The sequence below is a fragment of the Bradyrhizobium sp. cir1 genome (genome assembly GCF_014198245.1).
Taxonomy (GTDB): Bacteria; Pseudomonadota; Alphaproteobacteria; order Rhizobiales; family Xanthobacteraceae; genus Bradyrhizobium.
The window spans coordinates 224,884-340,226 of sequence record NZ_JACIHE010000006.1; the positions used below are offsets into that span (position 1 = coordinate 224,884).

Annotated in this window: 99 protein-coding genes and 1 pseudogene (2 of these 100 only partly in view); 55 read left to right on the top strand and 45 right to left on the bottom strand. The window is 63.7% G+C overall.

Features of this window, described 5'->3' with window-relative positions:
- The 10 genes from GGD63_RS15775 to GGD63_RS15820 all read right to left on the bottom strand — a co-directional run.
- Positions 1 to 426, bottom strand: the 5' end (the start) of a protein-coding gene (locus tag GGD63_RS15775) for a nitrilase-related carbon-nitrogen hydrolase (protein ID WP_183243471.1). It extends 1,314 nt beyond the left edge of the window; only the first 426 of its 1,740 coding nucleotides appear in the window; it begins with the start codon at positions 424 to 426; its stop codon lies off the left edge, out of view.
- A gap of 13 nt (positions 427 to 439) precedes the next feature.
- Positions 440 to 1,429, bottom strand: a complete 990-nt coding sequence (locus GGD63_RS15780; protein WP_183243473.1) for an acetamidase/formamidase family protein — start codon at positions 1,427 to 1,429, stop codon at positions 440 to 442.
- Between the two features lie 33 nt (positions 1,430 to 1,462).
- Positions 1,463 to 2,191, bottom strand: a complete 729-nt coding sequence (locus GGD63_RS15785; protein WP_183243475.1) for an ABC transporter ATP-binding protein — start codon at positions 2,189 to 2,191, stop codon at positions 1,463 to 1,465.
- Positions 2,184 to 2,900 (bottom strand): ABC transporter ATP-binding protein, encoded by a 717-nt coding sequence (locus tag GGD63_RS15790; protein ID WP_183243477.1) that lies wholly within the window; start codon positions 2,898 to 2,900, stop codon positions 2,184 to 2,186. Before GGD63_RS15790 ends, GGD63_RS15785 begins: the two co-directional genes overlap by 8 nt.
- Positions 2,900 to 3,964 carry a branched-chain amino acid ABC transporter permease gene (locus GGD63_RS15795; RefSeq protein ID WP_183243479.1) on the bottom strand — a complete coding sequence of 355 codons (1,065 nt, stop codon included), beginning with the start codon at positions 3,962 to 3,964 and terminating at the stop codon, positions 2,900 to 2,902. Before GGD63_RS15795 ends, GGD63_RS15790 begins: the two co-directional genes overlap by 1 nt.
- Positions 3,965 to 3,979: 15 nt before the next feature.
- Positions 3,980 to 4,852, bottom strand: coding sequence for an ABC transporter permease subunit (locus tag GGD63_RS15800; protein ID WP_183243481.1), 873 nt, complete (start codon positions 4,850 to 4,852; stop codon positions 3,980 to 3,982).
- Between the two features lie 114 nt (positions 4,853 to 4,966).
- A complete protein-coding gene (locus GGD63_RS15805) occupies positions 4,967 to 6,220 on the bottom strand; it encodes an urea ABC transporter substrate-binding protein (protein WP_183243483.1) in 1,254 nt (417 codons plus the stop codon).
- 10 nt (positions 6,221 to 6,230) lie between these two features.
- The gene (locus tag GGD63_RS15810) at positions 6,231 to 6,896 is read right to left on the bottom strand and encodes an ANTAR domain-containing response regulator (RefSeq protein ID WP_183243485.1); all 666 of its coding nucleotides are present in this window, start codon (positions 6,894 to 6,896) and stop codon (positions 6,231 to 6,233) included.
- A complete protein-coding gene (locus GGD63_RS15815; protein WP_183243487.1) occupies positions 6,893 to 8,053 on the bottom strand; it encodes a transporter substrate-binding domain-containing protein in 1,161 nt (386 codons plus the stop codon). Before GGD63_RS15815 ends, GGD63_RS15810 begins: the two co-directional genes overlap by 4 nt.
- Positions 8,054 to 8,657: 604 nt before the next feature.
- Positions 8,658 to 9,302, bottom strand: a complete 645-nt coding sequence (locus tag GGD63_RS15820) for a response regulator transcription factor (RefSeq protein ID WP_183243489.1) — start codon at positions 9,300 to 9,302, stop codon at positions 8,658 to 8,660.
- Positions 9,303 to 9,814: 512 nt separating this feature from the next.
- Between GGD63_RS15820 and GGD63_RS15825 the strand changes: the two genes are divergently transcribed.
- Entirely contained in the window at positions 9,815 to 10,753 is a 939-nt protein-coding gene (locus tag GGD63_RS15825) for a response regulator transcription factor (protein WP_183243491.1), read from the top strand.
- Between the two features lie 76 nt (positions 10,754 to 10,829).
- Here GGD63_RS15825 and GGD63_RS15830 read toward each other — a convergent pair whose 3' ends face one another.
- The 5 genes from GGD63_RS15830 to GGD63_RS15850 all read right to left on the bottom strand — a co-directional run bounded on the left by GGD63_RS15830 (position 10,830) and on the right by GGD63_RS15850 (position 17,843).
- Entirely contained in the window at positions 10,830 to 12,296 is a 1,467-nt protein-coding gene (locus tag GGD63_RS15830; RefSeq protein WP_183243493.1) for a sugar transferase, read from the bottom strand.
- 71 nt (positions 12,297 to 12,367) lie between these two features.
- On the bottom strand, positions 12,368 to 13,363 hold the full coding sequence (locus GGD63_RS15835; protein WP_183243495.1) for an NAD-dependent epimerase/dehydratase family protein: 996 nt from the start codon (positions 13,361 to 13,363) through the stop codon (positions 12,368 to 12,370).
- 184 nt (positions 13,364 to 13,547) lie between these two features.
- Positions 13,548 to 14,993: a right-handed parallel beta-helix repeat-containing protein gene (locus GGD63_RS15840; protein ID WP_246785493.1), complete on the bottom strand. Its 1,446-nt coding sequence runs from the start codon at positions 14,991 to 14,993 to the stop codon at positions 13,548 to 13,550.
- Positions 14,994 to 15,075: 82 nt separating this feature from the next.
- Complete coding sequence (locus GGD63_RS15845; RefSeq protein ID WP_183243499.1) at positions 15,076 to 16,413, bottom strand: O-antigen ligase; 1,338 nt, start codon at positions 16,411 to 16,413, stop codon at positions 15,076 to 15,078.
- Between the two features lie 68 nt (positions 16,414 to 16,481).
- The gene (locus GGD63_RS15850) at positions 16,482 to 17,843 is read right to left on the bottom strand and encodes a polysaccharide biosynthesis/export family protein (protein ID WP_183243501.1); all 1,362 of its coding nucleotides are present in this window, start codon (positions 17,841 to 17,843) and stop codon (positions 16,482 to 16,484) included.
- 275 nt (positions 17,844 to 18,118) lie between these two features.
- Here GGD63_RS15850 and GGD63_RS15855 point away from each other — a divergent pair, with 275 nt between their 5' ends.
- The 10 genes from GGD63_RS15855 (at position 18,119) to GGD63_RS15900 (ending at position 30,143) form a co-directional block, all read left to right on the top strand.
- On the top strand, positions 18,119 to 19,099 hold the full coding sequence (locus GGD63_RS15855; protein ID WP_183243503.1) for a UDP-glucuronic acid decarboxylase family protein: 981 nt from the start codon (positions 18,119 to 18,121) through the stop codon (positions 19,097 to 19,099).
- Positions 19,081 to 19,938, top strand: a complete 858-nt coding sequence (locus tag GGD63_RS15860; protein WP_183243505.1) for a WecB/TagA/CpsF family glycosyltransferase — start codon at positions 19,081 to 19,083, stop codon at positions 19,936 to 19,938. The genes GGD63_RS15855 and GGD63_RS15860 overlap by 19 nt, the downstream gene beginning before the upstream one ends.
- A gap of 4 nt (positions 19,939 to 19,942) precedes the next feature.
- Complete coding sequence (locus tag GGD63_RS15865; RefSeq protein ID WP_183243507.1) at positions 19,943 to 21,520, top strand: lipopolysaccharide biosynthesis protein; 1,578 nt, start codon at positions 19,943 to 19,945, stop codon at positions 21,518 to 21,520.
- 69 nt (positions 21,521 to 21,589) lie between these two features.
- Positions 21,590 to 22,861 (top strand): NAD(P)-binding domain-containing protein, encoded by a 1,272-nt coding sequence (locus GGD63_RS15870; protein WP_183243510.1) that lies wholly within the window; start codon positions 21,590 to 21,592, stop codon positions 22,859 to 22,861.
- A gap of 13 nt (positions 22,862 to 22,874) precedes the next feature.
- Entirely contained in the window at positions 22,875 to 24,149 is a 1,275-nt protein-coding gene (locus tag GGD63_RS15875) for a hypothetical protein (RefSeq protein ID WP_210315811.1), read from the top strand.
- A gap of 761 nt (positions 24,150 to 24,910) precedes the next feature.
- Positions 24,911 to 25,519 (top strand): hypothetical protein, encoded by a 609-nt coding sequence (locus tag GGD63_RS15880; protein ID WP_183243513.1) that lies wholly within the window; start codon positions 24,911 to 24,913, stop codon positions 25,517 to 25,519.
- Complete coding sequence (locus GGD63_RS15885; protein WP_183243515.1) at positions 25,516 to 26,313, top strand: polysaccharide deacetylase family protein; 798 nt, start codon at positions 25,516 to 25,518, stop codon at positions 26,311 to 26,313. The genes GGD63_RS15880 and GGD63_RS15885 overlap by 4 nt, the downstream gene beginning before the upstream one ends.
- The gene (locus tag GGD63_RS15890; RefSeq protein WP_210315812.1) at positions 26,310 to 27,551 is read left to right on the top strand and encodes a glycosyltransferase family 4 protein; all 1,242 of its coding nucleotides are present in this window, start codon (positions 26,310 to 26,312) and stop codon (positions 27,549 to 27,551) included. Before GGD63_RS15885 ends, GGD63_RS15890 begins: the two co-directional genes overlap by 4 nt.
- Positions 27,541 to 28,914, top strand: coding sequence for a hypothetical protein (locus GGD63_RS15895; protein WP_183243517.1), 1,374 nt, complete (start codon positions 27,541 to 27,543; stop codon positions 28,912 to 28,914). The genes GGD63_RS15890 and GGD63_RS15895 overlap by 11 nt, the downstream gene beginning before the upstream one ends.
- A gap of 227 nt (positions 28,915 to 29,141) precedes the next feature.
- The gene (locus GGD63_RS15900) at positions 29,142 to 30,143 is read left to right on the top strand and encodes a hypothetical protein (RefSeq protein ID WP_183243520.1); all 1,002 of its coding nucleotides are present in this window, start codon (positions 29,142 to 29,144) and stop codon (positions 30,141 to 30,143) included.
- A gap of 42 nt (positions 30,144 to 30,185) precedes the next feature.
- On the opposite strand, the gene galE is transcribed toward GGD63_RS15900, so the two are convergent.
- From galE to GGD63_RS15915, 3 genes are all read right to left on the bottom strand, one after another.
- Entirely contained in the window at positions 30,186 to 31,169 is a 984-nt protein-coding gene (gene galE, locus GGD63_RS15905) for a UDP-glucose 4-epimerase GalE (protein WP_183243522.1), read from the bottom strand.
- 319 nt (positions 31,170 to 31,488) lie between these two features.
- Complete coding sequence (locus GGD63_RS15910; protein ID WP_183243524.1) at positions 31,489 to 31,695, bottom strand: hypothetical protein; 207 nt, start codon at positions 31,693 to 31,695, stop codon at positions 31,489 to 31,491.
- Entirely contained in the window at positions 31,692 to 32,546 is an 855-nt protein-coding gene (locus GGD63_RS15915) for a helix-turn-helix domain-containing protein (RefSeq protein WP_183243526.1), read from the bottom strand. Before GGD63_RS15915 ends, GGD63_RS15910 begins: the two co-directional genes overlap by 4 nt.
- 295 nt (positions 32,547 to 32,841) lie before the next feature.
- Here GGD63_RS15915 and GGD63_RS15920 point away from each other — a divergent pair, with 295 nt between their 5' ends.
- From GGD63_RS15920 to GGD63_RS15955, 8 genes are all read left to right on the top strand, one after another.
- On the top strand, positions 32,842 to 32,982 hold the full coding sequence (locus GGD63_RS15920; protein ID WP_183243528.1) for a hypothetical protein: 141 nt from the start codon (positions 32,842 to 32,844) through the stop codon (positions 32,980 to 32,982).
- Positions 32,983 to 33,257: 275 nt separating this feature from the next.
- Complete coding sequence (locus GGD63_RS15925; RefSeq protein WP_312013285.1) at positions 33,258 to 34,889, top strand: ATP-binding protein; 1,632 nt, start codon at positions 33,258 to 33,260, stop codon at positions 34,887 to 34,889.
- Positions 34,886 to 35,557 (top strand): response regulator transcription factor, encoded by a 672-nt coding sequence (locus tag GGD63_RS15930; RefSeq protein WP_183243532.1) that lies wholly within the window; start codon positions 34,886 to 34,888, stop codon positions 35,555 to 35,557. Before GGD63_RS15925 ends, GGD63_RS15930 begins: the two co-directional genes overlap by 4 nt.
- Positions 35,558 to 35,657: 100 nt before the next feature.
- On the top strand, positions 35,658 to 36,035 hold the full coding sequence (locus GGD63_RS15935) for a response regulator transcription factor (protein ID WP_183243534.1): 378 nt from the start codon (positions 35,658 to 35,660) through the stop codon (positions 36,033 to 36,035).
- A 170-nt stretch (positions 36,036 to 36,205) separates the two neighbouring features.
- Positions 36,206 to 38,062 (top strand): FUSC family protein, encoded by a 1,857-nt coding sequence (locus tag GGD63_RS15940; protein WP_183243536.1) that lies wholly within the window; start codon positions 36,206 to 36,208, stop codon positions 38,060 to 38,062.
- Positions 38,059 to 38,262, top strand: coding sequence for a DUF1656 domain-containing protein (locus tag GGD63_RS15945; protein WP_183243538.1), 204 nt, complete (start codon positions 38,059 to 38,061; stop codon positions 38,260 to 38,262). The genes GGD63_RS15940 and GGD63_RS15945 overlap by 4 nt, the downstream gene beginning before the upstream one ends.
- Before the next feature lie 12 nt (positions 38,263 to 38,274).
- Positions 38,275 to 39,561 (top strand): HlyD family secretion protein, encoded by a 1,287-nt coding sequence (locus GGD63_RS15950; protein WP_183243540.1) that lies wholly within the window; start codon positions 38,275 to 38,277, stop codon positions 39,559 to 39,561.
- 237 nt (positions 39,562 to 39,798) lie between these two features.
- Positions 39,799 to 40,809, top strand: coding sequence for a helix-turn-helix domain-containing protein (locus tag GGD63_RS15955; RefSeq protein WP_210315813.1), 1,011 nt, complete (start codon positions 39,799 to 39,801; stop codon positions 40,807 to 40,809).
- Between the two features lie 191 nt (positions 40,810 to 41,000).
- On the opposite strand, the gene GGD63_RS15960 is transcribed toward GGD63_RS15955, so the two are convergent.
- From GGD63_RS15960 to GGD63_RS16000, 9 genes are all read right to left on the bottom strand, one after another.
- The gene (locus tag GGD63_RS15960) at positions 41,001 to 41,939 is read right to left on the bottom strand and encodes an acyltransferase domain-containing protein (protein WP_183243542.1); all 939 of its coding nucleotides are present in this window, start codon (positions 41,937 to 41,939) and stop codon (positions 41,001 to 41,003) included.
- Positions 41,940 to 41,948: 9 nt separating this feature from the next.
- Entirely contained in the window at positions 41,949 to 42,899 is a 951-nt protein-coding gene (locus tag GGD63_RS15965) for an AEC family transporter (protein ID WP_183243544.1), read from the bottom strand.
- The gene (gene mdcB, locus GGD63_RS15970) at positions 42,896 to 43,777 is read right to left on the bottom strand and encodes a triphosphoribosyl-dephospho-CoA synthase MdcB (protein ID WP_183243546.1); all 882 of its coding nucleotides are present in this window, start codon (positions 43,775 to 43,777) and stop codon (positions 42,896 to 42,898) included. Before mdcB ends, GGD63_RS15965 begins: the two co-directional genes overlap by 4 nt.
- Entirely contained in the window at positions 43,774 to 44,454 is a 681-nt protein-coding gene (mdcG, locus tag GGD63_RS15975) for a malonate decarboxylase holo-[acyl-carrier-protein] synthase (protein WP_183243548.1), read from the bottom strand. Before mdcG ends, mdcB begins: the two co-directional genes overlap by 4 nt.
- Positions 44,429 to 45,151, bottom strand: coding sequence for a biotin-independent malonate decarboxylase subunit gamma (gene mdcE / locus GGD63_RS15980; RefSeq protein WP_183243550.1), 723 nt, complete (start codon positions 45,149 to 45,151; stop codon positions 44,429 to 44,431). The genes mdcG and mdcE overlap by 26 nt, the downstream gene beginning before the upstream one ends.
- A complete protein-coding gene (locus tag GGD63_RS15985; protein WP_183243552.1) occupies positions 45,138 to 46,076 on the bottom strand; it encodes a biotin-independent malonate decarboxylase subunit beta in 939 nt (312 codons plus the stop codon). Before GGD63_RS15985 ends, mdcE begins: the two co-directional genes overlap by 14 nt.
- A complete protein-coding gene (gene mdcC / locus GGD63_RS15990) occupies positions 46,073 to 46,390 on the bottom strand; it encodes a malonate decarboxylase acyl carrier protein (protein WP_183243554.1) in 318 nt (105 codons plus the stop codon). The genes GGD63_RS15985 and mdcC overlap by 4 nt, the downstream gene beginning before the upstream one ends.
- A gap of 9 nt (positions 46,391 to 46,399) precedes the next feature.
- Complete coding sequence (gene mdcA / locus GGD63_RS15995; protein WP_183243556.1) at positions 46,400 to 48,049, bottom strand: malonate decarboxylase subunit alpha; 1,650 nt, start codon at positions 48,047 to 48,049, stop codon at positions 46,400 to 46,402.
- 97 nt (positions 48,050 to 48,146) lie between these two features.
- Entirely contained in the window at positions 48,147 to 48,932 is a 786-nt protein-coding gene (locus GGD63_RS16000) for an alpha/beta hydrolase (RefSeq protein ID WP_183243558.1), read from the bottom strand.
- Positions 48,933 to 49,654: 722 nt separating this feature from the next.
- Here GGD63_RS16000 and GGD63_RS16005 point away from each other — a divergent pair.
- The 5 genes from GGD63_RS16005 (at position 49,655) to GGD63_RS16025 (ending at position 56,501) form a co-directional block, all read left to right on the top strand.
- Entirely contained in the window at positions 49,655 to 50,176 is a 522-nt protein-coding gene (locus tag GGD63_RS16005) for a hypothetical protein (RefSeq protein WP_183243560.1), read from the top strand.
- A 20-nt stretch (positions 50,177 to 50,196) separates the two neighbouring features.
- The gene (locus GGD63_RS16010; protein ID WP_183243562.1) at positions 50,197 to 51,369 is read left to right on the top strand and encodes an efflux RND transporter periplasmic adaptor subunit; all 1,173 of its coding nucleotides are present in this window, start codon (positions 50,197 to 50,199) and stop codon (positions 51,367 to 51,369) included.
- A complete protein-coding gene (locus GGD63_RS16015; RefSeq protein WP_183243564.1) occupies positions 51,366 to 54,506 on the top strand; it encodes an efflux RND transporter permease subunit in 3,141 nt (1,046 codons plus the stop codon). The genes GGD63_RS16010 and GGD63_RS16015 overlap by 4 nt, the downstream gene beginning before the upstream one ends.
- A complete protein-coding gene (locus tag GGD63_RS16020; RefSeq protein ID WP_183243566.1) occupies positions 54,493 to 54,909 on the top strand; it encodes a thioesterase family protein in 417 nt (138 codons plus the stop codon). Before GGD63_RS16015 ends, GGD63_RS16020 begins: the two co-directional genes overlap by 14 nt.
- A 218-nt stretch (positions 54,910 to 55,127) precedes the next feature.
- Positions 55,128 to 56,501, top strand: coding sequence for a sensor histidine kinase (locus tag GGD63_RS16025; protein WP_246785494.1), 1,374 nt, complete (start codon positions 55,128 to 55,130; stop codon positions 56,499 to 56,501).
- A gap of 17 nt (positions 56,502 to 56,518) precedes the next feature.
- Here GGD63_RS16025 and GGD63_RS16030 read toward each other — a convergent pair whose 3' ends face one another.
- Entirely contained in the window at positions 56,519 to 58,816 is a 2,298-nt protein-coding gene (locus tag GGD63_RS16030) for an FdhF/YdeP family oxidoreductase (protein ID WP_183243570.1), read from the bottom strand.
- A gap of 248 nt (positions 58,817 to 59,064) precedes the next feature.
- On the opposite strand from GGD63_RS16030, the gene GGD63_RS16035 reads away from it, so the two are divergent.
- Positions 59,065 to 60,312 carry an oxalate decarboxylase family bicupin gene (locus tag GGD63_RS16035; RefSeq protein ID WP_183243572.1) on the top strand — a complete coding sequence of 416 codons (1,248 nt, stop codon included), beginning with the start codon at positions 59,065 to 59,067 and terminating at the stop codon, positions 60,310 to 60,312.
- An 81-nt stretch (positions 60,313 to 60,393) separates the two neighbouring features.
- Here GGD63_RS16035 and cydB read toward each other — a convergent pair whose 3' ends face one another.
- The 10 genes from cydB to GGD63_RS16085 all read right to left on the bottom strand — a co-directional run bounded on the left by cydB (position 60,394) and on the right by GGD63_RS16085 (position 70,347).
- Complete coding sequence (gene cydB / locus GGD63_RS16040; protein WP_183243574.1) at positions 60,394 to 61,380, bottom strand: cytochrome d ubiquinol oxidase subunit II; 987 nt, start codon at positions 61,378 to 61,380, stop codon at positions 60,394 to 60,396.
- 2 nt (positions 61,381 to 61,382) lie between these two features.
- Positions 61,383 to 62,792, bottom strand: coding sequence for a cytochrome ubiquinol oxidase subunit I (locus tag GGD63_RS16045; RefSeq protein ID WP_183243576.1), 1,410 nt, complete (start codon positions 62,790 to 62,792; stop codon positions 61,383 to 61,385).
- 17 nt (positions 62,793 to 62,809) lie between these two features.
- Positions 62,810 to 64,399 carry a malate dehydrogenase (quinone) gene (gene mqo, locus GGD63_RS16050; RefSeq protein WP_283811955.1) on the bottom strand — a complete coding sequence of 530 codons (1,590 nt, stop codon included), beginning with the start codon at positions 64,397 to 64,399 and terminating at the stop codon, positions 62,810 to 62,812.
- Positions 64,396 to 64,800 (bottom strand): hypothetical protein, encoded by a 405-nt coding sequence (locus tag GGD63_RS16055; protein ID WP_183243580.1) that lies wholly within the window; start codon positions 64,798 to 64,800, stop codon positions 64,396 to 64,398. Before GGD63_RS16055 ends, mqo begins: the two co-directional genes overlap by 4 nt.
- A gap of 27 nt (positions 64,801 to 64,827) precedes the next feature.
- Complete coding sequence (gene fumC / locus GGD63_RS16060; RefSeq protein ID WP_183243582.1) at positions 64,828 to 66,264, bottom strand: class II fumarate hydratase; 1,437 nt, start codon at positions 66,262 to 66,264, stop codon at positions 64,828 to 64,830.
- Between the two features lie 145 nt (positions 66,265 to 66,409).
- Positions 66,410 to 67,090, bottom strand: coding sequence for a YoaK family protein (locus GGD63_RS16065; protein WP_183243584.1), 681 nt, complete (start codon positions 67,088 to 67,090; stop codon positions 66,410 to 66,412).
- A gap of 18 nt (positions 67,091 to 67,108) precedes the next feature.
- Positions 67,109 to 67,945: a formate dehydrogenase accessory sulfurtransferase FdhD gene (fdhD, locus tag GGD63_RS16070; protein ID WP_183243586.1), complete on the bottom strand. Its 837-nt coding sequence runs from the start codon at positions 67,943 to 67,945 to the stop codon at positions 67,109 to 67,111.
- 3 nt (positions 67,946 to 67,948) lie between these two features.
- Positions 67,949 to 68,548 carry an HdeD family acid-resistance protein gene (locus GGD63_RS16075; protein WP_183243588.1) on the bottom strand — a complete coding sequence of 200 codons (600 nt, stop codon included), beginning with the start codon at positions 68,546 to 68,548 and terminating at the stop codon, positions 67,949 to 67,951.
- Between the two features lie 186 nt (positions 68,549 to 68,734).
- On the bottom strand, positions 68,735 to 69,298 hold the full coding sequence (locus GGD63_RS16080) for a cytochrome b (protein WP_183243590.1): 564 nt from the start codon (positions 69,296 to 69,298) through the stop codon (positions 68,735 to 68,737).
- Positions 69,295 to 70,347 carry a catalase family peroxidase gene (locus GGD63_RS16085; RefSeq protein ID WP_183243592.1) on the bottom strand — a complete coding sequence of 351 codons (1,053 nt, stop codon included), beginning with the start codon at positions 70,345 to 70,347 and terminating at the stop codon, positions 69,295 to 69,297. The genes GGD63_RS16080 and GGD63_RS16085 overlap by 4 nt, the downstream gene beginning before the upstream one ends.
- A gap of 344 nt (positions 70,348 to 70,691) precedes the next feature.
- On the opposite strand from GGD63_RS16085, the gene GGD63_RS16090 reads away from it, so the two are divergent.
- From GGD63_RS16090 to GGD63_RS16100, 3 genes are all read left to right on the top strand, one after another.
- On the top strand, positions 70,692 to 71,573 hold the full coding sequence (locus GGD63_RS16090) for an SDR family NAD(P)-dependent oxidoreductase (RefSeq protein WP_183243594.1): 882 nt from the start codon (positions 70,692 to 70,694) through the stop codon (positions 71,571 to 71,573).
- 38 nt (positions 71,574 to 71,611) lie between these two features.
- Positions 71,612 to 72,538, top strand: a complete 927-nt coding sequence (locus GGD63_RS16095) for an AraC family transcriptional regulator (protein ID WP_183243596.1) — start codon at positions 71,612 to 71,614, stop codon at positions 72,536 to 72,538.
- 230 nt (positions 72,539 to 72,768) lie between these two features.
- Positions 72,769 to 75,645 (top strand): winged helix-turn-helix domain-containing protein, encoded by a 2,877-nt coding sequence (locus GGD63_RS16100; protein ID WP_246785495.1) that lies wholly within the window; start codon positions 72,769 to 72,771, stop codon positions 75,643 to 75,645.
- Between the two features lie 221 nt (positions 75,646 to 75,866).
- Here GGD63_RS16100 and GGD63_RS16105 read toward each other — a convergent pair whose 3' ends face one another.
- Both GGD63_RS16105 and GGD63_RS16110 read right to left on the bottom strand, forming a co-directional pair.
- Positions 75,867 to 78,719: a winged helix-turn-helix domain-containing protein gene (locus GGD63_RS16105; RefSeq protein ID WP_246785496.1), complete on the bottom strand. Its 2,853-nt coding sequence runs from the start codon at positions 78,717 to 78,719 to the stop codon at positions 75,867 to 75,869.
- A gap of 115 nt (positions 78,720 to 78,834) precedes the next feature.
- Positions 78,835 to 79,116, bottom strand: a complete 282-nt coding sequence (locus tag GGD63_RS16110; RefSeq protein WP_183243602.1) for a hypothetical protein — start codon at positions 79,114 to 79,116, stop codon at positions 78,835 to 78,837.
- A 118-nt stretch (positions 79,117 to 79,234) separates the two neighbouring features.
- Between GGD63_RS16110 and GGD63_RS40785 the strand changes: the two genes are divergently transcribed.
- The 5 genes and pseudogenes from GGD63_RS40785 to GGD63_RS16130 all read left to right on the top strand — a co-directional run bounded on the left by GGD63_RS40785 (position 79,235) and on the right by GGD63_RS16130 (position 83,895).
- Positions 79,235 to 79,609 carry a hypothetical protein gene (locus tag GGD63_RS40785; RefSeq protein WP_312013293.1) on the top strand — a complete coding sequence of 125 codons (375 nt, stop codon included), beginning with the start codon at positions 79,235 to 79,237 and terminating at the stop codon, positions 79,607 to 79,609.
- A 238-nt stretch (positions 79,610 to 79,847) separates the two neighbouring features.
- Entirely contained in the window at positions 79,848 to 80,075 is a 228-nt protein-coding gene (locus GGD63_RS16120; RefSeq protein WP_183243604.1) for a hypothetical protein, read from the top strand.
- Positions 80,076 to 80,365: 290 nt separating this feature from the next.
- A pseudogene (locus GGD63_RS40145) lies at positions 80,366 to 80,443 on the top strand (hypothetical protein); the annotation flags it as partial.
- Between the two features lie 213 nt (positions 80,444 to 80,656).
- On the top strand, positions 80,657 to 83,128 hold the full coding sequence (locus GGD63_RS16125) for a transcriptional regulator (RefSeq protein WP_246785515.1): 2,472 nt from the start codon (positions 80,657 to 80,659) through the stop codon (positions 83,126 to 83,128).
- Between the two features lie 377 nt (positions 83,129 to 83,505).
- On the top strand, positions 83,506 to 83,895 hold the full coding sequence (locus GGD63_RS16130; protein ID WP_246785497.1) for a hypothetical protein: 390 nt from the start codon (positions 83,506 to 83,508) through the stop codon (positions 83,893 to 83,895).
- A 67-nt stretch (positions 83,896 to 83,962) separates the two neighbouring features.
- On the opposite strand, the gene GGD63_RS16135 is transcribed toward GGD63_RS16130, so the two are convergent.
- The 5 genes from GGD63_RS16135 to GGD63_RS16155 form a co-directional block, all read right to left on the bottom strand.
- Positions 83,963 to 85,234, bottom strand: a complete 1,272-nt coding sequence (locus GGD63_RS16135; protein WP_183243606.1) for an efflux RND transporter periplasmic adaptor subunit — start codon at positions 85,232 to 85,234, stop codon at positions 83,963 to 83,965.
- Positions 85,231 to 88,413 carry an efflux RND transporter permease subunit gene (locus GGD63_RS16140; RefSeq protein WP_183243608.1) on the bottom strand — a complete coding sequence of 1,061 codons (3,183 nt, stop codon included), beginning with the start codon at positions 88,411 to 88,413 and terminating at the stop codon, positions 85,231 to 85,233. The genes GGD63_RS16135 and GGD63_RS16140 overlap by 4 nt, the downstream gene beginning before the upstream one ends.
- An 80-nt stretch (positions 88,414 to 88,493) precedes the next feature.
- A complete protein-coding gene (rpoH, locus tag GGD63_RS16145; protein WP_183243610.1) occupies positions 88,494 to 89,417 on the bottom strand; it encodes an RNA polymerase sigma factor RpoH in 924 nt (307 codons plus the stop codon).
- A gap of 60 nt (positions 89,418 to 89,477) precedes the next feature.
- The gene (locus GGD63_RS16150; protein ID WP_183243612.1) at positions 89,478 to 90,902 is read right to left on the bottom strand and encodes a HAMP domain-containing histidine kinase; all 1,425 of its coding nucleotides are present in this window, start codon (positions 90,900 to 90,902) and stop codon (positions 89,478 to 89,480) included.
- A 9-nt stretch (positions 90,903 to 90,911) separates the two neighbouring features.
- Positions 90,912 to 91,592, bottom strand: a complete 681-nt coding sequence (locus GGD63_RS16155; protein WP_183243614.1) for a response regulator transcription factor — start codon at positions 91,590 to 91,592, stop codon at positions 90,912 to 90,914.
- 482 nt (positions 91,593 to 92,074) lie between these two features.
- Here GGD63_RS16155 and GGD63_RS16160 point away from each other — a divergent pair, with 482 nt between their 5' ends.
- The 22 genes from GGD63_RS16160 to GGD63_RS16265 all read left to right on the top strand — a co-directional run.
- The gene (locus GGD63_RS16160; protein WP_183243616.1) at positions 92,075 to 92,323 is read left to right on the top strand and encodes a hypothetical protein; all 249 of its coding nucleotides are present in this window, start codon (positions 92,075 to 92,077) and stop codon (positions 92,321 to 92,323) included.
- Between the two features lie 261 nt (positions 92,324 to 92,584).
- Positions 92,585 to 92,959, top strand: coding sequence for a hypothetical protein (locus tag GGD63_RS16165; RefSeq protein ID WP_183243618.1), 375 nt, complete (start codon positions 92,585 to 92,587; stop codon positions 92,957 to 92,959).
- A 622-nt stretch (positions 92,960 to 93,581) separates the two neighbouring features.
- Complete coding sequence (locus tag GGD63_RS16170) at positions 93,582 to 94,832, top strand: ABC transporter substrate-binding protein (protein ID WP_183243621.1); 1,251 nt, start codon at positions 93,582 to 93,584, stop codon at positions 94,830 to 94,832.
- Between the two features lie 122 nt (positions 94,833 to 94,954).
- Complete coding sequence (locus GGD63_RS16175) at positions 94,955 to 95,782, top strand: AraC family transcriptional regulator (RefSeq protein WP_183243623.1); 828 nt, start codon at positions 94,955 to 94,957, stop codon at positions 95,780 to 95,782.
- 191 nt (positions 95,783 to 95,973) lie between these two features.
- Entirely contained in the window at positions 95,974 to 96,984 is a 1,011-nt protein-coding gene (locus GGD63_RS16180) for a branched-chain amino acid ABC transporter permease (RefSeq protein ID WP_183243625.1), read from the top strand.
- A gap of 1 nt (position 96,985) precedes the next feature.
- Positions 96,986 to 98,068 (top strand): branched-chain amino acid ABC transporter permease, encoded by a 1,083-nt coding sequence (locus GGD63_RS16185; protein WP_183243627.1) that lies wholly within the window; start codon positions 96,986 to 96,988, stop codon positions 98,066 to 98,068.
- Positions 98,061 to 98,843 carry an ABC transporter ATP-binding protein gene (locus GGD63_RS16190; RefSeq protein ID WP_183243629.1) on the top strand — a complete coding sequence of 261 codons (783 nt, stop codon included), beginning with the start codon at positions 98,061 to 98,063 and terminating at the stop codon, positions 98,841 to 98,843. Before GGD63_RS16185 ends, GGD63_RS16190 begins: the two co-directional genes overlap by 8 nt.
- Complete coding sequence (locus GGD63_RS16195; protein WP_183243631.1) at positions 98,836 to 101,046, top strand: ABC transporter permease; 2,211 nt, start codon at positions 98,836 to 98,838, stop codon at positions 101,044 to 101,046. The genes GGD63_RS16190 and GGD63_RS16195 overlap by 8 nt, the downstream gene beginning before the upstream one ends.
- A gap of 3 nt (positions 101,047 to 101,049) precedes the next feature.
- Positions 101,050 to 101,883: a phosphoenolpyruvate hydrolase family protein gene (locus tag GGD63_RS16200; protein WP_183243633.1), complete on the top strand. Its 834-nt coding sequence runs from the start codon at positions 101,050 to 101,052 to the stop codon at positions 101,881 to 101,883.
- 25 nt (positions 101,884 to 101,908) lie between these two features.
- On the top strand, positions 101,909 to 104,818 hold the full coding sequence (locus tag GGD63_RS16205) for a flotillin family protein (RefSeq protein WP_183243635.1): 2,910 nt from the start codon (positions 101,909 to 101,911) through the stop codon (positions 104,816 to 104,818).
- A gap of 9 nt (positions 104,819 to 104,827) precedes the next feature.
- On the top strand, positions 104,828 to 105,265 hold the full coding sequence (locus GGD63_RS16210) for an SRPBCC family protein (RefSeq protein ID WP_011086163.1): 438 nt from the start codon (positions 104,828 to 104,830) through the stop codon (positions 105,263 to 105,265).
- A 2-nt stretch (positions 105,266 to 105,267) separates the two neighbouring features.
- Positions 105,268 to 105,711, top strand: coding sequence for an SRPBCC family protein (locus tag GGD63_RS16215; protein ID WP_183243637.1), 444 nt, complete (start codon positions 105,268 to 105,270; stop codon positions 105,709 to 105,711).
- Position 105,712: 1 nt separating this feature from the next.
- Positions 105,713 to 106,531 carry a xanthine dehydrogenase family protein subunit M gene (locus GGD63_RS16220; RefSeq protein WP_183243639.1) on the top strand — a complete coding sequence of 273 codons (819 nt, stop codon included), beginning with the start codon at positions 105,713 to 105,715 and terminating at the stop codon, positions 106,529 to 106,531.
- Positions 106,532 to 106,537: 6 nt separating this feature from the next.
- Positions 106,538 to 107,014: a (2Fe-2S)-binding protein gene (locus tag GGD63_RS16225; protein WP_183243641.1), complete on the top strand. Its 477-nt coding sequence runs from the start codon at positions 106,538 to 106,540 to the stop codon at positions 107,012 to 107,014.
- A gap of 10 nt (positions 107,015 to 107,024) precedes the next feature.
- Positions 107,025 to 108,617 (top strand): xanthine dehydrogenase family protein molybdopterin-binding subunit, encoded by a 1,593-nt coding sequence (locus GGD63_RS16230; protein WP_183243643.1) that lies wholly within the window; start codon positions 107,025 to 107,027, stop codon positions 108,615 to 108,617.
- On the top strand, positions 108,618 to 109,640 hold the full coding sequence (locus GGD63_RS16235; RefSeq protein WP_091887626.1) for a xanthine dehydrogenase family protein molybdopterin-binding subunit: 1,023 nt from the start codon (positions 108,618 to 108,620) through the stop codon (positions 109,638 to 109,640).
- A gap of 10 nt (positions 109,641 to 109,650) precedes the next feature.
- On the top strand, positions 109,651 to 110,532 hold the full coding sequence (locus GGD63_RS16240; protein WP_183243645.1) for a MoxR family ATPase: 882 nt from the start codon (positions 109,651 to 109,653) through the stop codon (positions 110,530 to 110,532).
- Entirely contained in the window at positions 110,529 to 111,650 is a 1,122-nt protein-coding gene (locus GGD63_RS16245; protein WP_183243647.1) for a VWA domain-containing protein, read from the top strand. Before GGD63_RS16240 ends, GGD63_RS16245 begins: the two co-directional genes overlap by 4 nt.
- Positions 111,647 to 112,531, top strand: coding sequence for an amidohydrolase (locus GGD63_RS16250; RefSeq protein ID WP_183243649.1), 885 nt, complete (start codon positions 111,647 to 111,649; stop codon positions 112,529 to 112,531). Before GGD63_RS16245 ends, GGD63_RS16250 begins: the two co-directional genes overlap by 4 nt.
- 30 nt (positions 112,532 to 112,561) lie before the next feature.
- Positions 112,562 to 113,410: an MBL fold metallo-hydrolase gene (locus tag GGD63_RS16255; protein ID WP_183243651.1), complete on the top strand. Its 849-nt coding sequence runs from the start codon at positions 112,562 to 112,564 to the stop codon at positions 113,408 to 113,410.
- 19 nt (positions 113,411 to 113,429) lie between these two features.
- The gene (locus GGD63_RS16260; RefSeq protein WP_183243653.1) at positions 113,430 to 115,001 is read left to right on the top strand and encodes an isochorismatase family protein; all 1,572 of its coding nucleotides are present in this window, start codon (positions 113,430 to 113,432) and stop codon (positions 114,999 to 115,001) included.
- A gap of 3 nt (positions 115,002 to 115,004) precedes the next feature.
- Positions 115,005 to 115,343, top strand: partial view of an FMN-dependent NADH-azoreductase gene (locus GGD63_RS16265; RefSeq protein WP_183243655.1) — the 5' portion only. It continues 288 nt past the right edge of the window; the window shows 339 of its 627 coding nt (coding positions 1–339); its start codon is at positions 115,005 to 115,007; its stop codon lies beyond the right edge, outside the window.

Consider the following 115,343-nt stretch of genomic DNA (forward strand, 5'->3'; position numbering starts at 1 on the left):
CCCGATCGGCGTCTCGAACACCTGATTGTGCAGGTCGCCGGCCGCAGCCCATTTCGGCTCGGAGATATAGGGATGCGTCTTGCGGTGGCGGCCGACGATGCCGTCTGGCCCGATCAGGACGGCCGTATTGAAGTAGATGTTGTCCTCGTCGACCTCTGGCATGCCGACGACGATGTAGCAGCCATATTTGCGCGCCAACGCCGCAAAGCGGCTCGTGGTCGCCCCCGGGATCGTCTCGACGAACGGCGCGACCTCGGCGCGGTCGAACCAGCAATAGCCCGTCGTTCCCATTTCCGGCGTGACGATGAGCTTCGCACCGGCCACCGCCGCCTGCTCGCAGAGCTCGAGCAGGCACGCGATGTTGCGCTCCTTTTCGAACATGGTCGGCTCGAACTGGACGGCGGCGACCTTGTGAATGGTGGACATGATCCAGTCGACCTCAACCGAGATAGGACTTCTTGATGGAAGCACCTAACGTGTATTTGGGATCGACCATGTTGCCGAGCCTGATACGGCCGGCCTGGGTCAGCAGCATGTAGGCGTCGATCTCGTCGAAACCATAGTCGGCCGCCATCCAGCGGCAGAGCTCGCGATAGGCGATGCGGGCTGCATCTTCCATCGGGCGTGCCGAGCCGATCGTCATGATGAAGTCCTTGGTCTCGAGCCGTGGCCAAGCGATGGTCCAGCCCTTGATCAGATCGACCTGCACTGTGGTCACCGTCGGATGCTCGATGGCGACGCCGCAGAGCTCGCCGTCACCCTGCGCTGCATGGCAATCGCCGAGATAGAGCAAGGCGCCCCTGGTGTTGACAGGAAGGTAGATGATGGCGCCGACGCCGACGTCGGGCAGATCCATATTGCCGCCATAGTAATCCGGGACCAGCGAAGATATCGCCTCGATCTCTGGCGAGGTCCCGATGGTGCCGATGAACGGCTCATAGGGCAGCGTAATCTTGTCGTTCCATTTGGTTCCGGTCTTGGCGTCAATCTCGAGCTTCTTGACCCGCTCCGGCAGCGCCGGGTTGAGCAGCGCGGTCTGCCCGGTCGAGACCAGGCCACCGAAATCAGGCATCACCACGGTCGTGCCGCAGGGCTGCGGCCCGCGCGGCACGATGCTCTCGATATAGACTGCGAGCGTGTCGCCCTTCTCGGCGCCGTTGACGTGGATCGGCCCGTTCTGCGGATTGAGGAACGGAAAGTTAAGAATCTTCGACGGGCTGTCGGTCTCCTTCTTGATGGCGCCCTCGAACGCGTCATGGGTTTCGGCGGCCACCACTGCTCCGGGATCGACGGTCAGCACCGGACTCACGTAGGGTCCATAGACATAGTGGTACTTGCCCTGCTCGCGCTCGGTGATGCTGTATTGGGTACCGCGCTCGCCCTTGGCGATGCCCTTGCGGGCCATGATGGAGTCTTTCTGCCAGGACATTTGCTTTTCTCCTTCTGTCGTTGGCGTAAGTCTTCAAACCGCAAGATGACGGCGCATCTCGGCCGCGTCATCGAGCGCCGCGCGATCGAGGTTCGCGACGATGCGTCCCTTGTCCATGACGTAGCAGCGCTGCGCCATGGCGCGGATCATGTCGAGATTCTGTTCGACCAGGATGATGGTCACCCCGGTCCTATGGTTGAGCTCGACCACGTTGCGCGCGATGTCCTGGACGATGTTGGGCTGGATGCCCTCCGAGGGCTCGTCGAGCAGGATGAGATTGGGGTCGGCGATCAGGACCCGCCCGATCGCGAGTTGTTGCTGTTGGCCGCCGGACATGGTGCCGGCGCGCTGATTCCAGCGCTCGGCCAGAATCGGAAAGGCCTCGACGATCTTGCGCCGGCCCGCTTCGGGAATGCCGCCGCCCTTGATCGCGGCGCCAACCGCGACGTTCTCGCCGACGGTCAGGCGCGGAAACACGTCGCGCCCCTGCGGCACATAGCCCATGCCGAGACGCGCCCGCTTGTGGGCGGCCAAGGATTCCACGGCTTCACCGCGATAGACGATCGAGCCGCTCATCGCCGGCACGAGCCCGATCAGGCTCTTCATCAGCGTCGACTTGCCGACGCCGTTGCGTCCGATCACGGCGACGATCTCGCCTTCGCGCACCTCGATCTCGAGGCCCTGGAGCACCGGCTTGCCGCCATAGCCGGCGCGCAAGCCCAGGGTCGAGAGGATCACTTCCTTGCGCGGCACATCAAGCATGGGCCTGCCCCAGATAGATCGCCGCCACGCGCTCGTCGGCTACGATCTCGTCGATCGAGCCTTGCGCGAAGACCTGGCCGAGATGCAGCACGGTGACGCGGTGCGCGACCTGCCGGACGAAGGCCATGTCGTGCTCGATCGCGAGCACCGTCATGCCGTCGGCATTGAGCCGCTGCACCATCTCGCCGGTCATGTGGGTTTCCTCGGGCGACATGCCGGCGGTGGGCTCGTCCAGTAGCAAAAGGCGCGGCTTCAGGCTGATCGCCATGCCGATCTCGAGCCATTGCTTCTGCCCGTGGCTGAGATTGCCGGCGATCTGCGCCTGCTCGGATTCGAGGCCGAGGAAGGCGAGCAGCCGCCCAATCTCGGCTTCGAGCTCGGCGCCGCGGTGCCGGCTCTGCAAGGCAATCTCGAGGTTCTGACGCACCGAGACGCCCTTGAAAACCCCGGGCACCTGGAACTTGACCGACAGGCCGCGGTGGATCCGGGCAAAGGATTTCAGCGCGGTGATGTTCTCTCCGGCGAAGAGAATGTCGCCGCTGCCGGGATGATGCTCGCCGAGGATCAGGCGGAACAGCGTGCTCTTGCCGGCGCCGTTGGGTCCGATCAGGCAATGGATCTCGCCGGTTCGCAGCGTGAGATCCACGGAATTGGTCACGTGCAGGCCGCCAAAGTGCTTGTTCAGCTTGCGCAGTTCGAGCAGCGACATCAGCCCGCCCTCTGCGTGAAGCGTGCGGCGAAGCGACCGAGCCAGTTCATGGTGCCCAGCACGAGACCGTTCGGCGCAATCAGCACGGTGAGCACCAACAGCACGCCCATGAAAACGAGCGCATACTGGCTGCCGTAGATCGTCAGTGCCTGGAAGGCGGCAAGGACCGCGAGCGTTCCGATCAGGGTGGAGGTCAGATCGCTGCGGCCGCCGACCGCGACCCAGATCAGCGGCAACGCCGCCGCCGTCATGCCCATGCTGGACGGCGTGATGTACTGCCCCCATACCGTGTAGAGCACGCCGGACAGCCCCGCGAGCGCTGCCCCGATGACGAAGGTGATGAGCTGGTATTTGCGAATGTCGTATCCGAGCATCTCCGCGCGCTCCGGATTCTCGCGGATCGCGACGATCACGTTGCCGAACGCGGAATTCATCAGGATGCGCAGGCCGAGATAGACCAGCACGAGCAATCCGAGCACGACGTAGTAGAGCCCGATGTCGGCAAAGAGAACGAGCGGCTCGCCCGGCCAGGGTATGGTGAGGGGCGGCATCGCACTCATGCCGTTGAAGCCATTGAGCCGTGCACTGCCGATGTGCCACTCCGGCCCGGCGGTCTGGGCCATGAAGCGCTCCAGCATCAGGGTCACCGCCAGCGTGACGATCCCCAGGAACACGCCGGCGATCCGCCCGAAGAACATGAAATAGCCGAGCAGGAGCGCAAACAGCGCAGCGATCGCAATGGCAAGCACCAGCGCAACGAGGGTGAAGCCATAGGCCGAGCCGAAATTGATGGTGAGCACACCATAGCCGTAGCCTGCGATGCCGAAGAAGGCAGTCTGGCCGAAGGACAGCGAGCCGCCATAGCCCCAGATCAGGCAGAGGCTGAGCGCTATGAAGACCCAGACGAAGAAGTAGACGGTATTGCCGACGGTGTAGCCGTCGCTGAACAGTGGATAAGCGCACGCGGCAACGAGCACGAGGCTGAACAGGCTCCAGAAGGCCGGCCCCCGGCCGGCGGTCTGCGGACCTTCGAGATGACGAAACAGGGACAGGAAACCTCTCACGACAACTCCACTCCGTCAGGTGCGCTCGCGCAGGACGAAGCCGGAAATGCCTTTGGGCAGCACCCGGACGACGATGATGACGGCGACCAGCAGGCCGATCTGGCCGAACAGCTGCCCCTGCCAGGACGTCATCGCCGACTTCACCACCGCGAGCACGCCGCCGGCCGGTGCCGTGCCGAGGAAGACATCGGCGCCGCCGATCACGACGGTGACGAAGGCCTCCATGATGAAGGTCGCGCCCATGGTTGGCACCAACGTCATGGTCGGCGCGTAGAGACCGCCAGCAAGGCCGGCGAGCCCTGCCCCGCAGGCGAAGGTGAGGCTGTAGATCAGGCGCGTGTCGACGCCGAGCGCGGCCGCCATATGCGGCACCTGGATGGTGGCGCGTGCCAGCACGCCGAAGCGCGTCCAGTTGAACAGCGCGTAGAGCGCTGCGAGCACGCCGAGCGCGGCGCAGAACAGCACGATGCGATAGATCGAATAGGAGTAGTCGCCGACCTGGAAGCTGCCGAACGGCGTGCCGACGCCGGCCATGGTCGAGCCCACCATGATCAGCGTGCCCTGCGTCGCGATCAGGCTCAGCCCCCAGGTCGCAACGATGGTGTCGAGCGGCCGGTCGTAGAGATGACGGATCACCGCGAGCTCCACCACGACGCCGACCAGCGCCGACACAAGGGTGCCGGCCAGTATTCCCAGCGGCAGCGGCAGGCCGGCATGCACGGTCGCGGCGGTGACGTAGGCACCGCACATGATGAACTCGCCATGAGCGAGATTGATCACGCCCATCATGCCGAAGATCACCGCGAGCCCGCAGGCCGAGAGCACCAGAAATGCAAAGGCATCGCCGAATTGATAGAGCGCCGAGAATACGTGGGTCGCGATGTCCATGAGTCAACCAGAATGTAGGAGGATGCGGCGTCGCCGCCGCAGATGTCCGTGATCGCCCCGGCGCACCGGCAACGCCGGAGGCGTGCCGGAAGCGCCGGAGCGATCAGCCGCCGGTCAGGGTTTCGGCGGCGGATTCGACGGCGTGTACTGGGCCATCGGATCCTTCTTGGTGAGATCGCAGCCGGCTTCACCCAGCCAGTACGGCTTGATGTCCTCCCAGACCTTCGGGAAGGAGATCGAGTGATCAGCACCGACCTTGGCGAGATAGATCGTGTGCGACATGTGCTGGCTCTTCGGGTCGATGCAGACCTTGCCTTCCGGCGCGTCCATGCAGACGTCACCCAGCGCGATCACCTTGCGGATCTCCTCGCGCTTGGTCGATTTCGCGCGCTCCACCATCTGCTTGTAGAGATAGACCGCGAGATAGGAGTTCTCCGCCTCCTGGTTCACATAGGGCTCGCTCGGGAACTTGGCCTTGAACTTGGCGTAGAATTCCTTGCTCTTGGGCGAGTCGATCTCCTCGATGTAGTTGGTGGTGACATACATGTCCTTCAGGCTCGGCGGCTTGAAGCGCTTGTGCTCGTAGCCTTGACCGACGTTGACCGAGGACGCCATCGGCAGGTTGACGTTGGCGGAAGCCGCCTGCTCGTAGTAGGAGGCCTGCGCGGTGCCGACCAGCAGCGTGACCACGAAGTCGGGCTTGGCCTTCTGGATGTTCTGGATGCTCTGCGAGAACTGCGAGACGCCAAGCGGGATGAACTCCTCGCCGGCCATCTTGCCGCCGTTCTCCTTGACGATCTTGCGCACCCATTCGGCCGAGATCTGGCCGAAATTGTAGTCGGCTGCGAGCGTGTAGACGTTCTTGCCGTACTTCTCCATCATGTACGGAATGAGCGTCGAGAACTGCTGCTCGGGCACGGCACCGGTGACGATCATGTGGCCGTCGCAGACACCGCCTTCGTACTGGTTGTTGTAGAAGGCGAAGCCGTTGAACTGGTCGACGATCGGGCGGTACGCCTCGCGCGAGGCCGAGGAGAAGCCCGCGAACACGACGTCGACCTTGTCGCGCTGGAGCACGCGCCGCATGAACTCCTGGTAGCGGGTGTTGTCGGACTGGGTGTCGTAGGGAACGAGTTCCAGGGGCCGGCCCATGATGCCGCCGGCTTTGTTGATCTCGTCGGCGGCGAGCTGGATGGCGTGAACCTTGCCGATCGTGGCCGCGGCGAAATCGCCGGACTGATCCTCCAGCACGCCGAGCTTGATCGGGTTTTCCGCTGCGAGCGCCAATTGTGATCCAAGGGGTAATCCGAGGACAAGCGTCCCCGTGAGGGCTGCGGCGCGCAGCCCCCGCAATACAGACTTGCTCATTTTGCTTCTCCTAGATGGCCTGCTTGTTGCCGCCTTGCAGCGTAATGCCGGTCGTGCGGCCGGACGTATCGGGCGGCTTCGCCCGCTTGCTCAGAAACTCCTCACAATAGAGTTCCATGTTCTGCCGCGCGCGCATGCTGTCGCGACGGAGCTGGGAATAGGCTCCTTCCTCGTCGAGGCCGTCTTGCTGCATCAGCAGGATGACCGCTCGGATCACCGCGCGGCGGCCGCGGCGGCGCTCCTCGAGGCCCTGCAGGCGCTCATACATTTCGACGCGCAGCAGGAACTGGTTGATGCCCATGAACAGGGACGTGTAGACCGCACCGCCATGCACCGGCTTGCGAAGGAACGAGGTGGCGCCGAGATTGACCAGCGCCTTCAGCCGGCTCGGCGCTTCGACGCCGACGAGACCGATCACCGGCACCGGCGGCAGCCGCGAGGCCGGGTTGACCTCGATTGCGACCGCGCCTTCGAGGTCGCCGTCGACAAACAGGATATCGCGATCGGCCTGGAGGCTGGCGGCGTCGATCTGAGCGCGGCCGTCGATGATCTCAGGATATTCGGTGGACACGCCGAGCTTGGCCAGCGTCGTCTCTAGCGTGCTCTCCCATCCGCCGCGCCTGGTGACGACGATGGCACGGCCGCCCTTGAAGTTCTGTAACAGTCGAGAGCTCATGATTGCACCACCTTCAACAGCGGAGAGCGCATCGCGCTGGCGAAGCGCGGCGCCGACTGGACGAGATAGGGGTCGGGCGCGATCGGCTCGCGGGATTCCAGCAGCACCTCGAACTGGCCGTTGGCCGCCGAGCGGCCGATCCGCGGCGTGAGCCAGGCATGAAAGGTCTGCCGATCGATACGGACCTCTCCTTGCGGGGCGCGCAGCCGCTGATCGGCGACCCCGGCCCGCACCGTGCGAGCGTCGTCGGTGCCGGCCTGCGACAACGCCACCGCGAGCAGCTTGACGGCGATGTAGGAGGCTTCGGCGTCCGCCGACGACACCGGTCCATCCGGAAAGGATCGCGTATAGGCAGCGATGAAGGCGGCATTTTCGGGAGAGTTCAGCGAGGAGAAATAGACGCTGGACGATAAATGTCCCTCGACAGCATCAGGGCCGATCTCCGGCAACTCCGGCTCCGAAAGCGTGCAGCTGGCAACCGGGATTTTCGCAGCCTGGTCGATACCACGCGCGCGGCAGGCGGCGCGGAACGCGCGGAAGAATGCATAGGCGCTGGTGCCGATCAGGTTATTGAAGACGAAATCGGGCCGCTGGTCGATGATCGCCGCGATCACCTGGTCGACCTCGGTATCGCCAACCGAGAGATAGCGCTCGGCGAGCACGGTGCCGCCGCGCGCGGCGAGCGCCTCGCGGAAGATGCGGTTGTTCTCCCAAGCCCAGATGTAGTTGGAGCCGACGCAGAAGGCGCGCTTGCCGACACGCGTGGCGAGATAGTCGACCAGCGGGAGAACGTGCTGATTTGGCGCGGCCCCCGTGTAGATGACGTTCTCGGAGCTCTCGAAACCTTCGTAGTGCGACGGATACCAGAGCATGCCGTCGAACTTCTCGAAGCAGGGAATGACCTCCTTCCGGCTCGAGGAGGTGTAGCAGCCGACGACGTGACGGATCCCAGAGTTGAGCAGGTCCCGGCTGAGCGAGCGGTACCGGGCGAGATCGCCGGTGGGATCGACCACGACCGGCTCCAGCGCGATCGTGTCGGAACCGGCGTTCGTCTCATTGAACGCGAGCAGCGCTCCGTTGAGCATCGAACGCGCGACGACGCTGTACGACCCCGTCGTCGAGAACATCACACCAATACGATATCGCGTCCGCGCCATCACTCGTTCCAAAACAAAAAAGCGCCCGCCGGCTGTGAAGCCGAGGGCGCCCTCGCCGCCAACCGAACACGCGAGATGCGCGTGGTGTTGGAAATGATTTGAACTCGTCGCGTTGACGGGCTGAGCTGCCCAACGCTTGGACGACACGGTCGTTGAGATCGAAACCGAAGTCAAGCGCGTTATTGCAGCGCAGACTGCTGTAATTCATATCGCCATGCAGAAAATCTGTGCAGCGCGGCTGTGTGTGCCGACAGGATAGCATGCGTCGCATTGTCCGGCATAGCCGGTATGAACTCGGATGCGCTGACCGCGATCCGCGCCCGATAGAAATGCCAGATTGGCTGTTCGACAGATTCGACACAACGTGCTGCGCCTGGTCAGATCAGGCTCGACTTGGTAGCAAGCTTCATTTTTCGATCGCCCGCATCAGTACCGTTCTTCGCGCGGGATTTCACCGGGTTCGTTATCGGCAGGTCGGGAGCCGGCTCCACACACGATCGGTGATCGAGCTAGACGGAGATCGGTGACCGACGTCCGTTGGTGTGCTTGAACCGAACGTCGAACCGGGCTTTCTCCTTCAGCGCCGCTTCGCAGGTTCAGCCATTCAGCTCTCCTCGCGCATGGCGAGAGCTGCAAGCAGTGTCCGATTGCTGACGTCAAGCTTTTGGAAGATGTGATGAAGATGAACTTTGATAGTGCCATCGGTGATGTTCAGTTTGCGTCCGATTTCCTTGTTCGACAGTCCTTCGGACACCAGGCGCATGATCTGGCGCTCACGGTCGGTCAGTACGTCCAGTACATTCTGCTCAGGCGCGAAATTTCCCTGCTCGCGGGGCACCACCCCGCTCGAGCGGGACGGCGACGCTAACCTCTGGCCATCGGCAACTTGACGCAAGGACTGAAGGAGAAACGCGGTATCCACATCCTTCGGAATGATGCCGTACACGCCTGCGGCAGCCGCTATGGCAAATTCTCGCTCGTCGATAGATGCGGTGAATAGAACGAGCTTGGTCGGAATATTCTCGGCACTGGCGATCGCGAGAATTTCCAGCCCACTCACATCGGGCATTGCAATGTCAAAAATGGCAATGTCAGGCACCCGACTTCTGATGGCGTCAATGCAGCTGGTCCCGTCACAGCAAGACGCAACAATTCTGAAGCCATTGCTGGCCCCGAGAAGATCGATCCACCCCTGCAGAACCACCGGCTGGCGGTCCGCAATCACCACGGTGACACAACGCGTGGGCATTTTTGCCCTCTCTCTCCCCTGTGGCTCAACTCCTGGCAATTAAACGCGGGTCTTCATGCATGTTTCCAGGTTTCGGTTTGCGCTCTCTTCAGCCAAGTAGAGCACCAGCCGCGCCGCAGCGCAAAAAGAGGCGCAATAGCTCCATTTGGCTGCAACCGTCCAGATTGAGCCTCATCCGGCTCCGCGCATCATACCCCCGGGCATCGCCGCCACGAGGTGCGCCGCAGCACCGCTTCAAAACACTATCTCGGGCGCGCTCTACCCTCAGGGAACCGGACTACAACAGTCCGGTGCGGGTATTTTTCAGGGATCCCGCACTCGCCCGACGGCGACCGCGTCTCATCAACAAGCTCCCGGCTATATACCTTCAGGTATATTGGGATATCGGGGATTCGAATCTACACTTCATAAAAATGTTATGGCCAAACGAGGATCGAGCCACTCACCGAAGACTAGTAAGCTATACAATATCACTTGCCTGTCTACACCGTAGAATTACTACGGTTTGATCGATGTTTCTGTTTCAGTTGCGCGCCGACTGGGAGAGTATCATGCAGAGGCGGCAGTCATTTGCGGCTGTAGTCATTGGAAAAAGTGTATTACTCAGAGAAGCGCTTTCCGGAATACTGCGCACAGCCCATTTTAGAATTCAAAGTTCAGTATCATCCACCGATGATTTGTTGCCGAGCACGCTTCAACTGCATCGACAGCAGCTTCTATTCCTTATTGTTCACACCGGCGACGAGTTTGAATCCATCGCGGCACAGATAGCTCTTCTCCAAGCACAATATCCAAACGGGCTCGTCGCAATCGTGGCTGACCGATACCGCGAGAGCGACCTGGTTTCTGCATTCCGAGCGGGCGCGAACGGCTATCTCGTCGACGTGGCAACGTGCGACACATTCGTCAAATCGATCGAACTCGTCATGATGGGCCAAACAGTTTTTCCACCGGCCTTGCGCACCTTCGTTCGCGGCGCCGAATTCGCGTCCGCCGGCGAGATAGCAGCGCATCGAGATAACGGCCACCTGGCTACCGAAAATTCTGCTGCGCCACAGCTCTCTCCCCGTGAAAAGCTGATTTTGCGCTGCCTCGTCGAAGGCGATACCAACAAATGCGTGGCACGCAAGCTCGATATTGCCGAGGCGACCGTGAAGGTTCACGTCAAGGCGATCCTGCGCAAGATCCGTGTTCAGAATCGGACTCAGGCTGCAATCTGGGCCATGAACAATAACGATTTCCTGCACCAATCAACCGACGACAAGAATTCCGCAACACCGAAAGCCGGCAAGCAACCTCCGGCTCCCGACGCGGAGATACCCGGGGCACCTGCACCACTTCGCGTGATTTTGCAGAATACAAATCACGTCGGGATGGACCGCATCAATGGCCAACTGTTTCACAGCGTAGTCAATCAAGGAGCTACCGTCGCAAGACGAATTGGCAAGTAGCCGGCAAGTTGCGGCCCAACAGAACAATTCCTGGATATCGGTCAAGGCGCCGCGCAAAATGTCCCCACGGGTGCATTCATCTGGCGCCTTTGGCTTCCAGAACGACAATGACTGTCTGGAGCAGAATATAGAGGTCGAGCCAAATCGACCAATTCCGGATGTAGAAAAGGTCCTGCGCCTTCTGAACCTCCAGGTCGCCGTCGCTTCGCGACGAGATTTGCCACATGCCGGTGATGCCCGGCTGCACGCTCGTACGAATGACGCGGAACTCGTCATCAAAGCTGTTCATATGGTACGCAGGAAACGGTCTCGGACCGACGAGACTCATATCGCCACGGATCACGTTCCAGAGTTGCGGCAATTCATCAAGGCTGGTCCGCCGCATGAAGTCTCCGATGGTAGGCAGGATGCGAGGATCGCGCGAGAGCTTGAAAAATCGCTGCCATTCCGCGCTGGCGACCGGATCACAGCGTAGATGCTCCTGCAATCGTTGTTCGGCATCGGCATACATCGTGCGAAGCTTGAATGTCCGCAACGTCTTTGCGTTGCGTCCGATGCGATCTTGGACATAGATCGCCGGCCCCGGATCGATGACCTTGATGGCAGCGGCCAGGAGGAGAATGATGGGCCCTGCCAGCACTGCAGCGGGAACCGCGACAAGCAGATCGATGATCCGCTTGAGTGTCTGTTTGTACGGCAAGCAATGATCGCGCCTGATCTCGATCCCGATCCCTCCACCCAGGGTCCGGGTGCGCAACCACAAGCTCTGCAGATCCTGTACGTCCTCGACCAGCAGCAATCGACAGGTCGGCAGCCACGGAATTGGACTAGATGCGGTCGCGCCCAGTTCACTGGCCGAAATAAACAGCGCGAATTCGATATGCGGATCTTGCCCGCCCAGGTCCGCGAGTTCCCCCACCAGCGGCAAGGGAAGCGCGTTTCGCGAATCTTGGTCACGGGATGTTAAGATGAAACCGATCGGCCGCAATCCGATAGAAGGATCTTGTAGGAGAAGCCGCGCCAGTTTCCGACTGTCCTCGCCGCACCCGACAACGGCTGCCGGAGCGCCCCACAGCCCAAAGCGAATCAACAGCGCGCGGAACATGGTCTCCACATAGTGACCGAGAATCAGCACGGAAATCGCATCGCACAATCCAATCGCGAGAGGCTGCCCCCCCAGTCCATTCGGGCGACCTTCGATCAGAAGGTCGAGCGCAATCAGCGCCGCGACGCCGATCACGCGCAGCCTGAAGCGCTCGTATGGGCTGGGGCCACATCCGCTGTACAGGCCGACAAGAAAGAACACTGGAATGACCAGAGGCAGCATGAGGTAGCCCTGGTCGGGTGATTGCAGGCCGATATTCTCAATCAATGTCCGGTTGAGAGAGGTAGCAGCGATTGCCGCCATGACATCGCCGGACGACAGCGCCGCAATGACTATTGGCTTTCGAAATCGATGGGCCAATCCCTCGTCGCTACTGCGCCATTCATGATGACTTTTCGGCGCATCAGCTCGCGTCAGAAGAGCGCCAACGTCTGCCATTCTCAACCTTCCACTGTCGTCAATATCACTCGTTCGCGACACCGCATTTGAAAGACCAACGCGATTTCGCGTTACTCGGCTGCGGTCTGCACTGGCCGGTGCGACCGGCCCGCCATGTGCTCCTCGATCCATCGATATGTTGGGATCAGCCCCACGCGCAGCGGCGTGCTGGGCTCCCAGCCGAGAACGCTTCTCAGCCGCGAATTGTCGCTGTTGCGGCCGCGCACGCCCTGTGGTCGCGACGGGTCGTGCCGCTTGACCAGCGTCTTTCCCGCAATGTCGCAAATGATATCGACGAGACCATCGACGCTGACCAGCTCGTCGGTTCCGAGATTCAGCGGCGCGCTATAGTCCGACCGCATGATGCGGAAAATCCCCTCGACGCAGTCATCGATGTACATGAACGATCGCGTCTGCTTTCCGTCACCCCAGATCTCGATCTCGCTGTGATCGGGAAGCGCCGCGACTTTCCGGGAAATTGCGGCTGGCGCCTTCTCGCGGCCACCATCATAGGTGCCGAGCGGTCCATAGACGTTGTGGAACCGCACGACCCGCGTCACAAAGCCCCAATCATCCATGAAGTACTGACAGAGTTTCTCCATGTATAGTTTCTCGAGTCCGTAGCCCTCCTCGGGTTGCGCGGGAAACGCGTCCTCCTCGCGCAAAGGAACGACATCGGGACTTTCCTGAAGGTATTGCGGATAGACGCACGCCGATGACGAGAACAGGAATCTCTTCACGCCGTTCTCGCGAGCCGCGCGCAGGGTGTGCGCATTGATGAGCGTGTTGTTGATAGCAATACCGGCATGAGAGGCACTGATGTATCCGATACCACCCATGTCTGCCGCGAGATGATAGACTTCTTCGATGCCGGCAGTCGCCTTCATGCATTCGGATGACTTACGAAGGTCTGCGATGACGAATTCGTCCGCCTCCGTTGCTTCGTACTCCGGAGCTTTGATGTCGACACCGCGCACGGCGTATCCACGCCTAACGAGATACTTGACAAGATGGTGACCGATGAAGCCGCCCGCGCCGGTAACCAGAACTTTCGCATCTTTTCGCATATCGCGCTCCCTGTCGCGTTCTTGGCATCAAGATACGGGGAGAGAGCCCGATCCATTACTGCAACGAGGGAGTAATCCGGATGGTGCAGGTAAATGCGCCTTGTCGCTTGCCGTGGTCAGACGCAGCCGGCGCGCCGACAGGGATTGCAGCCTGCTGATAACAGGAATGCTTGATGTGCAGCGATCAGTAGACCACCAGTTGCCCGGTTGGCTCTACACCCTGCGCGCGCAGGCCGTCCCAGTCGAAGGTCGCATGTCCCCAGGCGAAGCGCGCGGGTCCGGCGGATCGCCGAACACGATAGAGGTTGCCGTCAAGGATGTTGTTGCCGTCTGTGATGATAGAGAAATTTTCGTGGCCCAGCTTGACGTCGGACGCACCACCCGCGCAAGCAGCTCCCTCGAAGGTCACCTCGTTGTTCCGGATTGTGTTGTCGCGCGTCTTGTACATTGGTCCACCGCGCATTCCGATATGGTCATTGCGCCCCTGGTCGATCAGCATGATCCCGCATTTTCCTGGACTGACGGTGAGCCGGTTGTCATAAACCTGCACGTCCTGCGACGCAGCAATGAGAATGTCGTTGCCCCAGAACCAGGTCTTTTCTGCAATACCGTTATTGCGAACGACATTGTTGCGAATGACCGCATTGAACGAGATCTCGTGAAAGATGCCGGCGCCCTGATTGCGCTCGACGATGTTATCTTCGTAAAGCACATTCCGACAGTTGATGTCACACCACAGTCCGGGACCGACGTTGTCTTGTACGTGATTGCCACGAAGGACGACGCCGTCGCTCAGGACGATCTTCAGGCCGCCCGCTTCCCACCCGAAGTCGAAGCCATGGATGTTGTTCGCCCGGATCCAGTTATCTTCGACGATGATATCCCTGCCTCTGCCGCCAACACCCATTTGGCCATTGTGATGAACGTCACAGCCCCGCACGCGGCCACCTGCTCCCACCACGATTCCAATCCCGCTGTTCAGGCGCACTTCGCAATTCTCGACGATCCAACCGGCATTCCCGCTTTGGATCGCCCCCTTCTGGGCGATGCTTGCGTACTTTTCGATGATGACGTTCTTGATCAGCACGTTTCTTGCTGCACTTTCGAACGCGAAGGCGGCCACCGTCACCTCAACTTTGCGCCCGGTTGGATCATCGGCGAAATAGAGACGTCCGCTGCTGTGGTCCAGATAGAACCGGCCCACCTCGATACCTTCCTTGCGCAACACCTGCACTAATGGCTTGTCGTCGATGAAGAAGCCCTCGGGCAAGTCGCAGGCCGGCGTTTCCTTGGCGCATCGACCATGCTTCTGGCCCGACTGCTCTTGTCCGCTCGCGACCCAGTAAAGCCCCTCGCGGCTGAACGACGTCAGCAACCGGCTGCCGTTCAAAACCGTTCGGCCCTCTCCGTTGAAACTCTGGCCCGACTTGGGCCGAACCGCCTGAATCCTGTGATTTCCATTCTTCAGACAGAACGCAGCGCCCTCGCCGGCATTTTCGACAGCGCGTTGGATCGAGGTGCCGGGCTCGACCGCGATCGCACCTGGCGGGCAGGGACTTTCGATAACGCCCGCGCGAACGGCCGTTGCAACTGCCGGCGGAATAACAAGCGCCAGCAGCGCAGTCATCATCCTACATCGAGCCGATCTCGCGCCAGGCGCTCGCATTGTTGCCGTTCACCCCTGAAGTGCCATCGCCATCATTCAACGATCATCATGTATTCCGCTGACATCGGTAGATCATCACGGAGCCTGTGCCGAAACCGATCAGGCACCAGAACCATATCCCCTGCATGGGCCCCTCCAGGGCCACGTCGAACGATGCGTTGATCACGAATGAAGCAGCGTAACAGCCGATGAAGATAAACAGGCCGGCCCACTCGGCTTCCCCCCTGCGCAAGGCGGCCCGCGCAGCGCCTGACAACGCGATCGACCAAGAAACGAGAATGATCGCCCACAGCCCCAAACCCGGGACTCCGGCGCGCGCGAGAATTGTCATGTGGACACTGTGCGGACTTCGCAGTGGCGGGCTGTTGGGGTCCTTCCTGTGTTGGAAGCCATCCGCATCAGCCAGGTTCAATCCGAACCCTCGTCCGGTCCAGAAGTCCGGCCCAAATACCGTATCGTTAAGGATGATAGTCCACCACTCGAGGCGCCATGTCTTCGTGCCTTCGGTGTCCTCGCCGGACCGGCTAACGAGGCTGGCGAAATTGTCGGCGAATTGCCGCGTGCTGAGTGAACGCTCCTCCGTGGAGGTGGCGATACGCGCGTCGCTGACGGCTGTTTCGACGGCGAAGGTCGCGGCAAAGATCACCAGTCCGGCCACAAGCACCGCTGCCAGGGCACGCACCTTCCCTAGGACAAGCGCCGCGAAGATGACGGGTACAACAAAGGCAAGCATCCCGCCTCGGCTCGCCGCGCTGGCCATCACGGCCGTAGCAGACAAGAGGGCGACAGCGAGGGGCCTCATTCTGCTGAGCCCGGCGAGGGCGAACACAGCGGCTCCGGCCAGATGCGTGGTTATCTCGCCGCTGCTCTGAAGAATTGGAACGTCGGAGCCAGGCCATTTCGGGATCTGCTCCCCCATGTAGCGATGGAACGCGTATATGAAGGGGATGGTCGGGATAAAGATCCTTACAAAGACGCCGTAGTATCGCAGGATCGAATTGATGCGGTTGGCGTCGTCCAGCAACAGCGCGATCACGATGAAGGCGAAGCTCCCGTACATCACAACGACGCTATCACGCAGGGCGTCGAAGCCGTAGCTATCGATGGCGGGCAGTGTGCGCAGTACTACCCACGCCATCGCTGCGGCAAGAGCGAGGCTCGGCAACGTCGTGAGCGTCGCGAGGAGGCAGCCGGTCCGCAACAGGACGACAAGACCCGCGAAGAGGGTCATCTCGCCAATGAAGATAGGAGGAAATCCAAGGTAGGCAAAACCTTTTCCAAGCAATGCATATCCGAGCAGGACGCACGAGAGTAGCAGGAGATAACGGTCACCCAGGTCGGTTCGGCTTGCACGACCTGAACAACTTGCACTACCTGAAGTCATCGAGTTCATCCGAACTGCCACCCTGGGCACCGCCGCTGCCTTGTCACCCCCGCTATCCGGGTCGGGTGCTAGCGCAAGGCTGAGGCAACCGGCCTCCTCTGTGCCGCGGCTCCCGGATCAGGTTCCGCGGCCGAAAGTTTCTGGTTCATATCAGGCGGAAGCCGCTTCTTGACATCGATGATGTCGCCGGGCTCCACAGCCGTCGTCTCTGTTGCCTCGAAGACCGTGGTCTGACCATCTCGCACCCGCGTCACCATGATGGTGTGAGCCGATTCAGCTCCGAGCATATTGCCAGCCTGCTGCCGCTTCACCTCACGAATGTCCCGCGCTGACGGCAGCGTAATATCGAGTTCCCGAAGGCGTTCGCGCACCTCCCGCAGGTCGGTGATAACCTGTCTCCTGAACGACGCCTCCGCCTCATAGATCTTGACGTCGAGCTCACCAGCCTCCATCTGCAAGCGCATGACTTGCGTTGTTAGCCTCCAAAGCTCGCTCTCCTGGCTGGCTTCCGTGACCCGGAATTGCAGCTCCGAGTTTGCGACGCCCAAGCCCTGCTTGACCAGTCGGCTATACTGATCGGCATGCTGCCTGACCAACTCAAGCTGCTTCTTGGCTGCTTCAATCTGCCCATTGAAGGACGCGATCTCGCTTTCCAGGCGCGGCTTTTGCAAGCGCAGCAAGTCGAGCTGCCGTTGCAGGATGATCCCCTGCGTTTCAAACGTATCCGTCTCGTCGGCGATCATGCTCGACACCCGCCGCGGCATTCGTTCGCCGAGTTCGGGGGATCCTTCCGCGAAAACCTCCGGAGCAGGTGGAGAGAAGCTCTTCGCGCCATCGCGTTGCGCTTCGAGACGCGCCCGGCGCACGAGCAACGCCTGTCTTTGGAGGCTCAGCTGCCGGACGCGCTCGTCGGCCAGAAGGAATTCTGGAACGGCCGCGGCCTCGACCATATGCGGAAGCCCGAAGCCGCCAGCAACGGCCACGGCGCTCTGCACAGTGCTGCCATAGCGGAAGGGATAAGCCCCGGGCGTGCGCACGTCGCCGAGAACATACAGCGGCCGCAGCTCGCTAATCCGTACCCCTACGGAAGGTCGCTGGAGCACTCCGTCGGCAAGTCGATCCCGGATAAGGTTCTGGCACTCTTCGATCGTCAGATCCTTGACTTCAATCGCGCCGATCAGCGGCAGCAGAACCCTACCCATGCCATCGACAACGATCTCGCCCGATAATTCCGCCTGTCCGAAAACGGTCACTGTGATTCGATCGCCCGGCCCCAGTCTATAGCCGCCGCCACCCGCCGGAGACTCGGCAAGGAGCGGGAAGGAAACGGCCAATACGCCGAGCACGACGGCGGCTCTCACGAATTGATGCAATGTATTGGCACGCCAGGACCCAAGCGTGGCAGCCATCGCCGTTCGACTAGCCGTCATGGCCTCTCCTCGGCCTCTCCTCGCGAACCTCGCAGTTCACCGAGCGGAATTGCGGCCTTTCAGATATCCGGGCAGCAAACAACGCTAGCGGCACGCCCGCCCCCCTTCGGAGACGAACAGTGGCTATGCAACGGGCTCTTCGTGAGTACCACTTGGGTATGCGCGGATAACCCGCATTGTTTAGACCAGGGCTCCCAATGACCACTTCCCGCTCGGCATCCTCCCGGTCAGAGTTCTGGAGCGACAGTTGGCGCATCGCAGCCATGGAGTGATTCATGAAAAAACGCATTCTTGTGACGGGCGGCGCGGGCTTTCTCGGCTCGCATCTGTGCGCAAGGCTGCTCGACGAGGAGTGCCAGGTTCTTTGCGTGGACAACTACTTCACGGGGACACGCCACAACGTTGAACCTCTGCTCAACCACCCCGCCTTCGAAGTCATGCGCCACGACGTGACCTTCCCTCTCTATGTCGAAGTCGACGAGATCTACAATCTGGCCTGCCCGGCCTCGCCGATTCACTATCAGCACGATCCGGTCCAGACGACCAAGACGAGTGTCATCGGGACTATCAACATGTTGGGCCTTGCCAAACGGCTGCGCGCCCGGATTTTGCAGGCATCCACCAGCGAGGTGTATGGCGATCCCGACGTCCACCCTCAGACCGAGACCTACCGCGGCCTTGTCAATCTGGCGGGCCCACGCGGCTGCTACGACGAAGGCAAGCGATGCGCCGAGACATTGTGTTACGACTACAGGCGTCAGCACCGGCTCGCCGTAAGGGTCGCACGCATCTTCAATACATACGGCCCGAACATGCATCCGCAGGATGGACGGGTCGTTTCCAGCTTCATAATCCAAGCCCTGAAAAACCAGCCGATTACGATATTTGGCTCGGGAACACAGACGAGGTCGTTCTGCTATGTCGACGACCTCGTCGATGGCCTGATGCGTCTCATGGGTGTTGAGGGTGATCTCGACGGGCCCATCAACCTCGGCAATCCCTACGAGACCACCATCAAGGAACTCGCAGAGCTCATCATCTCCCTCGTCGGGTCACGATCCAAGCTCGAGTTCCGAGCGCTGCCGCAGGACGATCCCCGCCAGCGCTGCCCCGATATTGCCAGAGCCAGAGAGCTATTGCATTGGCAGCCTATGATTCCGCTCCGGGAAGGATTGAACCGGACCATCCGCTATTTCGACAGCCTGCTTTCCAGCCCCAGTGAGGCGAAGAAGATCATATGGAAAGTCGCCAGTTGAATTTTGCCGGATCAATCCACTACGACCGGGTCGACATTCTTGGTGTCGGCGTCAGCCCAATAACTCTGGATGATGCTGTCGCAATGATTGAGCACTGGATCAGCAGTTGCAGCCGCAATTACGTCTGCATTACCGGCGTTCACGGCGTGATGGAGAGCCGCCGCAACGAGCACCTGCGCCGCATTCACAATGACGCCGGTATGGTCACGCCCGACGGCATGCCGCTGGTGTGGCTTTCACGCTTGTTTGGCAACGATCGCATTGAGCGTGTCTACGGTCCCGATTTGATGCGGACAATGACCGCGATATCAAGTCTGCGCGGCTACCGCCAATTCTACTATGGTGGTGCCGAAGGAGTAGCCGAACAGCTCAAGCGGGCCATGGTTGCCGAGCATCCCGAGCTGAACGTCACCGGCTTGCTCAGCCCTCCATTTCGCGAGCTGACGGCCGAGGAGGACGAAACAATAATCGCTGCGATCAACGCGGCGCGCCCCGACATTGTCTGGGTCGGGCTGAGCACGCCAAAACAAGAGCTATGGATGGCAAGCCACCTCGGGCGCATTGAGGCGCCCGTCATGATCGGCGTCGGGGCAGCCTTCGACTTTCTGGCGGGAACGAAGCGTCAGGCACCGCTGTGGATGCAACGACACGGGCTCGAGTGGCTGTTTCGGCTATGCTCTGAGCCGCGACGTTTGTGGCGTCGCTACGCCTATATCGTCCCGGGCTTCACATTTCTTGCTGCGAGCGAAATCCTGCGCCGTGCGATGCGCCCATCTCATCGCCCGCGCGGTACATGGAACATGGATCGCTGGAAGCCGGACGGCCGAACGAAGGATTAGGGGCTTGGACCGCAATTCGAAATGCGGCCTACCGATGGCGGCGGCAGCACCGGTGCCCTCGCCGATCCCATCCGCACGCCCGGGATCGACGCCGGCGCGGAAAAAGCGCCGATCGATCGCCGCATTGCGCAGCGTCTGGCTTAAATGGCGAACACACAGCCTGGGGCTCGCGGACCAGGCGGTGGTTAGTGGCGTCAGCTTCGTCACAACGGTCCTGGTCAGCCACTGGACCTCGCCCAGGGAGCTGGGACTCTATGCGATCGGAATCTCCATGCTGATATCGATCGTTTCTATCCAGGACTCACTCATCGCGCTTCCCTATACGATACAGCGGCACCTGCCACGGGGCACCCCGACCGAGCACGCAGGCGGTTCACTGGTGCAATCCGGCCTGCTTTCGGCGCTTGGTTTCATCGTTCCGTTGGCGACAGCTTTAGTGCTGTCCGCATGCGCGGCGGCTCCTGAGTTGGTCGCGATGACCTGGGCACTGGCAATCGTCACGCCGTTCGCGCTGCTGCGGGATTTCGGCCGGCGGTATTCGTTCGCGCATCTGCAAATGGCCCGCGCTTTGACGCTGGACATCGCGGTAGCAGCGATCCAGCTCATCGCCCTTTGCTGGTTGGGTTGGACCGGAAGAATGTCGCCAGCCAGCGCATACCTCGCCATCGGCGTCGCTTGCGCACTGACTGGCGGCGTTTGGTTATACCACGCGCGCGGCAACTTCGTCGTCCGTTCGGATCGTCTGACAGCAGCAATTGCACACGGTTGGGACTTGGGAAAATGGCTCTTCGCAATCCAGATAACCGTGTGTGTTCAGGCCAGCATCCCTTACTGGCTGTTGGCATTTGGCGCCGGCCCAACGGCTGCGGGAGTCTATGCCGCGTGCATGAGCATCGTACTGTTCGCAAACCCTCTCATCATCGGGATCGGCAATACGCTGGCTCCGAAGGCCGCATTGGCCCTGAGCGAGGGCGGTCACACCCGGCTACGTCGCGAGGCTACTCAGGATTTGCTGTTGCTAGGCGCAGGAATGATGCTGTTCTGTCTGGCTATCCTCTTTTTTGGCGATGACTTGATGAGTTTGCTCTATTCCAACGAGGAGTATGCCGATCATGCCCCAACCCTCTTTGTGCTGGCGCTCGCAATGCTGGCGTCGGCCCTGGGTATGCCCGCGACAAATGCGTTACTGGCCATCGAGCGCCCCCAGGTGCTCCTCGGGGCCAGTTCGGTCGGCGCTGGAGTGACGGTGGTTCTGGTCTGGTATTTGATGATTGAAGGCGGACTGTTGGGAGCCGCTTATGGATTCATGACGGGCAGCGTGACCGGGGCCCTGGGAAGGTGGATCGCGTTCCTGATACTCGTTCCTAGGCACGGTCCACCGTCCGATCCCGAAGCGGAGCCCGAGATCCGATCGCCCCGCCAACGCGACGCCCTGATGCAACGGCAAGCACGTCCTCCGGCATCGCTGCGACCGACCGCCGGCCACGACGCCAGCGCTTACATCGCTGCGGACTGCAACGACGTCCATGAATTGGATTTTCGTGCAACCGAAGCCGAACGGCCATCTGCCCATGATTTGTGAACTGAGCTCATTCGACTAACAGGAAATATGAGCGGCGCCATGGGCGACGCTCCCTCGAGGAATGAAGCAATGGACTCCCTGTCGCCTGTAACAGTTTGTATCATCGGCGCCGGTCCCTACGGCATTTCAGTCGCTGCACACCTGCAATCCAGGGGCATAGAGTTTCGCATATTCGGTATTTCGATGCATCGCTGGCGAGCCCAAATGCCGATCGGGATGTTCCTGAAATCCGAGGGCTGCGCCTCGAATCTGTCCGATCCGATAGATCGTCATACACTCCGCCGCTACTGCGCCGAGGAGAAGCTCCCATATGAAGAATGGGGCCAGCCTGTATCGCGAGAGGTATTCGTCCGATACGCGCTGTCATTTCAGCGGACGCTCGTGCCGAACGTCGAAAGCGCGATAGTGACCATGGTCAGCAAGTCAAATAACGGGTTCAGGTTGGAGCTCAGCAGCGGCGAAAGATTGAACGCCGAAAAGGTCATCATCGCAACGGGCCTGGAGCATATGGCCCATACGCCGCAAGAATTAGGCCGGTTACCGGCGCACTTGCAATCGCATAGCGAACGCCTTCACGACCTCAGTCAATTCAGGGGGAAGGACGTCACAGTGATTGGTGGCGGACAGTCGGCGCTCGAAACAGCGGTGCTGCTGCATGAAACGGGTGCATTTGTCCGCCTTCTCGTTCGCAAGCCATCACTCAGATGGAATCCGCCCCCGAGGAACGGTCGCCGTAGCTTGTATCGGCGCCTGTGGGCTCCGAGGACGGGCCTTGGAGACGGACTCCAGCTCTGGCTCTACAGCAATCTTCCCGACTTGTTTCGCTACCTTCCTCAGTGGATACGGCTTGAACGAGCAAAGAATGTGCTTGGCCCCACCGGCGCTTGGTGGCTAAACGAAAGAACAGCGGGGTTGCCGATCTTGCTCGGCCATTCCTTGCTTGGCGCTGAAGCCCGCGGCGACCGCGCCGTGCTGCAAGTCTCTGATCAAAATGGCCGCTCGGATGAGCTGGTCACCGATCACGTGATCGCCGCTACCGGGTATTCCTTTCAGCTCGGTCGACTGCCATTCCTTAGCCAGGATCTGGTGTCCCGGCTACGCCACGAGCAGCAGCTGCCGATGCTCAGCTCTCATTTCGAATCGTCGGTACCCGGACTTTACTTTACCGGGTTGGCCAGTGCGTACTCGTTCGGCCCCGCCATGCGGTTTCTCCACGGCGCAAGCTTCACATCGCGGACCATAGCTCAACAAATCGCAAGCGCAGAACGAGACAACAGGCTTGTACCGGCCATCCAACCTGCCGGCATTGCCAAGTACGATAATTTGGGAGCGGGCGGCTAAGCTCGGGCTTGTCATGCTCACATCAGCCGACGTGGATACGGGAGTTCCGGTGCTGTTGCTCAAGATGGGTGAGTACGTCATCCATCATGGCGCTGTTGGCATCGCTCGAAGCCTCGGCAGGTTGGGTATCCCGGTGTACGCAATCGTCGAGGACCGTTATACCCCCCTTGCGATGTGCCGGCATTTGGCCGGAACCTTTGTCAACCCGAGCACGGATACCAATGGAGTCTTGAGCTGCCTGACAGCGATCGCCGAAACCATTAAGCGCCCGACGATCTTGTTACCGACCGATGACAACGCCGCTGTTTTCATCGCCGAGCACTCCAAGGACCTTGCCGACCGGTTTCTATTTCCCCGTCTGCGGCCAGAGCTTCCTCGCCAGTTGGCCGACAAAATGAGCCTGTACTCACTGTGCAGACAGCTCGGAATACCTTTTCCGGACTTTGTCTATCCCACTTCTATCGACGACGTTCATAAGTTTCTTGAGCGCGTGACATTTCCCGTTGTTGTCAAGGCCGCAGAACATTCGCGGTCAGTCAACAACCGTTACAGCAGCCTCATCGCGCGAAATCCGGATGAGCTCATCGCAATTTGCGGGCCGCCGGAATCCTTCCGGCGTTCGAAGATAGTTTTGCAAGAGTACATTCCTGGCGAGGATTGGGTCTTTCACGGCTATCGCAATCCAGAAACAGATTCTCTGCTTGGTTTCACCGGGAGAAAGGTCCGATCCTATCCACCCTTTGCAGGCCCGACCACGCTAGGCGTATCCATCCCGAATGAGCAGCTGAGCAAGCAGGCCGAGGTGATGCTGCGGGAGATCGGCTATGCCGGTGTCATGGATCTCGACTGGCGTCATGACGAGCGAGATGGCCGATACAAGCTCGTCGACTTCAACCCGCGCGTTGGCGCTAATTTCCGAATGTTCGAGAACAGCGAAGGCGTCGACGTTGTCCGAGCTCTTCACCTCGACCTCACAGGGAGACCCCTCCGCCAGTCTGCAATGGTCGAAGGACGGACGTTCACCGTAGAACTCTACGACCTCGTTGCTTCCCTCGCCTACCTGCGCCGCGGCGGATCGACCAGCCGAGCGTGGCGAAAGTCGCTGACCGGCCCCCGAGAGCTGGCCTGGTGGAGTTGGGACGATCCACTTCCGTTTTTCGCAATGGGCGCGCGTTTGCTGCTCCGGGTTGCGGGACGTACCGCTCGGCGGAACGGCGGCAAGGTTTTGCTGCATGTCAGGCGAGCAAACAGAATCCTCGACTTCGGCGCCAGAAGCAAGAAGGCCTAGCTCTTCGACGCTGGCGCCCTGCCCTTACGGATTACCCCGACCGACTCCTTGCCACCCCGTTCATTACGGCGTCCACTTGTCTAGCAACGCGAGGCTCCCGCTCAGAGCGCCCTAAGGCACCGCGTTCCCCGAAGCGACACGAACAGGATCGAACGCTGAAGAACCATTCGCCAACAGCAAATCAAACCGTTCGCGACACGCTCTCCTCGCACACGAAGAGTACAACGGAGGCGCTCGCCCCGGATGGGGGCGCACGATGGGACAACCAGATGCTTCCAGTATGGCACCCGACAAACGCGTGGGAGCGTATCGGGGCGGCTTATGAGTTCCTGCTGAACAATACGATCGGATCAGTCGGGCGGTGGGTCGCAATTCGACTATCCCTTTCAGCGCAAGACCCGCGCGTCGGCATGACCGAGAAAAGATCTGCGTCCTCGAGCCTCGATCAAGCCATTCAAGTCTTCGGGGACTTCACACGAGGCACGAGCAATGACCGTTGGCGGGTCCGACCGCTCGACGAGGGTGAACAGGCCACCGTTTTCGTCGCCGAGCCTCAGAGCCGGGATCCGCAAGGTCAACCCCACGATCCCGCCGTCATAAAATTGTACAGACTGGCCTGCGCTTCGCAAACTGAGTTTGTATGCAGGCAATTTGAAGCGCTGTCTCGAGCGCATGTGGCACTGAACGGCCGCACATTTCGTGGTTGGCGGATCTCGACTCCGATCCCTCTCCACGTATGCCGATCACCACTTGCGCTCGTCATGACGATGGTCCCCGGCAGAAAGGTGAACTGGTATCTGCGAGCCGGCGGCGACTTGGCGCATGATGTTATCGACTCGGCACCGCAGGCGATCGTCGCGGCCATGAGCGAATACTGGGCCGCCGGTCATTCCCACGGCGACTTCAACATCGACAACATCCTTCTCGATCCGATCTCCCGGGAGATCTCATTCGTCGACTTCGGTGCGGAACCGCTCATTCCGTGCTGCGATAGCGCAACCCGTCGGCGCTCCGCCTCCTACGACCTTGGATACATTCTGTACGATGTCGCAATGCGGGTGAAGGGTAACGCCATTGGTCCGGGCGCTCGCGCGCGCAGGCTGATTCTTGCGGAGCGCATGCTGCGGGCATTCCTGGAAACGATCGCGAGACAGGAAAACGCGCTGCACGTCATCGATGAGATCCATCTGGTCGCGCGGCTCCATATGGAAACGATCGACGTTTCGCTCTCGCCGCGGGGGCTATGGCGGCGACTGCTGCGGTCACTCGCCGCACGACGCATAGACACGACGCTCGGAAGACTAAAAGCGCAATTCGGACCGGCGATGCAGTCGTCATCGTCGGCCGACGAATTGACGAGGCAACAGTGACGCGGGCAACATACATCACGACAAGCTGGGACGATGGCCATCCCCTGGATTTGCGCATCGCTGCGTTGCTGAGCAAACACGGCTTGACTGGCACGTTTTACGTGCCGATGACCGCCGAAAACGGGACGATGACTGCCGCGCAAATTCGCGACCTCCGCTCGGCTTTTGAGATCGGTGCACATACGATCCATCATGCGGTTCTCACGAAGTTAACCAAAGAGAGGGCGTGGCAAGAGATCATGGGATCAAAATGCTGGCTCGAAGATGTGACCGGGCGGCGATGCAGCATGTTCTGCCCGCCAACGGGTGCATTTTCTCACTCGCACGTCGAGATGATCCAACGAGCCGGCTTTGTCGGCCTGCGCACGGTCGAATTGGGATCACTTGATCTCCCGAGACAGCGCTCCGGCCTCGCGTTGATGCCGACCACAGTTCAAGCGTATCCGCATGGCCTGCCTGCTTTTGCCAGAAACGCGATCAAGAGAATGGCTTTCGCCAACCTGTGGCGAGCTCTCTTCAACGGCAGATCGAAAGATTGGTCTCAACTGGCGCGAGTTCTGCTGGACAAGGCGATCGACGGCGGCGGCGCTTTCCATCTCTGGGGCCACTCCTGGGAGTTACATGATTCCAGTCAATGGCGTCGCCTCGACGACGTCTTGCGCTTTATGCACGACGCCTTGGGCGACGCGCTCAGTGTCACAAATGCACAGCTCGCTCGGCTATCCTTGACGTCTGAACACAATGACGACACGACGCAAGACCGGTCGATCGACGTGACATGGACAAAACGATGAATTCTGTCGTCAGGCATGCGGTTGATGACGATCAGCACGTCCGACATCCTCATTCGGCCGCGATGAGGATCCTGGTAGCGCATAACTATTACCAGCAGGCGGGCGGTGAGGACGAACAGGTCGCAGTCGAAGTAGCCATGCTTCGTTCCTTCGGACACGAAGTCGTGCAATTCTGCCTGCATAACAAGGCGGTCGATTCAATGAACCGGTTTGCGCTGGCGTCGCGCACCGTATGGAACCGCTCATCGTCCCATGAACTGAAGCGACTGTTGCGAACGCACCAACCGCAGATCGTCCACTTTCATAACACGTTTCCGCTGATTTCGCCCGCCGCGTACTGGGCTGCTCGAGCTGAGGGCACAGCGGTGGTTCAGACCCTGCACAATTTTCGCCTTTGTTGCGTCAATGCAGTTCTATTCCGGGACGGCCGGGTATGTGAGGATTGCTTGGGGAAGCTGATCCCCTGGCCCGGCGTCCTTCACAAGTGCTATCGCAACAATCTCGGCGCCAGCGGCGCGACCGCGATAATGATTGCAACGCATCGACTGCTGGGCACCTGGCACGAGGCCGTGGACGCCTACATCGCCCTGTCCGAATTCTCGCGACGCAAGCTGATCCAAGGGGGATTGCCTGCTGACAAGATCGTCGTCAAGCCCAACTTCGTCTACCCCGATCCCGGATTCGGGGAAGGCAATGGAGGATTCGCGCTGTTTGTAGGGCGATTGTCGCAAGAGAAGGGCATCAAAACACTGCTCGCTGCGTGGCGGTGCTTGCGCCACGACATTCCGCTGAAGATTGTCGGCGACGGACCTATGGCCCAGTACGTGCGCGAAGCCGCAGCCGCGGACAGCCGGATCGAGTGGTTGGGATACAAGCCGCTCGATATCGTTCACCGCATGCTCGGTGAAGCAGGCGTTTTGCTCCTGCCGTCGCGCTGTTACGAGAACTTTCCTCGCGTAGCTGTCGAAGCATTTGCAAAGGGCACGCCGGTCATCGCGTCTCGATTGGGCGCCATGGCCGAAATCGTCGAGGACGGCCGTACTGGCCTGCATTTCGAACCCGGAGATGCCGACGATTGTGCCGCCAAGGTAGCGCGACTTCTCACGCAGCCGTTCGAATTGGCGCGGATGCGACAAGCCGCCCGGGCGACGTTCGCGAAGCATTTTGTCGCCGAAGCCAACCATGACGCGCTCATGACGATCTACCAGCGGGCCATCGGAGTTCGCCATGCTGCGTAGCCCTGCACGGATTACTGTCGCTCCTCTGGAGAGATCCTGGAGCATACTGGCATCCGTTCTCGAAACGCTCGATGCCGCGAACATCCCGTATTGCATCACCCACGGCTACGAGAATCTGACCCAAGGCGTCAATTCGGACGTTGATTGCATCCTGCCAGTCGATGTGAGCCCTGAACGGCTGACGGCGCTGTTCAAACATCGTCGCAAGGCGATTGGAGCGGATGTCGTACGTTGCCTGTCGGGGCACATAATCGTCGCCGGCAAGAACGTCAACGGTTCTCCATGCTTTGTCGATCTCCACGTCGGCACCAGCTACCAACTAAATGGACGCCGATATTACAACGCCGAGCAAATTCTTGGTCACCGACGACGGCTCGGCCAACTCTGGGTTCCCTCGGTGCCGATTGAATTCGGCTGCCATCTGATTCGTCGGGTCGTAAAGCGTTCCATCTCGAATGATGACGCGCGAAAGCTTGGCGAGCTCTATCGCCAAGATCCGCACCGCTGCGCAATGGAGATCTCGCGATTCTGGAGTCGGGCGACGACCGGAAAGTTGCAAAGCGCGATAGAAAGCGGCGATTGGACGAGAGTTCGGCTTGACTTGCCAGACTTATGTGTCGAGCTGCAGCGGCGAATGGCCTTCAGACAACCGTTGGAACTTGTCGGTCATCGGTTCACCAGGATGGCACGAAAGCTGAGCCGCGCTTGTCGGCCGAAAGGCGGCATTGACGTCATATTTCTTGGGCCGGATGGCGCCGGAAAATCCTCGGTAATCAACCAGACGCGCAAGGAATTGGCCGATGCATTCTCGAGCACGCGTTGCCTCATGTTTCCGCCAGCGCTGTATCGCCAGTGGCGCGGTCGCGAGGAAGGGCCTCCGGTATTGCCCCACGATCTGCCGCCGCGTTCGGTGTTCGCGTCTGTCAATCGAGCTCTCGGTTACTGGTTGACATATTACGTAGCAGTGTACTGGATTTCGATACGACCTGCGTTGGCGCGATCCGCCTTGGTCATCCACGATCGGCATCTTGTCGATGCGTTGGTCGATTCCAAGCGCTATCGCTATGCCGGTCCAGCGTGGCTATTGCGCTGGATCTGGCTCGTGCTGCCAAAGCCGGACCTCGTCATCCTGTTCGACGCACCGGCTGACGTGCTCCAAGCTCGGAAGCACGAACTTTCGCTCGAGCAGACCGCCGAGCTGATGGACGGCTATCGTAAGCTCATTCGCACGCTGCCTAATGGATATGTCGTGGACGCCTCCTTGCCGCTGCGAGACGTAGTGACCGCTGTTAACGACGTCGTTCTCGAGACCCTGAGCCGGCGCTTTGATACTGTGGAGCCTGGAACGGGTATGCAGCGCTAGGCCATCTCCACACCGGCGACGCCCTCTTATGGGCGAACTGCAGGCCGGCTCGTTGCGCGCTCACGCCTACTCCTCACGGGTTACCTCCATTGCAGCCTTTCCATTCATTGATGATCGGAGCTTGATTCCTCACACTGAGCATGCCTCCGGCCAAAGTCGATCTCTTGCTCTCACGCCACGGCTGCCGTCGGCAATGGCGCACAACTCGGTAGCCTGGAACACCTCGAATGACAGCACAGGTAAAGATCAAGGAGAACGAGGCCAACCAATGGCAAGCCCACTACGACGAGGTGGCGCAAAGCGCCCTGCGACTGATCTGGGGACGAAAACTGCTCATTACGTCAGTTCTCCTCATAGCGGTCTCGCTCGCAGCGATCGCGCTCGTGTTGATCGGCCCACGTTATTCGGGCGAAGCCACGATCCGACTCAACTTCCTTCGTGATGAGCCGCCCAATGGCGCCAAGACCCAACCGATTGCCGTGGCTGACGCGGTCGCGCTGGTAGAAAGCACCGCACGGACCATCCGGTCGCGGGCAACGGCCAACGCAGTGGTCGCCAGGCTCGGGCTCGACAAGGACCCCGACTTCGCCCGCGAGACGATGGTATGGCACACGTTCTTCCTGATCCGCGGAGCGCTTGGGTTGGAGGAGGCGACGCCGACGTCCCGGCATCTTGCGGCGAGCCAGCTGATGCGAATGATCACCGTGACCAACGAGCCCCGATCCTATTTGATATCGATTACGGTGACGACGAGCGATCCGGAGCGCGCCACCACGCTCGCGAATGCCGTTGCGTTGGAATATCTCCGTGGCCAGATGTTGCAACAATTGTCGGATGACCAAGCCGCTGTTGAGCGCGAACTGGCCCAGCTTTCATCGGTATATGGCGTACGTCACCCGAGCTATGCTCTCGCGCGCGGACGGCTCAACTTTCTGCAAGATCGGCTGACCGCGTTGCGGGATGGCGCGTCCGGCGACGACAATCTGAGACTTGTTGCGGGACAGTTGTTCGTACCTGCCGAGATGACCTTCGTCCCATCCGGCCCCCCTATTCTTTTGATCTTTGGGCTTGCGGCAGGCGCGGCACTGGTTGCCGGGATATGGCTGGCTCTTCAGCTCACACCGCGTGACCATCCCCGGCAGGACAAGCTTACTGTCGTGGGGGACCGGACCGGACAGCCTGTTCGCGTCGCCGCCGCGAAATCGAAGGAAAAGCTCACTGATCAGTAGATCGGCACATGCTATCTTCGGTCACCGGATGATGACCCGCTGCTAGGCAGCTGCGGCGGTCAACCTTTTCTCCCAATTGTAGGCATGTTCGACCATGATCGGCAAATCGTCGAACCTTGGCTTCCATCCCAGTTTCATGAGTTGATTGGCGTCCGCGACGATCGAGGCGGGATCTCCCGCGCGACGGGACGCCTGGCGAATCTCGAAGTTGACGCCTGCAACCCTCCTGACAGTCTCGACGACTTCTCTGACCGAATAGCCCCGTCCATAGCCGCAGTTCAGCGTTCGCGACGTACCGCCACGGCGCAGGTGGTCGAGCGCGACCAGATGCGCACGGGCCAAATCGGAAACGTGCACATAGTCTCGCACACACGTACCATCAGGCGTCAGGTAGTCGGAGCCGTAAATGTTCAGATATGCGCGACGACGAAGCGCTGTCTCGAGAGCCACTTTAATCAGATGTGTCGCACCTGGCGTTGATTGACCAAGCCGGCCGGCCGGATCGGCTCCCGTGACGTTGAAGTAACGTAGCGCCACGTAGCGCAGACCATGGGCCGCGCCCGCATCGGCCAGCATGTACTCCGACATCAGCTTTGACCTTCCATAAGGCGAGAGCGGTGCCGTATCGGCAGTTTCCTTTACTGGCGTAGCACTTGGATTGCCGTACACGGCGGCACTTGAGGAGAAGATGAAATTCTCTACCCGTCCTCTCACCGCGGCCTGTAGCAGCGCGTGGGTTTTCACCGTGTTGGTGAGATAGTAACTGAGAGGATCGGCTATCGATTCGGGCACGACTATCTTGGCCGCGAAATGCAGGATGGATTTGATCTCGTGGGTCTGTACGATACGCAAGATAGATTCATGATCGCCAATGTCGCCAGCATAGAACGGAACGCCTGACGGCACGGCAGCCCTGCAACCAGTCGACAGGTCATCCAGCACGACCGGAATCTCGCCCCGATCGAGCAACGCGAGAACGGTGTGGCCGCCGATAAATCCGGCGCCTCCCGTGATCAAGAGCGTCATATCGCAGCTTCCTCCGCCTGAGCTCCCGGAAAGCTCGTCGCCATCACTCGCGCTGGCAGCCCACATCGGACGAGTCAGTTGCTCATGACACTGCCTTCGGTAGTCGCTTGTCGATCTCGCAGTTGAGGTAGTCATAAGGGAGTAGCGAGTCACCGCCCGCATCACCTGCGCCTGACAACTCTCGCTCCAGTCCATCATGGGCGAGCTTGCGCTAGCTCCAGCAATCGCTGTCCGATTGGAGCCAATCAGAGAAAGGTCCATCACCCCTGCCCCATGATCCCATCACACGTTCAAAAAGCGGGGCCGCCTCGCTCCGACCTCAAGCAATGCCGGCGGCCACGAGCCTGCAGAAGCTTAGAGTGACGCGACCGTAGAAGACGCCTGCCCCCGGTTCCGAAGATGCGAAACGATAGGAGGCGCCGAGACCGCGAGCGATCTCCAACAATCCCATGATCTCATGGTGCGCCAAGGCCGAATGAATGCCAACCAGCTGCAGCAACAGGGCCTGAAAGCCAGGGTTGCTCATGACGGCCTTGCTCCAACGGACGGCAGCGGCAGGAATTGCGCGAGATAGGCGCTCCTCCATTGATACGGCGTATCGCCCGCGTAGCGCTTGAACACCGTCGTGAAATGAGCCTGCGTCTGGAACCCGACGGTCAAGGCGATGTCGACGAGCGAGGCGTCGGCCTGCCGCAACAATTCCTGGGCACGCTCGATCCGCCGCTTCAGCAGATACTCGTGCGGCCTGATGCCGACGGCAGCCCGGAACTGCGCGGCGAAATGCATCCGGCTCAGGCCGGCGACGGCGGCCAGATGCTGCAAGGAGATCTTCGCGGCCAGATTGTCGTCGACATATTGGATGACGCGCTTGAGGCGCCATTTCTGCAACGACCTCACCGTCCGGCAAGCCTGGCCTTCCTGATCGCCCTCGGTCGACTCTGGCTGGTCTCGTCCGGCCACCGGCCGCCGGCTGGCCTTGCGGGTCAGAATGGCCAGACGCAACGCATCGACAAGAATGGCGGAATGGGGATGTTGCATGGCCTTGGTGGCAACGAGTGCATCCGAGAGACGCCGCATTACCGGATCAGTGAATCCTTCTGCAGCTGTCTCCCGATCGGACTCTGCGGATGCGTGCGCAAGACGTTTCGCGGACACCCTGAAGCTCGGCCCGCTGCCGGCATATCCCCGCACGTCCGGCGCGGGCGGCTCGATAGCCAGCGCAACATCCAGGTGAACGAGGGAGAGCGTTATGGCCTCCTCGCCGGAGCGCCGTAGACGTCTCGACGGCTCCAGCCGCGCACCGTCGATTGACGAGACGTCGATTGCGGCGGCGACATGGTCCTTGGTGTTTTGCGAGTGTGACATCTGCAGCGACATCGTCGAACCTCCTTGTCCCAGTTCGCACTGGCAAAGCCTGACCGACTTGACCGATTGCGATGGGAGCAGAGTAGTCCGGCGATCCGCGCGCTCCATTCTACGCGCGGGTGCAGGGATAAGGTCTCGGGTTGACCGCATCATACGTAGGTATGATCGCGGCGGACGAGAGCTCGAACGGAACACCGCGTCTGCATCTACGGACCTGCAAGCCGGGCGGTTCGGCGTACCTGCGGTAAGTTGACGCGGCCGCGATCGACGAAATCACCGGGAAGCCTTGTTCTTGAGGGGAATCTCCATGTCGTCGCTCGCGGCGGCTTCAACATTTCCGGAGGTCTTCCAAGAGAGCACGAAAATCACCCGGCTGGATGTTGTGGACGCGATCAAATCGCGGCATCAAGTCGGCTGCGATGAGAAGAAACACCGCCTGCGACGATGACCAACCTTGATCGGCCCACGGGCTCATCCATGAGCCGCGCCGGCTTGCGGTTCTGGTCCGCTGTACTCGCCTTCGCGGTCTTCATGATTGACGTGCTGACGCCGCTCGAGGGCGCGGTCGCGGTTCTCTATGTCATTGCGATCCTGCTTGCGGCGAGGACAAACCGGCGCAACGACATCATCGTTGCAGCGACCGGCTGCATCGTCCTGACCGTCACCGCCTATCTGCTGTCGCATGAGCTGCAGGCGATCGCCTCGCCCGCCCTTCGCGCGCTGGTGAGCCTCGCTGCGATCGGGATTACAACCCTGCTGGTGCTGCAGAATCAGGCGGCGACAACGCGCCTTGCGGCACAGGCACGCCTGCTCAATCTCTCGCATGACATGATCTTCGTCAGGGATCGCGGCGGCGTGATCACGTTCTGGAACAAGACCGCGGAACAGACCTACGGCTGGTCAACCGAAGAGGCGCTCGGGCAACTCGCCGACAAGCTTCTGCGAACCAGCTATTCCGACCGGCGGGAAACCATCGAGGCCAGCCTGCTCGATACCGGGCGATGGGAAGGCAGGGTGGAGCAGCGGACCAAGGCCGGCGCCGTGCTCACCGTCGACGCCCGATGGGCCCTCCAGCATGACCATCTCGGCACCCCCGTCGGGGTGCTCGAAACGCATACCGACGTCACAGACCGCGTTGCGGCGCACAGCGCGCTGGTGCAGAGCGAGCAGCGATACCGCCGGATGTTCGACGCAAGCCGGATCGGCGTCGTCGAGGAGGATTGGAGCGGACTGCGGACGGCGCTGGATTCGCTGCAGACCGACGGGGTGGATTTGCGCGACCATCTGGCACGAAATCCCGATTTCGTTGCTCATGCCCGCCGCCTGGCCAGAATCACCGACGTCAATCCAGCCATGCAGAAAATGGCGGGGGCGAGCGGCTCTGCGGCTTTCATCGAGAACGTGGACAAGCTGCTGGGCGAAAACGATCGGAGTTTCCTCGACGCGCTGGTCGCATTCGCGGAAGGACAGCGGTTCCACGAAGGGGAAACGCGCCTCGTGCGCCTCGACGGGCGCAAGGTGCCCGTGCTGTTCACGATCACCTTTCCGCCCGAACCCGGCGGGGATCATAACGTGCTCGTCTTCGTCGTCGATATCACCGAGCGCAAGCAGGCTCAGGATGCGCTGCTCGCGGCGCAAGCCGAACTTGCCCATGCTGCGCGCGTCGCCACCCTCGGCGAGCTCAGCGCCTCCATTGCGCACGAGGTGAACCAGCCGCTGGCGGCGATCGTCACCAGCGGCGAGGCCGGCTTGCGGTGGCTGCGGCGCGACGTCCCCGATCTCAAGGAGGTTGCGACGACGATCGGCCATGTCGTTGCTCAGGGCCGCCGCGCCAGCGAGATCGTGACTCGCATCCGGACTTTCCTGAAGAAGGCCTCGCCCCAGCAGGACAGGTTGCAAATCGGCGAGGTCGTCGAGGAGGCGACGGCCCTCGTCGCGCGCGAGCTCGCCAAGGATGATGTCGCCCTCATCGTCGCGTCGGAGCATGGCCTGCCACCGGTTCGCGGCGACCGGATTCAGCTGCAACAGGTCCTGGTCAATCTTCTGGTCAATGCCGGCCAGGCCATGTCGGGCCGGCCCGGTTCCCGCACCATCACGCTGCGCGCCGGCATCGTGGACAGCGAAACCCTCGCCATCACGGTCCAGGACAGCGGCCCGGGAATCCACCCCGATGACATGCCGCGCCTGTTCGATCCGTTCTTCACGACGAAGGACGGCGGAATGGGCATGGGGCTTGCGATCTGCCGAACGACGGTGGAAGCTCATGGCGGCCGATTGTCGGTGACCAGCACCCCGGGCTCGGGAGCGACATTCCACCTGACATTGCCATATAGCCAAGAACACGACTCGCCATGACACGACCAAACCAGGCTCAGCCGCCGGCGCAACCCTCCAGCGCGACCGTCATCATCGTCGACGACGATGCCGGCATCCGCGCCTCGCTCGACAGCCTGTTCCGATCCGTCGGTCTCGAGACGCGCCTGTTCGGTTCACCGGCGGAACTGCTCGGCGGCTCCCTGCCCGACGGCCCCGGCTGCATCGTGCTGGACGTCCGCCTTCCAGGCGTGAGCGGTCTCGATCTTCAGAGCCAGCTCGTCCGGCAGGGCATCAGCTATCCGATCATCTTCATGACGGGGCATGGGGACATTCCGATGTCGGTGCGTGCCATGAAGGCCGGCGCCGTCGATTTCCTCTCCAAGCCGTTTCGCGACCAGGACATGCTCGATGCCGTGACGGCGGCGCTCGAACGCGATGCGCAGCACCGCGCCGAAGCCGCGACCAAGGAGGACATCCGCGCCCAGTACGAGACCCTGACGGCGCGCGAGCGCGAGGTTATGGGCCATGTCACCGCCGGTCTGATGAACAAGCAGGTCGCCGCTCTGATCGGCCTCAGCGAGATCACGGTCAAGATCCACCGCGGGAATGTCATGCGCAAGATGGGGGTCAGGTCACTGGCCGACCTCGTCCGCAAGGCCGAAGCGCTCGGGGTATCCCAGACCCGCAGGTCTACGGACCAAACCTGAGTATAATTTCGGCGGCACCGCCCCCGGTGCATAAGGCGCCATCGGCCGCGCAAAGGGAGATGCCCTCCTTGCGGAACACCGCGGTCAGGATTGTGTGCCAATGGCCAAGACCCCGGTGATTGCGATCGTGGACGACGACGAAGGCGTTCGCACGTCGCTGGCGAGCCTGGTGCGTTCGCTCGGCTACGATGCTCGTGCCTACGAGTCCGGCGTGGACTTCCTCCGGAAGGCGCCGGAAGACGATCCGGCCTGCATGATCGCCGACATCCAGATGCCGGTCATCACCGGCGATGAACTCCAGGCACAATTGATCGCCTCCGGCCGGCGCTTCCCGATCATCTTCATGACGGCATTTCCGAGCGAATCCGTACGCCAGCGCGTGATGGCGGCGGGCGCGCATTGCTATCTCGGCAAACCTTCCAGCGGCGACGAGATCATCCGTTACCTTGAACAGGCGCTGGCAAGCCAGACGCCGTAACCGGTCCGCCCGTCTCGCGCGCGACGGCCCTCCTCCCCCAACCAGACGTGCATTCCGGCAACCGGGTTGGTAGACCGGAAATACCGGCTGGCCCGGCAAACCTCATAGTCGCCGTCGATTTTGTCGACATCGGCAGGGCGGCATGCCTGCCGGAAACGAATGAGGCAGGTATGCCAGTGATCGCCAACAGTGCTGCCGCGCCGCGCCCGCTGGTCTTCGCCGGCTTCCCTGCGAACTCCTGGGCTTTCGCGTTGCGAGCCTGGCTGGCAATGATGCTCGCACTGTATGTGAGCTTCTGGCTCGAGCTCGAATCTCCCTCGTCGTCCGCCCTCACCGTTGCCGTCCTGGCGCTGCCGACACGCGGCCAGGGCATGGAGAAGGCCGGCTACCGGCTGCTTGCAACCGCCATCGGCGTTGCCGCATCGATCGCGATCGCGGGCCTGTTTTCCCAGACCGACGGTCTCCTGCTCGCCGTGTTCGGCATCTGGATCGGGCTCTGCGTCTATGTCGCCGGATTGCTGGATGGCAATCGCGCCTACGCAGCGGCGCTCTGCTGCATCACCGTCGCCCTGATCGCAATCCAGCAGATCGACACGCCGCTGCAGGTGTTCCCAGCCGGCGTCGCACGCGGCGCCGCCATCGGCATCGGCGTCCTTGCGGTGGCGCTCGTGAACGAGATTCTGGCCGCGCCGAACTACCATCCGGTGCTGGCAAGCCGCATCGAGGCGCTGCACCGCCGGGTCACGGACCTCGCGCACGGTGCCGAGCGTGCCTCCGCGCCGGCTGCCGCGAGCCTGTTGCATGACATCGCGGCACTGCGACCGGAGATCGCCAGCCTTGCGACGGAATCGAGCATCGGCACGGCAAGGACCGCAGCCGCGCGCTCCGCGCTGGTCGACCTCGTCAGTGCGCTCTCGCTCGGCCGCATGCTTGCGGCACTCCCCGCCGCCTCCACGGCTTCAGCCGGGCTGATGGCGATGTCACGATCCTGGCTTCAGACCGAGATAAGCCGAAAGGACGCGCAGGTCCGCCGCAGCCTCGATGCGCTGCGTGAAGGGACGCGCCCGTATCATGAATGGCGCGCGCCGCTCTATCGCTCGCGCCGCATCGCGGCGGAAACCGCCGCACGGGCCACGATCTCGTTCACGCTGATCGCGCTTTTCTTCGTGCTGACAGGCTGGCCCTCCACCGAGCTCTGCCTCACGCTCGTGGCGGCGATCATCGGCCTCGGCTCCACGACGCCTGCGCCACGCAGCTTCGCGATGGTGACGCTGACAGCGATGCCGATCGCCTGCGCGCTGGCTGGCATCCTGAAATACCTTGTTTTCAACGGTGTCTCCGAATTTCAATTGCTGGCGATTGGTCTTGCGCCTGTCGTCATCGGTCTCGCGCTGCTGATCTCATTGCCGAACCCCATGCTGTCGTCCCTCGGCCGGCTCGTCTTGGTGTTCGCGATCGCCGTCCTCGCACCGACCAATCCGCAGAGCTACGACCCCGAGGTGTTCCTGGTGACGAGCTTCTTCGCCGGCCTGTCGGCGGTGCTCGTGTTCGCCGCGCAGTTGCTGCTGCCTCCCCTGTCGGGCGCCCGGCGGGTCCGGCTGCTGCTGGGAGAGGCCCATGGCGAGCTGAGAGACCTCGACGGCAGTCGCGCTCGAGATCTCGCGCCGGAGGAAGCTGCGTTTCGCGACGCGGCGCGGATCGAGCAGATTCTGACCGCAAACGGCGCCTTGCCTCTCGATGGTCAGATCACGGCCAAAGCGATGCGCTGCTTCGACCAGGCTGAAGCCTTGCGGCGCTGCCGCGCCGAACTGGACCGGCTGCGACAGGGTCCGCTCGCCGGAGCGGCACAGGACGCGCGAGGAGCCCTCGCTCAGAGGAACAGCGGCGCAATCCTCGCTTCTGCCGAGGCGCTGCGTCAGGCGGCAGCGCGCAGCAACCTGTCCGCCAATTCGGCCATCGCCATGCTGATTTCGGCAAGCAGCGCATTCGCACCGTCACAGTCTGAAAGCCAGGGCGAACGGCCATGACGAACACCTACCGGGAGCTCGTCGTCGGTGGCGTGCTGATCGCCCCAATCGTCTCCTATGCGGCAATCGCGCTGCTTGCGTTCCTGCTGCTCCGTCCGCTGCTGCGTTTCATCGGATTCTCAAGATTGTTCAGCAACCCATCGCTGGCTGAGCTCAGTCTCTACGTTGCGATGTTCGGCCTGCTCGCACTGTTCTTCTAGGGAGAAAGAGCCATGGACGCCGCCCTGCCCCGGGACGCCGCCGCGCTCCGCGGCGAACCGTCAGCCGAAGCCCAAGCCGACGCCACCGGCACCATGGGCATGCCGGAGACCGTCGCGCGCGATACCGGCGATCGCGCCGCGGAGAACGGCAGACCCCAGGAACCGGCCACGGACTCCTCGATGCCGCGGCGCACAGCGGTGGCCCGTTTCATCGGCGGTGCCGGCAGGCATCTTGCGACCCTCGGCATCGCACTGATCGCGGTCCTGATAGCGGTTGCGACCTGGCAGCACTACGTCACCGCGCCGTGGACCCGGAACGGCAGCGTCCGCGTCCAGGTCGCCAACGTCGCGCCGCAGGTCGCGGGCAAGATCGTGGAGCTGCGTGTGGCCGACAACCAGTTCGTCCACAAGGGCGACGTTCTCTACGTGATCGACCCCTTCGACTTCGAGGTGGCTGTCCGCGTCGGCAAGGCGCTGGTCGACCAGCGGGCCGCGGATCTGGAGGTGAAGCAGGCCGAGTTCGACCGCCGCCAGCACCTGTCCAATCTCGCGACGACCCCCGAAGAGCAGCAGATCTATGCGGGCAACGCGGCGCAGGCCAAAGCCGCCTACGAGTCGGCTGTGCACCAGCTTGCTCAGGCGGAGCTGAATCTGAAACGGACCAGCGTGGCCAGCCCCGTCGACGGCTACGTCACCAACCTCCTGCTGCGCGCAGGCGACTATGCCATCACCGGCGTCAGCAACATCGCGGTCATCGATTCCGACAGTTTCTGGATCGACGGCTATTTCGAGGAAACCAAGATGGCCCGTGTCTGCGTCGGAGATCGCGCCGAAGCGCAGCTGGTCGGTTACGCCAAGCCGATTCTCGGTCATGTGAAGACCGTGACGCGCGGCGTCAGCGTGTCGAACGCCGCCTCGGGCACGCAGGGCTTGCCCAATGTCGACCCGATCTACACCTGGGTGCGGCTTGCCCAGCGCGTGCCGGTTCGCGTCGCCATCGACACGGTGCCGCCGGACGTGCCGCTCGTCTCCGGCATGACGGCAACGGTGACAATCCGACAGCCCTCCGCGGGCGAGCACCAAACCCGGTTCGACCAGTTCCGCGCGGGCTTTGTGGATCCCGTCATTGATTTGTTCGGCGCGGGACATCCGCCGCGTGCGAACTGCCTGCAGGCCGCGTCCCAGCAGCGCCCCGAGGTGGAAGCGATTCCGTACTCGCGCGAACCCGCGGTTCCCCCGGCACAGACGATCGCGCCTGGCCTCACCCCCGGCCTCGACGTGTCACCGCGCCTGCCCTGAATCAAACCTGCGTCTTCCGTTGGAATCGTGTGGCCCCACATCGCATCCGCTTGATCCCTTTGGTTCAATTGAACTTTTTGCGACACGCGGTCGCACCCCTCGCATTTGCAAAATCTAATACCGCTTAAGCATCCTTAACGAGCCTTGCGGTGATATCGCACCTATCGTTTGAGCATCGACCAATCGCATTCGGCAGCCGTCACGACGGCAGCGGGATTCAGAACACGGGGAAGAACGATGCTCACTGATATGCAAGCGGCCGGCGCCCGGTTGACGTATCAACCCAACCGCCGCGAACCTGCCTCTCCGCAGGAGACTCGCGCCTTTCCTCTCGAACGGAGGTGGCGTCAGCCCGGTCAACGGGCCGGCACCGCGTCCGACGACATCACGATCTCGCGCTGGACCTGCACGCAAATGGGCATAAGGCACGAAGACGCGACGACGCCCGCGGACCGATACTTCTTCGCCATCGCCTTGAAGACAAGCCGCGTCAAGCTGACCAGAGGCCGTCACACCATCTTCGACGGCGTCATGCCGACGGGCACGCTGTATATCGGCGCTCCGTCGCAGCAGCTCAGTGCGCAGTTCTGCGCGCCCTGCGATTTCCTCCACTTCCACATCTCGGCCAGCAGTTACTTTCCGCCTCTGCGGTCTGGAGCAGGACCTGCCTCTGCCGAAGGTCTCAACGACCTCATCCTGCTCCGCGACCCCTTCGCCGAGCAGCTTGCGAAAGCGCTGACCGAACGCGGCCACTCGGCCGACCGGGAATTCGCGCGCTGCATCGGCCAGACTCTGGCCATGCACCTTGCCCGGCGAGAGCTGCCACACACGAGAGTGAACGCCTTGCCGAAATGGCGACTGCGGCGGGTCGAGGAATATGTCGGGACACACTTCGACCACTGCATCAGCCTGTCCGAGCTCGCCAAGGTCGCGGGACTGTCCCGGATGCATTTCGCGGCCCAGTTTCGCGCCGCGACGGGATACCGACCGCGCGAGTATCTGCTGCATCAGCGCATTGAGCGTGCGAAATCGCTGCTGTCGAATTCCGAGACGGCCCTCGCCGAGGTGGCGCTGACCGTCGGCTTCTGCACCCAGGCACATTTCTCCACCGTCTTCAAACGGATCACGGGTGACACGCCCGCGCGGTGGCGCTGCGCCAGTCGGAACACGTCGGTTTCACTCAGGCTGTCAGATCCGGTTTCGACATCAAAGACCGTGGCTCACGTGCTGCCCGCTGATTTCTCGTGAATCATGCGAAATGAGAAACGGCCGGGCTTCGTGAAATACTTCTGTTACGGGATCGGCGATGCTGCAAGCGTTAGGTGACCGAGACCCCCAAGTCACCGCTCTAGCCTCCCTCCTCCCTGGGCATAAGAGCATTTCAGGGGCCGTCCTCTCCCCCAAAGGACGGCCCCCTTTTTTTGACAACGCGGCTCCAGCTAGGCGCTCAGATGACGCGCAACCCAGGCGCGGACACCCTGAAGACTTCTGAAATCATCCAGCGAGCGCGCCGGAAGCGTGGGGGCGATTTCCGCAGCCATTTCGCTCAGCGCACGCCCCGGACCGAGTTCGAGAAAGCCCGTCGCGCCCGCTTCGACGCAGGCTTGCAGGCAATCGGCCCATTGCACGGTGTGCGAAATCTGCGCCGCAAGCTTGTCGAAGCCGCTTTCGGCCGAGACCACCGGCGCGGCATCGATACCGCTGAGGATGCGCACACCCGCCTGCGGCGGGAATACCACTTGTGTCTTGCGCAACGCCTCTCGAAAGTCCGGCGATGCTTCTGCGAGCCGCCTGGTGTGGGAGGCGACCTCGACCGGCAGCGCGACGACCCTTGCGGCGTGCATCGCCCGCGCGTCTCCGGCGATCCGGCTCAATGCCTCCCCGCCACCGCCGATGACAAAGGCATCGCCCGGATTGACGATGGCGATCGCCGCGCCATGGCGCTCACAAAGGCGGCCGACCTGGTCTCGCGCAAGACCGCGGACGAAGATCAGCCCGTCGCCGGCCTGCGTCGCCGCATCCATGATCTCTGCGCGGCGCGCGACGAGGTCGAGCGTGAGGATCGCGTCGAACAGGCCAGCGACGCCCCAGGCGGCGACTTCGCCGACACTATAGCCGGCAACGATGACACCACGTGAAATGGCATCTGCGAGCGTGCTCACCGCTGCGAGTGGTTGCAAGGTGCAGAGAATCTGGCCGGCCCGGTTGCGGTGCAGAACCTCATCGGCTTCATTGCGCACGAACTCGCGCGGATCCCTGCTGCCGAGCAATGCCGCCGCGTGCGCAAACAGGTGCGCGGCCTCAGGCGCATCGCCCATGAGGGCGAACATCTGCCGGTGCTGCCGACCTTGTCCCGAGCACAGGATCGCAAGCGTCATGATCGCCGCCTAATGAGGAAAGAGCGTTGCGATCGCAATCGCCAGGGTCACGATGCTGAATCCGGTGCTGGCAATGACCATCGATCCCACCGTCCCGGAATCCAGCCGGTAGTTGACCGCAAACAGGATGCCAAAGAAGCCCGAGGGCAATGCCGCGAGCAGAATTGCCGTCTTCGCGACATCGGGTCCGAGGTGAAAGCCGTAGACGGTCGCGACGGCCAGCAGCGGCCGCAGGATGTCCGCTGCTCCCGTCGCTGCAATGACCCGCCAATCGATCCGGAGCGACTGGGCCGACAGAACGAGACCGGTCAGGAACAGCGCAACACCCGCGGCCGCACTCCCGATCAGGACGAGGCAGGCATGGACAAGCGGATCGAGCTTCAGACCGGACAACGAGAACACGACGCCGAGCGCAGGCGCCCACACGACAGGTTTGGCGAACGCGCGCCGGAGCGCCGTCAGAACCGGCGACGCCGGCGCGTCGGTGCCTCGAACCTTGCTGGCGCTGATCTCCGCGATCACGAGGGTCAGAGGGCTGACGAGGATCGATCCGGTTGCCAGTGCGACGGCAACCGGAACGACACCGGCCGGCCCGAGCACGGTCGACATGATCGGCAGACCGACGCCGGCAAGATTTGGAAAACCGACCGTCAGAGCCTGCACCGCTGCGTCGGACCTCGTCACCGCAAAGAAGCTGCGCTCGAACCAGTACCAGCCGGCATAGATGACCAGCATCGTCACGCCGAACACCAGGAAAACCGGCGCCTGCTCGGTGATCCCATCGCGCGGAGCCGATGCAGTCGCGGCGAACAGCGAGGCCGGCAGGGCGAAATCCATCACGACCGCATTGAGACCTTCGACGTGACCATTGTCGACCATGCGGGCCTTGCCTGCGACGAACCCAAGCAGCAGGACGAAGAACACCGGCACCAGCGCCATCAGGATCACATTCGACGTCATGAGGTCGGCCTCTCACGTGCGTCGACGAAGAGCGTCATGGCGAGCAGATCTGCCGATCCACCAGGACTGAGACGGCGGGCGACGAAGCTCTTGTGGATCGATTGCGCCCGTGCACGCCAGCCGGGCGCGCAGGCGCCGCCTGAAGCGATGAAGCTGCGCGCTTCCTCATGCGCGAAGCGAAGGCCGTCAAGCCCACCGCGATGCAGGATGTTGGTGTCCTCGACGGATGCGATGAGGGCAAAGCACGCCTCGATCCGCGCGGCTTCCATGTCTTGCGGCACGACAGACATTGCTCTCCGCAAGGCTGGTAAGCCGATTCTGTAGATAGTCGGAAATCCTGTCGCAGCCTCGATACGCGCACCGCCGGCGCGAAAGCGGCGGCGGGCCGCGCTGCCATGGCTGTGCAGCAGCACCGGACCATCGAGGATGCTGTCGCCCCACAGGCGTGTCACGACATCGCCAAGCGGAAGCCCGGGATCGACCAGCCCGCCGGCTTTGGCGCCCGCGGCTGCGCACAGCAGGCCGAGCCCGAAGATCGCGCCACGGTGCGTGTTGACGCCGGAAGTCGCCGCGAGCATCGCGCGCTCCGCCTCGAGGCCTATGATCCGCAGCCGCCCCATTCCGCAACCAATCGCGCCCGCATCGGCTAGACGTTGAAGATAGGGCCCAATCGCCGCAGCGCTGCGGCGAAACATGCCCGCATCCATATCGTCGTGACTGCCGTTGTCGACGTGGCTCACGAGCCCCGGCTTCGGCCAGGTTTCGAGCTCCTTGACGAGGCAATCAGCGGCGACAGCACCGATGGCGGAAACATCGGGCGCGATCTGCGTCCAGCGCAGCGCCGTCCGTTCCACGCCTCTTGCGGCTGTGGTCATCATGATGCCATCGCTCCCGAAATGAACTGATGCCTGCCGAGCAGGACCACGCACTCGATGTTCTTGACCAGAAGCTCGCTCGCGCCGCCGTGAAATTCGCGCCAGTTGACCGCAGCGCCGTCCGCCCCCATCAGCTCGCCATCAAGCCGCATCGGTGCATCGGCCTCGATCGCGGCGACATCGGCGACAAGGCGATCGATGTCGGTCTCGGCTCGAAACTCGAACAGGACATCGAGATCGGAACTTGCGGTCACGTAGTCGAGCCCGGTCAGCGACTGCCAAGCCAGGCTGCCGAAGACGCGTGCGTCCATCGCATGGCGACGCGCCAGCGCATCGAGCCGGTCGAGCGTCGGCCACCAGTTGCGCGGTGCGTAAGCCCGCGCCTGGCGCAGCAACGGCGGCCTCGCGATGGACGTGACGTGGTCGTTATCAACCAGGAGGGAAATCCGCCTCTTGCCGGCCGAGGGCGGCAAGGGCAGTCCCAAGGCGAGGCCGTTTGCCTCGCATGGCAAGGCGCGGCGCCTGACCGTCGGCCATCGCATTTTGGGCCAGCGCGCGACCAGCGCATCCGTGGCGAGATCGCCGCGCGCGTCCAGCACCGCGCGCCATCCTGCCGGACTGACGAAGACGAGGTCGTGACGCCCCGGAGGACGCTCAGCGTGCTTGCAGGGCCAGGTCACGAACACGCTCCGCGATCTCGACGGCCTTGAGTCGGCCGCCACGCGCCTTGCCGAGCGCATCCCGCCCGTCCCGCGCAACCGGCATGTCGGCCAGCAGCGCCTCCAGCTGATCGGCAAGCGGGGCGGCATGGCTCCACGTCATGTGAACGGCGCCCATCTGCGCAAGATTGGACAGGCCCGGAGCGAACACCGGCGTCGATTTAGCCTTCTCTTCCAGTGCTTCCATCGACAGCTTGGTCACCTTCGCCATCGACGGCAGGTCCATCACCGCCGGGTCTGCCCCCGGAAGCCCGACCAGCACGCGAGTTGCAAGACCCGTCGCAAGCAGCGCGCCCGCCGCCGAGTGACCGTAGAGAAGGCCGATGGTCGGCCGGCCGTTCAGGTCCGCGTGGATCAGCACCTTGGCCAGATGCGCGAGGAATTCGTTCAGCCCGAGTAGCTCGTCGCGCTTGCTCATGCGCTGGCTGTCGCTGTCGACAAGCACCAGGATCGGGCCGCTGTCCCGGCCGATCGACCTGAGCACATGGTCGGACAATCTGATCGCCTCGTCGACGCCCAGCGCGGTCCGGTCCGCGACACCGAGGACGAGCATGCTGTCGCCGGATCGCAGCGTCGCCGAGCCGAGAAGGACCCCTTTGTCGTTCCGGACCTCATGTCCGTCAGGGAAGAGCGCAGTGAGGATGTCATCGAGCGTCACGGCTGGTCCTCCCGGTCCTGTCGGCGAGCGCAATGAACTGATCGGCCGGCAGCTCCGGAACCGTTTCGGCATGCGCGATGCCTTCCGCCGTCCAGATGTCGACGGCATCGGAGCAGGCACTGAGACGGCGCAACCTGTCGGCAAGCCGCTCCTGTTCCGCCTTCAAGGCGTCGAGGCCGAATGGTCCGACCAGTTCGAGCAGCTCCAGTGCGGCCTCTCTGAAATCCTGTACGTTGTCGTCCGCAAAGACATCGGCGGCACCGAGCAGTCGGCGATGCTTGCCGCCCATGGTGCGCCAAACCAGCGCGCGATCGCGGGAATCGAACTCCTCGACGCCACGATTGGTCTCGATCACTTCGGGGCCCGAGACCGCGATGCGCCCGGGCTCCGAGACCGCGAGCGCCGAGCAGCAGCCTGCGATCAATCCACCGCCGCCATAGCATCCGGACCTGCCGCCGATCAGGCCGATCACCTTCACGCCGGCGCTACGCGCCTCCATCACCGCACGCATGATCTCGGCGATGGCGAGCTCGCCGGCATTGGCTTCCTGCAACCGCACGCCGCCGGTGTCGAACAGGATCAGGACGGGGATCGAGCCGATCTGGCGCGCGGCGCGGATCAGCCCCGTCAGCTTGGCGCCGTGCACCTCACCAAAAGCGCCGCCCATGAAACGGCCTTCCTGAGCAGCGACGAACACCGGCGAGCCGTCGAGGCGGCCGCGACCAACGACGATGCCGTCGTCGAACTGCTCGGGAAGATCGAAAATCTTCAAGTGAGGACTGACCTCGCGCTGCTCCGGCCCGATGAACTCGACGAAGCTGCCGGCATCGAGCAGCAGCTCCAGCCGCGTGCGGGCCGACGCCTCGTAGAAGCTGGTGCTGCGGGCGCGTTCGGCCGGTGTGATGTCCTTCAGTGGCGCGCTCATTGGCCGTTCTCCGCGATCAATCGCACCGCCTGCGCCAGCCGAAGCGAGACCGTATCGGGGCGCGCGCCGCCGTCGTTGATCGAAAATCTCAGCCCGCCGGGCGAATAGCGCTCGACGAAGTCGCCGATCACGGCGGTCCAGACCTCGCCAAAACCGACCGCCGCGGTCTTGATGTCGACGGCGCATTCCACATCCGGCAGGACGCGCTCTACCAGCACTTCCAGATTGCCCGAGGCGACCACGCCGACGATTGCGCTCTGCCTGGTGCCGCCGGCCGGTGCGCGAACCCTGTGCTGAAACCTGAGATCTTCCATGGTCCGTCCTCACCAGTTCCTGAATTTTGACGGCGGCGCGTAGAGGCCGCCCGACCAGCGCACGAGATCCTTGATCGAGCGCGCCGCCAGCAGGCTGCGATCCGCATCGAGCGGATTGATGCCGAGATCCTCCGGACGGCGGATCACCCCGCGCGCACGCAGGTGCGCGACCATGCCGTGGTCGCGTCGACGGCCAATATCGGTGTAGCCGGCGACGCCGCGGATCGCCTGCTCGCGTTCCTGTGCGGTACGGCACAGCAGCAGGTTCGCGACGCCCTCTTCGGTGACGATGTGCGTGACGTCGTCGCCATAGATCATGATCGGCGCGAGCTCGAGGTTCAGCTTCTCGGCGAGCTCGAGGGCGTCGAGCCTCTCGACGAACAGCGGCACGTTCTTGTCGCCGAACGTCTCGCCGATCTGTACGACCAGCTTGCGGCCGCGGCGCATCAGGGCCGCGCCATCGGGGTCGGCCTCGGCTCCCGCCTTCAGCCAGGGCTCGCTCGGATGACGGCGCCCGCGGGCATCGGCCCCCATGTTCGGCGCGCCACCGAACCCGGCGATGCGGGACGTGGTGACCGTCGACGAATTTCCCTGCAGGTCGATCTGCAAGGTGGAGCCGATGAACATGTCGCAGGCATAGAGACCGGCGGTCTGGCAGAAGGCGCGATTGGAGCGCAGCGAGCCGTCGGGGCCGGTGAAGTAGACGTCGGATCTGGCCCGGATGTAGTCATCCATTCCGACCTCCGAGCCGAACGAGTGGATCTGCCGCACCCAGCCGGATTCGATCGCGGGAATCAGCGCCGGATGCGGGTTCAGAGCAAAATGAGTTGCGATCCTGCCTTTCAGTCCCAGCCTTTCGCCGAAGGTGGGCAGCAGGAGCTCGATCGCAGCCGTGCTGAAGCCGATGCCGTGATTGAGCCGCTGCACGCCATAGGGCGCATAGATGCCCTTGATCGCGAGCATCGCGGTCAGGATCTGTCCCTCGGTGATCGCGGCCGGATCGCGCGTGAATAGCGGCTCGACGAAGAACGGCGTGTCGGACTTGACGATGAAGTGGACGCGGTCCGCCGGGATGTCGACCCGCGGCACCGTCTCGACGATCTCGTTGACCTGGGCGATCACGATGCCGTCCTTGAAGGCGGTCGCCTCCACCACGGTCGGCGTGTCCTCGGTGTTGGGGCCGGTGTAGAGATTGCCTTCGCGGTCGGCGCTGACGGCGGCGATCAAGGCGACCTGCGGCGTCAGATCGATGAAATAGCGGGCGAACAATTCGAGGTAGGTGTGGACCGCGCCCAGCTCGATCTTGCCGCCGAACAGCATGCGGGCGATGCGCGCCGATTGCGGCCCGGAATAGGCATAGTCGAGGCGTTTCGCGACGCCGCGGTCGAACAGGTCCAGATGTTCGGGCAGAACGACGCCCGACTGCACCATGTGCAGATCACTGATCCTGGAGAGATCGACGGCGAGAAGCGCGCGGCTGAGCAGATCGGCCTGCTTCTGGTTGTCACCCTCGAGGCAAACCCGGTCGCCCGGCCGGACCACGGCTTCCAAAAGGCGCGTGGCGTCGTGCGCCTCCACGACCTTGCCGCGGGCGAGCCCGGCCCCGGCTGCGATGCGGGCATCGCGCGCGGCGCGGTTGTTCTGCCAGCTGGTGTTCACGGAATCCTCCTGATGGGACAGTCGGACCGGCGGGAGTGCTGTCGCTCCCGCCGTCCTTCCTTCCGCCGGTCGTGCGTCAGGGCCGGCAAAAAGAGTGTCAGCGCGTAGCCGGTTGATCGATGCTGCGTGCGGCGCGGGTGATGACGGCCGCCACTTCCTTCGGATGGGACTCGTAGACCGAGTGGCTGGCGCCCGGGATCACCGTGGTGTGGCTCTTGGCACGCTCGTAGTACCAGCGCTCGAGATCGGGATTGATGATCTGGTCGCTGCCGGCAACGATGCCCCAGCTCGGCTTGGTCTTCCACGCAGCCGCAGTGAGCGGCGTGCTGAATACCTGCGTCGCGGCCAGGACCTGGGAGCGCGCAACGAACTCGGCACGCTCGCGCGGCAGATCGGGCGCGAACAGTTTCGGGAATTGCACGGGATCGAGATAGGTGAATTTGTCGGGCGTGACCTTGATGACGCCTTCGGTCTTGCCGAGCACGCTCGGCGTCTTCTTGCCGAGCGCCGATTCGTCCTCGCCGACGTCGGGCGCGTGTGCGGCGACGTAGACGAGGCCGACGACGTTGGGATGGACGCCGGCTTCGGTGATGATCGAGCCGCCATAGCTGTGGCCGACGAGGAGCGTCGGGCCGTCCTGGAGATCGAGAATGCGCTTCGCCGCCGTGACGTCGTCGGCGAACGAGGTTTCGGGCTCCTGCACCATCGTCACGCGGAAGCCTTCCTTGGTCAGGATCTCGTAGACGGGCTTCCAGCCCGACGCATCGACCCAGGCGCCGTGCACCAGGACGATGTTCTTCAGAGGTTCCGCGCGCGCCGGGGCGACGGTCGCGAACAGGGAGAGGGCGGCAGCGAAGGCGAGGCCAGCGTTGAGGCGTTTCATGTCGGGATCACTCCGGGTTGGAATGACGCGACACTAGTTTCGACGCTTGCCTTGCGTATTTCGGCAAACAACGGCCCTTGCCACTTCGCACGGGCAAGTCCGCCGCAGCTCTCATCCGGCACACGTCCGGCTTCTCTGATGGCACGACCTCGTGCGCATGTAGAGCTGCCGGCGTTCATAAGCGAAAGACAGCTCGTATCGGCTCCGTCATTCGAGACAGACGTTCAATCACCGACACGAGAGGATCGACAATGACATCGAATTCACTCATCCGGATTGCAGCTGCGCTTATAATCCTCATGGAGGCGGCCTCCCCGGTGCATGCAGCGTCCTGCGCGGATTCGATCGGGCGTGTGCAGGCTCAGCTGGACGCGGCCATCGAGAAGAATGCCGGCGCGCATGGCTGGAGACCAGAAAGCCTCGATGCGCTGCGCAGTCATCAGCCCACACCGCGATCGCTGGCGCAGGCAGAGGGCCCGAGCGGAGCACATCTTCTCCTGGCGCTCGATGCCCTCGATCGCGCCCGTGCCGCGGACCGTTCCAGCGACATCGCCGGATGTCGCCGGGAGCTGTCCGAGGCAACGCTGCTGCTTCGGAAGCGGTCACAATGAGGGAGATGCGTCCCGATCGTGCGGCCAGACAGCGGGACGTGCGTTCAGGGAATACCGGCACGCCAGCCGCTCCCTATCGTCCCACGCAAATGAGAGACTCCGGAGCAGCCCATGCGAGCACAATCCTCATCGAACAGGTTCGGATACCGCCGGTTTGCATCGATGCATCTGCGCGTGGCGCTCGCAGCTGGCCTGATATCGCTGATCCCGGCTGCGGCAAATGGGCAAATGACGCCGCCGACGACGCAGCCCTCCGTCGGCATGCCCGGAACCTCGCCGCTCAACCTGGGCTCGACGCGGCCTGAAGGCATTCCGCTGGGCTCCACCGAAATCGCAACGCCCGGAATATCCCCGATCAATCCTTCGCTGGGCATGACCAATTGCGCCGTATCGGGCAATTCCGGATCGCCAGGAGCCGTGTTCGACGGCGGCGGGCTCTCCGGAAGCGCGTCACTCGGCTGTCCCAACGGCACGACAACGCCTTCGGCCCTGCCTCCCTCGACATCAACGGTCGGCCGCGTCGGGATTCCGCTCGGGTCCACCGAGCTCGGCGGCGCCGGGATCAGTCCGTTCGTGCCGGTGCCCGGACCCACGGGCAGCACGGGCTCGATCGACGGCTCCGGCAATCCCTGAGATCAACAAGGACCATCACCGTGAAGCGGAACCTCACCATTGCACTCGTTGCTCTCGCCGCGATCCTGATCGGCGGAAGTCTCTGGTTCTTCGGCGGCAAGCACAAGCCGGCCGTCGCGGCAGCGCCGGTGCCCACCGCCGTGCCAGTGGTCGCCGCCACCGTTACGGGCAAGGACGTCCCGATCTATCTGCGCGGCATCGGCACGGTGATCGCCCACAACACCGACGTCGTGCGCAGCCAGATTCAGGGGCAGATCATCAAGATCGCCTTCACCGAAGGACAGACCGTCAAGACCGGAGATCTGCTCGCCCAGATCGATCCGCGCCCTTACGAAGCACAGATCGAGCAGCTGACCGCCAATCGCGACAGGGATCAGGCCCAGCTCGCAAACGCCGAGGCCAATCTCTCACGCTACAACCAACTCGGCGACAAGGGCTATGCGACCCCGCAACTGATCGAGACGCAGTCCGCCCAGGTGGCGCAGCTCAAGGCCGCCGTGAAGGCGGACCAGGCCCAGATCGACCAGGCCAACGTCCAGCTCAGCTACACGCGCCTGACATCAGCGATTCCCGGCATCACCGGCGTGCGCCAGATCGACGTCGGCAACGTGATCCATCCGACCGACCCCAACGGTCTCGTCGTCGTCACGCAGATCGAGCCGATCTCGCTGCTGTTCACGCTGCCGCAGACCGACCTGCCGGTGATCCAGGAGCACGCGGCAAAAGGACCGTTGAAGGTCATCGCCTACAGCCAAGACAACAAGATGAAGCTCGACGAAGGCACGCTCCTGCTGGTCAACAACGAGATCGCGGGGACGACCGGCACTGTCCAGCTCAAGGCGGTGTTTCCGAACCATGAGCATCGGCTGTGGCCGGGGCAGCTGGTGAACGCGCGCCTGCTGCTCGAGATTCAGAAGAATGCGCTCACTGTCGCCGGCTCGGCCGTGCAGCAGGGGCCGAACGGCAGCTATGTCTATGTCGTGACTGACGGCCAGACGGCGGCGTTGCGTCCTGTTCACGTCGCGCAGATCAGCGATGGCCAAGCCCTGATCGACCAGGGGCTGAAGTCGGGCGACGTTGTCGTGGTCGACGGCCAGTATCGGCTGACGGTAGGCAGCCGCGTTCGAGAACTGCATGGCAAGGCCGCGCAGGAAGCCGACCTGCAGAGCGCCGTGCAGGACGCGATCCCATGAACCTCTCCGCACCCTTCATCCTGCGGCCGATTGCAACCGCGCTGCTGATGGCCGGCCTGCTGCTGTGCGGTCTTGCGGCCTATCCGCTGCTGCCGGTCGGCGCGCTGCCGAACGTCAATTACCCGACGATCCAGATCTCGGCGCAATTACCCGGCGCCGATCCCGGCACCATCGCCTCGTCGCTCGCCACGCCGCTCGAGCAGCAGCTCAGTCAGATTCCGGGCGTCACGCAGCTCACCTCGTCCAGTGCGCTCGGCGTCGCCCAGCTCACGGTGCAGTTCGAGCTGTCGCGCACGGTGGACAGCGCGGCGGTGGACGTGCTGGCCGCGATCAATGCCGCAAGCCCCTTCCTGCCGCCGAACATCCCCTACCCGCCGACGATCAGGAAGGTGAACCCGGCAGAGACGCCGATCATGCTGATCGCGCTGACGTCGGACTCGCTGCCGCTGACCACGGTCGACGCCTATGCGGAAAACATCCTGCTGCCGAAGATCTCGCAGGTGCCCGGTGTCGGCCTCGTCGGCATCGGGGGCCAGCAGAAGCCCGCGATCCGCGTTCGCGTCAATCCGCAGGCGCTTGCCGCCCGCGGCATCGGCCTTGAAGACGTCCGCAACGTCATCGCCGGCGCCAATGTCGATCTGCCGAAGGGCACGCTCAACAGCCCGCGTGTCACCTACACGCTGAACACCAACGATCAGCTGCTGAAGCCTTCCGCCTACGAAGACCTCATCATCGCCTATCGCAACGGCTCGCCGGTGCGGATCCGCGACGTCGGCTCGGTGATCGAGGCGCCCGAAAACGACCTCCTGGCCGGCTGGTACGGCAAGGAGCCCGCCATCATTCTCGCGGTCCAGCGCGTTCCCGGCGCCAACGTGATCGAGACGGTCGACCGGATCAAGAAGCTGCTGCCGCAGCTGCAGGCCTCCGTTCCGCCGGCGATCAAGGTGACGATCGCGGCCGATCGCACCGCCACCATCCGCGCTGCGGTCTCCGACGTGCAATTCACGCTGCTGCTGACGGTCGCCCTTGTGGTGATGGTCATCTTCCTGTTCCTGCGGAATTTCTGGGCCACCGTCATCCCGGCGATCACGGTTCCGCTGTCGCTGATCGGGACGTTCGCAGTCCTCTACGTGCTCGGCTACAGCCTCGACAACCTCTCGCTGATGGCCTTGTCGATCGCGGTCGGCTTCGTGGTGGACGATGCCGTCGTCGTCATCGAGAACATCGTGCGTCATCTCGAGCAGGGCATGACGCCGATGGAGGCCGCGCTCAAGGGCTCCGCCGAGATCGGCTTCACGATCGTCTCCATCACGCTGTCGCTGATCGCGGTGTTCATCCCGTTGTTCCTGATGGGCGGCTATGTCGGCAAGCTGTTCCAGGAATTCGCCGTCACGATCACCGCCTCGCTGCTACTGTCGCTGGTCATCTCGCTCACCCTGACGCCGATGATGTGTGCGCGCCTGTTGAAGGATGATTCGCGAAGAAAGCACGGCCGGGTCTACCTGCTGTTCGAGCGAGGATTCGATGCCCTGCTTGCGCTCTACGCGCGGGGCCTGCGCGTGGTGCTGCGGCATCGCTTCGCAACGCTACTGGTCATGCTCTCGACCATCGCGCTGACCGGCTATCTCTACGTGATCATCCCAAAGGGATTCTTTCCGCAGCAGGACACCGGGCAGATCGTCGGCATCACCGAGGCCGCCCAGGATATCTCCTTCCCGGCCATGTCCGAACGCCAGCAGGCGATCGTCGACATCCTGTCGAAGGATCCGGCGATCCAGTCGGTGGCAAGCTATATCGGGCCGGGCGGCCCGACCGCGACGCTCAACCAGGGTCGCATCTTCATCGTGCTGAAGCCGAAGCCCGAACGCAAGGCGAGCGCCGACCAGATCATCGACCGGCTGCGCCCGCGGCTCGCCCATATCCAGGGCATCACGCTCTACATGCAGGCGGCGCAGGACATCACCATCGGCGCACGACTGTCGAAGACGCAATATCAGTACACCCTGACGGATGCCGATTCCAACGAGCTCGCCCACTGGTCGGCGATCTTCCTGGAGAAGCTGCGCGCGCTCAACGTCATCAGTGATGTCGCCAGCGACCAAGCCAATGCCGGCCCACGGCTGGAGGTCACCGTCAATCGCGAGGTCGCCTCCAGCTTCGGCATCCTGCCCACGACGATCGACAATGCGCTCGACGACGCCTTCGGCCAGCGCATCGTCTCCACCATGTTCACCTCGCTGAACCAGTATCATGTCGTGATGGAGGTCGATCCGCGCTTCCAGTACGGGCCCGAAGCGCTCAAGGACATCTACCTGAACTCGGCCACCGGCCAGCAGGTCCCGCTCAGCACGCTGGTTCACAGCGTCATCAAGCCCGCGCCGATCCTGATCAATCACCAGAGCCTGTTTCCGTCGGTGACGATCTCGTTCAACCTGAAGCCCGGAGTGGCGCTGGGCGATGCGGTGACGGCGATCCAGAAGATCGAGAAGGACACCGGCAAGCCCGCCTCGCTGTCGACCTCGTTCCAGGGCAATGCGCAGGCCTTCCAGTCCTCGCTGTCGGGCACGCCGCTGTTGATCGGCGCGGCGCTGATCGTGATCTACATCATCCTCGGCGTGCTCTATGAGAGCCTGATCCATCCGATCACGATCTTGTCGACGCTGCCTTCGGCCGGGATCGGCGCGCTGCTGCTGCTACTCGCGGTCCACATGGATCTCAGCGTCATCGCCATCATCGGCATCATCCTTCTGATCGGTATCGTGAAGAAGAACGGCATCATGCTGGTCGACTTCGCCCTCGAAGTGGAACGCCAGCACGGGCTCAGCCCGGAAGAGGCGATCTACCAGGCCTGCACGTTGCGTTTCCGCCCGATCCTGATGACGACGATGGCGGCGCTGCTCGGCGGCGTGCCGCTGATGATCGGCTCCGGCACCGGCGCGGAGCTGCGCCAGCCGCTCGGCTATACGATCGTCGGCGGCCTGATGCTGTCGCAGATTCTCACGCTCTACACCACGCCCGTCGTCTATCTCTATCTCGACCGGCTCGGCAACTGGCTCACCGGACGCAAGCCGCGGGCCGAGACCCCCACCCCATCCAAGACCGAGGCAGAGACGGAATTGAGTCATGAATCCGCTTGAGAAAGTGAGGACCGGGATGACGGCGGAAAAGCTGGTGACCGTCACGAGCGAGATGACCGTCGGCCATGTGGTGCCGGGCATGCCTGAAGTCTACGGCACGCCGATGATGATCCTGCACATGGAAATGGCCGCCGGATCGGCGGTTCAGCCGTTCCTTCCCGCGGGTCATGTCAGCGTCGGGATGATGGTCAATGTCCGCCATCTGGCGGCAACGCCGGTCGGCCGCACGGTGCGGGCGACGGCACGGGCCGTCGCGATCGACGCCAGAAGCGTCCTGTTCGAGGTCGAGGCCTGGGACGGCGACCGCAAGATCGGCGACGGCACCCACCGCCGTGGCGTCGTCGATGTCGCCGAGTTCGAGCAGCGATTCGGCGTCGTGAGGCCAACCGCCGAGATGGCCTAGATCGCAGACAGCAGGCCCGATCGCGACTTCGTGCGTTCTGACAAGGCGCCTGCGAAAACGCAAAAGACCTCTCGTCGGCGGCGCGCTAGACCTTCCTCATGACGCTCGAACGCCTGGATGGCTCCGCCCCCGTTCAGCCCCAGCGATGGTGGCGCCGTGTGCTGCCGATCCAGACAATACAGGATCGGATTCTGCTGTGGGCTTGGGGTAGCCTTGTTTTGACCCTGCTGTCCGTCGCCTTTTCACTGCTTGGAGACAATTTCACGGCGATCGCTTTCGCCGCTTTTCTGGCCGCTTCGCTGACGCTCGTCGGCGCGATCATGGATATCACGGCCCTGAAGAAGGCCCACGCCGAGCTGGAGCGGAGCGAGCAGCGCTACCGCCATCTGTTCAGCCGCATGCCGATCGCATTCCGGCAACTCGATGCCAGCAGGCTGGTCGCGCTGTTTCGAAAGTTGCGCGCCGAGGGCGTCAAGGATCTCGGCGCCTATTTCGACAGCCATCCCGAGTTCCTGCGGACCTGCATGGATGCGCTCTCGTTTCAGGAGGCGAATGAACGAGCCATCCAGATGTTCGGGGGAGGCGTCGAAGGCTATGTCGGACGTTCCATGGCCGACAGCTGGAAGGAACGGCCCGATACGTTCCGGCGGGCGATGGAGTCCCGCTATCGTGGCGAGACGAATTTCGAGGAAGAAACCAGGATGGTCACGTGGGACGGTCGCGTCGTCGACGTTCTCTTCACGACCGCCCGCGTCGGCCCCATCAACGATCTCGAAGTCAGCCTGGTCGGCACCATCGACATTTCACAGCGTGTTCGTGCTCAGCAGAAGCTCCAGCAGGTCCAGGCCGAGTTCGCACATGCCGCGCGGGTTTCGATGCTGGGCGAGCTCACCGCTTCGATCGCCCACGAGGTCAATCAACCCCTCGCCGCCATCGCCACCAACGGCGCCGCCGGGCTGCGCTGGCTGAACAGGCCGACACCCGACATCGTCGAGATCCGCAAGACCATCGAGAACATCGTCGTGGACACCCAGCGCGCTGCGAACATCGTGGCGCGCGTTCATGGCATGGCCTCGCGGAAAGCCCCCGAGCAGGCCTCTCTGTCGTTTGACGAGATCGTTCGCGAAGCGCTTCTATTCCTGCGGCACGAGATGGAATCCCGTAGCGTAACGATCCTGCACCGGCCTGATCCGACCGCGCCGCAGGTGCTCGGTGACCGCACCCAGCTCCAGCAGGTGATCGTCAATCTGGCCATCAACGCGGTTCAGGCAATGACCCTGGCGGGATCTGACGATCGCAGGATCGTCATCAGCACGGTCGCGCAGGACGCGGCCACGCTGTGCTGCTCCGTAGAGGACAACGGACCCGGCATCGCCGGCGAACATGCCGGCCGACTCTTTGACAGCTTCTTCACGACCAAGGAGAGCGGCATGGGCATGGGCCTGCCCATCTGCCGATCGATCGTCGAAGCACATGGAGGGCGGATCGACGCCGAGGGCAGCGCCACACATGGCGGCGCCCGTTTCTGGTTCACCCTGCCGATGTCGGGAGCGACGGATTCACCGCCGTCCGATCTCCGTGCGGATGCCTGACCGCAGCTTTCCGCGGTTTACCCTTGCTGCTCCAGGCCGGCCGAACGCACCAGGCGGATCGGAACCCCCTTGTATGACGGCGTGAAGCTCAGGGGATCGCGGGCATAGAGCGGCACCAGCGGATTGGTCTCCGGGTAATACGCAGCACAGCAGCCGGTCGGGAAAGAATAGGCCACGACACGGAAGTTGCGCACGATCCGCTCGGCGCCGTCGGTCGAGGCGGTGATCAGGTCGACGCGATCGCCGTCGGCCAATCCCCGCCTCTTCAGCTCGTATTCGTTGAGGAACACGACGTCGCGTTGACCGAACACGCCGCGATAGCGGTCCGACATCGAGTAAAGCGTAGTGTTGTACTGGTCGTGGCTGCGTATGGTGGTGAGCCACAGGAAATCGTCATCGCTCTGCGGCGGGTCCTCGCCGCAACCCGGGAAGACCAGAAAGTTGGCCTTGCCCGACGGTGTCGCCCAGATGCGTTCGCGCGCCGTCGAGGTGAGATGGAAGCCACCGGGGACGCGGATGCGGGCATTGTAGCCCTGGAAGATCGGGAACACCGCCTCGATCGCATCGCGGATGCGGTCGTAATCGGTAACGAAGCCGTCCCAGTCGACCACCGTGCGCTCGCCCAGCGTCGCCTTGGCGACGCCGGCGATGATCGCGACCTCGCTGAGGAGATGCTCCGATGCCGGCTTGTTGCGGCCGCCGGACGCATGCACCATTGACATCGAATCCTCCACCGTGATCGACTGCGGCCCCGATGCCTGGATATCGATCTCGGTGCGCCCGAGGCACGGCAAGATCAACGCGGCGCGACCGTGGATCAGGTGGCTGCGGTTGAGCTTGGTCGAGACATGGACGGTCAGATCGAGCTTGCCGAGCGCCGCCTGGGTCGCCTGCCAATCCGGAATGGCGGCGGCGAAATTGCCGCCCATTGCGAAGAAGGCCTTCACCTCGCCGCGGATCATGGCTTCCAGAGCGGTCACCACGTTGTGTCCCGGCTCAGCCGGAGGCTTGAAGCCGAAGCGCTGCTCCAGGCGATCGAGGAAGTCCGCCTTGGGGACCTCCGTGATCCCCACGGTGCGGTCGCCCTGCACGTTGGAATGACCGCGAACCGGACAGACGCCGGCGCCTTCGCGCCCGACATTGCCGCGTAACAGTGCGAGGTTGGCGATCTGCTGCACGTTGTTCGCGCCGCGCCAGTGCTGGGTGACGCCCATGCCGTAGACGAGGATGGCGCGCTCTGCCTTCATATAGGCGCCGGCCGCATATTCCATGTCCTCGCGCGTCAGGCCGGACTGGCGTTCGATGTCGGGCCATTGCGTGCGCTTGAGATCGTCGATCAACGCTTCAATCCCGACGGTGTGACCGCGAATGAAATCCCAGTCCAGGATTTCCGGCTGCTCGGCGGCGCGGGCAGTCTCGTCCGCCTCCACCAGAACTTTCATGATCCCCTTGAGGACGGCGACGTCACCGCCGACCCTCACCTGCAAGAGCTTTGAGCTGATCGTCGTCGACGACAGCGTGATCATCTCAACCGGGCTCTGCGGCGCCTGGAAACGCTCCAGTGCCCGCTCGCGGAACGGGTTGAAGGAAATGATCGATGCGCCGCGACGCGCCGCATTGCGCAGGCTGGTCATCATTCGCGGGCTGTTGGTTCCCGGGTTTTGGCCGAAGATGAAGATGCAATCGGCCTTGTCGAAATCCTCCAGCAGCACGGTGCCCTTGCCGACCCCGAGCGAGTGCGGCAGGCCGACGCTGGTCGCCTCATGGCACATGTTCGAACAGTCGGGGAAATTGTTGGTGCCGTATTCGCGCACGAACAGCTGATAAAGGAAGGCAGCCTCGTTCGAGGTCCGCCCGGACGTATAGAACTCCGCCATGTTCGGATCCGGCAGCGCCTTTAGCTCACGTCCGATCATGTCGAACGCATCGCTCCATTCCACCGGAAGGTAGCGATCGGATGCGGCATCATAGGCCATCGGATGCGTGAGCCGCCCGACCATTTCGAGATCGTAATCATTCCAGCTCGCGAGCTCCGTGACGGTATGCCCGGCAAAGAATTCGGGAGTGCAGCGCTTCGACGTTGCCTCCCAGGCGATCGCCTTGCCGCCGTTCTCGCAGAATTCGAATGACGAGGTGTGTTTCGGATCCGGCCAGGCGCAGCCCGGGCAATCAAAGCCTTCCGGCTGATTCATCCGGCTCAGCGTCGCCGCACCTTTCAGCGGCACGCGCTGCACCAGAAGCGCCTCGCTGAGCGCCTTGAGTGCACCCCAGCCACCGGCTGGTTCACGGTAGGGACGAACCGATTTCGTGGTCATCTCGACATCTCTCGATCTTGCAATTCTCCGGGTCAGTTAAGGATCGCGCAGGCAGAGCCGTCTTTTCAAAATGAAGCGCAATTTCTCAATTGCACACGTTCGGTCCGGGCTGCCCTGCCACAGCAGCCAGTGCATTCCGGCAAAAAGAGCGCCGTTCCCGGAAGCTGAAACGGCGACTGGAAATTAGGGTTGGCGGTTGGAGCCCCGGCGCCACGGAGGGCTTTCGACAATTTCAGGAGCGACCCAACATGTTTTCACGACGTGATTTGCTGGCCATGTCCGCGGCAGGCGCCGCCATGGTCGGCTCCAGTGCGCAGGCCGCAACCTTCGGCAATCCGGACGAGCCGCCGCAAGGCGCGGTGAACGCCAGGAGCCCCGGAAGCCTGACCGATCCCGGTCCGCAGAATCCGGCCCTCGCCAAGCAATTCCCCTCCGCGCAAACCCCGCCGGCGACGGACGTCGGCGGACTGCCGATGGATTGGGCCTCGTTCAACAATGCTCCGAAGCGCATCCAGAATGGCGGCTGGGCCCGTCAGGTCACAGTCGAGGACTTCGCCATCTCCAAGGAGATCTCCGGCGTCAACATGCGCCTGGCCGCCGGCGGCATCCGCGAGTTGCATTGGCATCAGGCCGCCGAGTGGGCGATCATGACCTACGGCTCCTGCCGCATCACCGTGCTCGACACCCAGGGGCGCCCCTATGTCGGCGACCTCAAGGCCGGCGACCTCTGGTACTTCCCGCCGGGCGCGCCGCATTCGCTGCAGGGCCTGGGGCCTGACGGCTGCGAATTCGTCATCTGCTTCGACGACGGCCACGCCAACGAGTTCAACACGCTGCTGGTGACGGATTGGCTCGCCCATACGCCGCCCGAGGTGCTGGCCAAGAACTTCGGCGTTCCGGTCGAGGCCTTCGCAAATATCCCGCTGCACAATCTCTGGATCTTCCAGGGGACGGTGCCTGGCGATCTCGCCGCCGATCGCGCCGCAATCGCCAAGCATGCGGAGGCGCCGCCCTACCCCTTCATCCATTCGCTCGGCAGCTCGACCCCGGTCAAGGAGAGTTCCGCCGGCAGCATCCGCGTTGCCGACAGCAGCAACTTCAAGGTGGCCACCACGGTCGCTGCGGCGCTCGTGACGATGCCGCCGGGCGCTGTCCGCGAGATGCACTGGCATCCGAATGCCGACGAATGGCAGTACTACATCAAGGGCAAGGCGCGGATGACGGTGTTCGACACCGGGCCCAATGCGCTGACAACGGATTTCTCGGCCGGCGACATCGGCTATGTCCGACGCAATCTCGGCCACTATGTCGAGAATATCGGCGACACCGAGCTGCAGTTCGTCGGCGTGTTCCGCGCGCCGCGCTACGAGGAGGTCTCGCTCTCCAACTGGCTGACGCACACGCCGCCCAAGCTGGTCGCCCAGCATTTCAACATCGACGAGAAGCTGATCGCGCAATGGCCGGATAACGGCCCGGGCGTGATGCCCAAGTCCTAAACAAGGGCCACAAACCGTCCCGAATGAGAAAGGCGCCGAAACCGGCGCCTTTCTTTTATTCGCGGTTCGAACCCGTCGCCGTCAGTAGTGATCAGCCGTCGCAGCCGTCTTGCCGCGGAAGACGCGATAACCCACCGCGACATAGAGCAGCATCAACGGGAACACGAACAGGCCCTCGCCCCAGAACATGAAGGCGAGACTTGCATGCGGCGCCGCCGCCTCGTCTATCGTGACGACGAACGGGATCATGTAGGGCCAGAACGACAGGGCAAGCGTGCCGAAGGCCGACGCAAAGATCAGCGCCACCATGTGGAACGGCCAATAGTCGTCATGGCGCAAGATGCTGGTGGCGAGCACTGCGGCGGCACCCGCGCCGATGAGGGGAAACACGAACAGATAGGGCCGCTCGATCCAGCGGCGCAGGATTGGCAGATGCTCGACAAGCGCATGCGTGAAGACGACCACGAGGAAGGCCAGCACGGCGACCGCTAGCAATGGGATCTGACGCCGCGTGGCGTCGCGGATCGGGCCCTCGCACTTCCTCACCAGCCAGCAGGCCCCGAGCAGCGCGTAGCCGAAGCACAGGCCGATCCCGCACAAGACCGAAAAGCCGGTTAGCCAGCCGAAGGTTCCGCCGACATATTCGCCGTTGGAGAATTGCAGCCCCTCGACCAGCGCCCCGACCATGGCGCCCTGCATGAAGCTTGCGGCAAACGATCCCACGGTGAAGCTGACGTCCCAGATCCGGCGCGAGCGCGAGGCCTTGCCGCGAAATTCGAACGCGACACCGCGCAGGATCAATCCCAGCAGCATGACCACGACCGGGATGTAGAAGGCGGGCATCAACATGGCATAGACCACGGGGAACGCACCCCACATGATCACGCCGGCGACGACCAGCCAGGTCTCGTTGCCATCCCAGACCGGAGCGATCGTGCGCAGCATCTCCGCACGCCTCGCCTCGCCATCGGCGAGACCGAACAGCATGCCGACGCCAAGATCGAAGCCGTCCAGCAGAAGATAGATCAGAATGCTGATGGCCAGCAGCGCAACCCAGAACATCACCATGTCTATTCTCCCGCTTCGAGATAGCTGTGCGAGGCCGGCACCTGATCGGCGAGCGACATCGGCCGATTGGGAACCGGAACGTGCAGAGGCCTGCCGCCCAGCCCGGCCGGGCCGGCGCGCAGCAGCCGGTAGATGTAGTAAGTCCCGAACGAGAAGATGAAGGCATAGACCGCAACGAACAGGATCAGCGAAGCCGTCGCGGCGGCCGCCGTCAGAGATGGCGTCACGGCATCGGCGGTCCGCAATACACCGTAGACCGTCCACGGCTGGCGGCCGACCTCCGCTGTGTACCAGCCGGTGAGGATCGCGATCCACGGCAGCGGGAAGCTGAGGAAGATGCCCCATAGCAGCAGGCGGCTGCGCTCGAGCCGATGCTTGAGCCCGAGCCAGGTCCCGAGCCAGGCCAGCCCCAGCATCACGAAGCCGCAGCCGACCATGATGCGGAAGGCGAAGAACGGGATCACCACCGGCGGCCGGTCCTGCGGCGCGAAGCTGCTCAGGCCGACCTCCTTCGACGTCAGGCTCATGCTTCCGATGATGCTGCCGAGCACCGGAATCGAGATCGCGTATCTGTTCGATTCGGTGGTCGAATCCGGGATCGCGATCAACACCTCTGAGGCCGGCTGCTCATCGTGCCAGCGCGCCTCGATCGCGGCGAACTTGGCCGGCTGATAGTCGTGGACGTAGTCGCCGACGAGATGTCCGATGAAGAGCTGGACCGGAAGCAACACCGCCGCGAGCGCAAGGCCCATGCGCAGCATCACATGCGCCTCGGCCCGATAAGTCCGCCGCAGCAGATACCACGCGCCGGTCGCAGCCACGCAGAACGCGCCGGTGAGATAGGAGGCGAGCAGCATGTGCGGGAAGCGGACCCAGACCACGCGGTTGAAGATGATCTGCGCCCAATCGTCAGGCACGAACTGGCCGTTCTGCAGGACGTAGCCGGCCGGCACCTGCATCCAGCTGTTGTTGACCATGATCCAGAACGCCGACAGCGTGGTGCCGAGCGCGACCATCGCGGTCGAGAACAGGTAGAACCAGGGCGGCACCCGCGGCCGGCCGAAGATGAGGATACCGAAGAAGCCGGCCTCCAGCATGAAGGCGGTAAACGTCTCGTAGGACAGCAGCGGCCCCTGGATCGGGCCCGACATCGTCGAGAGCACGCTCCAGTTCGTTCCGAACTGGAACGCCATCACCACGCCCGATACCACGCCCATGCCGAAGGCGACGCCGAAGATCTTGAGCCAGAACTCGAACAGGGTCCGGTAGACGGGCCTGCCACTGTACCGGTGCATCGCTTCGAGCACGGTGAGCCACGCGGCAAGCCCGATCGTGAACGCCGGGAAGATGATGTGGAACGAGATGGTGAAGGCGAACTGCAGCCGCGAGAGGAGAAGCGCCGTCGGATCCATGGCAAGCCCCCTCCTTTCTACGCCCGCTTCGCAACCACCGGCGCGCGTGCGGCCGGCTGCGGGATGTTGTCGACCTTGAGCACCTCCGCCGTCGCAGCGCGGATCTGGCGGCAAAAATCCGCATCCTTGATCAGCGACACGCCATAGGACGGGATGATCTGCTTGAGCTTCGGCAGCCAGGCACTCGCCGTCAGCTCGCCGGCAAAGCATTTCTCCAGCACGCTGATGGCGATGAACGCCGCGGTGGAGGCGCCCGGCGAGGCGCCGAGAAGGGCGACCAGAGAATGATCGTCCGCGCCGACCAGCTCGGTCCCGAACTCGAGCAATCCGCCGCGCTTGACGTCGGGCTTGATGATCTGAACGCGCTGGCCCGCCACCTGCAGCCTCCAGTCCTTCGGATCGGCCTTCGGGAAATATTCGTCGAGCGCGGCCAGACGGTGGCTCTCGGACTGCAGCACCTGCCCGACCAGATACTCCGTGAGGCCGAAATTGTCGCGCGCCACCGAAAGCAGCGGTTTGACGTTGGCCGGACGAATGGACTCGAACAGGTCGAGCAGCGAGCCGTGCTTGAGGAACTTGCTCGAGAAGCCGGCATAGGGCCCGAACAGCAACGAACGCCGGCCGCCGATCACGCGGGTGTCGAGATGCGGCACCGACATCGGCGGTGAGCCTACCGCGGCCTTGCCGTAGACCTTGGCATGGTGACGCCGGTTGATCTCCGGATCGTCGCAGCGCAGCCAGATTCCGCTGACCGGGAAACCGCCATAGCCGCGGCTCTCCGGAATCCCGGACTTTTCCAGCAGCGGCAGCGCACCGCCGCCGGCGCCGATGAAGACGAACTTCGCGCGCACCGATCGCGTCTCGCCACTGTCGGTGTCACGTACCTCGATGCGCCAGCGACCGTCCTGCTCGCGAACGAGATCCGTGACGCAGCTCTTGTAGTGCGCGGCGCAGCCCGGCTGGCCGACGAGATGATGGACCAGGAGATGGGTCAGTGAACCGTAGTCGACGTCGGTCCCCGTGATGATGCGCGTCGCCGCCACGGGATCGCCACTGGGCCGGCCCTCCATCACCAATGGCGCCCACTCTGCGATCTTCGAGGGATCCTCGCTGTATTCCATGCCCTCATAGCAATGATGCGCCGTCATCGCCTTGAACCGCTTCCTGAGGAAGGCGACGTTGTCGACACCGTGCACGAAGCTCATGTGCGGCACGGGATGAATGAAGGATCTGGGATCGGCGATCGCGCCGCGCGCGACGAGATAAGACCAGAGCTGCCGCGACAGGTCAAACTCGACATTGACCTCGAGCGCCTTCGAGATATCGACGCTGCCGTCGGGCCGCTGCGGCGTGTAGTTCATCTCGCAATTGGCCGCGTGGCCGGTGCCCGCGTTGTTCCACGCATCCGAGCTTTCGAGCGCGCAATCCTCGAGGGCCTCGAACATCTGGATCGTGAGCGAGGGCTCCAGCTCCTTGAGAAGCACCCCGAGGGTGGCGCTCATGATGCCTGCGCCAATGAGGACGACGTCGGATTCGGAAGTTCCTTGCATCGCAGTTCTCTTCGTTTGGTTGGTGGGCGATGTTGTGCTCTCAATGGGCTCGGTCAGGCTCGCGCCGGCTGCCGCGCCTTGGCGCGGAACGGCACGGCGGCTCCCGGCCGCAGCACCACGTAGGCGCGGCGCCAGGACGAATCGTCCGTCAATTTCCAGCTGTGACCCGAACCCGCGGTGTCTTCCGCCAGCAGGACATTGCCGGGATGAATGAGGAAGTGGTTGCCGTCGCGCGTCTGGAAATCGAGCGTGCCGCTGAGCGTGATCACGAGCTGCCGGATCGGCGCTGTGTGCCAGGCGAAAGCGCCGCCCGATTCCGTCTCCTGGAACGAGACGCTGACGGCATCGATCTTCCCGGTCAGGAAGTCGCCGCGCTGGCCCGGTTCCAGTTCCAGGAAGCCCTCCTCGAAATGTGAGTTGTTATCCTCTCCGGTCCATAGACGTACGCAACGGATCATCGTTCTCTCCTTTCAGCCGGCCGTGTTTCAAAAGGCCTTGGCGCCGATTGCGAGCGGCACCTTGATCTCGGCGACATAGGGTCTGACCATCTTGGCGGGATCGACGATGCGATCGAACTCCGGCTCGGTCACGAAGCCGAGCTTCAACGCCGCCGATTTCAGCGTGAGATCGTTGTCCATCGCGTAATGCGCGATCCGCGACGCCTTGTCGTAGCCGATCACCGGTGCCAGCGCGGTCACCAGCATCAACGATCGCTCGACATATTCCTGGATCCTCTTGTGGTTCGGCTCGGTGCCTTCGACCAGGAAGGTGCGGAAGTTCGTGCAGCCATCGGCGAGGATCGTGACGGACTGCGCGATGTTGTGGATGATCAGCGGCTTGTAGACGTTCATTTCGAGATAGCCGCCGGCGCCGCCGAAACCGACGGCGACGTCGTTCGCCATCACCTGCACGGCGATCATCGCCAGCGCCTCCGCCTGCGTCGGGTTGACCTTGCCCGGCATGATCGACGAGCCCGGCTCGTTCTCGGGGATCAGCAATTCGGCAAAACCGGCGCGCGGGCCGCAGGACATCAGGCGGATGTCGTTCGCGATCTTGTAGAGCGAGCCGGCTAGCGTGCGCAGCGTGCCGGACAGCTGCACCAGCGCATCGTGCGCGCCCTGCACGGCAAACTTGTTGGGCGCGCTGACGAAAGGCAGGCCCGTCAACCGCGCGATCTCGGCCGCGACGGCCTCCGCGAAACCCGGCGCCGCGTTGATCCCGGTGCCGACGGCGGTGCCGCCGAGCGCCAGGCGGAAGACGCCCTTGAGCGCATCGTCGATCCGCGTCAGGTCGTCTGCGAGCATGCCGGCGTAACCGGACCACTCCTGCCCGAGCGTCAGCGGAGTGGCATCCTGCATGTGGGTCCGGCCAATCTTGACGATGCCATCCCACTGGCTCGACTTTGCCGCGATCGCGTCATGCAGGGCCTCGACAGCCGGGACCAGGCGTTCCGTCACGTTCGTCGCCGCCGCGATGTACATGGCCGATGGGAAGCTGTCATTCGACGACTGCGACATGTTGACGTGATCGTTCGGATGAACCGGCAGCTTGCTGCCGAGCGGCGTGCCCGCGATCTGGCAGCATCGGTTCGAGATCACCTCATTCACGTTCATGTTGAACTGCGTTCCGCTACCGGTCATCCAGACGTGAAGCGGAAACATGTCGTGGTGCTGACCCGCGAGAATCTCGTCGCAGACGTGGATGATCAGCTTGTGAAGCTTGCCATCGAGACGACCGCCAGCGTAGTTGGCGTTCGCGGCCGCCTTCTTCAGGATCGCGTAGGACTGGATCATCTCGCGCGGCATGAGGTCCTTGCCGATGCTGAAATGTTCGAGCGAGCGTTGCGTCTGCGCGCCCCAGAGCTTGTCCGCGGGAACGGACACTTCACCGAGGCTGTCTGTCTCTTTGCGGAGGTCGTTCATCCTTGCCTCTCGTGGCAGTTGATGCCGGAAGTGCCATCCCGGCACTTGCTGGAAATGATACGGCGCGCACCGCCTACCTGCTTCCGCGAACGAACGTCCCTTTGCCGAATGGCATGGTGTGACGGCGCGCAGCGGGAGAAACTGCTCAGCCGGGATCGCGGCCGATCCGGTTCCGCAGGCACAGCAGCAGCGCGCACGCCGACAATGCGATCGGCACCGCAAGACTGGCTGCGCCGAGCCGCGTCGTGGCAAAGCCGCCGATGGCGGCGCCGCACAGGAACATCAGGCAGAGCACGAGCATGGTGCCGCCCCCATGCAAGGCGTCGCGATCCGATGTCGACACGAACTCATCGATGGCGCGCAGCATGTTGCCGGTGACGGTGACCGAGAGATAGCTCCAGCGCTCGACGCGCCTGAAGCTGGCCGACTGCAGCGCGACACCAAAGGAGATTCCGAGAATGACGAGCGGATCAGGAATCCGGTGAAGCAGCAGCATCACTGCCGCTAGGCAGGCGATCTGCGCAACGAGACAGCGCAGCGGCGCCTGGATGCGGATCGCCACCCATGCGCCGAGAAGAAAGACGACAATCGGAAGCAGATGATGCGCCGCCCGCTGCCATTGCCCCGAAAGGGCGTCGATGCCGAAGAAGACGACATTGCCGGTCTGCGAGCTTGCGAACACACCTCCGAGCGAGAGCCAGGTGAAGGCATCGAGAAAGCCGCCCGACATGGTCAGCAGGGCCGCAACCGGAAGCGAGTGTTCCGGAGCCCAGGCGGCCGCCCGTAGCTCAGCTGCGGGCTCCGGAGATGCGGCCTGTATCGTCATGCCGGCCGGCCCGCAAGGTCAACACCCCGCGCGCGGCGCAGCCTCGTCGGGCAGCAGAACGCGTCGCGGGTGCGTGAACACGCCATATCCGTCATCGCGGGCAATCGCCACAAGCGTGATACCCGCTTCCTTCGCGGTCTGGATGGCGAGCGCGGTTGGCGCGGACACGGCCACGACGACCGGCACGCCCATCATCGCCGCCTTCTGCACCATCTCGACCGAGACGCGGCTTGTCAGCAGCACGGCGCCATCACGGGCCGGGCTGCCGTCGCGCATGATCGCACCTGCAAGCTTGTCCAGCGCATTGTGGCGGCCGACGTCCTCCCTGACCAGGCCGATGCCGGTGCGGGGGCTCCAGAACGCCGCCGCGTGAACGGATCGCGTGTGCTGATTCAACGTCTGCAAGGGCGACAGCGCCTGCATCGCGTTGAGCAGATCTGGCGCATGAAACGCAATGCCACGGCCTTCCACCCGCGTCGGCGTGCGACGCGCCTGTTCGAGGCTTTCGATGCCGCATAGTCCACAGCCGACCGGGCCGCTGATGGCGCGGCGACGGGCGGCCAGGGACGCCGCGCGGTTGCCATCGAGCCACATCCGCACCTCGACGCCGAGCTCGTTCGGGATCAGATCGATGCTCCCGATCTCGCTTCGCCGTTCGACGATGGCTTCCGTGAGGCTGAATCCGATGCCGAAATCCTCCAGATCGGCCGGCGTTCCCATCATCACGGCATGGGTCGAGCCGTTATAGGTGAGCGCGATGGCCGTCTCCTCGGCCACCAGCCGCGAGGTCGACCGTGTCTGACCGCCGCGCCAGGCAATCTCCCGATGCCGCGTGAATGTCGAACCTGTCATCATGGCTCACACCGTCGCTGGCTGGGCCGAGTGGCGGGACGCCCGGCTTCTGAGCGCGAGCCCGAATGCAATGAAGCCCCAGCCCTGGAAGATCAGGTCGACCACCAGCATCGCGCCGAGCAGCCACAGGCCGATGGCGGGCCAGGCCGCAACTAGCATTGCGCCGACGCAGAATGTGACGACGCCCGCGGCCACGATCCAGCGCCAGCCCGCGGCCGGCCGCATGTGGAAGCCCGCCCAGATCCGCGTCACCCCGGCGACGACCAGGAAGGCGCATACCGCGAGCGACAGCGTAAACGAAGCCAGCAGCGGATCGTAGAGAATGACGGCGCCGGCGGCACCATAGACGATCCCGGCGATCAGCAAGAACAGGAAGCCGCGCAAGCCGTGCACCGTAAAGGCATGCACGATCTGGAAGATCCCGGCGGCTACCATGGTGGCCCCGATAACGAGCACGGAGGCGAGACTCGCCGCCATCAGATTGGCTGACGCAATGCCGCCGAGGATCAGTTCACCGATCCCCAATGCAACGAACCAGCCCCATTTTCCAGAAATTGCGTGAATGGCCCTTCCGAGCGACGCCTTCGAGTTCGACACATCCGTCATGGCTTGATCCTTTGTGCGTATGACCAGTCCACCGGTCATGGATGGCGGCAAGCGTACAGAGACTGGCTCGGGGTTATCTTTCGAGGATGCCGCGGTATTGTCTCGTCCGCACGATGCGGGTCTTTCAACGAAGTTCACGAGGCGTTCATCGCAACTCTGCTGCTCTTTCGCCGGCGCCCCGAAGGTTCATTCTGCCGGCGTCGTCTTGTTCCGCAGCGACAGGAGCGCGATCGTCGCGAAGACGCCGTCGCGGCGGATCAATGCGTGGAACAGCGCTGCCGCCAGATGCAGCAGCACGAGGGCAAAGAACGCGAAGCCCAGATAAAAATGAGCATCCCACAGCAGCGTGTGCACGCGGTCGCTCGGTGCCAGCAACGCTGGAATTTGGATCCCGCCATACAGGACGATCGGATAGGCCGCGGCCCAGAGCATGCCGAGGCCCAGCAGCGGCATGATGATCATGAAGCCATAGAGGGCAAGATGCGACAATCGCGCTCCCAGCTTGATCGCCGGCGGAAGATCGTCCGGCAACGGCGGCGCGCCGTAATGGAGCCGCAGGGCCAGCCTGATCACGACGAGGACCAGAAGAGTGACGCCGAGCGTCTTGTGGATCAGGATGAGCGGCAAATATTTGGGCGCCACGGTGGACACCATGCCGACGCCGATGAAGAGCATGGCGACGATGCAGGCTGCCATCAGCCAGTGCAGAAGCCGCTGGATCGGGGCGAAACGATGGGGCTCATTGCTCATGGCTTGCCAGCCTCGGTTCGCGGATAGTCACTGGCTTCGGCCGCGCGCAGATCGTAGGACTTGCGATAAACCGACGAGCGCGCAGCCGGGAACGGATCGTCCGACAGCCGGATCCCACGCGGCAGCACGGTCGGATCGAAGTTGATGTCGCGGCACGGTCCGTCCCGCTCCTGTTCGATCCGCTGCACGACGAGCGTTCCGACCTGCACCGTACGGCGGCCCTCCGGCCAGGCCTTGCTCGGGTCCGCGGTCGGATCACCGGGATCGGCGACAGTCGTGACCATGGTCCAGCGTTGCGGGCCGGAGGCCCGGACCCGCTCCACGATCTCCTGCTCGAGAAAGTTCGAACCACGCTTTTCCAGCTCGGCTTGCGATATCGGAACAACCTCCGCCGACGGCAGCAGCGACCATCGCACCGCGTGCCCGCCGCCCTTCGCATCCGTGAAGATGAAACTGTTGAGCCCGTGGTAGGGCTCCTCCGCATAGCTGGCGGTCCAGGGCGCCGATTTGGCCCAGGCCGCGAAGGCGGCGAATTCCGGATTGGCCTGGATGAACGTCTTCATCGCGTCCGGATCCTTCTTGCCAGATGCAATCAGCAGTTCGTGAAACGACTGCGGCGTGGAAACTGCAAAGAACGGCGGGTTGATCAGCGCCATCCGCCACTCTTCGCCGTCCGCCACAATCTGTAATCCCAAACCGCGCACGCGCACGGTTGCATCCACGGCGTTCGGATCGGCTGTGCCGAGATTGAAGCGGCCCAGCGCCGGATAAGTACCCCGTTCAAACACCCTGGCCCGCGAGAGTTCCACGCCGTTTCCGTTCGCCTCGAAGACGCCGGTGAAGCAAATTCCCTTGGCATGATTTCGCCGGTGCCCGAGCGGCGCACCGCTCGGAGGCGTCAGCGCCGCAATCATCCGCTCAGGCGTCAGGCGATCGGGCGAGAGCCAGCCCGCAGTATATGCGAACGCGGCAGCACCGCCTGCGAGGACGGCCGCAATCAACACGAGCGAGCCGAGTCCCGAACGCGGCAGGTTGCCTGGCTGATTCATCTCTTCTCCTTGCAAGGCGAAAGCCGCCCACCGAGCCCGTCTCAAGGGGCAGCTCAGGCCTCATAGCCGGCGCCCGCGCCCCAATCTTCTGAAACCCCCCGTCAATTTCGCGAAGGCACGTCCGAGCTTGTCCCGTCCGCGGCGGTTCATCCGGAACCGGTTTCGGGCTTTCTCGAAATTTTTCGTGCGATCTGAAAATCACTCGCCCGGCTCGAAAGACCCCTCTTGCCTCAAGCCCTATTTCAGATGCTCCTCGCACAAGGCCAGCGATCGATTGCCGAACGATGAACGTGTCGCGACGGCGCTGGCGGCTTAGCGGAAGCTGGAATGCGATCGGGAATCGAATGAGCAAAGTGATCATCGTCACAGGAGCTGCAAACAGCATCGGGCGAAGCACCTGCAGGAAACTGGCGCAAGCCGGCCACACGGTCTACGTTTCGATGCGGGAGACGGACGGTCACGATGAGCTGGGCGTCGAGGAGGCCGGCGGGCATGGCGCGGACGTCCGAACCATCGCGTTCGATATCTCCTCGGAAGCCTCCGTGAACTCGGCCATCGATGCCATCGTCGCCGAGAACAGCCGCCTCGACGTGATCGTGCACAATGCCCGGCAGGTGGTCTACGGACCGGCAGAGGCCTTTACGCCGGATCAGCTCGCCGAGCTCTACGACACCAACGTGCTGAGCGCGCAACGGCTCAACCGGGCCGCATTGCCACAGCTGCGCAAGCAGGGTCAGGGCCTACTGATTTGGATCTCGTCGAGCAGCGCCCGTGGAGGTTCGGTTCCCTTCATGGGGACTTATGCCTCGTCGAAGGCCGCGCTGGATGCGCTGGCGCTCGGCTATGCCGGCGAACTCGCGCGTTGGGGCGTCGAGACGACAATCGTCGTCCCAAGCGCACTTGGACCCGGCCACTATATTCGCTCCGGCCGGCCGTTCGACACCGTCAGGGCCGAGGAATACGCGGATGGTCCGACGGCCGACGTGAGTGAGATCGCGCTATCGGCACTCGCGCAGCTTCCGGCGAAGGATCGAACTCCCCAAGACGTCGCAACCGCAATAGCCGACGTCGTCGACATGTCGTTCGGACAGCGTCCGCTGCGGGTTCATTTCGGTCCGGATGACGACGGAGCCGCGGCCGTCGACGCCGTCGCCGACCGCGTCCGCGCGGAACTGCTGCGCCGGATCGGACTGGAAGACATTCTCAAGCCCGCCTTCATCGGATAGGATGGACCGGTTCTTCAAACACGCATTTGCGAGCTCGCATGAGCGACCCACGTGAAGCGTCAAGGCGGAGCGGCGCACGCGGATATGGCGCCGAGTTCGCCGACTGTTTTGGGATGCCGGAGCCGCCGACGCATGTCCACCGGACTCTGCGCCGCGGGCTTCTTGCCGTCACCGAGCTCCGGTTCGACGAGCCGATCGAGCAGAGTACCTCGCTGGGATATGACGATGCATTCCTCGCATCGGTCTTCCTCAGGGACATCGTCGATCACGAATGCTGGTACAATGGCCGACCCGTCCACGTCGATACGTGGGACGCGGGCAAGACCTATATTTTCGACCTGAGACAGGATCCGCGGGCACTCGTCCGCGGCCCGTCGCACGTCGTGCATTTCTACCTGCCGCTCACAACGCTCAATGCCTTCGCCGAGCAGGAAGGCCACGGCGCGGTGTCGGAGCTCGTTCACAAGCCCGGCGTCGGCGGCGACGATCACGTCATGAGGCATCTTGCGCGGGCGGCCCTTGCTTCGTTCAGCGCGCCGCACGCCACAACGGGGTTGCTGCTCGACGAGCTGTTGAACGCAGCATGTGCGCATGCGCTCGGGCGCTATGGCACCACGCGCTTGCCCAATCCGCGCACCGCCGGCCTTGCCCAGTGGCAGGAGCGACGCGCGAAGGAAATGATGAGCGAGCACGTCAACGCATCGCTTGCCGACCTGGCGCGGGAATGCGGCCTGTCCGTCACCCAGTTCGCGCGTGCGTTCCGGCATTCGACCGGCGTGTCTCCGCATCAATGGCTGCTTGCCCTGCGCGTGAGCAAGGCAAAGACCCTGCTCGAACGCTCCAACCTCACACTGACGGAAGTGGCCGCGCTCTGCGGCTTCTCGAGCCAGAGCCATCTCAACGCAGCGTTCAAGCAGCATGCCGGCTTGAGCCCCGGACGGTGGCGTCGCACGTTCAGGTCGTGATCAGGCTGGTCGTTTTCTATAATCGAAGGTCTATTCCTGAAAAATTCAGGAGCGCCTTCGGGGCCTAGACGAAAGTGATAGGCCTTATCCTTTACCCCGGAACAGCCGGATGTTACCTTTGGCGCGCCACTACGTTCACACGTCTTGGTGTGCTTCCAAGTCATAGAACGTGACGAGTCGTGTGCCGGGTTGATATCTCCCAAATGGTCCCCCGCTCGCAAAGCAACAACATGATCGCCGCTGCTGGCTGCTCCGCCCAAGACGAAGCCGCCCGGGAGATCTTCGTCTTCGGGCCGTTTCGGCTCGATCCCTTGCAGAGGCGGATCGAGAGAGACGGGACCACGCTGCAACTGTCAGGGCGCGCATTCGACCTCCTGCTCGCACTGGTCCGGCAGGCCGGCAATGTCGTCAGCAAGACGGATCTGATCGCCAAGACATGGCCCGGCACTGAGGTCGAGGAAAACAACCTGCGTGTCCATATCGCCACACTCCGCAAGGCACTCGGAGACGGCAACGATGGCGCCAGATATCTGAGCACTGTCTCCGGTCAGGGCTACTGCTTCGTCGCTGCGGTCTCGCGCCCGGAACAGATGCAAGCTGCACCGGCCGACGATCCGGCTTACGCCCACAATTTGCCTGCGCATCCCCTGCAGATGGTAGGGCGCAAGCAAGCCATCCTGGACATCTCGGAACGACTGAGGACCCAACGCTTCGTCACGGTCGTCGGCCCGGGCGGCATCGGCAAGACCACAGTCGCGGTTTCCGCAGGCCATGCCCTGCTCGCCGACTTCGCCGGTCATGTCCACTTCGTCGGTCTCGGCGAGACCGGCAACGCCGCACCGGTGCCAGCGATCGTCGCATCTTCGCTTGGGCTGCAGGCGCGATCGAATGACCCGACGAGCAGCCTCGCGACATTCCTGCGCGACAGGCGCATGCTACTCATTCTGGATTGCTGCGAACCTGTCATCGAAGCAGCAGCTGCGCTGGCCGAACGGCTCTACCAGGCCGCACCGGCGCTGCACATCCTGGCCACAAGCCGGGAACTGCTGCGCGTCGAAGGCGAGTTCACATACCGTCTCCCGCCGCTGCCGAGCCCGCCGGAGAAGGCCGCTCTGACGGCCGCGAACGCCCTCGCCTACCCTTCCGTAAGACTCTTCGTCGAGCGTGCGGCTGCTGGCGGCGGTGAGTTCGCGCTGACGGATGCGAACGCCTCTGACGTCGGCAACCTCTGCCGTCGGCTCGACGGCATCCCGCTTGCCATTGAGCTCACCGCCGGTCATGCGAGCACATATGGCGCGAGAGCGATGGTCCAGCTCCTCGACCAGCACCTCAATCTGCTATGGGAGGGACGACGCACCGCACTGCCCCGGCACCGGACGCTGCGCGCAACCATCGAATGGAGCTACAATCTTCTGTCCGAACCGGAACGCGTGATCCTCGGCCGGCTCTCGGTGTTTATCGGCAGCATGACCCTGGACGCCGCCCGGTCGATTGCCGCGGGCACAGAGGATGACGACGCGATCCTGGCGATCATCGACGGCCTCGTCGCCAAGTCGATGCTTGCATTGAACACCGGCTCAGAGCCGCCCCGCTACCGCCTTGCCGACTCGACCCGGGCCTACGCGCAAGAGAAGCTTGCCGCCAGCGGCGACGCCGCCGCGATCTCGCGACATCACGCCTGCTACTTTCTCGACCTCCTTGAAAAGGTCGGCGGCGAGGCGAGCCGAGACCTTGCCGCTGTTGCCGAGGAATACGGAAACGTCCGCGCCGCGCTCACGTGGTGCTTCTCGGATCAGGGAGACCGCAGAGCCGGCGTGTCGCTCGCTGCAGCATCGATACCGCTGTTCTTCAAGCTCTCGCTCCTGGCAGAATGCGAGCTCTGGGTCACCCGCGCCATCGAAGCACTCGACGAGACCGATAAAAGCGTCAGGCAGGGCCTCGTCCTTTACACGGCGCTGGGGGCTGCCCGCATGCTCACGGGACAGCTGGATGAACTGGGTGCAAATCACCTCAAACGAGCGCTCGAGCTGACGGAAAGGATCGGCGACATCCCCGGGCAGATCCGTTTGATCGACCAGTTGCATTTGCTGCAATTGTTCGTCGGCAAATATGATGAGGCATTGGGCACCGCCAAGCGCGGCGAAGCCGTCGCCCTTGCCGGCAACAATTCCATTGCGGTGGCGCGCATGCGCGTGTTGCTCAGCATCTCCTGCCAATATCTCGGCAAGTTCGCTGCCTCCCGCGCGTACGTCGAGGTGGCATTGCAGCATCCGGGCCTGGAAGGAGAGGTCCTTAGCGGCCTCACTCTTGAATATCCCAAACGCGCTCAAATCACCCTTGCGCGCGTCCTCTGGCTTCAGGGATATCCCGACCAGGCGGCGCAACTGGTGCGGCGAGCCATCTCGGACGTCATCGCAGCGAACCATCCGGTTATGTTCTGTAGAGCGCTGCCATGGGCATTCGGCGTCTTCTTCTGGAATGGCGACACGGAGGATTGCGAAGACCATATCGACAGATTCATCGTAGAGGCGCGAAGGCACAACCTCGCCATCCTCCAGATGGTCGGCGAGGCAATGAAGGGTATCACGTTGCTGGCCCGGAACGAGACCGATGCCGGGCTCGCCATGCTGAGAGGGTCGATCGAGAAGCTGCAGAGCCAGTCTTTCGGTGCCGTCGCGGGGCTTCGCATGCCCCTCGCCGAAGCCTTGGCGGTGGCAGGTCACGGCGACGAAGCCCTGGACACCATTGATCAGGCGATCGCCCAGGCCCGGCATTGCAACTTCATGATGGACATGCCCGACATGTTGCGCGCCAGAGCGGAAGCGCTGATGCGCAAGAGCCATCCGGATCTTCCGCAAGCGGAGCTAAGCCTCGTGCAGGCGCTCGACGTCGCCCGCGATCAGGGGGCGCTGGGCTATGAGCTTCGCGTGGCAGTCGCGCTTGCAAAACTGTGGCAGCGAGTCGGTCGCCGCCAGGAGGCGCACGATATACTTGCGCCCGTCTATCAGCGATTTACCGAGGGATTCCAGACGCGCAGCCTCGCGACGGCAAGGGGCCTGCTTGCCGAGCTGAGTCCTCCGTACTCGTGCTCGTTTGCGGCCAAATGACCGCCTCGGCCGTGCAATAGCGATAGAGGGGTGCAGTCTCGAACGACGCGTGCGGGCTGCCGGTCCATGCTGCGTTTGCAATGAGACGTCGGCGCCGGCAGTCGCCATGACGGCATCATGGGCGAATTGCGGAACGTTCCAGAGCACGGGGGATGCGGCGCTCGCCGAGGCCGCACCGGCATCCGATCAGTCGAATCGGATGCCGCTCCCCGGGGCATCGCCTACGATCCCAGCTTCGCCATCATTGCACGCGCGTTGCGGAAATCCGCGATCCCGAAACCTTCAGTGAACTTGCCGCAAGCGGCAGCGAGCACATGGCGAGCATCGGCCGGATGCCCCTCACTCATCCGCAATCGTGCCACACTGATCGCAGTCCTCAGCTCCCAGAACAATGCACCCTGGCTCCGCGCCACCTCGAACGCCCTGTCGAAGGCCTGCCCGGCACCGTCCGGCGAGCGGCGCCCGCCGGGAAGCAGCAGCAACTCGCCCTTGATGCGCCAGAGCTCGGCGACATACCACCCCTCGTCCCTCGCCTCACATCGCGCGAGCGCCTCGTCGGCGGTCGCAAGCCCTTGCGACACCTCGCCGGCATCTCCGAGACATGCCGCCAGTTCGCCGAGAAGAAGCAGAAAGCGAGGCAGGAAGCGCGCCTCGCCCGCGAGCTCAAGCGCCTTGCGCAGCAGCGGCAATCCGGTCGCAAGATCGCCCCGGCGCGATATCAGCATGCCCCTGAAGGCGCGCGCCCACACATTCCACAGGCGGATCGGGTGGCGCTCGGTGTGTTCGAGCAGCATCGTACAATAGCGTTCGGCCGCGTCGAGATCGCCGGCGAGGAAGGTGATCGGGCAGGCACCCTGGCCGAGGACGCTGCAAAATGTGAGAGCGTGACCGCTGGTCCGGCCTTCCTCGACGTTATGGTCGACGACGCTCAAGGCCTGATCCGCGAGGCCGAGCAGCCACAGGATCCGCGCCTGGAAGTAGCGCGCCGAGACCCGCAGGTCGAACCGGAAACGGATGACCTGCGGCTTTGCCGCAAGGTCCGATAGGCGAGACAGGGTTCGCCCGACATGATGATAGGCCAGGCGCTGGTCGCCGCGATAATGCAGCGTGGTCGCAAGTAGCCGGTCGGCCATCATACGATCGACGGGACTGCTAGAGTCGGCCACGACTTCCGCAAAACGATTCGCAAAATCGAGCGCCCTGCGGAATTCGCCGTTGTTGAACTGGTCGATGCAGAGGCCCCAAAGCGCGCGCAACAGGTAATCCCTGTCACCGAGCTGCTCGGCAAGCTGAAGGGTCGTCGCCCAGGCGGGACCGGCCTCCCTGGCCCTTCCGACACCGTACATCAGCGACCAGCCGCGCGCGGCCGACAGCTGCATGCGAAGCCGCGGTGCGTTCGCGGCCATCGGATCAAGGCGCGCCAGCGCAAGTTCGGACCGCTCGCGGCATTCGGCGAGGAGCGACAATTGCACCCAGAGCGGGACTGCCGCCGCCGTCAACGCCGCGCCCACTTGCGAGTCTCCACTGGACGAGAAGGCCCAATCGAGGCTCGTTCGCACGTTGTCGATGTGGCGGCCATAGATGGCGAGCCACTCCGCCTGCGGCTTCACTTCGCTGTCGGCTTCGGCACCGGCGAAGAACCCCGAATAGTACTTCGCCTGGCGGCGGGCGGCGTCGGGATATTCTCCGCCGGCATGCAGCTTCTCCAATGCATAAGCGCGCGTCGTATCCAGCAGGCGATAGTGCGGGCTGTCGCCCCGAATGTCCGCCAGGACGAGCGACTTTGCCACCAGCCTCGCAAGCTGGCCGGTGACGTCGCCGCCCCCCTCGCCGGCAACCGCGATCACTGCATCGAGCTGGAATTCGCCGGCGAATATGCCGAGCTGCCGGAGCAGCCACGCCTCGTCGTCCGGCAACAGGTCATAGCTCCAGTCGAGCGTTGCGCGCAGCGTTTGCTGCCTCGGCAACGCCGTGCGCCGGCCCGTCGTCAGAAACTTGAACCTGTCATCAAGCAGCGCCGCGATCTTCGGCGGGCTGAGCATGACTGCGCGCGCCGCAGCAAACTCGATCGCAAGCGGAATGCCATCGAGCCGCCGGCAGATGGCCGCTATGGCGCCGATGTTCTCCTCGTCGGGCGCAAAGCTCGACCCCAGCGCCTTCGCTCTGCTCGTGAACAATTCCACTGCGCTGTACGCGGATGCGCCGGCGGGCTCGTGCCATGTTTCGGGCGGCACGCCCAGAGGAGGCACGCGGTAAACATGCTCTCCCTCGATGCGCAACGCCTCCCGGCTCGTTGCAACAATGATGGTCCCTGCACAGTGGCTGACCACCAGCTCGGCCACCTGTGCGACGGCATCGATGACATGTTCGCAATTGTCGAGAATGAGCAGCAATGGCCGAGAGCCGATCGCACGCGCGATGGAATCAGGCGAAATCTCCTCGCCCTCGAGCTTGGTGCCAAGCACGCTGGCGATGGCCGAGCAGACGAGCCTGGGATCGGACAGCGAGGCCAGTTCGACCAAAAGTCTGTCCGCCTCGAAACCGGGCGGCGGCGTTCTGGCGGCTTCGAGCGCCAGCGCCGTCTTTCCGATGCCGCCAGGCCCGATCAGGCTTACCACGCGATAGGCCGACAGAAGCCGCCACAAATGCGCGATCGCTGTGGTCCGGCCGATCAGATCGAATGACGCGCTGGGAATGTTGACTGACCGCGGCAATTCGGTTGCGGCATATTGCAGCGGAGGGTCCATATGGCGGATCCCCCACGAGCCGAGCAAACGATAGCCGCGGCCAATAGTGGTTGACAGCATGTCGCGGTCAGCACCGAGAGCCCTTCGGATCGCCGCGATATGCACGCGAAGTGCACTCTCCTCGACAAAAACGCCGCGCCAGACCCGCTCCGTCAGGTCGTTCTTGGTGACGAGCTGGCCCTGCGCCTGAACCAATTCCGCAAGAATCTCAAAGGCGCGCCCACCCAATGGAACGAGTTCTCCGCTCAGGCGCAATTCGCGCCTGGCAAGATCAATTTCCCATTCCGCGCAGGTGTAGACGGGACGCTGGCCTGGCTCAGCCATCATTGGGACAGCCCCAAGCGGACTAGTCATTTTCTACCCAGCCTACCACCATCCCGGTCGAAAGACACAGGTGGCCGGACGGCACAGCCGTCCGCCCCCATCCCGTCATGCGCGCTCTTCAGCAACCGCGGCAGATTGATCCTTCCAGCATCTTCTCAAGCCGGGCATCATCCTTGTCGATGGTCGGGTCCGTACCGAGCAATGGCCCCTTCATCGCGTGGCCACCTCTGTCCGATCCCGGCAGCGCAGTACCCAGCGAGTTCGTTCCGGGCGCAGCGGCACTCGTACCGAGCGCGCCGCCGCTCTCCATCGACATATGCGATCCCATGCCGCCGCGGGCAGACGCAGCGCCCGAGAGCGCAACGCAGGCGACGACGCAAATAACGGAAAATAATCTCATTGCTCACACTCCACATGGTCAAACAACCTGCTCCCCACAAACGGGCACCGGACGCGTTTGACCACGCACAATCGCGCGAGGATTCTGACAACGGTGACAGACTTTTCCCGCAAGAGTGATGCAGATCCGCCGGGACTTTCCGTCCCGCCGACCTACATACGTCTTCAAGACAACTTTCGGAAACGCCACCAGCCGAGCAGCGATCATCGCCAAGCGACTCTCCGCACAGAGCAAGCAATGGAGAATCGCTATGAATACATTCAAGATCCTGATTGCCACGGCGCTCATCTCAACGGCAACGATTTCGTCCGCATCCGCAGCCTGGTCCTTCGCAGATCAGGAGCCGGCAGCCTTTGCATCGATGTACCCAGATCGCGACGTGCTGAATGGCGGCGCGCTGACACCCGCCGGGCGAATGGGCCTCGAGCGGCCGGGTGGTGCCGCACCCGTATTCGCCGCAGGCCGCCTGAACAGCCGCCACGAGCGGCGATGACGAACATCGCAAACGCAATCGGCGAGCCCGCCCGCACCATGCGGCGTACCCCCGTGGGCTTCGAAGCAAGGTCGATCACATCGATTCCGAAAACAATGTTGCAGTCAACGCACCGCGACGACTTCGTGCAAAGACGAAAATGTTCGTTCGATCAACACTGCGGACTCGGCACGAGCATGCACATGTCCCGTGGGCGGGCCGAGGCGTTCCCGGCGTCGCTTTCTCAAGGAGATGTTCAATGACCACACTGAAGCTCTTGTCGGCCGGATTCGTGATCGCAGCCATGATTGCCTCCCCCGCGATGGCTCGCGAAGGCAACGCGAAGCGTACCAATGTCGAAGCATATGCGTCGGCCCAGCGCGTTCCGGTCTCTTCCAAGCGCGGCTGCGCCCGCGCTCCCGACGTCGGCGCATACGCAACCGCTCCCTGGCGCCGGCCGCCCTGCGAGCCCACGTCGGGCTATTGAGCTCGCGAACCGGAGCAAGTCCGGTTGATGCCGACTGGAAGTTGATCGCCTCAACATTCTGGATTTTGACCTCTCAGCGGAAGGAAGGACGGCGGCTCGGATCGGGCCGCCGTTCTTGCGACCGCTATACGTCTCTCGGAAGCAATTTTTGCCAAGGATCGGCGATCTCAAGGGCGGACTCGTTTTCCTCCGGATCACGGCAGCAAAGTTGATGCACGGACCCTCTACGCCATCGCCGGTTGATCGCATCTACTCTCTTGGACATTGGCTGATCGACTGCCAACGAAGAGATGGTCGGCTCGGCGGGTCTCCTGGTCACCAAGGACGATTTGATCCGAAGCGTCTGGTCCGGACTGACCGTCGAAGACAATACGCTCCAGGTTCATATTTCGGCCGTGCGCAAGGCGCTCCGCGAGGATCGCAATGCTCAAGACCGTTTCGGGCCGTGGATATACCCTCGGCGGGACTTGGCGCAGCGGGCATCTGGATCACCCAGCAGCCGCACCTCTCACGGTGCCGGCCGATGCGCCCTTTTCCAGCAATCTGCCGAGCATCCGCGCGCCTCTCATCGGTCGCGAGGATTGTCTGAACGAATTGGCCGATGTGTCGTCCGCATATCGGGCCGTGACTCTCGTCGGCCAGGCGGCATCGGAAAGACAAAGCTGGCCATTGAGCTCGCGCGCCGCATCGCGTCCTCGTTCAACGATTCCGTGGCGCTGGTCGAGCTCGCGACCCTGCAAGATGCGGCAGGCGCCGCATCTGCGACCGCCCGCGCACTCAAGCTCGCCTCGAATGACAAAGAAGTTTCAGCCGCAAGCATTGCGCAAGCCGTTGGCACCCGTCGTCTGCTTCTTGTGCTGGACAATTGCGAGCATGTGATCGAAGTGGCAGCGCAGATCGCGAGCGCCGTGCTTCGCTATTGTCCAAACGTCACCCTTCTTGCGACCAGCCGCGAAGGTCTCCGTATCGACGGCGAATACGTTGCGGCTATTCCGCCGCTGTCGGTCCCTGGTCCCGATATGCGCGCCCCCGATCTGCTGCTCAGGGAAAGCGCAGTGCAGCTGTTCGTCGCGCGAACGCGAGCGTTGCGCACAAGCTTCGTTGCGGGCGCAGCCGAGCTTCAGAAGATTGCCGCCATCTGCCGCCGCCTCGACGGCATTCCGCTCGCATTGGAATTTGCCGCAGCCCGGGCCGCCAATCTCGGGGTGGACACCGTGCTGCTCCGCCTGGACAAGCGCTTCGAGCTCCTGAATGGCGGCCGCCGGGACCAGTTGCCCCGACACCAAACCCTGCGGGCGACATTGGACTGGAGCTACGACCTCTTGCCGCCAGCAGAACAGAACCTGCTTTGCCGGCTCGCAGTGTTTCCGGCCGGCTTCACGCTCGATGCGGCTATCGCGATGATGGACGACTCCTTGTCGCGGTCGGATGTCATCGAAAGCCTGTTCAATCTGGTTGGAAAATCGCTTGTCTCGCTGGACCCCTCATTTCAGGGACGATGGCGCCTCCTGGAGAGTACCCGTGCGTATGCGCTGGAGAAGCTGGCAGACGCAGGTCTCGTCGAGCAGGCCACCAGATGGCAGGCCGACTTCCTCAGGCAGATCATTGCCCCACTCGGCGGTAGCTCTCCCGCTCCCGACGACATCTCCCGTTTCGCGCAGGAGATCGGAAACGTGCATGCGGCGCTCGATTGGGCGTTCTCGCCCGCTGGCGATACCGCACTTGGCATCGAGCTGACGGCCGGCTTCGTTTCAGTCTGGATGCAGTTGCTGTCCTTCGTGGAATGCTCGACGCGGATCGAGCATGCGCTTGCGCATTTCGGCCCCGAGTTCACCTGCGTTCCAAAACTCAAAGCGCAGCTCTATGTCGCGCTGGGATTCGCGCTCCTCAACACGACGGGGTCCGCGGATCGAATGAAGGCGGCGCTGAGCATCGGTCTCGCGCTCGCCGAGGACTTGTCCGATCTCGAGCTTCAGCTCAAGGCGGTCTGGACGTTGTGGAGCTACAACCTGAACTCGGGCCAATACGCTGAGGCCAAGGAGGTCGGCGAACGCTACCTCGAGATCGCGCTGCGCACCGGAAATCCCGCCAACGAAACGGTGGGCCGTCGCCTGATCGGCGCTGCGACCCATTTCTTCGGCGCGCAGGAGGATGCACGGCGCGAACTGACCTTGTCGCTGGACCGTGCGGCTCATGGATTGGACGGCGGCGCGAACCAGATGTGGTTTCTGCTGAACCAGAGCGTCCTCGCCAAGGCGATGCTGGCCCGTGTGCTGCTGTTGCAGGGAAAGATCGTCCAGAGCAGCTCCCTTGCCGCCGACTGCCTCCAGGAGGCCGAGCGCGAGAAGGACAAGCTTGCGATCGCCTACGCCTTGCGGAATGCCGTCTGCCCGATCGCGCTGATGACGCATGATCTTGCCGCCGCCGATCAGGCGATATCCTCTCTTCGCGAGCTCGTCACACGCGAGGGAGTTGCGTTCTGGACCAGCTGGACGTGCTGCCTGAAAGGGCAATTGCTCATCCTGCAAGGCAAGCACGACGACGGAATTGCGCTGCTGCGCAGCGGCCTGAGAGCTCGGACCGAGAACGGATGGCTGATGCGCAATCCGAAATTTCTCGGATCGCTCGCCGAAGGCCTGCTCGCAAGCGGCGAGGCTGCGCAGGCGCTGGCCGCGGTGGAAGAGGCTCTGACCATATCGCGGCAGGGGTGGCAATTATGGTGCCTTGCCGATCTGCTGAGGATCAAGGCTGAGATTCTGCTGGCCAATGGCCCGTCCAATCTCTCTCGAGCCGAAGTGCTGTTCGCCGAGGGACTATCCGTGGCCCGAGACCAGCAATGCCGCTTCTACGAGCTGAAGGTTGCGGCAGCGTGGGCAGGGATCATGGCGAAGTCGAACCGCCAGCAGACGGCCCTTGATCTCGTCGGTCCGGTCAGCGCCCTGTTCGACCAGGAGATCGATCTTCCCGCGCTCGCCTTTGCCCGCGCTCTGGCTGAAATACCGGGCATCTCGACACGCGACGGCGACGGTCCTGCGTCCTGCACCTGCCACTAAATCGCGATGAGATTTGGATGAATCGTCATCGCGCTTTGGATTGTTGTTTACGCATGATCTTTTCGGAAAACCGCTTCGCACTTTTCCGGATCATGCTTTAGGGTTCGATCCACCATCCACCTCAGCATCCCGGCGGCAGGATCGGCGACACGCCCGGCGTTGGTGCCGCGCCTGAGGCGTTCGCCGGCAACACCGTCGCAGGCGAAGCGAGAGTCATCGAGACGCCTTCCATGCAAGCCGAGCTGTTCGGGCTCGGCACCACGGCAGCGTTCGGGTCTATGCCCGTGCCGCCGGCACCACTGGCATCCGCCTGAATCGTACCCGGCGCGGGGCTTGCGGCTACTTGTGGAATCGACAACGGCAGAGACGTAGCGCCCGTGACCTGCCCTCCCGGCGTCGAACTGCATGCCACCGTCGCCCCTGTTCCCGCCGGCGCTGCCGTGGAGATCGTCCCGATGGATCCGCTGTTCTGTCCTGTGACCGGCAGGATCGGAGCGGCGATGCCTGATGTCGAAAGACCCGTGGACGATACGGTCGGAGTCGCCGGCACCGGCGTCGGCGATGACGACGGCGGAGCGCAGACCACCACCGTCCCCGGTGTCGTCGGATCCGAGGCGAGCGGGACAGGCGCCAGGGTCGTATCCGGGGCACCTGACACCGTCGTTGCGGAAAACGGCCCGGGACTGTTGAGCGGCGAGATCACGATCGCGCCCGGCACCGTCGGCAGATCCATTGCCGTACTGCCGGTCGTTGCGACCTGTGCCTGACCAGGAGAGCCGCCCAGCAGCAGAGCCATCACCATTGCGAATGCGATCCGCATCATCTTTCGCGTTCCTAGCTCGCTTCGGTCTTGCGAACGGTGACCTTGCTACCTTCCGCCAGATTGACCGCAGGATTGAGCACGACCTGGTCGCCGGGCTGCACGCCGTCGCGCACCTCCACGGTGGTGCCGAAATCCCGAGAGATCGAGACCTGCTGAAAATGAACCGTGCCATTCCGCACGACCACGACGTGGAGGCCGTTCTGATCGAACACGAGCGCGTCGGACGGGACCGTCATCGATGCCGTCCTGCGCGGGATCGATAGTTCGACCGTGCAATAGATGCCCGGACTGAGCAGGCCGTCGGGATTGGGGACGTCGATCTCGGTCAGCAGCGTCCGGCTCCCCGGCTGCAGCGCGGTTGCGATCCGCGTAACCTCGCCCGCAAATGTCCGACCTGGAATCTCGGGGACGCGGATGTCCGCATCGACGCCCGGAGCAACGCCAAACGCCTCGTCCTGAGGCACAAACACCTGGGTTCGGATCACGTTGGAATGCATCAGCGTGAACATGAAGGTCGACCCGGCCTGCACCAGGCTGCCATTGTCCACGTTGCGCTGCGTGATCACGCCGTCGAACGGCGCCACCACACGCTGATAAGACTTTTCCTGCTCGAGGACGCGGATCTGCGCTTCCTGCGCAGCGATGTTCGACTGGGCGACACCCACAGCGCCCTGCTGCGCGCGCAGGGTGAGACGATCGTTGTCGCCCTGTTGTGCCGTCAACCAGCCCTGCTTGACGAGATTGCTGTCGCGCGAATTGGTGACGTCGGCGAGCTCCCGGCTTGCCTGCGCCTGCTGAAGCGCGGCCTGGTCCTGCGCCAGCGTCGCCTGCGCCTGCGCGATCTGCTGATCCAGCTCTGGCGCAGTGATTTCCACGAGGAGATCGCCCTTCTTGACCCGATCGCCGATATCGACGTAGCGCTTCTCGATATAGCCGCTGGTCCGCGCGAAGATGTTGGCCGCTTCGAACGCGGTCGTCGTCGCCGGCAGGCTCACCTTCATGAGGTCGCCGCTGGGCTTGACCGTCGCCACACGAACCTCCGGAATGTAGGTTCGAGCCCGCTCTGCCACTGCGGCGACGTCATGCGCGGCCTCATAGTGCCGCCACCCGCCAACGCCGAGAGCGCCCACAAGCAGCACAAGTACACCTCCTCCGAGCAGCGCACCGCCGTAACGGCGTCCGGATCGTGCACCCTTGCCCGGCAGCTCCACGACCCGGAGGCTTTCTGCCCCGGGGCGGTCACTTGCCTCGTCGTCATTGCTCCTTGCACGAACATCACTCATTCCGGTCGCTCCTCGAATACGCCGTGGCGAGGCTTGCCGTCATTACCCTTGCGCAGCATGGCGAAGAGATAAGGCACGATCAGCAGGGTGGTCGGGGTTGCGAACAGCAGGCCGCCGATGACCGCCCGCGCCAGCGCCGCATTCTGCTCCTCGCCGGGCCCACCGATCGCCATCGGGACCATGCCCACGATCATCGCCGCCGCGGTCATCAGCACCGGCCTGATCCTCGTCCGGCCCGCGCTCAGCGCCGCCTGGAATGCCGAGTGTCCCTTCAATTGCTCGTCGCGCGCGAAGGTCACGAGCAGGATGGAATTTGCGGAGGCAACGCCGATCGCCATGATGGCCCCCATCAGCGATGGCACGTTCAGCGTCGTCCCGGTGATGAACAGCATCGTCACGATGCCGCAGAATGTCGCCGGCAGCGCCAGGATGACGACGAAGGGATCGCCAAAGTTCTGGTAGTTCACGACCATCAGCAGGTAGACGAGGATGGCCGCGAACAGCAGTCCAAGCCCGAGATCGCGGAACGACTGATGCATGCTCTGGATCTGTCCGAGAACCTGAATCGAATTGCCCGGCTGGAGCTGCTTCTGCAGCTTGGACGTCACCTTCTCGATGTCGGCCGCGACGCTGCCGAGATCACGGCCCTGCACGCTCGCATAGACGTCGTACACCGGTTGCACATTGGCCTGGTTCGAATTGGTCGGAACGGTGTCCCGCTTGAAGGTCGCGACATTGCTGAGCAGGCCGGGCACCGTCTGCCCGCTTGCCGCGAGCGAGGCCGACACCGGCGTGTTGCCCAGGGCATTCAGCGAGTTGGCCCTGTATTCGGGCGTCTGCACAGCGAGGTAATAGGGAATGCCTGACGTCGGATCAGTCCAGAAATTCGGCGAGACCTGCGCGGACGATGAGAGGCTGACATTGATGTTGGTCGCCACCGTGCTGGCATTGAGGCCCAGCTGCGCGGCACGCGTGCGATCGATGTCGGCATAGAATGCGGGAGCATCGACCTCCTGCTGCAGATGCGCATCGACCACACCGGGGATCGCCGCGAGACTCTTCTGCAGCTCCTTGGCGACGGCGAGATTGTTGTTGCCGTAACCGACCGTGCGGACATCGATCTGCGCCGGAAGACCGAAGTTCAGGATCTGCGTGACGATATCGGCCGCCTGGAAATAGAAGGTGTCCTCCGGGAATGCCGTCGGCAGCACCTGCCGCAGCTTCCTGATGTAATCCGCGGTTGGCTTATGCCCTTCCTTCAACGACACGAGGATGGTGCCGTCGTTCACGCCGATCGTCGAGCCGTCCGTGAAAGCGAGGTTATAGGGACGCGCCGGCAGGCCGATATTGTCGACGATCAACGCCCGGTCGCGCTCTGGAATGACGTCGCGGATCTTGTCCTCGACCGCCTGGAAAATCGCCTCCGTACGCTCGATCCGCGTGCCAGCGGGGGCGCGAACATGGAGCTGAATCTGGCCGCCGTCGATCAGGGGATAGAAGTCCCGTCCGACATAGGCGAACATGGTGGCTCCGAGCGCCAGCACCAGCGCGGCGACGACGGGTATGATCGCGCGATGCCGCAGCAATTTCAGCAGTAGATCCGAATAGCCATCACGCAGGCGCTCGAAGGCGCGCTCGAAGGTCGCGGAGGCGCGCGCGAAGATGTTTGTCGGACGCTCACCCTCGCCATGACGCCGCTCGCCCTTCAGCAGCAGGCCGATGGTGATTGGCGTCAGCGTCCGCGACAGCCCGTATGACGCCAGCATCGCGAACACCACGGCGAGGCCGAGCGGCGTGAACAAATATTTGGCCGGGCCCTCGAGGAACACGACCGAGGTGAACACGCAACTGATCGCGAGTGTCGAGACCAGCGTCGGCACCGCGATCTCGGCGGCCCCGTGCAGGGTCGCGTCCGGCAGTGGCATGCCTTCCTCGGTCCAGAGCCGGTGCGTATTCTCGATCGTCACGGTCGAATCGTCGACGAGGATACCGACGGCGAGGGCAAGGCCGCCGAGCGTCATCGTGTTGAGGGTCTCGCCGAGGAAATACAGGACGATCAGCGAGGACAGCATCGCCAGCGGGATCGAGATCAGGACGACCAGCGTCGATCGCCACGATCCCAGGAACACCAGGATCATCAGTGCCGTCAGGCCGGCCGCGATCGCACCTTCGCGCAGCACGCCATCGACCGAATGAGTGACGAAGATCGACTGGTCGAACAGCTCGTTGATCTTCAGCCCCGCCGGCGCCGACGCGCGGATCGAAGTCAGGGCCGCTTTCACGCCGTTGACGACAGCGAGCGTGGAAGCATTGCCGTTCTTGATGACGCTGAGCAGGACGGCGCGATGGCCGTCCTCGCGCACGATGTTCTGCTGGACCTGGGCGCCATCGCGGACCTGGGCGACGTCCTTCAGGAAGATCGTGGCCCCGTTCGCGAACTTGACCGGGATCATGTTGAGATCCTGGATCGTCGCCGGCGTCGCGTTGGTGCGAACGGTGTATTGGGTGTCGCCGATCTTGGTCGTGCCGGTCGGCAACGTCAGGTTCTGGGTGTTCACCGCGTTGACGATGTCGAGCGGCGTCAGTCCGCGCGACAGCAGCTTGTTCGGATCGATGTCGACCATGATCTGACGGTATTTGCCCCCGGCAGGCGTGGGCAAGGTCACGCCCGGAACGGGAGCCAGTTGCTGGCGGACCCGGTAGATGCCGAAATCGTAGAGCTGCTGCTCATTCAGGCTGTTCGATTCGAGGCTGAGCTGGAGCACCGGCACGCTCGAGGCATTGAACTGCACGATGATCGGCGGCTGGATGCCCGGCGGCATCAGTGCGCGGATGGCATTGGTCGCCGAAACGATCTGCGAGATTGCGAGATCGAGATTGACGTCCGGCTGGAAGTAGATCTTCTGGACCGACAGGCCGTTGAGGGTCTGCGCCTCGATATTCTTGATGCCGCTGACATTGGCGCTGATCGAATATTGACTGTAGGTGCTGACGCGCTGCTCCATCTCAGGCGTCGAGAGGCCGGTATAGCTCCAGATGACCGTGACGACGGGGATCTGGATCTCCGGAAAAATGTCTGTCGGCATCCAGCGGATCGCGATCCCGCCGAGGAACAGGATCAGCGCCGCAAGTACATAGAATGTGTGCGGAAGCCGCAGCGCGAAGCGAACAATTCCCATGGTGGTCTGCCTGGAGCAAGATTGCGCGAGATCGTCGAGCAGGTGAGGACGGTCGGGCCTCCGTTCAAATGAAAACGAATTCAGTCGCTGCGCGCGATGGCGCGTGGCGCATCCTGCGCGGCGAGCATGACGGCCCGCTTGACCTTGGCGAAGGTGCGGATCTCGATCTGGCGAACCCGCTCACTGGATATGGACAGCTCGCTGGCGAGCTGATCGAGCGTAACGGGGCATTCCGTCAGCCGCCTCGCTTCGAAGACACGACGATCCCGCGCCGCGAGCCCATCCAGCGCAACACGCAGGGCCTTGCTGCGCTGATCCGTCTGCTCGTGATCGGCAAGCATCGTCTCTGCGTCGACCGCCCCATCGACCAGCAGGGATTCCAGCTCGGTTCCACTGTCCTCATCACCAACGCGCGCGTTCAGCGACATGTCACCATTGAGTCGCGCGTCCATCTCGATCACCTCGCGCGCCGTCACCTCGAGCTTCCCGGCGATCAATTCGGCGACGTCGGGCGTGAGCCCTGCCATCGCGCTACCGGTGGCTTTCCTGATCTCGCCGCGGAGCTTGAAAAACAACTTCCTCTGCGCAGCCGTCGTCCCGATCTTGACCAGGGACCAGGACCGCAGGATGTATTCGTGAATGGTGGCCTTGATCCACCAGATCGCATAGCTCGAGAATCGCGCGCCGCGGCCGGGTTCGAAGCGCGACGCTGCGATCACGAGGCCGAGATTTGCTTCTGCGATCAGATCGACCAGTGGCAGGCCGTATCCCCTGTAACCCCGCGCCAACTTGGCGGCGAGCCGAAGATGGCTGGTGACGAGCTCATCCGCGGCGCGCCGGTCCCGCGTTTCCTGCCAGCGACGCGCCAGCTGCTGCTCCTGACCCGGCTCAAGCAGGTCGAAGCGCCTGATCGCCGCGGAATAGGCGCTGAGGAACGGCGTCGACACCGCTGCGGCCGGCACGGCAACAGGAACGCGCCTCACGACTTGATGGCTAGTCTGCATTTGTCACTCCTATATTCCAGGCCGGCTGATTAAGCTCGAAAGCATCGCGCATCATTCGGTTCATCCCATCTGGCTCGCGTCTGCGTGCAGCAATGTCCGCGATCGGCGCGTGATGGGTCTGCCCGCCCTCCCGGTCCAGGCCAGGATCTCGATCCGCCCACCGGGAGCGGGGCCAATGATCAGCCGGAAGCCATGCAGCTTGACGATCGCGGCAACCAGGCTCAATCCGAGCCCGACGCCCGGGGTGTTGCGCATCTTGTCGGAGCGGTAGAACCGCCGCAGCACCGCCTCGCGCTCCTGCTCGCTGATGCCAGGACCGGTATCGCTTACGCGCACCAGCGCGGTGTCGTCCTCCGCTTCCAGGGCTAGCTCCACCCGTCCGCCTGACGGCGTGAACTTGATGGCATTATCGACGAGATTGGCGACCGCCTCGAACAGCAGATCCCGGTCACCCCACACCAGCACATTGCGCTCGGTGACGACAGCAAGCCCGACATGCCTGTCCTCAGCGATCGGCTCGTAGACGTCGCACACTTCCCGCAGGATCTCGTCGAGCGCAACGTCGCCAAAACCTGCCATGCGGCGGTTGTTCTCGATCTCAGTCATGCGCAGCAAGGCGGTGACGATCGCTAGCGACTGGTCGATGCCGGCGATGGCCTTGTCCGTAATCTCCTGCAGCTCCTCCAGCGTTGCCGCATGCGTTCGCCCGCGCTCCAGCGCAAGGCGGACGCGCGTGAGCGGGGTCCTGAGATCATGAGCGATATCGTTGCCGACGCCGGCGAGCGCATTGATCATCATCTCCATCTCGTCGAGCATGCCGTTGACGATCCTGGCCAACCGCGCAAACGGGTCGTCCGTCCCGCCCTCCGGAAGCCGTTCGCGCAGCTCGCCGGCCACGATGCGCTGGACCCGCTGGTTGACCTCCTCTACGCGTCTCTGGGCACGCAAGCTCAGCCAGGCACCGGCGAGCAGGCAGAGGCTGAAGGCCGGCAGCAAGCCCAGGGCCAGGGCCTGGCCCACCACGCTCGAAATCTCGCGCGTCTCATCGACGTTCCGTCCCATCACCAGGACATCGCCGCCATCGAGACGCCTTCCGACTGCCCTGACGACGGGACCATGGGCCGCCGGCTTTTCCAACAGATCGAGCCGCACGCCCTGCACCGCTCCGCCAAGCCCGAGCTCGCGCGGCACGCGGTCGATGTTGCCGGCAAGGCGGGTGCCGGCGGCGTCGAACAGTCCCGCATACTGCACGCCCCTGGAATCCTGCGCGAGATGATCCGCGATGGCGCTGATGCGGCGGGCCGGGGGCAAGTCGGCGATGAACTCGATCTGCGTGGTGATCATGCGATCGGATCGCGCGACCAGATAACCATCGAGCTTCCAGTAGATGAACCCGAACAAGGCAACCACGAACAGCGCGAAGGCGGCCGCCACGGCCAGGGCCCAAAGGAACGTGCTGGAGCGGATCAACTGGATCTGGTGCATCGCCCGCCCCTATTGCCGCGAGCGCAGGACGAAGCCGGAGCCTCGGACGTTGTGGATCAGCTGCGGCTCTCCAGGACCGTCCACCTTGTGACGAAGCCGGCCCATATGCACGTCGATCAGGTTGGTGGTCGCCGGAACGAACTTGTAGTTCCAGAGCTCCTCGAGCAGCATCGCGCGCGTCAACAGCTGATCGTTCCGGCGCATCATGTATTCGAGCAGGCGGAATTCGCGCGGCAGCAGGTCGAGCGCGCGCCCGCCGCGTCGCGCGGTCCGCTCGATCAGATCGAGCTCCAGCGGCCCGACATGCAAGATGGTTTCACGGCTATCGATCGGCCGCCGCAGTAACGCCTCGATCCGCGCGACCAGCTCGGCTAGCGCGAACGGCTTTGTGAGATAATCATCCCCGCCCATGCGCAACCCGCGCACCCGGTCATCCACGGCGCCGAGCGCACTCAGCACTAGCACGGGCGTCCTGACCTGATCCTTGCGTAGCGTCTCGATGACGGTCAGCCCGTCCATTCCCGGCAGCATGCGATCGACGATCATGGCATCGGGACTCGACGCGCGCGCCCGGTCGAGACCGTCCACGCCGTCGCCGGCCCACTGCACCTCGAATCCGCGATCGGCGAGTTCGGCGACGATCGCCTCTGCGGTCTCGGTGTCGTCCTCGATCAGGAGAATCCGATTCATGATCTTCGCTCCACGTTCCGCGCGGCGTCTTGGTGCGCGGTGAGGAAGCGCGGGTTCAGCGGCGCGCGGTGTCATGTTCGGCGTCCGAACCCGTGGCTTTGACGCCGCCTGATGCCGGCCACTCGCTGTGGTACGAGATAGGCTTGCTGCGCGGACGATGCCATTGAATTCCAGTTCATGTTGCGGACGGCCCGCCTCACCAGCAGCGCCGATGCAAGGGCGATCCGTCCTGCCAATGTCGTGATCATCTGCCGGGCTCCGCTGCGAGCTGTTCTGGATCGAACATATGCCGTCAACGCACGTGCTGTAGTTTCGGGGGCCACGGATGTTATGCATTCGCACGATCGTGGTTGCGACGCCGCATCGGCTCACAGGCGGTTGAACTGCGGTGAGCAAATCGTGCGTTTGAATCGCGACCGATCGTTCACACCTCGATGACGAACCGGCTTGGTTCGGCCTGATGTCATCAATGGAGAGAGCGAATGACCACGTCCAAACTGTTGTCGATGGGATTGATCGCAGCCGCCATGCTCGGCGGCCCCGTCATGGCGCGCGAGCACCATCGCGTCGTGCAGCAGCCCGCGGTGGAAGCCGATACGGTCGCGACGAACGCGCCGTTCTATTATCCGGGCGAACGCGTGTGCATTCCGGCACCACGCGTCGGCGCCTTTGCTACCGCGCCATGGACTGGCAACAACGTGCCGTGCGAGCCGGGCACCGGCAGCTTCTGATCGCACCAACGCGGCCGGCCGGATCACGCCGCCGGGCGCTGCACATGACGGGGAGCGGGCTGCTCTGTTCAGCCCGCTCTCCCGCACGCGTCGCGGCCATGCGCGGCGGGATCACCTTCGCGAGCGGCGCGCCTGATATCTGACGCCGAATTCAGTTGGATTGCCGCGCACTGTGCCTACCTCTCTTTCATCACTGATCGGGTCATCCGCAGCCTCTCGCGCGCGGCATGACCGGGCAGCCCAACACGAGAGGAGTTTCTCATGAAACGCATAATCATGATTCTGGCGACAGCAGCACTTGCCTCGACGCTCGCCGTCGGCGCGGCCAATGCGCATGGCGGCGGTGGTGGCGGCGGCCACGGCGGCTTTGGCAGTGGCGGCTTCGGCGGCGGACATGCTGGCTTTGGCGGCGGCGCGCATTTCGGCGGCATGGGCCATGAGGGAGGTTTTGCCGGCGGCGCCCGGTTCGGCGGCGAGCACCTCGGCTTCGGTGGTCATGCCGGTGGCCTTCGCCAGCACGCGTTTCACAGCTACGGCCGCTACCGGCGCGGCTATGGATTCTACGGCGCCTATCCGGATTGCTATGATTGGTACGCGCTGCATTCTGACCAGCCGTTACCGCTGAGCTGCAGCTAGCCCTGCCGCTCAACATCCATCGGTCCGGACTAACCGGAGCGCGTCGCGCGTCTTCGTCGAAGATAAAGGCGATGAAACGTGTCGTACTCTTACAACGCCGAGATGCTCGCTCCAGAGCATCTTGGGCGTTGGGACACACCTCCAAGCACAAGCGAACTTCTCCATCAGCGACGATGGTCTCTGACGAAATCGGGCCGTCCCCGCAAGGCACCCTTACTGGTCCGCAATCAAGCCGCTGCTTTCGGAGGCACAGGAGCCAGCCGGGCGACATCGCCCGCCTGGTAGAAACCGCACTCATGCTGCCGAACAACGCGTCGGTCTCCGAGATGCTCGTGCACTGCCAGTTCGAGCCGATGCTTTAGGGTCCGGTTGGAGCCGCTACCTCACGGCAGAAACTGGCACGAAGGGCAACTCAACAACTGCGCGGCCGCCTGTTGCACCGCGAAACCATTTGCGCCGCAACATTCAAAAATGAGACTGCCAGTCAAGCCGAACGGGGCACCGATGCCTGCACCGCATTCGACTTCGGCTAGCTTCCCTGGAAAGCCGCGGGCCGCTCGAGGGCCACGGGCGTCGCGCCGGTTCGGCTCGGCAACAAATCGACGACACAGGGAGGAGCACAATGTCGAAATGCAGTGTTGGACTGCTCGCGCTGAGCAGCCTGTTTCTTTCAGGCGCGGCGATCGCCCAGGAAAAAATCAAGGTAGGCGTGACTGCAACCCTCGAAGGCACCTACACCGTGCTTGGCGAGGACGGCATGCGCGGCCACCAGACCGCGCTCAATGTGCTGGGCAAGAAGATCGGCGACAAGGAACTCGAATTCATCGTCGCCTCGACCGACGCAACGCCGGACTCGGCCGTGCGCGCGGTCCGCAAGCTGATCGAGCAGGACAAGGTGCAAATCCTGCTGTCGCCGCTCTCCGGCGACGAGGGCATTGCAGTGAAGAATTTTGCAAAGACCCATCCCGAGCTGACATTCATCAACGCGGCATCGGGCGCGCAGGAAACCACCTATGTCGATCCTGCCCCGAACTTCTTCCGCTACAACATGGATGGCGCGCAGTGGCAGGTCGGCCTCGGCAAATACGCCTATGACGAGAAGAAGTATCGCAAGATTGCGACCGTCGGCGAGGACTATTCCTTCATCTACACCCAGGTGTTCGGGCTGGTGCTCGAATTCTGCGGAATGGGTGGACAGGTGACCAACCGGCAATGGGTGCCGCTCGGCACCAAGGACTTTGCCTCCGTCATCGCCGCCCTGCCCGACGACGTCGATGCCATCTATCTCGGCCTTGGCGGCGCCGACGCCGTCAACTTCCTGAACCAGTATCAGCAGGCGGGCGGCAAGGCGCATCTGATGGGCGGTTCCATCATGATCGACCAGACCATCCTGTCGTCAAAGGGCAACGCCAAGAATGCCCTCATCGGCACCATCGCGGCGAGCGGCCAGGCCGACACCTGGGAGGATCCCGGCTGGCAGAAATTCGTGAAAGCCTATCAGGACGCCTTCCCGCCCAACAAGCGCTTCCCAAGCCCCTCGCTGCTGGCCACCAACTACTATGACTCGACCATGGCGCTGATCCTCGCGCTGCGTCAGGTCAACGGCGATCTCTCCAACAACCAGGCGAAGTTCAGGGAAGCGCTGGCCAAGATCGAGCTCGATGCACCGAACGGCAAGATCAAGCTCGACTCCAACCGCCAGGCGATCGGCACCAACTTCGTCACCGAAGTCGTCGACGACGGAAAGGGTGCGTTGTTCAGCAAGGTCGTGAAGGTGATCCCGAACGTCAACCAGACGCTCGGCTATGATCCGGCCGTGTTCTCGAAGATCGGACTGCCAAGCCGAAGCGTGCCGGAATGTAAGAAGTATTGACGCATCATATCGGCGGCAGGCAACCGGGGAGCGACTCGCTGACGCGGGCGCTCTCCGCTCTTGCAATCTCGGCGGTGTTGTTGAACGCTGGCCGAAAAGAAGAACATTCGGGAGGGGAAGGCATGAGCCGTGCGCTCGCCGTCTTCCACGGCCGGTTTGGCCGGGCGACGGTTTATCAGTTGAACCGCCCTTTCAATATCCACGCCCATCGTGAGGGTCATCTGATCTTCCATGTCGGCGGCATGCCCGCATGCATTGATGTGTCCGACGGACACTACGATCTCACCGAATCTTCCGTCGTCGCCGTCAATCCCTGGGAACCGCACAATTTCCTGCCGACCGATCTCGACGGCGGCGCCATCTTCTTCGTGCTCTACGTCAATGCCGAATGGTTTGCGCCCGATGCCTCGGGAACCGAGCGCATGCGTTTCGGCCGCACTCAGTTCAAGCGAACGCCAGCCCTCGACAAGCACATCAGGCGGACCGCCGCGCTCGTGTGCGGCGCACCATCGCTCTCCAGTCTCGATTCCGAGCTGAGGAGACTAATCGATATCTGCTACGACGAAAGCTGGCAGCAGGCCGAGATCGCGCGCGATCCGCGCGCAAACGGTTCCGTCACCGATTTCCGTGTGCGCAAATGCATCAAGATGATGTCGGAGAGTCCCGGTGCCGAGATCGAGCTCGATACGATCGCGCGGGAATCCGGCCTGTCGCGACCGCACTTCTACCGGCTATTCCGTGTCCAGACCGGCGTCACGCCAAATCTCTATCTCAACACGCTGATCATGGAACAGGCGCTCGAGGCGCTGGTGGCGAGCGAAACGCCTATCGCCGACATCGGCTTCGATCTCGGCTTCTCCTCGCAGAGCGGCTTCACACGGTTCTTTGCCGCCAATGTCGGGATGGCCCCGACCGATTATCGTCGCGCGGCCAAGGTTTTGCGCGCCTGACCGCTACACGAAAAGATACTCACGATCAAACGTCGCCCTCGCCGCCCGGCTAGGATGTCGGCAACGCGATCCCGAGATGATCGCGACCGATGGGAGCGCACGTCCATGGCAAGGCCTGCAGCCGCTGTAGGGCTGTCCGACCTGCATTCAATGAACCTTCGGCGTGTCGCCCAGACAAGCGGACGGCGCCCATGAGCCGCTTTGTCGAACGCCATCCCGCCTGGGCGCTGATCGCAATCATTGCCATCGCCATCCTGCTCTGGCTGATATTCGCGGTCTGGCCGCCAGGTCTCGAAGAGGCCATCGGCCGCAAGCGCGTCTTCCTCAACGCCGTCTTCAACGGCATCACACTCGGTGGCCTCTACTTCCTCGTCGCGAGCGGCTTCACCCTGATCTTCGGCCTGATGCGCAACGTCAACCTCGCGCACGGCTCGCTCTATCTGTTCGGCGGCTATGTCGGCTACGCCATCAGCGCATCGACCGGCTCCTGGATCCTCAGCTTCATCGTGGCCTTTATCCTGACTGCCCTGGTCGGCGTGCTGCTCCAGGTGATCGTGTTCCGGCGCATGGAAGGCCAGGACCTCAGACAGACCATGGTGACGATCGGGCTGTCGATCGTGTTTGCCGACCTCATGCTCTGGGCCTGCGGCGGCGATTTCTACCAGATCCAGACCCCGAGCTGGTTGATCGGGCCCATCGATCTGCCGCTGATCACGGCGGTGAAATCCTCGGGCGAGCCGGTCTACCTCAGATATCCGCTGGTGCGGCTCGTGATCCTCGCGGCGTCCGTCGTGATCGGCATCGCGATGTGGCTCGCGCTCAACCGCACGCGGATCGGCATGATCATCCGCGCCGGCGTCGATGATCGCGACATCCTGGCCGCAACCGGCGTGCGCATCCAGCTCGTCTTCGTGCTGGTGTTCGCCTTCGGCGCGGGCCTTGCGGGCATCGCCGGCGTCGTCGGCGGCACCTTCCAGTCCTTGTCGCCGGGCGAGGACATCCGCTTCCTGCTCGCCTCCCTCGTGGTCGTGATCGTGGGCGGCATGGGCTCGATCCCCGGTGCGGCGCTCGGCGCGCTGATCATCGGCCTCGCCGAGCAGCTCGGCTCGGTCTACATCCCGACCTACGCCATCGTCGTGACCTTCCTGATCATGGTGCTGGTGCTGACGATCCGGCCGCAGGGCCTATTGGCGAGGCGCTGAGATGTCGCTCGCACACGACGCCCCCATCGCCGTTCGCCCCGCTGCCGGAACACAGCGCCCCGCGCGTACATGGCCGGAGATCAACAACCCCGCCGCCTGGATCGTCGCAGCCGTTCTCGTGATCATGCCGCTGATTGCCAACGGCTTCTTCCTGATCGAGATCTTCGCGACCACGCTGATCCTCGGCATCATGGCGCTGAGCCTGATGTTCCTTGCGGGCTACGGCGGCATGGTCAGCCTGATGCAGCTCACCATTGCGGGCTTCTCGGCCTACATGATCGCCGTGTTCGGCGTCAGTGGCAACGCCAATATCAGCCTGGGCTGGCCGTGGTGGCTCGCGGTTCCGATGGCGCTGGCGCTGGCGACCGCCTTCGGCACGCTCGGCGGCGCACTCGCGGTGCGCACCGAAGGCATCTACACCATCATGATCACGCTGGCGATTGGAGCTGCCTTCTACTACTTCACCAACCAGAACTGGGCGATCTTCAACGGCCATACCGGCATCAACACCGTGGCCACGCCGCATTTCTGGGGCGTCAACTGGCGCGCCGACATTCCCTTCTATTATGTCGTGCTCGCGGTCGCTGCGCTCTGCTACGTCGCGGTCGAATATCTCTCGCGCGCTCCCTTCGGCCTCGCGCTTCAGGGCGTGCGCGACAATCCGCGACGCATGGCCGCTCTGGGCTTCAACGTCAACGCCCATCGCGTTGCCGCCTACGCTTTCGCGTCCTTCGTGGCCGCACTCGCTGGCGTCCTCCAGGTCTGGAACTACCGCCAGATCTCGCCCGGCTCGGTCAGCGTCAGCGCCTGCATCGATGTGCTGATCATCGCCGTCGTCGGCGGCATCACGCGTCCGATCGGCCCCTTCATCGGCGCGCTGATCTTCGTGCTGCTGCGCACCTTCGCGCTCGACTTCCTGGTCAGGCTGGGGCTCGACGGCAACCGTTTCCGCCTGCTGATCGGCCTCGGCTTCCTCGCCATCGTGTTCTGGTCCTCGGACGGCGTCATTGGCCTGTGGCTGCGCTGGCGTCAGCATCAAGGCCGCGACGTCAGCCGTCCCGGCGGAGGGCACCGCCATGGATAGCGTCGCCCAGCGCCTCTCCGCCGTCGGTGCCAATGCCGCGCTCGAGCTACGCGGCGTGACGCGGCTGTTCGGCGCGCTCGCCGCGCTGACCGACGTCACCATCACGGTTCGTCCGGGCGAGCGGCGCGCCGTGCTCGGCTCGAACGGCGCCGGCAAGACCACGCTGTTCAACTGCATCACCGGCGACTTCCCGCCCTCCTCCGGCACCATCCGTTTCTTCGGCGAGGACGTCACGCACTTCCCGCCCTATGAACGCATCCGCCGCGGCCTGCGCCGGACCTATCAGATCTCGGCGCTGTTCCCGGGCCTGACCGTGCAGGACAACGTCTATCTCGCTTGCCGCGGCGTCTCCCGCGGCCGCTTCTCGTTCCTGCGCCCGGGACAAAACGATGCCCTGATGCATGCGGCCGACAACCTCGTTCAGGCCGTGCATCTGTCCGCCGTGAAGGATCAGCGCGTGGCCGAGCTCGCGCATGGTCAGCAGCGCCAGCTCGAGATCGCGCTCGCGCTGGCCGGCGCGCCGCGCTTCATCCTGTTCGACGAGCCGGCCGCGGGCCTGTCGCCGACGGAGCGGCAAGAGCTGATCGAGATCCTGACCTCCCTGCCCGCGCATATCGGCTACATCATCATCGAGCACGACATGGACGTGGCTCTGCGCGTCGTCGAGAGCGTCACGATGATGCACAACGGGCGTGTCTTCAAGGAAGGCCTGCCGCAGGAGATCCAGTCCGATCCCGAGGTGCAGGAGCTCTATCTCGGAGGCGGCCATGAATGAGGTCCGCCGCTCTTCCCCTGCGCTCGAGGTCCGCGGTCTCGACGTCTATTACGGTCACTCGCACGCGCTGCAAGGCGTCGACCTCACGCTGGACAGCGGCGTGTTCTCCGTCGTCGGCCGCAACGGCATGGGCAAGACCACGCTGTGCAAGGCGATCATGGGGCTCGTGGGCGTCAGCGGCGGATCGATCCGGGTCCGCGGCGAGGATGTCACGCGGCGGCCGCCGGCCCAGATCGCGCGACTCGGCGTCGGTTATGTGCCGCAGGGCCGCCGCCTCTGGCGCTCGCTCAGCGTCGACGAGCATTTGCGGCTTGCCGGCGGGCTACGCTCCGGCGCCTGGACCGTCGAGCGCATCTACGACACCTTCCCGCGGCTCGCCGAACGCAGGGACCATGGCGGCGGCCAGCTTTCCGGCGGCGAGCAGCAGATGCTGGCGATCTCTCGCGCGCTGCTCACCAATCCGCATCTCCTGATCATGGACGAGCCGACCGAAGGCCTCGCGCCCGTCATCGTGGCACAGGTCGAGGAGATGCTGCTGCGGCTGGGCGAGGACGGCGACATGTCCGTGCTCGTGATCGAGCAAAACATCGGGGTTGCCACCGCGATCTCCCGCAACGTCGCGATCATGGTCAACGGCCGCGTCAATCGCATCATCGACTCCACGCGCCTCGCCGCCGACCGCGAGTTGCAGCAGCGCCTGCTCGGCGTCGGGCTTCACGCCGAGCTCGAACCGGATGTCGACGCCGCCGCATCGGGCGTCGAAGCGAAACCGGCGCCGGCGCCACGCCGCGACGGACCGGTCCGCATCTACATCTCCAACCCGACGCTCCCAACTCGATGGTCGCAACCGGTGCCGATCGCCCGCATCGAGGCCGCTGCGCGCACAGTCTCGACCCAAGTCGCGCGGCTCGACGAAACGGCGCGGCGCAAGCGCGAGCCGTTGGTCGCCCAGGCCTCCGGCCCGCCCGTCGTGCTGGTCGTCGGCACGCTCGACACCAAAGGAACCGAGTTACGTTTCATCCGCGACATCATCGCGGAAAGCGGTCTGCGCACGCGGCTGGTCGACGTCTCGACCAGTGGCAGGCAATCCAGCTGCGATGTCTCCGCGCAGGAGATTGCCCTGAACCACGGCCGCGGCGGATCCGCTGTATTCGGCGCCGACCGCGGCGCCGCCGTGACCGCGATGGCCGATGCCTTCGCCAACTGGCTGCGGCGACAGGGCAACATCGCCGGCGTGATCTCGGCCGGCGGCTCTGGCGCGGCGTCGCTGGTTGCACCGGGCATGCGCGCCCTGCCCGTCGGCGTGCCAAAACTGATCATCTCCTCCATCGCCTCCGGCGATGTCGGGCCCTATGTCGGCCCCGCCGACATCACGATGATGTACTCGGTCACCGACGTGCAGGGGCTGAACTCGATCTCGCGCGCGGTGCTCGGCAACGGCGCCAATGCCCTCGCCGGCATGGTCAAGGCGCGCTTGGACGAACACGCGGCAACGGCGCGCGAGGCCGGCGGCCTGCCCTCGGTCGGCATCACCATGTTCGGCGTTACCACGCCGGCGGTGCAGAAGATCGCCGCCGAACTGCGCGATGATTTCGAATGCCTGGTCTTCCATGCCACTGGCGTCGGCGGCCGCTCCATGGAAAAACTCGTCGAGTCCGGGCAGCTCTCGGGCGTCATCGACCTCACTACGACGGAGATCTGCGACCTGCTCATGGGCGGCGTATTTCCGGCGACGGAGGATCGCTTTGGCGCAATCATCCGCAGCCGGCTGCCTTACGTCGGCTCGGTCGGCGCGCTCGACATGGTCAATTTCGGCGCACCCGATACCATTCCCGAGCGTTACCGCAGCCGAAAGTTCCACGTCCACAATCCGCAGGTGACGTTGATGCGGACGACGGCCGAGGAGAACGAGCGCATGGGGCGCTGGATCGCCGAGCGGCTCAACCAGATGGACGGCCCTGTCCGCTTCTTCCTGCCCGAGGGCGGCGTCTCCGCGCTTGATGCGCGGGGCCAGCCGTTCTGGGATCCGGACGCCGACGCCGCGCTGTTCCGCGCACTGGAGCGCGACGTGCGCCAGACCGCCAATCGGCAGCTCATTCGCGTCCCCAAGAACATCAACGATCCCGACTTCGCCGCCGCCATCGTCAGTGCGTTCCGAACGCTGTTCGGCCGCACCGGCGCGCGACGGAGACTAGCGAGGTGACCGATGGCCAGGTTTGAACGCGCAGCCCTCCTGAAGAAGTTCCGCGACATGGCGAGGCGTGGCGAGCCGATCGTCGGTGGCGGTGCCGGCACCGGCCTGTCGGCCAAGTGCGAGGAGGCCGGCGGCGTCGATCTCATCGTCATCTACAATTCCGGCCGCTATCGCATGGCCGGGCGCGGCTCGCTCGCAGGCCTGATGGCCTATGGCGATGCCAACGCCATCGTGCTCGAAATGGCCGGTGAAGTGCTCCCGGTGGTGGGCCAGACGCCGGTCCTTGCCGGCGTCAACGGCACCGATCCGTTCCGCGACATGGACGTCTTCCTCGACCAGCTGAAGGCGCTTGGTTTCGCCGGCGTCCAGAACTTTCCGACCGTCGGGCTGATCGACGGCACCTTCCGCGCCAATCTCGAAGAAACCGGCATGTCCTATGCGCTTGAGATCGACATGATCGCGAAGGCGCACGACAAGGACATGCTGACCACGCCCTATGTGTTCAGCGAGAAGGAGGCCGCCGCGATGGCGATCGCCGGCGCCGACATCATCGTCTGCCACATGGGTCTGACGACCGGCGGCACGATCGGCGCGCAGACCGCGCCAAAGCTCAAGGACTGCCCGGCGCAGATCGACACCTGGGCCACTGCTGCGCTCAGCGTCAATCCGGACATCCTGGTGCTGGCCCATGGCGGCCCGATCGCGGATCCCACTGATGCCGATTTCATCATGAAGAACACCCGCCATTGCCACGGCTTCTACGGCGCCTCCTCGATGGAGCGGCTGCCCGTGGAGCGGGCGCTGACGGAACAGGTGCGTCAATTCAAGGCGATCGGCGCGCGATAACGCCGACGGTTCGAGGGAGGGAAAGATGTCAGGGATGCTGGTCGGTGAATTGATCCTCTGGCTGATCGTCGCGATCGTCGTGATCGTCGTCGGCGTCTACATCGTGAACTGGCTCTACCACCGCTCCTCCAAGGAAACCTCGTTCGTCCGGACCGGTTTCCTCGGCGAGCGCGTAGTGATCAATGGCGGTGCCTTCGTGCTGCCGTTCATTCACGACTACACGCCGGTCAACATGAACGTGCTGCCGATGGGCATCGTGCGTTCGCGGCAGGACGCCGTGATCACCCGCGACCGCATGCGCGTCGACATCGAGGCCGACTTCTATGTCCGGGTACAGCCGACCCGCGAGGCCGTCTCCATCGCGGCCGCCACGCTCGGCCGCCGCACCATGGAACCGGAGCAACTGCACGCCCTCCTCGCCGGCAAGTTCATCTCCGCGATCCGCTCGGTCGCCTCCGAAATGACCATGGAAGAAATGCACGAGCGGCGCGGCGACTATGTCGCGCGCGTCAAGACCAATGCCGCGGAAGCCCTCGCCCAGAACGGCCTCGAGCTGGAATCGGTCGCGATCACCGATCTCGACCAGACCGACCTTGAATTCTTCAACCCGTCGAACCGCTTCGACGCCGAAGGTCTGACCCAGCTGATGCAGGACATCGAGGCCAAGCGGAAGCTGCGCAACGACATCGAGCAGGATTCGATGATCAAGATCCGCGCCCGCAACCTGGAGGCCGAGCGTCAGGCACTCGAGATCGAGCGCGAGAGCGAGACCGCGCGCCTGGAGCAGGAACGCGACATCGAGGTGCGCCGCGCCCTGCAGCGCACGGAAGTCGCCCGCGAGCGGGCACTGCGCGAAACCGAGGCCGAACAGGCGCAGATTTCAGCCCGCGAAGCCATCGAGCGCGCCCGCATCGCCAACGACCAGGCGATCGCGGAGGCCCGCATCGCCTCCGAGCGCGAGACCCGCCAGAAGGAGATCGAGCGGACCCGAACTATCGAAGAGAAGGAACTGCTGGCCCGCGAGGAGATCGAGAAAACCCGGATCGCCAACCAGCGCTCGATCGATACGACGCGCATCGCCTCCGAACGCGAGGTTCGCCAGCGCGAAATTGAGCGGACGCGGACCGTCGAGGAAGCTGAGATTGCCGCCCGCGAAGCCATCGAGAAGGCGCGGATCCAGCAGGACCGCGTCGTCACCGATGCCCGCATCGCCAATGAAGAAGAGACGAGACGCCGCGAGATCGAGCGCACGCGTGCCGTGGACGAAGCCGAGATCGCCGCGCGCGAGGCCACCGAGAAGGCGCGCATCGCCCAGACGCTGATCGTCAATGTCGAGCGTATCTCCTCGGACGAGCGCACCCGCGCGCTGGAGATCCAGCAGGTGCGCACCATCCAGGAGGCCGAGATCGAGGCCCAGCGCGCGGTCGAGGCCGCCCGCATCGCCCGCGAACGGACGCTCGCCGCCGAACGCATCGCCGCCGAGCAGAACACGCGGCAGCTGGAAATCGAGCGCAACCAGGCACTCGACGTCGCCGGGATCGCCGCGCGCGAGACCACGGAGGCCAGCCGCATCGCCCAGGAGGAGCGCGTGCGCTCGCTGGAGATCGCCCGTAACCGCGCCGTCGAGGAAGCCGACATCGCCTCCCGCGAGGCGATCGAAGCGGCCCGCATCGCTCAGGAGAAGGCGGTCGCGGCCGAACGCATCCAGGCCGATCGCGACACCCGTTCGCTCGAGATCGAGCGGACCGGCATCCTTGAGGCGGCCGAGCTGAAGCGGCGCGACGCCATCGAGCGGCAGCGCATCACAGTCGATCTGGCACTCGAGGCCGAGCGTATCAATTCCTCCAAGAAGCGCGAGGTGCTCAACATCGAACAGAAGAAGGCGATCGAGATCGCCGACGAGGACCGCGTCATCGCTCTCTCCACCAAACGCTCCGAACGCATCGACGCCGACCGCCAGGTCAAGCAGGCTGAGATCGTCGCCCGCAAGGAGGTCGAGACCACGGATGTCTCGCGCGAGCAGGCGCTCGAGGCGGCCCGCCTCGAGCGACGGCGCGCCATCGAGCAGCTCGAGGTCGCCCGCGTCCAGTCGCTCCAGGAGGCCGAGATCGCCGCACGCGAGGAAGTCGAGCGTGCCCGCATCGCCTCCGACCGCGGCCTTGACGAGGCCCGCATCGGCCGCGAACGCGAACTGCGCAAGCTCGAGGTTATCAGAGAGAAGGACGTCGAGACGGTGCTGATGGAGAAGGCGATCGCCATCCATCAGAAGTCGCTGGAAGAGTCGGCCGCGCGCGCCGCCGCCGAGGAAGCCCGGATGCGTGCGACCGAAGCGGCCGAACGCGTCGTCACCGCCCGCGAGAGCGAAATCGCCAAGCGCCGCAAGACCGTGGAGGTCCTGCTAGCCGAGAAGCAGGCCGAAGAGACCCGCATCGCCGCGGAGGCCGAGCGCATCCGCGCCACCGTTGAGGCCGAGGCGCAGCGGATGCTCAACGAGGCCGAGAACGTGCTGACCGATCAGGCACGCTACTCGCTGTTCCGCCGCAAGCTGCTCGACCGCATCGAGGGCATCGTGCGCGAGAGCGTCAAGCCGATGGAGAAGATCGAGGGCATCCGCATCCTCCAGGTCGACGGCCTCAACGGCAACGGACATGGCGGCGGCAATGGCGGTCGCAGCGCCACCGACGAGGTGATCGACTCCGCCCTGCGCTACCGCGTCCAGGCGCCGCTGATCGACTCCATCCTGTCGGACATCGGCGTCGAAGGCGGCAGCCTGGCAAAGATGCCCGGACTGATCCGTGAGGCCCGCGACATGCAGGGCATCAAGGATGCCGCGCGCAAGGGCAGCGGTGGCGGTGACAAGCCGGCGGCCTCCCCGCAAGCGACCGAAGGCGGCGGCGAGCCGCCGGCCGCGCGCGGTCCGCGGAAGAAGAGCTGAGGTCGCGCCATGGCCCGCGTCTACGTCTCCACCGTCGTCAACGCCCGCAACGACCGCGTCTGGGCGCGGGTGCGCGACTTCAACGGCCTGCCGAACTGGCATCCGGCCATCGCCGAAAGCCGCATCGAGGGCGGTGAGCCCTCCGACAAGATCGGCTGTGTGCGCGATTTCCGCCTGCGCAACGGCGACCGCATCCGCGAGAAGCTGCTGGGCCTCTCCGACTACGACATGTTCTGCACCTACTCGATCCTGGAATCGCCGATGGGGGTCGAGAACTACGTTGCGACCCTGCGGCTCACGCCCGTCACCGACGGCGACCAGACGTTCATGGAATGGACTGCCGAATTCGACTGCGCGCCGGAGCGCGAGACGGAGCTCGTCAACAATATCGGCGGCGGCGTGTTTCAGGGCGGCTTCGACGCCCTGAAGCGCGTGTTCGGAGGCTAGCCGTGCCGCATGTGGTCAAGAGCACGATCCTGAACGCGCCGACCGAGGCGGTGTGGAGCGTGCTGCGCGATTTCAACGGGCACGATCGCTGGCATCCGGCGGTCGCAACCTCCTCGATCGAACGCGCGCAGTCCGCCGACAAGATCGGCTGCGTCAGGCGGTTCAAGCTGAAGGATGGCTCCGAGCTGCGCGAGCAATTGCTGGCGCTATCCGACCTCGAGCAGACCTTCAGCTATTGCCTGCTGGATACGCCAATCCCGATGTTCAACTACGTCGCCCATGTCCGCCTGCTGCCCGTGACCGACGGCGACCGCACCTTCTGGCACTGGGAGTCGCGCTTCACGACAAGATTGGAGGACCGCGACCGCATCACCCACATGGTCGCCGAAGACATTTATCAGGCCGGGTTCGAAGCGATCCGCCGACACCTGAAGGAGGCCACATAGCATGGCCGTGACAGTGAAGACCTTTATGAGCGCAAACGAGGCAGCCGGAGCGCTGTCCTCGGACCGCAGCGCCCGCTATCTCGGCGGCGGCACGCTGGTGATGCGGGCCTTGAACGAGGGCGACGTCTCGATCTCGACGATCGTTCGCGCCAGCGATCAGGCGCTGGCCCGGATCGATGCTTCCGGCCCGCGCGTGACGCTGGGCGCCGGAGTCACCTTCGCGCGCGTGCTCGCCGAGCGGGACCTCGCCTTCCTCCACGCCCCCGCCCGCTCGATCGGCGGCCCCGCCGTGCGCAACATGGGGACCATCGGCGGCAATCTGTTTGCGCCAAGTCCTTACGGCGATTTCACCGTGGCGCTGCTGGCACTCGACGCCACGGTCGCGGTGCAGGGCGGCTTCGGCGCACGCGACATCCCGATCGAGGAGTTTCTGCAGGCGCGCGACCGGCAGGCCGGCACACTGGTGCTGTCGGTGTCCTGCACCCGGCCGGCGAGCGCGGAGGCCTTCCGCTATCGCAAGATCGCCCGCATCAAGCCCAAGGGCGGCGCGGTGATCACGCTGGCCGCGCATCTGCCGATCAGTGGTGGCCGGATCGCGGGCGCCCGCATCGCGCTGGGCTCGATGGCGCCGACACAGATTCGCGCCCGCGCCGCCGAACGCGCGCTGGAGGGGCGCTCGCTGGATGCCGCGACCATCGCGGCTGCAGCATCGGCGGCGACTGAAGGAACATCGCCGTCCGACAATGCGCTCGGCAGCGCCTGGTATCGCCGCGAGATCGTCGGGGTGCATCTGCGACGCCTGCTGTCGGGACAGGAATAGACCGCCATGTCGAAGATCCCCCTGCAATTTCGTCACAACGGCCGCGACGTCGCAATCTTCGTCGACGGCGGCACCAATCTGCTGGTGGCGCTGCGCGAGCTGATCGGCGACATGACGCCCAAATTCGGCTGCGGCCAGGGTGGCTGCGGCACCTGCAGCGTCCTGATCGACGGCGAGTTGCACCTCTCCTGCCTGACACTCGCCGAGACGGTCGCGGGCCGCTCGGTCGAGACCTTGGATGGCATGAAGCAGGGCCCCAACCTGCATCCGCTCCAGCGTGCTTTTGCCGACAATTTCGCCGCCCAGTGCGGCTATTGCACGCCGGGCATGCTGATGGCTGCCAAGGCCCTGCTCGACCGCAATCCCTCGCCGAGCCGCGACGAGGTCATCGAGGCGATCTCCGGCAACATCTGCCGCTGCACCGGCTACGAGCCGATCATCAATGCCATCCTCGCCGCCGCAGGCGGCCGGGTCAGCGCGTAAGGGAACGACCATGCTGGAACTGCGCAAGGACATTTTTGCCGACGAGCGCGACGATAATCTGAAGGAGATCGGCAAGGGCACCCAGCGCCAGGACATGCTCGGCCATGTCACGGGCACATCCAGCTATTTCAACGACCACAAGCTGCAGGGCATGCTGCACCTGAAGGTCGTGCGCTCAACGCAAGCGCATGCAAGGCTCCGCCGCATCGATACCACCGAGGCCGAGCGCTCTGCGGGCGTCCGTCGCATCATCCGAGGCGCTGACGTGCCGCGCAATCTCAATACGCTGCTGAGCCTCATCAACTTCGGCAAGGACGACGAGCCCTCGCTTGCCGTCGACAAGGTGCGCTACAAGGGCGAGCCGATCCTGGCCGTCGTCGCCGACAGCGAGCGCGAGGCCTTCGAGGCGATCGCAAAAGTGAGGATCGACTACGAGCCGCTGCCGACCGTATTCGACGTCGAGGACGCACTAAAGCCCGGCGCGCCCGTGGTCAACGAGACCTATCCGAAGAACACGTTCACCTATCACGACGTCTACGATCACCAGCGCCTGCGCTTTGGCGATGCCGATGCGGCGCTCGCAACCGCCGACCACGTGCTCGAGCAGCGCTACCAGATGTCGCCGATCGAGCACGCGCCGACCGAGACCAACGGCGCGATCGCAGCCCCCGACACCAACGGCCGCTACGTCGTCTACACCTCGACCCAGGCGTTGTTCTTCTCGGTCGACACCTGCGCCAAGATCCTGGACGTGCCCTCCAACACCTTCCATTTCATCGGCGGCACCGTCGGCGGCGGCTTCGGCGGAAAGGTCGACACCTTGACCGAGCCGCTCGCGATCCTCGGCGCGATGCTGACCGGGCGTCCCGTGCGCTACGTGTTCGGCCGCGAGGAGGAGATGCAATACGGCCCGCCGCGCGGCGCCGAACGCATCTACATCAAGGACGGCGTGATGCGCGACGGCCGCATCGTCGCCCGCAAGATCCGCGCCTATTTCGACAGCGGCGCCTATACGCGGCTGTCGAGCTATGCCGCGGTCAAATGCGCCGCGCACCTGCCGGGGCCCTACACCATCCCAAACGTCTACGGCGACGTCTACTGCGTCTTCACCAACCGGACGCCTGCGACCGCCATGCGTGGCTTCGGCGTGACCGCGATGGACTTTGCCATCGAGTGCCAGATGGACAAGCTCGCCAACCTCGTCGCCATGGATCCGATGGAGTTCCGCATCCTCAACGCCTATCGCGACGGCGACATGAAGGCGCACCGGCGCGAGGCCAAGAACACCGCGCTGATCGAATGCGTCCAGGTCGCGGCCGAGAAAGCCAAATGGCCGCTCCGCGAGGAGTTCAAGCGTGCCTCCTCGCGCAAGGACGGGGGCGGCAGCCGCGCCGTGATCCCGCCGACGCCGACGGAGTCGCGCGCGCGTCCCGCCGCGCCTGCACAGCAGCGCACGAGCTATGACCGCGCGCCAATGACGACGACGCGGGAGCCGCCGCGCGATCCGCCCCCGCCGGCACCGCCGCCTCCGCCGCCCCACCCGGCCGCTCCGTCACACGGGGCGACCCGCTTCTCGTCCGTGTTCGGAACAAGGAGGCGCTAGATGACCAGACATCGCGGACGCGGCATGGCGTCGATCAACTATCCCATCGGCATGAATCTCGGCGGCGATCCGAGCCAGGCGCTGGTGCACTCCAATCCCAGCGGAAAGTTCACCGTGGCGCTGTCGTCGATCGACCTCGGCCAGGGCATGAAATCGGTGACGCGGCAGATCTGCGCCGAGACGCTGGGCGTGCCGGTCGAGGACGTCTATGTCGACACGGCGGATTCCGATACCGGTCCGCACTGCATGGGCTCGTTCGCCTCCCGCGGCACCCATCGCGTCGGCAACGCCGTGATGGCCGCCGCCCGCGAGGCCCGTGGCGTGATGATGGAGGCGGCCGCCGAGGAGCTCGAGGTCAACGCCGCCGATCTCGAAACCGACGGCCGCGGCAACATCCACGTCAAGGGCGCGCCGCACCGCTCGATCTCGACCAAGGATGTCGCGATCGCTGCGCAATTCAAGCAGGGCAAGACCATCTCGGGCCGCGGCATCTTCCTCGTGCCGCTGTCGGACGTCGACCCCGAAACCGGCGAGATGTCGCCGGCGACCTGCTATGCCCATGCCTGCCTCGTCGCCGAAGTCGAGGTCGACGACGAGACCGGCGAGGTCGCAATGGTCCGCATGGACTCTGCCTATGAGCTCGGCCGCGCGCTCAACCCGCGCCTGGTCGAGCAGCAGCTCGTCGGCGGCGCCTGGATGGGCGTTAGCCACGCGCTCTACGAGACGCCCGAGCCTTATTACCCAGACCCGGCTCATGGGCCCCGCGACTTCGTCGAATATCTGATGCCCGGCCCCGGCGACATCTGCCCGCATGACATCGCGGTGCTGGAACGCCCTGCCCCTGATGGTCCGTTCGGGGCCAAGGGTCCCGGCGAGATGTGCGCCAATCCGGTGTTGCCGGCCGTTGCCAACGCCATCTTTAATGCCGTCGGCGTGCGCATCGACGATCTGCCGATCACGCCGGAAAAGGTGCTGCGCGCGATCAAAGCCCAAGGCGGCGCGCGGCCGCAGGCACGGCGCTGAGGGAAATGCCGTGGCGGTTCGGAGCAACATCGTCGGCATTGATAGTCCGGAGGCGCTGGAGAAGGCCCTGCGAGCGGCCTATTACCTCGCTGACGAGAGCCTTGCGACTGCGGCCTATCTCGGGCTCGCGCTTGGCAAGCCGCTGCTGCTGGAGGGCGCGCCCGGCGTCGGCAAGACGGAAGCCGCAAAAGCCATTGCCGCCGTGCTCGGCCGCCGTCTCATCCGCCTGCAATGCTATGAGGGCATCGACTCCTCCGCTGCGCTCTATGAGTGGAACTATCCGCGCCAGATGCTCGCGATCCGCCAGGCCGGCGACGACAGCATCGACATCTATGGCGAGACCTTTTTGATCGAGCGGCCGATGCTGGCGGCGCTGCGCGCGCCTGATTCAACCGTGCTGCTGATCGACGAGATCGACCGTGCCGACCAGGAGTTCGAGGCGTTCCTGCTCGAATTCCTGTCCGATTTCCAGATCTCCATTCCCGAACGCGGCACGGTGCGCGCGGCCGAGCGGCCGGTCGTCGTGCTCACCTCGAACCGGACACGCGATCTGCACGAGGCCCTGCGCCGCCGCTGCGTCTATCACTGGATCGACTATCCCACCGCCGAGCGTGAGGCGCGGATCATCATGATGCGCGCTTCCAGCGTCGCCGAAGCCACGGCCCGCGCCGTCGTCGCTGCCGTCGAGAAATTGCGGCGCGAGCCGCTGAGCAAGGCGCCCGGCATCGCCGAGGCCGTCGATTGGGCCGAGGCCGCGACGCTCCTCAACAAGGGGGGCGCGCGCTGGCCTGACGCCTTCAAGCGGTCGATCGGCGTGGCGCTGAAGGACGAGGAGGACCTGCACTTCATCGCACCCCGGCTCGATGCCATGCTCGCGGAGGCGACCGCATGAGCAACGAGCTGCTGCTTCCGCGCGCTGCCCGCATCTTCATTTCCTTCGTCGCGCTGCTGCGCGCCAATGGTTTCGCCGTTGCGCCGGAGCAGACCACCGCTCTTCTCGCCGCGATCGCGTTGCTCGGTCCGCGCGACCTCGACGACATCAGGCAATCTGCGCTCGCCACCCTCGCCCCGCCGCCCGAGCGCCGCGCTGCTTTCGACCGGCTGTTCGACCTTCATTTCCGCGGCAGCGAGGCCATCTCACGCGACGACGAGGGCGAGGACGACGAGACCGTCCGTCTCCAGGAGGAAGGCCGCGGCGACGAGGAGCCCCTGCTCTCCGACGACGCCAACGAGTCCGGCCTCTCCGCGACGCGCACCGAGGCGCTGGTCGAGCGCCGCTTCGCACAGCTCGCCACGTCCGATGCGCTCCGGCGCCTGGCACGCGAGGCCCCGCGGCGCCTGCCACGGCGGCGCGGGCACCGCCGCATGCGTACCCGCCGCGGCCCCTTCGCCGACCTCCGCCGCACCTTACGCGACAGCGTCCGCAGCGACGGCGAGATCCTTCGGCTCGGCCATATGAAGCGGCGTCAGCGCCCGCGCAAGATCCTGCTGCTGATCGACGTCTCCGGCTCGATGAAGAGCCGCACCGAGGAGAACATGAAGCTCGCGCATGCGCTGGTGCAGGCCGCGTCCAATGTCGAGGTCTTCACCTTCGGTACCCGGCTGACCCGTGTCACCCGCGCGCTGCGGCTGAAGCGCCGCGAGCAGGCGCTGAGCGCGGCAGCCCACCTCGTCAGCGACTGGGACGGCGGCACCCGCATCGGCGACGCGCTGCAAGCGTTCCTGGCGGTCCCGCGGTTCGGTGGCTACGCCCGCGGCGCCGCCGTGGTCATCGTGTCCGACGGGCTCGAGCGCGGCGAGCCCGACGCCCTTCGTGACGCTGTCGCGAAATTGTCGCGGCGGGCCTGGCGCCTGAGCTGGCTGACCCCGCTCGCGACAGGTCCTGCGTTCCGCCCGCAAACCGAAGCGCTCGTCGCCATCGAACGCTTCGTTGACGATCTCGTGGACGGCGGATCGAGCGCCTCGATCGTCGCCCATGTCCTGGCACTGGGACGAAGGAGAGCTGCGTGAACGATATTGTCGACGGCCATCATCACATCTGGCGACAGGCCGACCTGCCCTGGCTGACCGGCCTCATGCAGCCGCGCATCTTCGGACCTTACGAGCCGATCCGCCGCGACTATCCGATCGAGGAATATCTCGACGATCTCAAGGGCACCGGCGTTAGCCGCTCCGTCTATGTGCAAACCAATTGGGCGCCCGAGCATTTCGAGGAGGAAGCAGCCTGGGTGCAGCGCACGGCCGAGGAGCACGGCTGGCCGCACGCCATCGTCGCCTACGCCAATTTCGCGGCCGACGACGTGCGCCCGCAGCTCGACCGCCTCAAACGTTATCCGCTGCTGCGCGGGGTGCGCATGCAGCTGCATTGGCACGAGAACCCGCCCTACCGCTTTGCGGCCCGGCCGGATCTCTGCGCCGATCCTACGATCCGTCGCAACGTCGCGCGTCTGGCCGATTACGGCTGGAGCTTCGACTTGCAGGTCTTCACGCCGCAGATGCCCGATGCCGCGCAGCTGGCGGAGTCCTGTCCCGAGGTGACGTTCATCCTCCAGCATGCTGGCATGCTGGAGGATCTTTCGCCGGCGGGACGCGCGGCCTGGCGAGCCGGGATGTCCCGGCTCGCGGCCTGTCCGAATGTGGTTTCAAAACTGTCCGGGCTCGGCACCTTCATCCATCGCAACGATCCCGCGCATATCGCAGCTGTGCTCACCGATACCGTCGCGATCTTCGGCGCCGAGCGCTGCCTGTTCGGCTCCAATTTCCCGATCGAGAAGTTGTGGACCAGTTATCGCGAACTCGTTGGTGCCTTTCGCACAGCCGCTGCCCCGTTCAGTGCGGAGCAGCAGGACGCGATCTTCAGGGCGACGGCGACGCGCGTCTATCGGCTTTGACAGACAAGAAACGAGACAGGAGGGAAACGTATGGCGCTGGAGATCAAGATCCTGGACTACGGCGATATCGAGCTGGAATCGAGCTTCCTGGTGCTCGGCCGCGACTGCGGCCGCACCCGCCGCGTCCTCACCCTCGGCTTCCTGATCCTCGGCGGCCCCTACCCGGTCGTGGTCGACACCGGCTACCGCTCCAACCAGATCATGGAGACGTTGGGCATGCGAGGGCTTCAGTACCACGAGAACATGATCGAGAACCAATTGGCACGCCACGGCGTGCGCATGGGTGACGTCCGTTTCGTCTGCCACACCCATCTGCACATCGACCACGCCGGCAAGGACGATCTGTTCCCGATGAACACGACCGTCGTCCTCAACCGCCGCGAGCTCGAATATTCCGTCTCCGGGCTGATGCATCCGCAATATCCCGCGCCCGACATCAAGCACCTGATCGACCGTCTGCACACCAAGAGCGCGCTGCGCTTCCTCGACCTTGAAATCACCGGACCGATCGAGCTGATGCCTGGCGTCTATTGCGATGCCGCCAACGCCCACACCGAGGGCTCGATGAACATCATCGTCCACACGGCCGACGGCATCGCCACCATCTGCGGCGACGTGATTTACGACTTCAACGACCAGATCGTCACGCCCTTCCACGAAATCCACGATTGGGAGCCGCGCACCACCGGCAACCACGGCACCAGCAAGCGCGCGGAGAAGGCCGCGATCAAGAAGCTGCTGAGCAGTTCGCGCTATCTGCTTCCCGTGCACGATCGCCCGGCCAAGATCGAAGGCGGCAATGTCGTCGGGCGGCTGCACGACCAGGTCCCCGGACCGATCGTGCAGTCCTTGCCCGTGCGCAACTGGTTCCCGGCCTGATGTTGTCGAGGATCGACCGATGACGCACGTCACCCTGCGAAGCGAATTCGAGAACCTGATCGACCCTTACGCGCCGGTCGCACAGGTCGGCACCGGCTTCGACTTCACGGAGGGGCCGATCTGGCATCCGGTCGATCAATACCTGCTGTTCTCGGACATGCCGGGTGACGTGCGACGACGCTGGGATGCTCGGCGCGGCGTCGTCGAGGTCAGACGTCCCTCGAACAAATGCAACGGCATGACCTATGACGCCGAGCTCAACCTGATCGTCTGCGAACACGCGACCTCGTCGCTGGTCCGCGAACGCCCGGACGGACGGCGCGAGGTGCTGGCCTCGCATTTCGGCGGCCAGGAGCTCAACAGCCCGAACGACGTCTGCGTGCATTCTTCCGGCGCGATCTATTTCTCGGACCCCTGGTATGGACGTATGCCTGTCTATGGCGTCGAGCGGCCGCGCCAGCTCGGCTTCCAGAGCATCTATCGCGTCGTGCCGGGCGGCGAGCCGAAGCTCGTGGTCGACCGAAACCTGTTCGACCAGCCGAACGGGCTGTGCTTCTCGCCGGAAGAGAAGCTGCTCTATGTCAACGACACCGTGCAAGCCCTGATCCGCGTGTTCGACGTCAACGGCGACGGGTCGCTGACCAATGCGCGGGTGTTTGCGAGCGGCATCAAGTCCGAGCTCGAACCAGGCCTGCCCGACGGTATGAAGTGCGATCAGCACGGCAATGTCTGGGTCACCGCGCCCGGCGGCGTCTGGGTCTATTCGCCGCGCGGCGAACTGCTCGGCAAGGTCCGCGTGCCCGAGCTTGTCGCCAACCTCGCCTGGGGTGGGCCGGATTTCCGCACGCTCTATCTTACCTCGACCCATTCGGTGTACGCGATCCCGACCAAGGTCGGTCCGCGCCATGAGCCCTATATGAGCGGCCGCGCCGGCGGCGGAGCGGGCCCGAGTCCATCTCCGGCCTCGCCTGTTCTCACCGAGGGCGAGATGCGGCTCGATCCGCAGCGCTGCGCCATGATCATCCAGGATCTCCAGAACGACGTCATCATGGACGGCGGCGCCTTCGCCGAGTCGGGTGCGCCGGGGCACGCGAAGCAGCAGCATGTCGTGGAGAACGTGCGCCGTCTCGCGGAAGCTGCACGCGCCCGCGGCGTCGCCATCGTCCATGTCTGGTTCGTGGTCGAGCCCGGCGCACCGGGCGTCACACTGAACGCTCCGCTATTCGAAGGCCTCGTCGACAGCAAGGCGATGGTGCGCGGAAGCTGGGGCGCGGCCCCGGTTTCAGGCCTCGAGCCACGGCCCGGCGACTTCGTCGTCGAGAAGATGCGGATGAGCGCCTGGGAGGGCACGCGGCTGGAGACGATCCTGAAAGCGACCGGCCGCGACATGATCATCAATACCGGCGCCTGGACCAACATGTCTGTCGAACACACGGCGCGGACTGGCGCCGACAAGGGCTATTTCATGATCGTGCCCGAAGATTGCTGCTCGACCATGAATGCCGACTGGCACAACGCCTCGATCAATTTTGCCATGCAGAACGTCGCGGTCGTGACCAGGGCCGATACCGTCATCAGAGCGCTGGGATGAGCTGTGGCAAAGCTCCTGCACCTGTCCTGCTCGCCCCGCGCCGAGTCCGAGTCGACTGCCGGCGCGCGCGTCTTCCTTGATCGCTTTCGTCAAGCCCGGCCGGATTGGGACGTCGATGTCGTGGACATCTGGCGTGAGCGGATGCCGGAGTTTACGGGCCCCATCGTCGAGGCCAAATACGCGCGCATGAAGGCTGAGGCCTTCACCGAAGCGCAACGCGCAAGCTTCGCCGAGGCCGAGCGAATGGCGCTGCGCTTTTCGCTCGCCGATCGGGTGCTGATCTCGACCCCGATGTGGAACTTTGGCATCCCCTACAAGCTCAAACAGTGGTTCGACGTCATC

What these genes read in the sequence shown, in the direction of transcription:
- GGD63_RS15780 (WP_183243473.1), bottom strand. Translation starts at nt 1,429, where the DNA reads ATGTCCTGGCAGAAAGACTCCATCATGGCCCGCAAGGGCATCGCCAAG.
- GGD63_RS15785 (WP_183243475.1), bottom strand. Translation starts at nt 2,191, where the DNA reads ATGCTTGATGTGCCGCGCAAGGAAGTGATCCTCTCGACCCTGGGCTTG.
- GGD63_RS15790 (WP_183243477.1), bottom strand. Translation starts at nt 2,900, where the DNA reads ATGTCGCTGCTCGAACTGCGCAAGCTGAACAAGCACTTTGGCGGCCTG.
- GGD63_RS15800 (WP_183243481.1), bottom strand. Translation starts at nt 4,852, where the DNA reads ATGGACATCGCGACCCACGTATTCTCGGCGCTCTATCAATTCGGCGAT.
- GGD63_RS15805 (WP_183243483.1), bottom strand. Translation starts at nt 6,220, where the DNA reads ATGAGCAAGTCTGTATTGCGGGGGCTGCGCGCCGCAGCCCTCACGGGG.
- GGD63_RS15810 (WP_183243485.1), bottom strand. Translation starts at nt 6,896, where the DNA reads ATGAGCTCTCGACTGTTACAGAACTTCAAGGGCGGCCGTGCCATCGTC.
- GGD63_RS15815 (WP_183243487.1), bottom strand. Translation starts at nt 8,053, where the DNA reads ATGGCGCGGACGCGATATCGTATTGGTGTGATGTTCTCGACGACGGGG.
- GGD63_RS15820 (WP_183243489.1), bottom strand. Translation starts at nt 9,302, where the DNA reads ATGCCCACGCGTTGTGTCACCGTGGTGATTGCGGACCGCCAGCCGGTG.
- GGD63_RS15825 (WP_183243491.1), top strand. Translation starts at nt 9,815, where the DNA reads ATGTTTCTGTTTCAGTTGCGCGCCGACTGGGAGAGTATCATGCAGAGG.
- GGD63_RS15830 (WP_183243493.1), bottom strand. Translation starts at nt 12,296, where the DNA reads ATGGCAGACGTTGGCGCTCTTCTGACGCGAGCTGATGCGCCGAAAAGT.
- GGD63_RS15835 (WP_183243495.1), bottom strand. Translation starts at nt 13,363, where the DNA reads ATGCGAAAAGATGCGAAAGTTCTGGTTACCGGCGCGGGCGGCTTCATC.
- GGD63_RS15840 (WP_246785493.1), bottom strand. Translation starts at nt 14,993, where the DNA reads ATGATGACTGCGCTGCTGGCGCTTGTTATTCCGCCGGCAGTTGCAACG.
- GGD63_RS15845 (WP_183243499.1), bottom strand. Translation starts at nt 16,413, where the DNA reads ATGACTTCAGGTAGTGCAAGTTGTTCAGGTCGTGCAAGCCGAACCGAC.
- GGD63_RS15850 (WP_183243501.1), bottom strand. Translation starts at nt 17,843, where the DNA reads ATGACGGCTAGTCGAACGGCGATGGCTGCCACGCTTGGGTCCTGGCGT.
- GGD63_RS15855 (WP_183243503.1), top strand. Translation starts at nt 18,119, where the DNA reads ATGAAAAAACGCATTCTTGTGACGGGCGGCGCGGGCTTTCTCGGCTCG.
- GGD63_RS15860 (WP_183243505.1), top strand. Translation starts at nt 19,081, where the DNA reads ATGGAAAGTCGCCAGTTGAATTTTGCCGGATCAATCCACTACGACCGG.
- GGD63_RS15870 (WP_183243510.1), top strand. Translation starts at nt 21,590, where the DNA reads ATGGACTCCCTGTCGCCTGTAACAGTTTGTATCATCGGCGCCGGTCCC.
- GGD63_RS15875 (WP_210315811.1), top strand. Translation starts at nt 22,875, where the DNA reads ATGCTCACATCAGCCGACGTGGATACGGGAGTTCCGGTGCTGTTGCTC.
- GGD63_RS15880 (WP_183243513.1), top strand. Translation starts at nt 24,911, where the DNA reads ATGACGATGGTCCCCGGCAGAAAGGTGAACTGGTATCTGCGAGCCGGC.
- GGD63_RS15890 (WP_210315812.1), top strand. Translation starts at nt 26,310, where the DNA reads ATGAATTCTGTCGTCAGGCATGCGGTTGATGACGATCAGCACGTCCGA.
- GGD63_RS15895 (WP_183243517.1), top strand. Translation starts at nt 27,541, where the DNA reads ATGCTGCGTAGCCCTGCACGGATTACTGTCGCTCCTCTGGAGAGATCC.
- GGD63_RS15900 (WP_183243520.1), top strand. Translation starts at nt 29,142, where the DNA reads ATGACAGCACAGGTAAAGATCAAGGAGAACGAGGCCAACCAATGGCAA.
- galE (WP_183243522.1), bottom strand. Translation starts at nt 31,169, where the DNA reads ATGACGCTCTTGATCACGGGAGGCGCCGGATTTATCGGCGGCCACACC.
- GGD63_RS15910 (WP_183243524.1), bottom strand. Translation starts at nt 31,695, where the DNA reads ATGAGCAACCCTGGCTTTCAGGCCCTGTTGCTGCAGCTGGTTGGCATT.
- GGD63_RS15915 (WP_183243526.1), bottom strand. Translation starts at nt 32,546, where the DNA reads ATGTCGCTGCAGATGTCACACTCGCAAAACACCAAGGACCATGTCGCC.
- GGD63_RS15920 (WP_183243528.1), top strand. Translation starts at nt 32,842, where the DNA reads ATGTCGTCGCTCGCGGCGGCTTCAACATTTCCGGAGGTCTTCCAAGAG.
- GGD63_RS15930 (WP_183243532.1), top strand. Translation starts at nt 34,886, where the DNA reads ATGACACGACCAAACCAGGCTCAGCCGCCGGCGCAACCCTCCAGCGCG.
- GGD63_RS15935 (WP_183243534.1), top strand. Translation starts at nt 35,658, where the DNA reads ATGGCCAAGACCCCGGTGATTGCGATCGTGGACGACGACGAAGGCGTT.
- GGD63_RS15940 (WP_183243536.1), top strand. Translation starts at nt 36,206, where the DNA reads ATGCCAGTGATCGCCAACAGTGCTGCCGCGCCGCGCCCGCTGGTCTTC.
- GGD63_RS15945 (WP_183243538.1), top strand. Translation starts at nt 38,059, where the DNA reads ATGACGAACACCTACCGGGAGCTCGTCGTCGGTGGCGTGCTGATCGCC.
- GGD63_RS15950 (WP_183243540.1), top strand. Translation starts at nt 38,275, where the DNA reads ATGGACGCCGCCCTGCCCCGGGACGCCGCCGCGCTCCGCGGCGAACCG.
- GGD63_RS15955 (WP_210315813.1), top strand. Translation starts at nt 39,799, where the DNA reads ATGCTCACTGATATGCAAGCGGCCGGCGCCCGGTTGACGTATCAACCC.
- GGD63_RS15960 (WP_183243542.1), bottom strand. Translation starts at nt 41,939, where the DNA reads ATGACGCTTGCGATCCTGTGCTCGGGACAAGGTCGGCAGCACCGGCAG.
- GGD63_RS15965 (WP_183243544.1), bottom strand. Translation starts at nt 42,899, where the DNA reads ATGACGTCGAATGTGATCCTGATGGCGCTGGTGCCGGTGTTCTTCGTC.
- mdcB (WP_183243546.1), bottom strand. Translation starts at nt 43,777, where the DNA reads ATGATGACCACAGCCGCAAGAGGCGTGGAACGGACGGCGCTGCGCTGG.
- GGD63_RS15985 (WP_183243552.1), bottom strand. Translation starts at nt 46,076, where the DNA reads ATGAGCGCGCCACTGAAGGACATCACACCGGCCGAACGCGCCCGCAGC.
- mdcC (WP_183243554.1), bottom strand. Translation starts at nt 46,390, where the DNA reads ATGGAAGATCTCAGGTTTCAGCACAGGGTTCGCGCACCGGCCGGCGGC.
- GGD63_RS16000 (WP_183243558.1), bottom strand. Translation starts at nt 48,932, where the DNA reads ATGAAACGCCTCAACGCTGGCCTCGCCTTCGCTGCCGCCCTCTCCCTG.
- GGD63_RS16005 (WP_183243560.1), top strand. Translation starts at nt 49,655, where the DNA reads ATGCGAGCACAATCCTCATCGAACAGGTTCGGATACCGCCGGTTTGCA.
- GGD63_RS16015 (WP_183243564.1), top strand. Translation starts at nt 51,366, where the DNA reads ATGAACCTCTCCGCACCCTTCATCCTGCGGCCGATTGCAACCGCGCTG.
- GGD63_RS16020 (WP_183243566.1), top strand. Translation starts at nt 54,493, where the DNA reads ATGAATCCGCTTGAGAAAGTGAGGACCGGGATGACGGCGGAAAAGCTG.
- GGD63_RS16030 (WP_183243570.1), bottom strand. Translation starts at nt 58,816, where the DNA reads ATGACCACGAAATCGGTTCGTCCCTACCGTGAACCAGCCGGTGGCTGG.
- GGD63_RS16035 (WP_183243572.1), top strand. Translation starts at nt 59,065, where the DNA reads ATGTTTTCACGACGTGATTTGCTGGCCATGTCCGCGGCAGGCGCCGCC.
- cydB (WP_183243574.1), bottom strand. Translation starts at nt 61,380, where the DNA reads ATGGTGATGTTCTGGGTTGCGCTGCTGGCCATCAGCATTCTGATCTAT.
- GGD63_RS16045 (WP_183243576.1), bottom strand. Translation starts at nt 62,792, where the DNA reads ATGGATCCGACGGCGCTTCTCCTCTCGCGGCTGCAGTTCGCCTTCACC.
- GGD63_RS16055 (WP_183243580.1), bottom strand. Translation starts at nt 64,800, where the DNA reads ATGATCCGTTGCGTACGTCTATGGACCGGAGAGGATAACAACTCACAT.
- fumC (WP_183243582.1), bottom strand. Translation starts at nt 66,264, where the DNA reads ATGAACGACCTCCGCAAAGAGACAGACAGCCTCGGTGAAGTGTCCGTT.
- GGD63_RS16065 (WP_183243584.1), bottom strand. Translation starts at nt 67,090, where the DNA reads ATGACGATACAGGCCGCATCTCCGGAGCCCGCAGCTGAGCTACGGGCG.
- fdhD (WP_183243586.1), bottom strand. Translation starts at nt 67,945, where the DNA reads ATGATGACAGGTTCGACATTCACGCGGCATCGGGAGATTGCCTGGCGC.
- GGD63_RS16075 (WP_183243588.1), bottom strand. Translation starts at nt 68,548, where the DNA reads ATGACGGATGTGTCGAACTCGAAGGCGTCGCTCGGAAGGGCCATTCAC.
- GGD63_RS16080 (WP_183243590.1), bottom strand. Translation starts at nt 69,298, where the DNA reads ATGAGCAATGAGCCCCATCGTTTCGCCCCGATCCAGCGGCTTCTGCAC.
- GGD63_RS16085 (WP_183243592.1), bottom strand. Translation starts at nt 70,347, where the DNA reads ATGAATCAGCCAGGCAACCTGCCGCGTTCGGGACTCGGCTCGCTCGTG.
- GGD63_RS16090 (WP_183243594.1), top strand. Translation starts at nt 70,692, where the DNA reads ATGAGCAAAGTGATCATCGTCACAGGAGCTGCAAACAGCATCGGGCGA.
- GGD63_RS16095 (WP_183243596.1), top strand. Translation starts at nt 71,612, where the DNA reads ATGAGCGACCCACGTGAAGCGTCAAGGCGGAGCGGCGCACGCGGATAT.
- GGD63_RS16100 (WP_246785495.1), top strand. Translation starts at nt 72,769, where the DNA reads ATGATCGCCGCTGCTGGCTGCTCCGCCCAAGACGAAGCCGCCCGGGAG.
- GGD63_RS16105 (WP_246785496.1), bottom strand. Translation starts at nt 78,719, where the DNA reads ATGATGGCTGAGCCAGGCCAGCGTCCCGTCTACACCTGCGCGGAATGG.
- GGD63_RS16110 (WP_183243602.1), bottom strand. Translation starts at nt 79,116, where the DNA reads ATGAGATTATTTTCCGTTATTTGCGTCGTCGCCTGCGTTGCGCTCTCG.
- GGD63_RS40785 (WP_312013293.1), top strand. Translation starts at nt 79,235, where the DNA reads ATGCAGATCCGCCGGGACTTTCCGTCCCGCCGACCTACATACGTCTTC.
- GGD63_RS16120 (WP_183243604.1), top strand. Translation starts at nt 79,848, where the DNA reads ATGACCACACTGAAGCTCTTGTCGGCCGGATTCGTGATCGCAGCCATG.
- GGD63_RS16135 (WP_183243606.1), bottom strand. Translation starts at nt 85,234, where the DNA reads ATGAGTGATGTTCGTGCAAGGAGCAATGACGACGAGGCAAGTGACCGC.
- GGD63_RS16140 (WP_183243608.1), bottom strand. Translation starts at nt 88,413, where the DNA reads ATGGGAATTGTTCGCTTCGCGCTGCGGCTTCCGCACACATTCTATGTA.
- rpoH (WP_183243610.1), bottom strand. Translation starts at nt 89,417, where the DNA reads ATGCAGACTAGCCATCAAGTCGTGAGGCGCGTTCCTGTTGCCGTGCCG.
- GGD63_RS16150 (WP_183243612.1), bottom strand. Translation starts at nt 90,902, where the DNA reads ATGCACCAGATCCAGTTGATCCGCTCCAGCACGTTCCTTTGGGCCCTG.
- GGD63_RS16155 (WP_183243614.1), bottom strand. Translation starts at nt 91,592, where the DNA reads ATGAATCGGATTCTCCTGATCGAGGACGACACCGAGACCGCAGAGGCG.
- GGD63_RS16160 (WP_183243616.1), top strand. Translation starts at nt 92,075, where the DNA reads ATGACCACGTCCAAACTGTTGTCGATGGGATTGATCGCAGCCGCCATG.
- GGD63_RS16165 (WP_183243618.1), top strand. Translation starts at nt 92,585, where the DNA reads ATGAAACGCATAATCATGATTCTGGCGACAGCAGCACTTGCCTCGACG.
- GGD63_RS16170 (WP_183243621.1), top strand. Translation starts at nt 93,582, where the DNA reads ATGTCGAAATGCAGTGTTGGACTGCTCGCGCTGAGCAGCCTGTTTCTT.
- GGD63_RS16175 (WP_183243623.1), top strand. Translation starts at nt 94,955, where the DNA reads ATGAGCCGTGCGCTCGCCGTCTTCCACGGCCGGTTTGGCCGGGCGACG.
- GGD63_RS16180 (WP_183243625.1), top strand. Translation starts at nt 95,974, where the DNA reads ATGAGCCGCTTTGTCGAACGCCATCCCGCCTGGGCGCTGATCGCAATC.
- GGD63_RS16185 (WP_183243627.1), top strand. Translation starts at nt 96,986, where the DNA reads ATGTCGCTCGCACACGACGCCCCCATCGCCGTTCGCCCCGCTGCCGGA.
- GGD63_RS16190 (WP_183243629.1), top strand. Translation starts at nt 98,061, where the DNA reads ATGGATAGCGTCGCCCAGCGCCTCTCCGCCGTCGGTGCCAATGCCGCG.
- GGD63_RS16195 (WP_183243631.1), top strand. Translation starts at nt 98,836, where the DNA reads ATGAATGAGGTCCGCCGCTCTTCCCCTGCGCTCGAGGTCCGCGGTCTC.
- GGD63_RS16200 (WP_183243633.1), top strand. Translation starts at nt 101,050, where the DNA reads ATGGCCAGGTTTGAACGCGCAGCCCTCCTGAAGAAGTTCCGCGACATG.
- GGD63_RS16205 (WP_183243635.1), top strand. Translation starts at nt 101,909, where the DNA reads ATGTCAGGGATGCTGGTCGGTGAATTGATCCTCTGGCTGATCGTCGCG.
- GGD63_RS16210 (WP_011086163.1), top strand. Translation starts at nt 104,828, where the DNA reads ATGGCCCGCGTCTACGTCTCCACCGTCGTCAACGCCCGCAACGACCGC.
- GGD63_RS16220 (WP_183243639.1), top strand. Translation starts at nt 105,713, where the DNA reads ATGGCCGTGACAGTGAAGACCTTTATGAGCGCAAACGAGGCAGCCGGA.
- GGD63_RS16225 (WP_183243641.1), top strand. Translation starts at nt 106,538, where the DNA reads ATGTCGAAGATCCCCCTGCAATTTCGTCACAACGGCCGCGACGTCGCA.
- GGD63_RS16230 (WP_183243643.1), top strand. Translation starts at nt 107,025, where the DNA reads ATGCTGGAACTGCGCAAGGACATTTTTGCCGACGAGCGCGACGATAAT.
- GGD63_RS16235 (WP_091887626.1), top strand. Translation starts at nt 108,618, where the DNA reads ATGACCAGACATCGCGGACGCGGCATGGCGTCGATCAACTATCCCATC.
- GGD63_RS16245 (WP_183243647.1), top strand. Translation starts at nt 110,529, where the DNA reads ATGAGCAACGAGCTGCTGCTTCCGCGCGCTGCCCGCATCTTCATTTCC.
- GGD63_RS16255 (WP_183243651.1), top strand. Translation starts at nt 112,562, where the DNA reads ATGGCGCTGGAGATCAAGATCCTGGACTACGGCGATATCGAGCTGGAA.
- GGD63_RS16260 (WP_183243653.1), top strand. Translation starts at nt 113,430, where the DNA reads ATGACGCACGTCACCCTGCGAAGCGAATTCGAGAACCTGATCGACCCT.